This window comes from [Bacillus] caldolyticus, from assembly GCF_003595605.1.
Lineage (GTDB): Bacteria > Bacillota > Bacilli > Bacillales > Anoxybacillaceae > Geobacillus > Geobacillus thermoleovorans.
This window is the reverse complement of sequence record NZ_CP025074.1, coordinates 1,932,501-2,047,843: the sequence shown is the minus strand read 5'-3', so window position 1 is coordinate 2,047,843 and position 115,343 is coordinate 1,932,501. Positions and strand designations below refer to the sequence as shown.

The window sequence follows — 115,343 nt, the reverse complement described above, 5'->3', positions numbered from 1 at the left end:
CCAGCTTTTCGGCAAACACGTCGCGGTCAAGCAAATCAACAATGCGGATGCCGATGCGCGCCGCCTTGTCCATGTACGCCGGCCCAATTCCTTTTTTTGTCGTGCCGATTTTGTTTGCCCCTTTCCGCTCTTCCTCAAGCTCGTCCAACTTCAAATGATACGGCAAAATGACATGGGCGCGGTTGCTGATGCGCAAATTATCAGTCGAAATGCCGCGCTCGTGCAAATACGAAAGCTCCGCAACGAGCGCCTTCGGATCGACGACCATCCCATTGCCGATGACGCAAATTTTATCTTTATAAAAAATGCCCGACGGGATCAAGTGCAGCTTATACTTTTCCCCGTTGAACACGATCGTGTGTCCGGCGTTGTTTCCCCCTTGATACCGGGCAATCACTTCCGCATTTTCCGATAAAAAGTCCGTAATTTTCCCTTTCCCTTCATCGCCCCATTGCGTGCCGACAACAACGACTGACGACATGGCGAGCACCTCCAGTTTCCTCGGTCTAAACATTGTCAGTGTACCAGTTTTCAGCCATAAAGTCAATGAAACACGAACATTAAAAGAAAATATCGTCTTTTTTATTCGTTTATTAATGATCAGGAAGGCTCCCTCTTCAACGCCGCGGGTGTAAACGGGGAAATAGTCAAAGACCAAAAGAACAAAAAGGCGCTCGACGCCGGCAGCGCGGTCCGTCTTACGCCCCCGGTGGAATTTGCGCCTCATCGAAACGACGCTCTAAGTTGACGAATTTATTGTACTCTTTAATAAAGGCGAGCTGCACCGTCCCGACCGGGCCGTTCCGCTGTTTGGCGATAATGATTTCGATGATGTTTTTGTTCTCGGAATCTTTGTTGTAGTAGTCGTCGCGATACAAAAAGGCGACGATATCAGCGTCTTGCTCAATGCTCCCCGATTCGCGAAGATCGGACATCATCGGCCGCTTGTCCTGGCGCTGCTCAACGCTGCGCGACAGCTGTGACAAAGCAATGACCGGCACTTCGAGCTCGCGGGCGAGCGCCTTTAACGAACGGGAGATTTCCGACACTTCCTGCTGGCGGTTTTCCCGGTTGCGCCCACTTCCTTGAATGAGCTGCAAATAATCGATCACCACCATGCCGAGGCCGCTTTCCTGTTTCAAGCGGCGGCATTTGGCGCGAATGTCGCTGACGCGGATGCTCGGCGTATCGTCAATATAAATGCCGGCGTTTGACAAACTGCCCATCGCCATCGTCAGCTTGCCCCAATCTTCCGGCGTCAGCTTGCCAGTGCGCAAGTTTTGGGCGTTGATGTTGCCTTCGGCGCAAAGCATCCGCATCACAAGCTGCTGGGCGCTCATTTCCAAGCTGAAAATCGCGACATTTTCGTTCGTCTTCGTCGCCACATTTTGGGCGATGTTTAATGCGAATGCCGTCTTCCCGACCGATGGCCGGGCGGCGACGATAATCAAGTCGCTGCGCTGAAATCCGGACGTCATCCGGTCGAGTTCAGTGAATCCGGTCGGGATGCCGGTGATGTCCCCGTTCCGGTTATGGAGCATTTCAATGTTGTCATACGTCTGTACGAGAACATCTTTAATATTTTTAAAGGCGCCTGAATGTTTCCGTTGGGAAACCTCCATAATTTTCCGTTCCGCTTCATCGAGCAAAACGTCAATTTCATCTTCCCTTGTATAGCCATCTTGGGCAATCGATGTCGCCGTGCGAATGAGGCGGCGAAGCAATGATTTTTCTTCAACAATGCGGGCGTAGTATTCGACGTTGGCCGCTGTCGGCACAGAATCAGCAAGCTCGCTTAAGTAGGAGACACCGCCCACTTCCTCCAGCTGCTCCAAAGCGGCCAGTTCCGCCGTCACCGTCACTAAATCGACCGGCTCGCCTTTATCAGCGACGCGAAGCATGGCGTGGAAAATTTTTTGATGGGCCGCGCGGTAGAAGTCTTCGGGAATTAATCGTTCCGAGGCGAGCGTCAGCGCAGTGGGATCCAAAAACACAGCGCCAAGCACGGCCTGCTCGGCTTCAATGCTTTGCGGAGGAATTCGTTCTGAAAAAAGTTCGCTCATCGTCTCACCGCCTTTTCCCCCGTTTCATTTCCGTCGATAATGCCCCCGCCATAGCGGGCGGGGGCATCGTCGCTACCGTTATTTTTGTTCCTTGACGTGCACTTTTAAGGTCGCTGTCACTTCCGGATGGAGCTTCACCGGCACATTCGTATATCCGAGGGAGCGAATGGCATCAGCAAGCTCGATTTTTCGTTTGTCAAGCTTTAAGCCATGCTGGGTCTGAAGCGCCTCAGCGATTTGCTTGCTCGTGATCGAGCCAAACAAACGGCCTCCCTCGCCCGCTTTCGCCGGGATTTCCACCGTCAGCTTCTCGAGCTCTTCTTTCAGTTTTCTCGCATTGGCCAATTCTTCCGCCGCTTGGCGCTGCTCTTTTTGTTTTTGCGCCTCGAGCGCTTTGATGTTCGCCGGCGTCGCTTCAATGGCGAGCCCTTGTTTGAACAAAAAGTTGTTTGCGTAACCGTCGGCGACGTCTTTGATTTCCCCTTTTTTCCCTTTTCCTTTCACATCTTTTAAAAAAATGACTTTCATGATGGCTTCCCCCCCTCGAAATAGTCATGAATGGCTTCACGCAGCTGCCGCTCCGCCTCTTCCACCGTCACTTCGGACAATTGGGCGGCGGCGTTTGTCAAATGTCCGCCTCCACCAAGCCGTTCCATAATGACTTGCACGTTGACATCGCCGAGCGAGCGGGCGCTGATGCCGACCGTCCCGTCGGACCGCTTGGAAATGACGAACGAGGCAACGACGCCGCTTAAAGTGAGAAGCGTATCGGCCGTTTGCGCAATCAACACTTGGTCGTGCACCTCGTTTTCGCCGCCTTTGGCGATGGCGATGCCATGCTCATCGATCACCGCCCGTTCGATCAATTTCGCCCGTTTGACGTAGTTGGCGATGCTTTCCCGCAGCAATTTTTGCACAAGCACCGTATCCGCTCCTTGGGCGCGCAAGTATGACGCGGCGTCGAACGTCCGCGAGCCGGTGCGGAGCGTAAAGCTTTTCGTGTCGACGACGATGCCGGCAAGCAGGGCGGTCGCTTCGAGCATCGTCAGCTTCATCCGTTTCGGTTGGTACTCTAACAGCTCGGTGACGAGTTCCGATGTCGAAGAAGCATAAGGCTCCATATAGACGAGAATCGGCGCCTCAATGAACTCTTCGCCGCGGCGATGGTGATCAATGACGACGATATGGTCGGTGCGATACAATAGCCGCTCTTCAATGACGAGCGACGGACGATGCGTATCGACGACGATCAAAAGCGTATCCTCGGTGACGAGCTCAAGCGCCTGCTCCGGTTTTAGGCATCTTGACCATAATTCAGCATGTTTTTTCATTTCCTCAAGCAACCGTTGCGCCCCGGCATCCGTTTTGGCCGGATCGACGACGATAAACCCTTCCTTTTGGTTCGATTGGACGACTTTTAAAACGCCGATCGCCGCTCCCATGGCGTCCATATCGGGATATTTATGGCCCATGATGAGCACTTTGTCGCTTCCTGCAATCAGTTCGCGAAGCGCATGGGAAATAACGCGGGCGCGGACGCGCGTCCGCTTTTCCATCGGGTTCGTTTTGCCGCCGTAAAACTTCACTTTTCCATTTCCTTGCTTAATCGCGACTTGATCGCCCCCGCGCCCCAACGCTAAGTCCAAGCTTGATTGGGCGAGCGCCCCGAGCTCCGGGAGCTGGGACACGCCGGCGCCGATGCCGATGCTCAGCGTCAGCTGCGCATGATGTTTTGCCGTCTGCTCTCGCACTTCGTCGAGAATGGAAAATTTGCTTTTCTCGAGCCGCCCAAGAATATGTTCGTTCAATACGGCAATAAATCGGTCGGATGACGTCCGCTTTAAAAAAATGCCATAGTCGTTCGCCCACCGGTTCAACACGGACGTGACGAGGCTGTTTAGTTGGCTTTTTGCCTGATCGTCCATCCCTTGCGTAATTTCATCATAATTGTCAAGAAAAATAATGGCGAGCACCAGCCGTTCCGCTTCATACTGCCGCTTCAATTCCAAATGCTCAGTAACATCAAAAAAGTAAAGAAGCCGTTCCGAGCGGCGAATGACCACTTTCAGTTGCTTTCCGTTCAATTCGACGATCTCTTCGTCCGTTTTTCCCCTTTTCACAAAAGCGGCCAACGATTCGGAAAGCTCGGCGAGAGAGCGGCCGACAAGCGTCTGTTCCTTAAAGCAGGCGGCCAAAAAACGGTTCGACCACTCGATTTCTCCCCCTTCATCGATGAGCATAATGCCGATCGGCATTTGCATCAACGCTTCCTCGCCTACTTTTTTCACCCGGTGCGACAAATTGGAAATATAGTGCTCCAACTCTTTATGCAAGGAGCGTTGCGCCCCAATGACATAATAAAGCACAAACCCGACGCCAAGAAGGGCGACGAGGCCAAGCAGCCATTGGAAGTAAAACAAGCCGATCGCCATAAGCACCGCCAAGGCGGCTAACGCATATAACGGATAGCGATACGCTTTCCTTTCATAAAAATGGGACATTCAAGTCAGCTCCTACACTGAAGAAATGACTCGCCTGATCCAATTATCATATGCGGCGGCGCAAATCAAATCCTAAATCAATTATACCGAATATCGCCACAAGATAAAGTAGAAAAGGCAGGAATAAGCAAACAACCGTCCCTGCCGCCACCACACCTTTGCCAACCCCTTTTTTGTAAGCGGCGTAGTAAAGAAACGAAAATCCTTGCACGATCATCGCCAGCTGCAACACATACGATAAGTTCAACACGGCGATATAGGCAAACGATCCTTCTTTGAACGGGAACAAGGAGAGAAGGAGCACGAAGACATACAACCACAATACAGTTTTCGGCCACATAAGCTCGCGAAACGGCGGCCATGAACCGACCGGCAGCTTCAGCCTCTTCATCACCGGCAGCGAGACGATGATCGTCGCGTACGCCAGCGCAAACGAAGCGATGACAAACAGCGTCGGAACCATATAGCCGATCAGCTTCAGCCCTTGTTCGAACTGCCTTTGCATCTCCAAAGGCGGCGCTTGTCCCATTCCCTTCATTAGATTCATTGCCGTGTCAAACGATTCTCGCACGAGCGCAAGCGTATCTTGGATCATATCGACGTGCAAAAATTGAATCGAGATGATGTAATCAAGCACGATATTCGCCAAAAATACAAGCGCGCCGACAAGAAGAACAAGATAACGGTTTTTCTGTTTCGAAAGCATCGCGCCGACGGCCATGCCGACGGTGCCAAACATAAGCGCCATCGGCAGCGACAAAAGCGAGCCGATCAAACCGGAGATGACAAGGGCCGCCGCCAGCAGCAACATAGCTGGAATCCACCCATGGCGCATCGTAAACACCATAAACGGAAGCGCTAAAAACAAAGCGGCGACAATCCCAATGACCGGCGCGTACAGCGCAAGCAAAAACAAAACAGCAAACAGTGCGAGCTCAATCGCCGCTTCGGTGAGGGCGTGCGTTTTTCGCAATGGACGTTCCCCTTTCTTTGTTTTTTGGTGATTTGACCTCCTTCCCCACTTTCACTCTGCTTGGGAGTGGGAGTCCGCTCAGTCAGAGGAGATAAAAAAAGCAGTAAGGATCCCCCCTTACTGCTTGCTTTCGGCTCACTCGTCCGCAACGTACGGCAGAAGCGCCATTTGGCGCGCGCGTTTGATCGCGACCGTCAATTTGCGCTGATATTTCGCGCTCGTTCCCGTTACACGGCGCGGCAAAATTTTGCCGCGTTCAGAAATGAACTTTTTCAGCAAATCGACATCTTTGTAGTCGATATGCGTAATGTTGTTCGCCGTGAAGTAACATACTTTGCGGCGTTTGCCGCGGCCGCCTTTCCGTCCTGCCATGCTGTTTCCTCCTTTCCGTTGCCATCGTTTCCTCATCGGTGGAATGGCCCGCTGCCTGCGCTTTGCTTCAAGACAGGGGCTTCAAGCGACTTGTTTATTAAAACGGCAAATCATCATCAGAAATATCGATCGGCTGGCCGTCATTGGCGAAAGGATCGTCATCGATGCGGCCAAACCCTTTTTCATCGGGATGTCGGTGGTTCTGATCTTGTCCGAATGGGAATGGATCCCCGTAGTAGCCGCCTGCTGTTGCCCCTCGCTGCTCGCTCGTTCCTTTCGGCTCAAGAAATTGGACGCTATCAGCCACCACTTCCGTCACGTACACGCGCCGACCTTCTTGATTTTCATAGCTGCGGGTTTGCAGTCGGCCATCGACACCAGCCAAGCTCCCCTTTTTCAAAAAGTTGGCGACGTTTTCCGCCTGGCGGCGCCAAACGACACACTGAATAAAATCCGTTTCCCGCTCGCCCTGCTGATTTGTAAACGGACGGTTGACCGCGAGCGTAAACGTGGCAACAGCCACTCCGCTTGGAGTGTAACGCAACTCCGGATCTCTCGTTAACCTGCCGACCAAAATGACGCGGTTAATCATCAGAACCACCTCTTCATCATGTCGAAAAGATTATTCTTCTTCTTTGACGACGATATGACGGATGATGTCTTCGCTGATGCGCGCTAAGCGGTCGAATTCTTGCACCGCTTTCGGCTCCGATACGACATTGACGATCATGTAATAGCCGTCGCGGTATTTTTGAATTTCATAGGCTAAGCGGCGCTTGCCCCAATCCGTCACGTTCGTAATCTCCGCGCCGTTTTCTTTCAACACGTTGTTGAACCGTTCCACGAGAGCTTGTCTCGCTTCATCGTCCATGTTCGGGCGGATGATGTACATGATTTCGTACTTTCTCACGCTCGTCACCTCCTTTTGGTCTAAGCGGCCCTTCCATTCGAAGAGCAAGGAGCAATCACCATTACTCACATTTGTTGATTATACCATGACCGACAACGATAAGCAAGGCAGTTTGCCGCATTCCGTCGGCGCAAACATCTTCCATCCGTATGGCCAAGCCAAAAACGGCCCCACGCCGTGACCTGCTGCATCCGCCCTGCCCTCGAACCAATGGTTACACGTTGAACCGGAAATGCATAATGTCGCCGTCTTGCACTTCGTAGTCTTTTCCCTCCAAGCGCACTTTTCCGGCTTCGCGCGCCGCCGCCATCGATCCAGCCGCGACAAGGTCATCGTACGACACCGTTTCCGCGCGAATAAACCCTCGCTCAAAGTCGGAATGGATGATGCCGGCGCATTGCGGCGCTTTCATCCCTTTGCGGAACGTCCACGCCCGCACCTCCTGCTCGCCGGCGGTGAAAAACGTCGCCAATCCGAGCAAGCTGTAAGCGGCGCGGATAAGCTGGTCAAGGCCGGACTGCTCGATGCCGAGCTCCTGTAAAAATTGCCGTTTTTCCTCATCGCTGAACTCAGCGATTTCCTCTTCGATTTTGGCGCAGACAACAATGACTTCAGCGTTGTCGCGCTTCGCAAACTCGCGCACGTCCTTGACAAACGGATTGCCGCTAGGGTCAGCGATATCTTCCTCGCCGACATTGGCGACGTAAAGCATCGGCTTTATCGTCAACAAATGCAGCTGCTTGACGACTTTCATCTCTTCATCAGTGAACTCGAGTGTGCGCGCCGGCTTGCCGTCTTCGAGCGTCTCCTTCAACCGCCGCAAAATGTCGTATTCAAACGCCGCCTCTTTATCCTTTTGCTTGGCGATTTTGCCGACCCGCTCGATTCGTTTGTCAATCGTTTCTAAATCAGCCAACACGAGCTCCAAATTGATCGTTTCGATATCGGCGAGCGGGTCGACTTTGCCCGCCACGTGGGTGATGTTTTCATCACTGAAGCAGCGGACGACTTGGCAAATTGCATCGACTTGCCGGATGTGAGACAAAAACTTGTTGCCAAGCCCCTCTCCTTTGCTCGCCCCTTTGACGATGCCCGCGATATCGGTAAATTCAAAAACAGTCGGCACCGTCCGCTTCGGCCGAAACATTTCCGTCAATACATCGAGCCGCTCATCGGGCACTTCGACGACACCGACGTTCGGCTCAATTGTGCAAAACGGATAGTTGGCTGACTCAGCACCTGCTTTTGTAATGGCGTTAAACAGCGTCGATTTGCCGACGTTCGGCAATCCGACGATTCCTGCTGTCAATCCCATTCGTTCCACTCCTCTTTCCCGTTCACATCTTTCCTCATTATATGGGCTGGCGCAGAAAATGACAAGCGCGCCGCAAGCGGGGAATGTTTCCTCTCCCACCCGCTTCAAAAAAGGCGGAAGTTTGCGCCCTTTTCCCAACACTTGGATGACAAAATCATCTTTTCGGATCAACAGCCTCAAACCGCATTTTGTCATCGACAATATCTTTTTTCTACTGATCCGAAGCAACTGTGAACCGCTTACTTTGCTTCCGACGTGACTTTTTCAATATTGACCAAACAGTCATACAGCGTGCTGCCGCAGCCGTTATCCGACTCCAAATCGGACGTGAGGACGTTGACCGGCCCGCCGAACACTCCCCATTGTCCTTCGTCAATGTTGATCGTGCCTGGATAGGCGCCATCAAGCACCTTGACCGTTCCCACGAGCGATCCACGGTCGTTGTAAACACGCGCCCGGTCGCCATCGGCAAGACCCTTTGCCGCAGCAACATCAGCCGCTACCTCAATGCGGACTGTCTGAAGCGCTGGGATGAGCGGATAATGTTGCGAATGATTCGAACGGAGCGGATGGATCGTCAACAGCCGATACGGATATTTGGCGGCTAGTGCCGGATTGGACTCCTCCGATTCGGCCGGATACATGATTTGCAGCCGGCCATCCATCCCTTTTTTCTTGGCGATGGTTGACGTAAATTCGTATTTTCCGCTTGGCGTTTGAAACCGGCGGTCGCGCCATGGCACCGGTTCGACAGGCAAAAGGACGCGGTGTTCTGTTTTCAATCGCTTCAGCGTAATGCCGTGATGCTCCAACGGCCGGAGCGCCATTGCAAGAAACTGCTCACGCGTATAGGCAAAATCATCCCCAAACCCGAGCCTTTTTGCCAGCTCCGTCCAAATCCACAAGTCCGGCTTCGCCTCACCCGGCGGGTCGACAAGCTTCGGCCCGTAGTTCAAATACGCATGGTACATCGATGAACAATAGACGTCTTCCTCTTCAAACGAAGCCGCTACTGGCAAAACATAATCAGCCATTGCAGCCGTATCGGTCATGAACTGCTCAAACACAACCACCGTTTCAATGGAAGCGAACGCTTTTTTCATCAAGTTCGTGTTCGGCACTTGAGCGAGCGGGTTGCCGCACGTGACGATCACCATGCCGATCGGTGGATCATCCGCCCGCAATATCTCTTCTCCCTGCTTCATCATCGTCCATGTGCGCGATGCCGTTTTCCGCTCTGGGAGCGTCAATGCGGCTTTATCAAAACACTCGCCCACCTGCAAGTTGCCAAAATTCGCCCCTCCACCCGGAATGCCAACGTTGCCGCTTGCGGCGACAAGGGCATCGATCCATCGGATTGTATTGCCGCCGTTCGCATAGCGTTGCATGCCAAGGCCAAGATACGTTGCGGTCGGCCGGTCCCCGTAAAGCCGGGCCAGCTTCGTCATTTGATCGCGGCTAACACCGGTATGCCGCTCAATCTCCGCCAACGAAATTGTCTGCAATAGTTGTTTGACATCATCAAACCCAATTGTGTGTTGCTTGATAAAGGCCCGGTCCTCCAACCCGAGTCGAAGCAGCTCTTTCATAATGCCCATCGCCAAAAAAGCGTCCATTCCCGGCTTGATGCATACGTACTGATCGGCGATGCGCGCCGTCGGGCCAAACAGCGGATCAATGACCACAATTGTCGCCCCGCGTTTTTTCGCGGCAAGCAACCGCTCGAATAAATGCATGTTCGTGCGGGCGACGTTTCGCCCCCAAATGACGATGTGGCGGCTGTTGTCGATATCTTCTGGCGCATGGCTGTAGGCGTTGCCAAAATCCCATGTCTGCGCCTCAATGCCCGCGCCCCAGCAAAGGCTGCCGATAAGCTCTGTTGCCCCACCATAACAATTAAAAAAACGGCGGTCCAGGTTTTTCAGCAGCCCGTTGTTGGCGTAATCATGGCTGTGAAGCACGGCTGTCGGCCCAAATTGTTCTTTCAACTTCCGCATTTTCCCAGCGATGTCATCAAGCGCCTCTTCCCAAGAAATGCGAACGAACTGCCCGTTTACTTTTTTCAACGGATAGAGAAGGCGTTCTTTGGCGTTTACCCGCTCTTTCAACATCCGCCCGCGTCCGCAAATGTTCCCTTTCGTGATGGGATGGTGTTCGTCGCCGTCAACCCGTACGACTTTTCCCTCGTTCACCGTCACCTTCAGCCCGCATACGTCCCAGCAGTTGAGCGGACATGATGTTACATGCGTCGTTTCCGTCATTTTCTCCCTCCCCTTCGCAACAAAAGAGCATGGCCTCGCCACCATGATTCATTTGCTTATTCTTCATGCTTGACGAGCACTTTTTTCATTTTGCGGATAAACTCTTTGCGCGGCAACAAAACGCTATGGGCGCACCCTTCGCATTTAATGCGGATGTCAGCGCCCAAGCGAATCACTTTCCAACGATTCGTTCCACATGGGTGCGGCTTTTTCATTTCGACGATATCGTATAGGCCGAACTGTTTCTCTTCCATCGATCCACCTCCCTATGACAACGATTGCTCCCGTTGCGGCTTTGCCTCGGGCTGCTCTTGTTCGTCGCGGCGATGCAGCACAAGCCGTGGGTATGGGATTTCGATTCCCCGTTCGTCCAACAGCAGCTTTACTTCCTTGCGGATCGCCCGAGCGACCGCCAGATGGCGCATCGGCTTCGTTTCGCACGTGATGCGCAATATGACTTCCGAGCTGGCTAAATTTTGCACGCCAAGCAATTCCGGCGGGGCGACCATGTCTTCATACTTCGCCGGCAGCTGCGGAAGAAGCTCGCGGATGGCTTCCTCCGCCTCTTCAATGTCTTCTTCATAGGCGATGCTGACGTCAACGACAGCGAGGCTGTTGTGCAGTGAATAGTTCGTCACTTGAGTGATGCTGCCGTTTGGCAAAATGTGCACTTCCCCGGTCCAACTTTTAATTTTCGTCACCCGAAGCCCAATCGTTTCAACATACCCTTCAAAATTGCCAATGCGCACATAATCGCCGACCGCAAACTGGTCTTCAAAAATGATGAAAAATCCAGTGATGATGTCTTTCACTAAGCTTTGTGCGCCAAAACCCACGGCCAGCCCGACGACCCCAGCCCCGGCGAGCAGCGCTTTGACGGGAACGCCAAACGTATCTAAAATCATCAAGAGCGCAATAAAATATAGTACGTACGTAATGACGTTGTCGAGCAGCCGAACGAGCGTCGCCTCCCGCCGTTCGGAAATGCGGATCGGCGCCTTCTGTCGCACTTTGAACATGTTATGAACGGCAATTTTCAACACTTTCACCGCAATGGCGCATATGAGTAGGATAAGAACAATCTTCAGCGTCCCTTTTCCGATCTGGAGCCACAATTTCTCATCTATCAAAAATGCGAACAATCGGCTCATCGTTTTTTCCATCGTGTTCAACGTTGGCGACACCTCAATCTTTTTTCTTGTTCTGCGCTTTTATTTTAACAAGACCGGCCGCTGATTTGTAGCCCGATATCCCGTTATCGCGAAGAAAAGGCAAGAAAACGAACAATGAAATGTATATCATTCTTTTATTTTCCGTATACTGTTAATACTTTTGAAACGAAAGTAGGAGTGAAGCGAATGAGCATACCATCGATATTTTACTCATCCAAGGAGGAAAGGGACCGCGTGTTTTACGATGAGCAAGGGGCGGTGTCGTCGATCGCTTGGCGGGTCGCCTCACTGCTTCCCGACCCGCTCGCTCAGCCGGTCGCTATCGTTTGCATCGGCACAGACCGCTCGACCGGCGATTCGCTTGGACCGCTCGTCGGCACGATGCTCAAAGAGAAGCCGTTGGCTCGCTTCCACGTGTACGGAACACTCGAAGAACCAATCCATGCCGTTAATTTGGAAGAAAAGGTAGAAGCCATTCGACTCATTCATAACGATCCGTTCATGATCGCGGTCGATGCCTGCCTCGGGCGGCTGAAAAGCGTCGGCGCCATCACGATTGCCAAAGGACCCGTCCGCCCTGGGGCTGGGGTCAACAAACAGCTCCTTCCCGTCGGCGACGCCCATATTACTGGGGTTGTCAATGTCAGCGGGTTTATGGAGTTTTTCGTCCTGCAAAATACGCGCCTCCATCTTGTCATGAATATGGCGAAAACGATCGCCAATGGCATTTACGAAGCGGAGCGGTTCATCCTCCGAAAAGAGCGGCTCGCTGCCCCTCCGCTCTCAACAGACCGGCATTCATTATGGTAGGCAGCAAATCCCCCTCTTGGTCAGCTGTTCAAGGAGGGGATTTCTTTTCTGTCCGGCCAAAACAACCGGTCGTTAAACGAGTGAAAGAATGAAAACGGCGGCTGCCGTAATGAGAATGCTCGGCAGCAAATTGGCCACGCGAATGTTCGTCAAACCGAGCATATTGAGTCCAATGGCCATAATTAAAATGCCTCCGGTCGCCGTTGATTCGGCGATGAACGAATCGAGCACTTCCTTCGGCACAAACCGTTCGATTTGCGTCGCCAACAGCGCGATGCTCCCCTCATAAACAACGACCGGCAAGGTGGAGAAGATGACGCCGATGCCGAGCGTCGTCGTCAAAATGACACTGGCAAAGCCGTCTAAAATCGATTTCGTATACAAGACGCTATGGTCGCCGCGCAGCCCGCTGTCAAGCGCTCCGACGATGGCCATCGCCCCGATGACAAACAACAACGTTGCGCTGACAAACCCTTTAGCGATGCTTCCTTGCCCGTTTCCGCTCACTTTCACCTCGAGCCATTGACCGAGCCGGTTCAGCTTTTCCTCCCAGTTCCACCACTCCCCGAGAATGCCGCCGAAAACAAGGCTGAAAATAACAACGAGAAACTGTTCGCTTTTCATTCCCATTTGTATGCCAAGCAGCGCCACCGCAAGCCCAATCCCCCCCATCACCGTTTCCTTCACTCGCTCGGGGATGCGATGAAGCCATTTTCCAATCAACGCCCCGGCGATAATGCTCACTCCGTTGACAATCGTTCCTAACAACACCATGATGTCCAACCCTCTCTTGCAAAAAAATAAACCGGCCTTGATCAAAGGGCCGACTTACTCGTCGAACCGCACATCGAGCAGTTCTAATATTCTCTCTAAATCTTCCGGAGAAAAAAACTCAATTTCAATTTTTCCTCTTTTCCTCGTTTGTTTAATCGTGACGTTCGTCCCGAATTTTTCGCGCAGCAACGATTCGCTTTCCCGAATAAACACGCTTTTTTCCGGCGGTTTCCGCTTCGATGTTTCACGTGAAACATTTTCGTTCGCTTGTTGGATCAGTTTTTCAAGCTGGCGGACGTTCAACCCTTCGCGAATCGTCCGTTCCACGATCGATTTCATTTTGCTTTTTTGTTTCAGCCCTAAAAGCGCGCGGCCATGTCCCATCGAAAGTGTGCCATCAATGAGCAGCTTTTGCACATCTGAAGGGAGGGACAACAAACGCAAATGATTAGCGATGTGCGGACGGCTCTTCCCAACACGGCTCGCGACTTCCTCCTGGGTTAAGTGCAGCTTGTCCATCAACATTTTGTACGCCATCGCTTCCTCGATCGGGTTCAAATCCTCGCGCTGCAAGTTTTCAAGAAGGGCGAACTCCATCATTTGCTCATCAGTCAACTCGCGCACCACGACCGGCACTGACGGCAAATTCGCCTCTTTGGCCGCCCGATAGCGCCGTTCACCAACGACGATTTCAAATCCGTTCGGTACACGGCGGACGATGAGCGGCTGCAAAATGCCGTGCTGCAAAATCGATTGCTTCAACTCCTCAATCGCCTCAGGCTGAAACGTTTTCCGCGGCTGGTACGGGTTTGGATGAAGGTCGTGAATGCTTACTTCCCGCACCGTTTCCTCTTTCCCATTAAGTTCATTGAGAGAAAGGTTGTCAAACAGCGCACTGATGCCTTTGCCGAGACCTTTAGCCACGTTCAAGCACCTCCTTCGCCAGTTCCAAATACACTTCCGCCCCCCGCGATTTCACATCGTACAAAATGATCGGCTTGCCATGGCTTGGCGCCTCACTCAGCCGCACGTTTCGCGGGATGATCGTCTGGTACACCTTTTCGCGGAAATACTTTTTGACTTCTTGAATGACCTGCAAGCCTAGATTCGTCCTTGCATCAAGCATCGTCAACAGAACGCCTTCGAGGCGCAAATCATAGTTTAAGTGCCGCTGCACAAGCCGGATCGTGTTAAGCAGCTGGCTGAGCCCTTCTAACGCATAATATTCGCATTGGACAGGGATGAGCACAGAATTGGCCGCTGTCAACGCGTTGAGCGTCAGCAAGCCGAGCGAAGGAGGACAATCGATAATAATGAAGTCGTATTTGTCTTTCAGCGGCTCGATCGCGTTTCTCAGCCGGATTTCGCGGGAAACGACCGAGACGAGCTCAATTTCTGCGCCGGCGAGCTGGATCGTCGCTGGAATGACGTATAAATTTTCGATGTCCGTCGGTCGAATGACATCTTTTGCTTTCATGTCGCCAATGATGACATTGTAAATGCATTCGTCCACATCGCCTCGCTCAATGCCGATGCCGCTCGTCGCATTTCCTTGCGGATCGGCGTCAACAAGCAGCACTTTTTTTCCAAGATGCGCCAAACATGCCGATAAATTGACCGCCGTCGTCGTTTTTCCAACTCCGCCTTTTTGGTTTGCAATAGCAATGACTTTTCCCACGATGCCACCTACCTCTATCTCTTCCTCAATCCATTTTATTTTAGCACGAAAACAGGAAAATGACTTTGTTTTCTGAAAGAAAAAACCCCATCAGCAGTGCTTGATGAGGCAAAAGGTGACTTTCGTTATTTTTTCGCGATTCGAATCGTAATTTGATAGTAGTCATCGAATTCTTCTTCTTCCGATTGAACGGACACCCCGCTGCTTTCGACCATGGAAAGCGACTGGCGGATCGTGTTGACGGCGATGCGCATATCGCGGCTGAACGCCTTTCGCTTCGGTTTTGGCTTCCGTTCCCCCGCCTCGAGCAGCTTTAACACCCGATCTTCCGTCTGCTTGACATTCAACTGTTTGTCGATGATTTCTTGCAGCAGTTTCAGCTGTTTTTCTTTATCTTTCAAGGCAATCAATGCGCGCGCATGACGTTCCGTAATCGCCCGTTGCAAGAGCGCCTCTTGCACCTCTTGCGGGAGTTTCAGCAGACGCAGCTTATTGGCGATCGTCGACTGTCCTTTGCCGAGCCGCTGAGCGAGCGCTTCTTGCGTCAAATCATGGAGCTCGATCAATTTGGCGTACGCCATCGCCTCTTCAATCGGCGTCAACTCTTCGCGCTGTAAGTTTTCAATGAGGGCGACGGAGGCGGTTTCTTTGTCATTTAAGTTTTTGATGATCGCGGGGATTTCCGTCCAGCCAAGCTTTTGCACCGCTCTCCATCTCCGCTCGCCGGCGATGATTTCAAACCGTCCGTTCCCGCATTCGCGGACGACGATCGGCTGGATGATGCCGTGCGTGCGGATCGTCAGCGCCAACTCGTCGATCTTCTCTTCATCAAACATCGTGCGCGGCTGAAAGCGGTTCGGAATAATGCTTTTGACCGGAATGTGGCGAACTTCCTCCCGCTCTTGCTTTTCCTCCATTTCTTCCTGTTCTTTTTCTCCAAAGCTGAACAAGCGCGAAAATGGATGCTTCATCCCCCTACACCACCTTTGGACATACTTGGCCAAAATGTCTCTGTCTCGCCCGGCATACGCCGCCTTACGGTCGGTTTTTTGGCGCGGGACGAAGGCGGGGAGCGAAACAGCTTGTTTCTCTCTTTCAGCCGGCAAAGCCCTCCCCCGCCCGCAAAGATGCTACTGAATCGGTTGTTTGTTCGGCGTTCCCGGTTTGCGCGGGTATTGGTTCGGCGTTTTTCTCATTTTTTGGATGAAAATGATCGTTCGTTCGCCTTCGTCAAACGGCAACGTGAACGTTTCCGTCGCCGTCACTTCTCCGCCAAGCACAGAAATCGCCTTGTTTCCCTCTTTCAGCTCCTCGAGCGCCGAAGCAGCTTTCATCGCAATGAATGTCCCGCCCATTTTCACGAGCGGAAGGCAAAGTTCGACAAGCACTGGCATGCGCGCCACCGCTCTGGCCGTGACGACGTCAAATGATTCGCGCATCCCCTTTTGACGGGCGAACGTCTCAGCGCGTTCGTGGTAAAGCGCCACGTCCGCAAGCCCGAGCTCGGTGATCAGATGCTCTAAAAAACGGATGCGTTTTTGCAGCGAATCAACGATGGAAACGCGCAAATGCGGAAAACAAATTTTGAGCGGAAGGCTCGGAAATCCCGCCCCGGATCCGACGTCGCAAAGCGCAAGCGGCGCTGAAAAGTCGTAGTAAAAAGCCGGGGACACCGAGTCGAAAAAGTGCTTCACATAGACGCCGGGCTTGTCCGTAATAGCGGTCAAATTCATTTTCTCGTTCCACTCAACGAGCAGTTCGTAATAGCGCTCAAACTGCGCAAGCGCCCGGGAAGAGAGGAGAATTCCCCTCTCTTCGAGCATGGTTTGAAATTGTGTCGCCTCCATAAGCCAATCCTTTCCCTCATTGTTTATTCATTCGACACGCGCGCGATTCTTCCTTGTTCCAAATACACTAATAATATCGAAATATCGGCCGGATTGACGCCGGAAATGCGCGACGCCTGGGCGATCGAAAGCGGGCGCACTTGTTTGAGCTTTTGCCGCGCCTCGGTTGCAAGCCCTTGGATGGCGTCGTAATCGATATCTTCCGGGATTTTTTTGTTTTCCATTTTTTTGAGCCGTTCGACTTCTTGCAACGATTTTTGGATGTAGCCCTCGTACTTGATTTGAATTTCGACTTGCTCAGCCACTTCCGGAGCGATCTCCTCGTCAGCCGGCGCCAGTTTTCGGATGTGCTCGTACGTCATCTCCGGGCGTCGGAGCAAATCGGCGGCGCGAATGCCGTCTTTCAGCTCGCTTCCACCCGCTTCACGGATGACTTCCTGCACTTTTGGCGTCGGTTTGATGATCACCGTTTGCAGCCGCTTTTTCTCTCGTTCGATCGCCTCTTTTTTCGCCAAAAATTTTTGATACCGCTCTTCGGAAATGAGACCGATCCGATAGCCGAGCTCGGTCAGGCGCAAATCGGCGTTGTCATGGCGAAGCAAAAGCCGGTACTCGGCACGCGACGTCAGCAGGCGGTACGGCTCATTCGTCCCTTTCGTCACCAAGTCGTCGATTAAAACGCCGATATAGGCATCAGAACGGCTTAAAATGATTTCTTCGCGGCCGAGCGCACGGTGGGCGGCGTTAATGCCGGCCATAATGCCTTGGCCTGCCGCTTCTTCATAGCCGGACGTGCCGTTGATTTGCCCTGCGGTATACAAGTTTTTCACAAGCTTCGTCTCGAGCGTCGGCCATAGCTGCGTCGGCACGATGGCATCATACTCGATCGCATAGCCAGCCCGCATGAGCTGCGCCTTCTCAAGTCCCGGGATCGTCTCGAGCAGCTTGCGCTGGATATGTTCCGGCAAACTTGTTGACAACCCTTGCACGTACACTTCTTCTGTTTCCCGCCCTTCCGGCTCGAGGAAAATTTGATGGCGCGGCTTATCGTGGAACCGGACGACTTTATCCTCGATCGATGGGCAATAGCGCGGCCCGGTTCCTTTGATCATGCCGGAGTACATCGGCGACAAGTGCAAGTTTTCATCGATGATGCGGTGTGTTTCCTCCGTCGTGTACGTCAGCCAGCACGGCAGCTGATCAGTGATGTATTTTGTCGTCTCGTACGAAAACGCGCGCGGCTCCTTGTCTCCCGGCTGAATTTCCGTTTTGCTGTAGTCGATCGTCCGGCTGTTGACGCGCGGCGGCGTGCCCGTTTTGAAGCGAACAAGCTCAAACCCAAGCTCTTCTAAATGCTCGGACAGCTTAATCGACGGTTGCTGGTTGTTCGGGCCGCTCGAATATTTAATGTCTCCGATGATGATTTCCCCGCGCAAAAACGTCCCGGTCGTAATGACGACCGCCTTGGCGTAATAATGCGCCCCCGTGTGAGTGATGACACCTTTGCAAACGCCGTCTTCGACGATCAGCCGCTCGACTTTTCCTTGCAGAAGCGTCAAATTCTCTTGATTTTCGAGTGTTTTTTTCATTTCCCGCTGGTACAGCACTTTATCGGCTTGCGCCCGAAGCGCGCGGACGGCTGGCCCTTTGCCGGTGTTTAGCATCCGCATTTGAATGTATGTTTTGTCAATGTTTTTTGCCATTTCCCCGCCGAGAGCGTCGATTTCGCGCACGACGATTCCTTTCGCCGGGCCGCCGATCGACGGGTTGCACGGCATGAACGCGATCATATCGAGGTTGAGCGTAATGACAAGCGTCTTCGCCCCGATGCGCGCCGAAGCTAATGCCGCTTCGCAGCCGGCATGGCCAGCGCCAACGACAATGACGTCATACGTTCCTCCATGGTAATCCATATGGCATTTCCTCCTCGCTTATTTTCCTAAACAAAACTGAGCAAACAGCTGATCAATCAAGCTTTCATGGACCGTATCACCAATGATTTCGCCAAGCAACTCCCATGCCCGGCGCAAATCGATTTGGACGAGATCAACCGGCATGCCGGCGTCAATGCCGGCCAAGGCATCCTCGATCGCTGTTTTCGCCTGCTCGAGCAAGGCGATATGGCGAGAGTTTGAAACGTACGTCAAATCGCCGGCTTCCAGCTCACCCCCAAAAAACAGGTCAGCAATCGCCTTCTCCAGTTCATCAATTCCTTGTTCATGCAACAGGGATGTCCCCACGACCGGCCGGCCGGCCGCCAGCTCCTTGACCCGCTCCATATCGATCCGCCGGGGCAAATCGGTTTTATTCACAATGACGATGGCGTCCATTCCCTCGATCATGGCAAACAGCCGCTCGTCCTCTTCCGTCAGCGGTTCATGATAATTCAAAACGAGCAAAATTAAGTCGGCCCGCTTCAACATTTGCTGCGAGCGCTCGACGCCGATCCGTTCGACGACATCTTCGGTTTCGCGGATGCCAGCCGTATCGATCAAGCGAAGCGGTACGCCCCGGACGTTGACATATTCCTCGATGACGTCGCGCGTCGTCCCCGGAATATCGGTGACGATCGCCCGATTTTCATGGGCGAGCGCATTCAAAAGCGACGATTTGCCGACGTTCGGCCGCCCGATGATGACCGTTGCCAGCCCTTCGCGCAATATTTTTCCTTGCGCGGCGGTCGACAGCAGCTTTTCAATTTGCCCGCGCACATATTCCGCCTTTTCCCGCAAAAGGCGCGGCGTCATTTCTTCGACATCATCGTATTCCGGATAATCGATATTGACTTCAACATGTGCCAGCGTCTCCAAAATCGTCTGCCGCAACTCGCGAATCAATTTTGACAGGCGCCCTTCCATTTGCTGTAGGGCGACGTTCATCGCCCGGTCGGTTTTGGCGCGGATCAGGTCGATGACTGCCTCAGCTTGAGATAAATCGATGCGCCCATTTAAAAACGCCCGCTTCGTAAACTCCCCCGGCTCGGCGAGCCGCGCCCCGTTTGCCAGCACGAGCTGCAGCACCCGATTGACGGAAACAAACCCGCCATGGCAGTTGATCTCGACCACGTCCTCGCGCGTAAACGTCTTCGGTGCGCGCATAACTGATACCATTACTTCTTCAACGACCCGTCCGCTTTTCGGATCGATGATATGCCCGTAGTGGATCGTGTGTGATGGAACGTCTTTGAGCCGCTTTCCGCTCGGGCTGCGGAAAAGCCGGTCAGCGATCTCAACCGCTTGATCTCCGCTCAACCGAACGATGGCAATCGCCCCTTCGCCCATCGGCGTCGAAATGGCGGCGATCGTATCAAATTCCGTCAAAGCTGTTCACCTCTCTTTGCTCCGCTTTCTCTATATCCACAGCCCGTTTTGGCCGCTTTTTTTCCTTGTGCATATTCACTTAGTTCAATTTTAACTTATCCACATGTGAATAACAATACGGCGCGCTCAACGCGGTTGTTGAAAAATATAAGCGGCGGCCGTCAAAAAAAAGTTGGTGGAAACTAGTGATTGCTTCACAATCATCTGGACGGATAGGCAAAAAAGACCGTTGCTGCGCTGTTTCCCCATTTGAAGAAGCTCTTGCTGGAGCGTTTCCCCCATTTCCATCGCCAATCTTCCAGGCGGCGCCAATACCGTAAAAAAAGAGGCCGCCTCTCTACAGTTTAGCGAGGCGCCTCTTTTTTCGGCGACATTTTGCCTGTTTTCGGAGCGACGACAATCGAACGGTGCGGATCAACGCCAACGGAATAGGTCAAGACGTGCTTGTTGTCAGCCAGCGCTGCATGGATGATCTTCCGTTCATGCGCCGGCAACGGCTCCAACCTTACTTCTTTTCCCGTCTTCACCGCCCGGGCGGCCAGCTTGTGCGCCAGTTCGATCAGCGCCTTTTCCCTTCGTTCGCGGTAATTTTCGACATCGACGGCAATCGACACGTATTCGTCAGCATGGCGGTTGGCGACGAGCTGCGCCAAAAACTGAAGAGCGTTTAACGTTTGCCCGTGCTTGCCGATCAATAGACCGACCGGCCCCCCGTGCACATGAAGCGTCACCTGCTTGCCGCGGCGGACGGCTTCGATGCTTGCCCCTTCCGCCCCCATTTGCGCGATGACTTGCTGCAAAAAGCGAACCGTCTCCTCAACCGGGTCGATTTTCAGCACGGCTTTCACAACCGCCGGCCGGCCGCCAAACAAGCCAAACCAACCTCTTTTCCCTTCATCGAGCACAACAATAACCGCACGCTCTCGAGGCACGCCAAGCTGCGCGAGCGCCAACTGCACCGCCTCTTCGACTGTCCGGGCAGTCGCGGTCACTTCTTTCACTTTTTCGCTCCTCCTGAATGGGCGGCAATCTCCGGCCCTTTAATGAGATACGTTTGCACAATGGAGAAAATATTTCCGACGACCCAGTAAAGCGACAAAGCAGCTGGGAAGTTGATCGCGAAAATGACGATCATAATCGGCATCATCCAAAGCATCATCGCCATTTGTGGATTTTGCTGAGCGGAGCCGGCCATCATGATTTTCTGCTGGATGAACGTCGTCACGCCGGCAATGACCGGCAAAATGTAGTACGGGTCTTTTTCGCCAAGGTCAAACCATAAAAAATTATGTTGGGCAATTTCTCTCGTCCGCATGATGGCATGGTAAAATCCAATTAAAATCGGCATCTGGATCAAAATCGGGAAGCAGCCGGCCATTGGGTTGACGCCGTGCTTTTGGAATAAGAGCATCATCTCTTGCTGGAGCTTTTGTTGAGTTTGCGCGTCTTTTGAGCTGTATTTTTTGCGGAGCGCTTCAATTTCCGGCTGAAGCGCTTGCATCGCCTTCGCGTTGCGCGTCTGTTGAATCATCAGCGGCAAAATCAATAAGCGGATCAAAATGGTGACGACAATGATGGACAACCCAAAGCTTCCGCCGAGCAGCCCGGCGACATATTTGATCAGCCAAGAAAGCGGATAAACGATATACTCGTTCCAAAACCCCTTGCTTTCCGGGGTGATCGGTTTGTGAATTTCCGTGCATCCGGCCAGCACAGCCGCTAACGCACCGAACAAAATGATGAATCTGATTCGCCTTTTCACCTTCTTTTTCCTCCCACATATACAAGTTCACGTATGTATTTTACCATTTTTTTTGCCGCGTGGAGCATTTTTTCAAGCCGAATGCGACGGTTGGCCTCCTTTTTTCAGCCCTCCGGATTTCCGGAGCACATGGATTAAACTTTTTTTTACTTCCGCATAATTCATCTCCGCCACCGGCTGCCTAGCGATAACGACATAGTCTTTGCCAGGGGCAATCTCCTCTTTCAATTCGAGGAAGCATTGGCGGATGTAGCGCTTGATTCGATTTCGGACGACAGCCTTGCCAAGTTTTTTGCTGACAGACAGCCCGATGCGAAAATAAGGCTGCTCCGGGCGGTCAAGCGTGTAGATGACAAACTGGCGGTTGGCCGTTGAAGCGCCCCTCTGAAACACTTCCTGGAACTCTTCGTTTTTCTTGATCCGATACTTTTTTTTCATTCTCCCCAAACACTCCATTTGCCTAATTTCCCGGCGGCAAAATATTGAGAAAAAAGACCACTGAAACTTCAGTGGCCTATTATGCAGACAAAACTTTTCTTCCTTTGCGGCGGCGGCGCGCCAACACTTTTCTGCCGTTTCTCGTGCTCATGCGCGCGCGGAATCCGTGCACTTTGCTTCGTTTCCGTCTATTCGGTTGATACGTCCGTTTCATCTATGACACCTCCCTAGGGAATAACAGTTACGGGCAGTCTTTCTCATTATATTGAACAATCTTAGCAAATGTCAACCGCCTCTTCGTTTTTCCAACTCTGATCAGCGCTGTGGATAAATTTTTTCTCCCTATCAACAATCCACAACATTTATCGACATTTTTTTCACATGTTCAATGGTGTGGATAATGATTTTTTCACATCCCGTCCATTTTGTGGATAATCAAAAAAATCCCGTTGCAACAAGCCGCTTTATTTGCTATTATTATTGTGTTTTCACTATGGATAATTATGTGGATAAGAGGAGTCTATCCACATTTTGTGGATAGATTGTGGATAGTTTTTTCACAACGCGTTAATAATGTTACCCACAGATGGTGGATTTTGTCGAAAAGCTTCTTTATTTCCTTAATATGCTTTTTCCACAAACTTATTTTTTTAAACAAACGATCATCCTCTGACTTAAGGGAGGGGCAACGGGTGGAAAATATCCATGACTTATGGGATCGCGTGCTCGCGGAGATTGAACAAAAAATCAGCAAGCCGAGCTTTGAAACTTGGCTCAAGTCAACAAAAGCCCACTCTTTACGAGGTGACACGCTCGTCATCGTAGCCCCGAACGAGTTTGCTAGAGATTGGCTTGATTCTCGCTACTCTCATTTGATTGCGGAAACGATCTACACCATCACGGGCGAAGAATTGGCCGTCAAGTTTATCATTCCGCCAAATCAGGATGATGAAGAACTAGAGTTCCAGTCATCTAAGAAAAAGCAACGGAAACCGTATGAAGAGACAAACGATTTCCCACAAAGCATGTTAAATCCGAAATACACGTTCGATACGTTTGTCATCGGCTCCGGCAACCGGTTCGCCCATGCCGCTTCACTGGCGGTCGCTGAGGCTCCGGCCAAAGCATACAACCCCTTGTTTATCTATGGCGGCGTCGGACTTGGAAAAACACACTTAATGCACGCGATCGGCCATTACGTGATTGAACATAACCCATCGGCGAAAGTGGTCTATTTATCTTCAGAGAAATTTACGAATGAGTTTATTAACGCCATCCGAGACAACCGCCCTGACGACTTTCGCAACAAGTATCGGAACGTTGACGTCCTACTGATCGATGATATTCAGTTTTTGGCCGGAAAAGAACAAACGCAAGAAGAATTTTTCCATACGTTTAATACGCTGCACGAGGAGAGCAAGCAAATCGTCATCTCAAGCGATCGACCGCCGAAAGAAATCCCAACACTCGAAGACCGCTTGCGTTCGCGCTTTGAGTGGGGGCTCATCACCGACATTACGCCGCCTGATTTGGAGACGCGGATCGCTATCCTCCGCAAAAAGGCGAAGGCGGAGGGGTTTGACATTCCAAACGAGGTAATGCTTTATATCGCCAATCAAATTGACTCGAACATCCGCGAGCTTGAGGGCGCTCTCATTCGCGTCGTCGCTTATTCGTCGCTCATCAACAAAGAGATCACCGCTGACTTGGCAGCAGAGGCATTGAAAGACATCATCCCGAGCGCAAAGCCGAAGGTAATCACGATTCAAGACATTCAGCGCGTTGTTGGACAGCATTTCAACATCAAGATGGAAGATTTTAAAGCGAAAAAGCGAACAAAATCGGTCGCGTTCCCTCGGCAAATTGCCATGTATCTCTCCCGCGAACTGACCGACTGTTCGTTGCCGAAAATCGGCGATGAATTTGGGGGACGCGATCATACAACCGTCATCCACGCCCATGAAAAAATATCAAAGCTTTTGCAAACCGATACGCAGCTGCAAAGGCATATACAAGAGATTCAAGAAAAGCTGAAGCAACTGTGAACAACTGTCTCGGTTTTATGCACAGCTTATCCACATGTGGACAGGCTGTGCTTGATTCGCTTTTTTTGTTTATCCACATACTAACAAGCCATACGACTAGTACTACGGTTTTTGTTTTTATATTTTTATAATTTATTTCCGACGATCTAAAGAAACGGGGAGGAACAGCAACGTGAACATTTCCATTGACCGCGAAGCGTTGGCCAAGAGCGTCCAAGACGTGATGAAAGCCGTATCGACAAGAACGACGATTCCGATTTTGACCGGAATCAAACTAACAGCAACCGCCTCGGGAGTAACGCTGACCGGAAGCGATTCCGACATTTCAATTGAATCGTTTATTCCGCTTGAAAAAGAAGGCAAGTTGCTCGTTGACGTGAAAAGACCGGGGAGCATCGTACTGCAGGCGCGCTTTTTCTCTGAAATCGTGAAAAAACTGCCGCAACAAACGGTGGAAATCGAAACGGAAGACAACTTTTTGACGATCATCCGCTCGGGGCACTCAGAATTCCGCCTCAATGGGCTAAACGCCGACGAATATCCGCGCCTGCCGCAAATTGAAGAAGAAAACGTGTTTCAAATCCCGGCTGATTTATTGAAAACCGTGATTCGGCAAACGGTGTTCGCCGTTTCTACATCGGAAACGCGCCCAATCTTGACAGGTGTCAACTGGAAAGTTGAACATGGCGAGCTTGTCTGCACAGCGACCGACAGTCATCGCTTAGCCATGCGCAAAGTGAAAATTGAGTCGGAAAATGAAGTATCATACAACGTCGTCATCCCTGGAAAAAGTCTTAATGAGCTCAGCAAAATTTTGGATGACGGCAACCACCCGGTGGACATCGTCATGACAGCCAATCAAGTGCTATTTAAGGCCGAGCACCTTCTCTTCTTTTCCCGGCTGCTTGACGGCAACTATCCGGAGACGGCCCGCTTGATTCCAACAGAAAGCAAAACGACCATGATCGTCAATACAAAAGAGTTTCTGCAGGCAATCGACCGAGCGTCCTTGCTTGCTCGAGAAGGAAGGAACAACGTTGTGAAACTAACGACGCTTCCTGGAGGAATGCTCGAAATTTCTTCGATTTCTCCGGAGATCGGGAAAGTGACGGAGCAGCTGCAAACGGAGTCTCTTGAAGGGGAAGAGTTGAACATTTCGTTCAGCGCGAAATATATGATGGACGCGTTGCGGGCGCTTGATGGAACAGACATTCAAATCAGCTTCACTGGGGCCATGCGGCCGTTCCTGTTGCGCCCGCTTCATACCGATTCGATGCTTCAGCTCATTTTGCCGGTGAGAACATATTGACCCACCGCCCTCCTATTGGCGAAAACCATTCAGCTTCAAGGGCAAAAGCCGCCCGACAACGCTGCTTTTTCTCAAGTCCGATGAGAAGGCGGGCAACATCTATGCCCATCCTTCCCATCGGCTTTCTTTGCGAGTGGGCGGATTTTTCGGTAAAATAAAAGAATAGGCAGTTTGAAGGAAAGCGAGCGATGACACGGATGGAACAACGGGTGACGATTACAACGGAAACGATTACGCTGGGGCAGCTTTTGAAACTTGTGCGATTGATCGATACTGGCGGTGCGGCCAAATGGTTTTTGCAGGAACATCACGTGCTTGTCAATGGAGAACGGGAAAACCGGCGCGGGCGAAAGCTGAGAGACGGCGACCGGATCGACATTGAACCGTTTGGCACGTTCGTCGTCGTAAAAGCGGAGTAGGTGAAGGTTCGGTGTTTTTGACCAACTTAACGTTGACGAATTACCGGAATTATGAGTATGAAACGCTGAATTTTGGTGAGGGCGTGAACGTCATCTTAGGAGAAAATGCCCAAGGAAAGACGAACATGATGGAGGCCATTTATGTTTTGGCTATGGCGAAGTCGCACCGCACGTCCAACGATAAAGACCTTATCCGTTGGAATGAAGAGTATGCTAAAATAGAAGGAAGAGCGGAAAAACGAAGCGGGTCGTTAACGCTTGAGTTGCTTATTTCAAAAAAAGGAAAAAAAGCAAGATGCAACCATATTGAACAGCAGCGGCTCAGCCAATACGTCGGCCATTTGAATGTCGTCATGTTTGCTCCCGAAGACTTGAATTTAGTCAAGGGAAGTCCGCAAGTGCGGCGCCGATTTGTCGATATGGAAATCGGGCAAGTGTCGCCTGTGTATATACATGATTTGAGCCAATACCAAAAGCTGCTGCAACAACGCAATCATTACTTAAAAATGATGCAGGCGCGCGAGCGGAGCGATGAGGCGGTTCTTGATGTGTTAACTGAGCAGCTTGTATTGCTGGCGGCCAAAATTACGCTGCGGCGCCGCCAGTTTTTGTCGCTGCTTGAGCAATGGGCGATGCCAATCCACTATGAAATCAGCCGCGGCGCCGAACAGCTTTGCATCCGATACGAACCGTCGGTCGACGTATCAGAAAAGGCGGAATTGTCGAGAATAGTAGAAGCATACAGTGAAACGTTCGCCGCCATGAGGGAACGGGAAGTTCAGCGGGGAACAACGCTGGTCGGCCCGCATCGTGATGACATCGCGTTTTTCGTGAATGGAAAAAACGTGCAAACTTTCGGTTCCCAGGGGCAACAACGTACAACCGCGCTAGCGGTCAAGCTGGCAGAACTTGAGCTCATCTTTTCCGAGTTAGGCGATTACCCCATTTTATTGCTGGATGATGTGTTGTCAGAACTTGATGACTTTCGGCAAACCCACCTCCTTGATGCCATCCGGAAAAAAGTGCAAACTTTTGTCACAACAACAAGCATTGACGGCATTAAGCACGATATCATTCAAGAAGCGGCTATTTATCGAGTCCATTCTGGTTCGGTAACCGCTCCTTCTTGACCGCGAGACCGTTGAACGTTTGCAAAGAAAGCGTAGGTGATCAGGCATGACAATGGAACAACGGGTTGAGCAGACGTACGATGCAAGCCAAATCCAAGTGCTTGAAGGCCTTGAAGCGGTCCGCAAGCGCCCGGGGATGTACATCGGCTCGACGGGGCCGAAAGGACTGCACCATCTCGTTTGGGAAATCGTCGACAACAGCATCGACGAGGCGTTGGCGGGCTATTGCACAAACATCGATGTGACGATCGGCAAAGACAACAGCATCACCGTCGCCGACAACGGGCGTGGCATTCCGGTTGACATTCACGAGGCGACCGGGCGTCCCGCCGTCGAAGTCATTATGACCGTCCTTCATGCCGGTGGGAAATTTGGCGGAGGGGGCTATAAAGTGTCCGGCGGCTTGCACGGCGTTGGCGCTTCGGTCGTCAACGCCTTATCGGAATGGCTCGAAGTTTACGTCTATCGGGATGGAAAAATCCATTACCAGCGGTACGAGCGCGGAGAACCGTGCACCGACTTGCAAGTCATCGGCGAGACAGACCGGACCGGAACGACGACCCGTTTTAAGCCGGACCCGGAAATTTTCACTGAGACGACCGAATTTGACTATGAAACGCTGGCCACTCGGTTGCGTGAGCTCGCCTTTCTAAATCGCGGCTTAAAAATCACGCTGACGGACGAACGGGTTGACAGCCGAAAAAACGAATATGTTTACGAAGGCGGCATTCGTTCATACGTCCGTCATTTGAACCGAACACGAGAAGTGCTGCACGAAGAGCCAATTTATATCGCTGGCGAGCGTGACGGCATTGCCGTAGAAATCGCCTTGCAGTACAACGACGGCTATACGAGCAATATTTATTCGTTTGTCAACAACATTCATACGCATGAAGGCGGCACACATGAATCTGGCTTTAAAATGGCGCTGACGCGCATTATCAATGATTACGCTCGCAAGCAGCAAATTTTTAAAGAAAACGACACGAATTTGACTGGCGAAGATGTGCGCGAAGGGCTGACGGCCATCGTGTCGATCAAGCATCCATCGCCGCAGTTTGAAGGGCAAACGAAAACGAAGCTCGGCAACAGCGATGCGCGCACGGTGACCGACGCTGTCTTTTCCGAACAATTTGAAACGTTTTTGCTTGAAAATCCGACGATTGCCCGAAAAATCGTCGAAAAAGGCATGATGGCGGCGCGGGCGCGGCTGGCGGCGAAAAAAGCGCGCGAACTGACGCGGCGCAAAAGTGCGCTTGAAATTTCCAATTTGCCGGGCAAACTGGCTGACTGTTCGTCAAGAGACCCGTCGATCAGCGAGCTGTATGTCGTCGAGGGCGATTCGGCCGGCGGCTCCGCGAAACAAGGGCGCGACCGCCATTTCCAAGCGATTTTGCCGCTGCGCGGGAAAATCCTTAACGTGGAAAAAGCGCGCTTGGACAAAATTTTGTCGAACAATGAGGTGCGGGCGATTATTACCGCCCTTGGCACGGGCATTGGCGAAGAGTTTGACATCTCAAAGGCGCGTTACCATAAGGTCATCATCATGACCGACGCCGATGTTGACGGGGCCCATATTCGCACGCTTCTTTTAACATTTTTTTACCGTTATATGCGGGAATTGATTGAACACGGCTACATTTATATCGCTCAGCCGCCGCTGTATAAAATCGAGCAGGGAAAACAGGTGCGTTATGCTTACAACGACCGCCAGCTTGAGAAAATCCTTGCTGAGCTGCCGGACCAGCCAAAACCGACGATTCAACGCTATAAAGGACTGGGCGAAATGAATCCGGAGCAACTTTGGGAAACGACGATGAATCCGGAAACGAGAACGTTGCTGCAAGTGAGCTTGCAAGACGCCATTGACGCAGATGAAACGTTTGAAATTTTAATGGGCGATAAAGTTGAGCCGCGCCGCCAGTTCATCGAAGAAAATGCCCGTTATGTGAAAAACTTGGACATTTAGGATAAAAAAAGAGGGAATCAGCCGCCCTCCTCGCTTCACCTTGCCGACGGGGACACCCGGCGCGCGAGCGAAGCGGCGCCCGCCGTCCGTCCGCGTCCGCCTGGCCGGGCGGTCCGGACTGGAGGAGGTTTCAAAGGGAGGTTTGAACGAATGGCAGAACACGAACAACCGCGCATCCGCGAAGTGAACATCAGCCAGGAAATGCGTTCTTCGTTTCTTGACTATGCGATGAGCGTCATCGTTTCGCGCGCCCTGCCGGACGTGCGCGACGGGCTGAAGCCGGTGCATCGCCGCATTTTATATGCCATGCACGACCTCGGCATGACTGCCGATAAACCGTATAAAAAGTCGGCTCGCATCGTCGGCGAAGTGATCGGGAAATATCATCCGCACGGGGATGCCGCCGTGTATGACACGATGGTGCGCATGGCGCAAGATTTCAACTACCGCTACATGCTTGTCGACGGACATGGCAACTTCGGATCGATTGACGGCGACGCGGCAGCAGCGATGCGCTACACGGAAGCGCGCATGTCGAAAATCGCCATGGAGCTTTTGCGCGATATCAACAAAGACACGATTGACTATCAAGACAACTATGACGGTTCGGAAAAAGAACCGGTCGTGCTGCCGTCCCGGTTTCCTAATTTGCTTGTCAACGGTTCATCCGGCATCGCTGTCGGAATGGCGACGAACATTCCGCCGCACCAGCTTGGCGAAGTGATTGATGCCTTGTTGGCATTAAGCCAAAATCCGGAGATGACGGTTGCCGATTTGATGGAATACATCCCAGGACCTGACTTTCCAACCGCTGGACAAATTATCGGCCGCAGCGGCATCCGCAAGGCGTACGAAACGGGTCGCGGCTCCATTACATTGCGCGCCAAGGCCGAAATCGAGCAGCAGCCAAACGGCAAGGAAACGATCATTGTGACCGAGCTACCTTACCAAGTAAACAAGGCGAAACTGATCGAGCGGATCGCCGAACTTGTGCGCGACAAAAAAATTGACGGCATCACCGACTTGCGCGACGAGTCGGATCGGAGCGGCATGCGCATCGTTATCGAAGTGCGGCGCGATGCCAACGCGAAGGTTGTGTTGAACAATTTGTACAAACATACGGCATTGCAAACGAGTTTTGGCATCAACATGCTTGCTTTGGTAAACGGCGAGCCGAAAGTGCTGAACTTAAAAGAGTGTTTGGAGCATTATTTAAACCATCAAAAAACCGTCATCCGCCGGCGGACGGCGTTTGAGCTGAAAAAAGCCGAGGCGCGTGCTCACATTCTGGAAGGGTTGCGCATCGCCCTTGACCATTTGGATGAAGTGATCGACCTCATCCGCCGCTCACAGACAACGGAGGCGGCGCGCGAAGGGCTGATGGCGCGGTTCTCACTCAGTGAACGGCAAGCGCAGGCGATTTTGGATATGCGCCTGCAACGGTTAACCGGCCTTGAGCGGGAAAAAATCGAACAAGAATACCAAGACCTTGTCCGTCTGATCGCAGAACTGAGAGGCGTATTGGCCGACGAAGAGAAAGTATTGCAAATCATTCGCGATGAACTGAGCGAAATTAAGGAGCGGTTCAACGATGAGCGGCGCACGGAAATCGTTTCAGGAGCCGTTGAGCAGTTCGATGACGAGGATTTAATTCCGCAAGAGCATGTCGTCATCACGCTTACTCATAAAGGCTACATCAAGCGCTTGCCTTTATCGACGTACCGGAGCCAAAAACGCGGCGGACGGGGCGTGCAAGGCATGCATACGGCGGAAGACGATTTTGTCGAACATTTGCTCATTACGTCGACTCATGACACCGTGCTGTTTTTCACGAATAAAGGGAAAGTATATCAGGCAAAAGGCTACGAGATTCCGGAATTCGGCCGCACAGCCAAAGGGCTGCCGATCATCAACTTGCTTGAGCTCGATAAAGATGAGTGGATCAACGCCATGATTCCGATTGAAAGCGAGTTTAGCGATGAACGCTACCTCGTGTTTGCGACAAAGCAAGGAATTGCCAAACGTTCCCCGCTTTCAGCGTTCGCCCATATTCGCAACAACGGGCTTATCGCCATCCATTTGCGCGAAGGGGATGAACTGATTTCTGTCCGGCTGACGGATGGCAAAAAGCATTTGATCATCGGTACGAAAAACGGCATGCTCATCCGTTTTCCGGAAACCGACGTGCGGGCGATGGGCCGCAGCGCGACTGGAGTCAAAGCGATCACGCTTGATGACGGGGATGAAGTAGTTGGCATGGAAATTTTAGAAGACCATCATGATGTGCTTGTCGTCACGAAAAAAGGGTTCGGCAAGCGCACTCCGGCCTCGGAATACCGCGTGCAAAGCCGCGGGGGCAAAGGATTGAAAACGTGCAACGTCACGGATAAAAACGGTCCTGTCGTTGCGGTGACAACCGTCGTCGGCAATGAAGACGTCATGGTGATCACGACCGGCGGCGTGCTCATTCGCATTGCCGTCAGCGATATTTCTCGGACGGGAAGAATCGCCCAAGGCGTTAAGCTCATTCGCCTCTCTGGCGAAGATGGGCATGAGTGCGTCGCTACGGTGGCGAAAGTGCCTGAGGAAGAAAGGGACGAGGAATAAAGAAGAAGATCATTCAGCCTAACGGAAACGGCGCTTCGCCTATAGGCGCGGGGCGTCGTTTTTCTGTTTCAAAAGCCTGCCATCGCGGCCAAAATCATGTTACGATAGAAATACAGAGAAAAAAAGACAAAGGGGGCACTAATCGATGGTCCGTGTGAAACGCTCCCAGCTTCGCGAAGGATGCGTGCTCGCTGAAGATGTGCTCGGCAAGACGAAACGTCCAATTATACCGAAAAACACCGTGATCACGAAACCGTTGCTACTCGTACTTGAAAAATTCCTCGTTGAGGAAGTGGACGTTGAACCATTGCTTGCTAACGGTGAACCATTTCCCAACGTCGATTCCGCATCAACGGCGGTTGCCAAACAGCCGATGGCCTTCTACTTAGAGGCGGTCCAACGATACAAAACATGGTTTCAATCGTGGCAAGCCGGTTTGCCGGTTGATATCGGCGAAATCAGAGGGGTCATCATTTCGCTTTTTGAACGAATGGCGGGCCAAAAACGGGAGTTGCTTATGTTGCATCATTACGCAACAAAGGACGAATATTTGCACCATCATGCCGTCAGCGTCGGGCTGCTCGCGGGCTTTTTGGCCATGCAGCTTGGATACAGCGAAGGGGAATGCCACCAAATCGCCCTTGCCGGTGTGCTAGCAGACTGTGGCATGGCGAAAGTAAGTAAGAGAATTTTGACAAATCCGTCAGCGCTCACTGAAGCCGAGTTCAATGAAGTAAAGCAGCACCCTGTCTTCAGCTACCGCATGGTGCAAAAAATCCCTGCGCTAAACCATGGGGCAAAACTTGCTGTGTTGCAACATCATGAACGAAATGACGGCAGCGGCTACCCGCTCGGAGTAAAAGCAGAAAGAATTCACCCTTACAGCCAGATCGTTGCCGTCGCTGATGTCTACCATGCCATGACTTCAGAACGGTTATACCGTCGCAAACAGTCGCCGTTTCGGGCCATTGAAACGATGCAAAGGGAGCAGTTCGGCAAACTGAGTACAGAAGCTGTCGCCGCGCTGGTGAACAATCTCATCGGCCTACAAACAGGAGCCGTCGTCAAACTCTCCAACGGCGAAATGGCTGAAGTTATGTTTATTCCTTCGGACGAGCCAGCCCGGCCGATCGTCAAGATCATCGAAACCGGACAGTTGCTGTCACTAAGCGTTCAGCGGGACATATATATCGAGGAAATGGTGCAAGGTTGATCAGTGTCAGTTCCAAAAAATACTATTGCCTAAACAACATCCACATGATACAATCAACATTGCTTGTGACGGTAAAGAAATAAAAAAGTTGTTGACTTTTCGTTGTCCATGGGTTATTATTTAATAGCTGTCATCATTAAGGGACAGCGAAAAAGCTCCTTGAAAACTAAACAAAACGCAAGCGTCATAAGAAAAGCTGAGGCTCGCGGGTCGCCGCGATGGGCAAATGTTCTTCGCCTGCAGGGATTTACAATCCCGAAGGCGAAGGTTATTTGACCCCGAGAGGCGGCGGGCCGAAGCTGGACAATGCGAAAAGCCAATCAACTTTCTTTGGAGAGTTTGATCCTGGCTCAGGACGAACGCTGGCGGCGTGCCTAATACATGCAAGTCGAGCGGGCCAAATCGGAGCTTGCTCTGGTTTGGTCAGCGGCGGACGGGTGAGTAACACGTGGGCAACCTGCCCGCAAGACCGGGATAACTCCGGGAAACCGGAGCTAATACCGGATAACACCGAAGACCGCATGGTCTTTGGTTGAAAGGCGGCCTTTGGCTGTCACTTGCGGATGGGCCCGCGGCGCATTAGCTAGTTGGTGAGGTAACGGCTCACCAAGGCGACGATGCGTAGCCGGCCTGAGAGGGTGACCGGCCACACTGGGACTGAGACACGGCCCAGACTCCTACGGGAGGCAGCAGTAGGGAATCTTCCGCAATGGGCGAAAGCCTGACGGAGCGACGCCGCGTGAGCGAAGAAGGCCTTCGGGTCGTAAAGCTCTGTTGTGAGGGACGAAGGAGCGCCGTTCGAAGAGGGCGGCGCGGTGACGGTACCTCACGAGGAAGCCCCGGCTAACTACGTGCCAGCAGCCGCGGTAATACGTAGGGGGCGAGCGTTGTCCGGAATTATTGGGCGTAAAGCGCGCGCAGGCGGTCCCTTAAGTCTGATGTGAAAGCCCACGGCTCAACCGTGGAGGGTCATTGGAAACTGGGGGACTTGAGTGCAGGAGAGGAGAGCGGAATTCCACGTGTAGCGGTGAAATGCGTAGAGATGTGGAGGAACACCAGTGGCGAAGGCGGCTCTCTGGCCTGCAACTGACGCTGAGGCGCGAAAGCGTGGGGAGCAAACAGGATTAGATACCCTGGTAGTCCACGCCGTAAACGATGAGTGCTAAGTGTTAGAGGGGTCACACCCTTTAGTGCTGCAGCTAACGCGATAAGCACTCCGCCTGGGGAGTACGGCCGCAAGGCTGAAACTCAAAGGAATTGACGGGGGCCCGCACAAGCGGTGGAGCATGTGGTTTAATTCGAAGCAACGCGAAGAACCTTACCAGGTCTTGACATCCCCTGACAACCCAAGAGATTGGGCGTTCCCCCTTCGGGGGACAGGGTGACAGGTGGTGCATGGTTGTCGTCAGCTCGTGTCGTGAGATGTTGGGTTAAGTCCCGCAACGAGCGCAACCCTCGCCTCTAGTTGCCAGCACGAAGGTGGGCACTCTAGAGGGACTGCCGGCGACAAGTCGGAGGAAGGTGGGGATGACGTCAAATCATCATGCCCCTTATGACCTGGGCTACACACGTGCTACAATGGGCGGTACAAAGGGCTGCGAACCCGCGAGGGGGAGCGAATCCCAAAAAGCCGCTCTCAGTTCGGATTGCAGGCTGCAACTCGCCTGCATGAAGCCGGAATCGCTAGTAATCGCGGATCAGCATGCCGCGGTGAATACGTTCCCGGGCCTTGTACACACCGCCCGTCACACCACGAGAGCTTGCAACACCCGAAGTCGGTGCGGTAACCCTTACGGGAGCCAGCCGCCGAAGGTGGGGCAAGTGATTGGGGTGAAGTCGTAACAAGGTAGCCGTACCGGAAGGTGCGGCTGGATCACCTCCTTTCTAAGGATGTTATTGACAAAATCGAATGGTTTGATTATAATGACGCTTGCTGTTTTGTTTAGTTTTGAGGGAACTTATTGTTCCTTGCAATGTGTATATGGGCCTATAGCTCAGCTGGTCAGAGCGCACGCCTGATAAGCGTGAGGTCGGTGGTTCAAGTCCACTTAGGCCCATTGGATGGGGCCTTAGCTCAGCTGGGAGAGCGCCTGCTTTGCAAGCAGGAGGTCATCGGTTCGATCCCGATAGGCTCCACCATATCAAGGTAAGAGGTTTCAACGTAGTTGCTTTGCGTCTGCGTCTACAAGCGGATTCGGAGAAGCCGAATTTCTCGACGCAAACCAGCGAAGAAGCGAATTCAAAGGAGCTGCTTTGCGTCTGTGCCTGCGTCTGCTAGCAGGTTCAGGGAAGCAAGATTCCTCGGCACAAAGCCGCAAGGAAGTTTGTTCAAAGAAGTCGCTTTGCGTCTACAAGCGGATTCGGAGAAGCCGAATTCCTCGACGCAAACCAGCGAAGAAGCGAATTCAAAGGAGCTGCTTTGCGTCTGTGCCTGCGTCTGCTAGCAGGTTCAGGGAAGCAAGATTCCTCGGCACAAAGCCGCAAGGAAGTTTGTTCAAAGAAGTCGCTTTGCGTCTACAAGCGGATTCGGAGAAGCCGAATTCCTCGACGCAAACCAGCGAAGAAGCGAATTCAAAGGAGCTGCTTTGCGTCTGTGCCTGCGTCTGCTAGCAGGTTCAGGGAAGCAAGATTCCTCGGCACAAAGCCGCAAGGAAGTTTGTTCAAAGAAGTCGCTTTGCGTCTACAAGCGGATTCGGAGAAGCCGAATTCCTCGACGCAAACCAGCGAAGAAGCGAATTCAAAGGAGCTACTTTGCGCCTTCGTCTTCTAGCAGGTTCAAGGAAGATGGATTCCTCGGCGCAAAGCTGCAAAGAAGCAGACTCAAGGCAGTAGCTTTGCATCTGCGTCTTCTAGCAGATTCGAGGAAGTGGGATTCCTCGATGCAAGACTGCAGAGAAGCAAATTCAAGAAGCAGTCTCGTTCCTTGAAAACTAGATAACCGATAAAGCAAAGGAAGAAGCCGAGAGCGCAATAGGTTAAGCTGGAAAGGGCGCACGGTGGATGCCTTGGCACTAGGAGCCGATGAAGGACGGGGCAAACGCCGAAACGCTTCGGGGAGCTGTAAGCAAGCGTTGATCCGGAGATGTCCGAATGGGGGAACCCACTGTCCGTAATGGGGCAGTATCCATGCCTGAATCCATAGGGCATGGAGGGCACACCCGGGGAACTGAAACATCTTAGTACCCGGAGGAGAAGAAAGCAACCGCGATTCCCTGAGTAGCGGCGAGCGAAACGGGAACAGCCCAAACCAAGAGGCATGTCCTCTTGGGGTTGTAGGACCGCTCACGATGGGAGTGAGAAAGGGACGGGGTAGACGAACCGGTCTGGAACGGCCGGCCAGAGAAGGTGAGAGCCCTGTAGTCGAAACTTCGTTCCCTCCCGAGCGGATCCTGAGTACGGCGGGACACGAGGAATCCCGTCGGAAGCAGGGAGGACCATCTCCCAAGGCTAAATACTCCCTAGTGACCGATAGTGCACCAGTACCGTGAGGGAAAGGTGAAAAGCACCCCGGGAGGGGAGTGAAAGAGAACCTGAAACCGTGTGCCTACAAGTAGTCAGAGCCCGTTGATGGGTGATGGCGTGCCTTTTGTAGAATGAACCGGCGAGTGACGATGGCGTGCGAGGTTAAGCCGAAGAGGCGGAGCCGCAGCGAAAGCGAGTCTGAACAGGGCGTGTGAGTACGTCGTCGTCGACCCGAAACCAGGTGATCTACCCATGTCCAGGGTGAAGGCCGGGTAACACCGGCTGGAGGCCCGAACCCACGCACGTTGAAAAGTGCGGGGATGAGGTGTGGGTAGGGGTGAAATGCCAATCGAACTTGGAGATAGCTGGTTCTCCCCGAAATAGCTTTAGGGCTAGCCTCGGGTTTGAGAGTGTTGGAGGTAGAGCACTGATTGGGCTAGGGGCCCCAAACGGGTTACCGAACCCAGTCAAACTCCGAATGCCAACGACTTATGCCCGGGAGTCAGACTGCGAGTGATAAGATCCGTGGTCGAGAGGGGAACAGCCCAGACCGCCAGCTAAGGCCCCGAAGTGCACGTTCAGTGGAAAAGGATGTGGAGTTGCCGAGACAACCAGGATGTTGGCTTAGAAGCAGCCACCATTTAAAGAGTGCGTAATAGCTCACTGGTCGAGTGACTCTGCGCCGAAAATGTACCGGGGCTAAACGTGCCGCCGAAGCTGCGGGATGACCGTTGGTCATCGGTAGGGGAGCGTTCTAAGGGCAGAGAAGCCAGACCGGAAGGACTGGTGGAGCGCTTAGAAGTGAGAATGCCGGTATGAGTAGCGAAAACAGAGGTGAGAATCCTCTGCGCCGAAAGCCTAAGGGTTCCTGAGGAAGGTTCGTCCGCTCAGGGTTAGTCGGGACCTAAGCCGAGGCCGAAAGGCGTAGGTGATGGACAACAGGTTGAGATTCCTGTACCACCTTCTTCCCGTTTGAGCGATGGGGGGACGCAGGAGGATAGGGCGAGCAGGCGGCTGGAAGAGCCTGTCCAAGCCGTGAGGCTGATCCGCAGGCAAATCCGCGGATCATAAGGCCAAGCGGTGACGGCGACGGAGTAATCCGGAAGTCCCCGATTTCACACTGCCAAGAAAAGCCTCTAGCGAGGGAAGAGGTGCCCGTACCGCAAACCGACACAGGTAGGCGAGGAGAGAATCCTAAGGCGCGCGGGAGAACTCTCGTTAAGGAACTCGGCAAAATGACCCCGTAACTTCGGGAGAAGGGGTGCTCTTTGGGGTGAAGAGCCCTGAAGAGCCGCAGTGAAAAGGCCCAAGCGACTGTTTATCAAAAACACAGGTCTCTGCGAAGCCGAAAGGCGACGTATAGGGGCTGACACCTGCCCGGTGCTGGAAGGTTAAGGGGAGCGCTTAGCGGAAGCGAAGGTGCGAACCGAAGCCCCAGTAAACGGCGGCCGTAACTATAACGGTCCTAAGGTAGCGAAATTCCTTGTCGGGTAAGTTCCGACCCGCACGAAAGGTGTAACGACTTGGGCGCTGTCTCAACGAGAGACCCGGTGAAATTATACTACCTGTGAAGATGCAGGTTACCCGCGACAGGACGGAAAGACCCCGTGGAGCTTTACTGCAGCCTGATATGGAATTTTGGTATCGCTTGTACAGGATAGGTGGGAGCCTGGGAAGCCGGAGCGCCAGCTTCGGTGGAGGCGTCGGTGGGATACCACCCTGGCGGTATTGAAATTCTAACCCGCACCCCTTAGCGGGGTGGGAGACAGTGTCAGGTGGGCAGTTTGACTGGGGCGGTCGCCTCCCAAAAGGTAACGGAGGCGCCCAAAGGTTCCCTCAGAATGGTTGGAAATCATTCGGAGAGTGCAAAGGCACAAGGGAGCTTGACTGCGAGACGGACAGGTCGAGCAGGGACGAAAGTCGGGCTTAGTGATCCGGTGGTTCCGCATGGAAGGGCCATCGCTCAACGGATAAAAGCTACCCCGGGGATAACAGGCTGATCTCCCCCAAGAGTCCACATCGACGGGGAGGTTTGGCACCTCGATGTCGGCTCATCGCATCCTGGGGCTGTAGTCGGTCCCAAGGGTTGGGCTGTTCGCCCATTAAAGCGGTACGCGAGCTGGGTTCAGAACGTCGTGAGACAGTTCGGTCCCTATCCGTCGCGGGCGGAGGAAATTTGAGAGGAGCTGTCCTTAGTACGAGAGGACCGGGATGGACGCACCGCTGGTGTACCAGTTGTCCCGCCAGGGGCACCGCTGGGTAGCTATGTGCGGACGGGATAAGCGCTGAAAGCATCTAAGCGTGAAGCCCCCCTCAAGATGAGATTTCCCACCGCGCAAAGCGGGTAAGATCCCTCGAAGATGACGAGGTCGATAGGTCCGAGGTGGAAGCGTGGTGACACGTGGAGCTGACGGATACTAATCGATCGAGGGCTTAACCTAGCAAGAAAAGTGGAGGCCGCCCGCTTATCGGCGAGGTGCGCTGGAGGGCCTGCGAGGAGGCTGTCGCCGCCGCAGCAGGACCGAAGCGTCGCGAGCCGATGGCGGCCGGAACTAGACAGCGAAAAGCGCAGGCGAGCGGGTCGCCGCGACGGGCAAATGTTCTTCGCCTGCAGGGATTTCCGATCCCGAAGGCGAAGGTTATTTGACCCCGAGCGGCGGCGAGCCGGAGCTGGACAATGCGAAAAGCGCAGGCGAGTGGCTTCTTCCAACGGTTATCTAGTTTTGAGGGAATGAACATCCTGTTGACAAATCCAACAGGATGGATATAATAATTACTGTCCAAGATGATCATCATTGCCTAGTGGCTATGGCGGAGGGGAAACACCCGTTCCCATCCCGAACACGGAAGTTAAGCCCTCCAGCGCCGATGGTAGTTGGGGCCAGCGCCCCTGCAAGAGTAGGTCGTTGCTAGGCGAAAATCCCCTGCTGTATATACAGCAGGGGATTTTTGATTTGATTCAACCCAAAAATTTCCGCATTAAGTATTCATGAAGCAGCAACGGCACTTTTTCCGCCGACACGGAGAGAAACTCAAGAATAAAAGTGTATGCCTTGCTTGGGTAAGAATGGAGAAGCTCGCTCCACCATTCCGTCTCATAGCGCGAAATCATGCTCAAGTTATACAGCAACAAGTAATGGGCGTGTATTTCTGGAAGCGAGAATGTTTTCTCTTTCTTGACTGGAATTCGGAGTGTACCGTCAAGATGGAATAAAAACGGACCTTCTCCGGCCGGCGACAGCGGCGATTCTATATGAAAATACAGAAATTCTCCTTCTTCTTTGGCGAACGAAAGCCGCTTTCCTTGTCCTTCTTCACAGAGATATTGGACAAAGCGGGACAACGACATATGGTAGTGGTCCAAAATCACTTTTGGGATGGCGAGCATCGGCGGCGAAGCAGTATGTACAACAGGCAAGGATAACGGTTTTTTTCGCCCGCTTAGAAGAAAAAACGTTTCATGCAACTCGCTAATTCGTTGCAACAGCGTGCCCATGCGAAATTTTTCCCCAGCTTCTTGTTTCACATGAAACATTTTTTCAGAAAAATGTGCGAATAAACCGTTTTTTTGTATTTTCACTTCATCATCTAAAAATTCGTAGCCCTGTTTTTTTCGTTTTCTTGCTGATACACCATGGGCCAAGACCGATGTTGATTCCGGGTAGTCGGGGTCGACAGTGAGCAGGCATGCTTTTAAGAGCTGCACCATGCCGTAAAACAAGAGAACTGGCTTGATGGACAGCGGCGCCTGCTGGGCAGCGGCGTAAAAGTTTTGCCCGTGTTCCAGATAATATAAAAATGGGTAACAGTTTGCATAACTGCGTTGGACGGCGTCATCCCGCTGCAGCTGTTGATAGCATTGCCGCAAAAATTGCTGCGCAGTATCGGCCGAGCGGAAAACAGAAAGGCGAAACAGTTGACCGTGATTTCCGAACATTTTTACCCCCCTTACATAGAATTGTCTTGAAATAACTGAAAAGTTGGACATTTTCTTGATTCCTTGACAGTAGTTTAACCAGTTGTTAAGCTACTAATAATATTTCCGGACAAGGGGGAGAAAACATGTGGGAAGCGAAATTCGCCAAGGAAGGATTGACGTTTGATGACGTTCTTCTCATCCCAGCGAAGTCGGACGTATTGCCGCGCGATGTTGATGTAACCACGAAGTTGAGCGATACGCTGCAGTTGAACATCCCGATTCTCAGCGCTGGGATGGATACGGTCACCGAAGCGGAGATGGCAATTGCGATGGCGCGTCAGGGAGGCCTTGGCATCATTCACAAAAATATGTCGATCGAACAGCAGGCCGAGCAGGTCGACAAGGTGAAACGGTCGGAACGAGGCGTCATTACGGACCCGTTTTTCCTAACGCCGGATCATCAAGTGTATGATGCAGAACACTTAATGAGTAAATATCGGATCTCGGGGGTGCCGATCGTCAACAACCCCGAGGAGCAAAAATTGGTCGGCATTATTACGAACCGTGACTTGCGTTTCATTCAAGACTATTCGATTAAAATTTCCGAGGTAATGACGAAGGAAAACTTGATCACTGCTCCGGTGGGGACAACGTTGGAGGAAGCAGAGAAAATTTTGCAGCGACACAAGGTCGAAAAACTGCCTCTTGTTGATGAAAACGGTGTGCTGAAGGGATTAATTACGATCAAGGATATTGAAAAGGTCATTGAGTTCCCGAATTCGGCAAAAGATGCGAAAGGGAGGCTGATTGTCGGGGCGGCCGTCGGGGTGACGGCGGACACGATGATTCGCGTCAAAAAGCTTGTTGAGGCAGGGGTTGATGTCATTGTCGTTGACACGGCGCACGGCCATTCGAAAGGCGTCCTAGAGACGGTGGCCAACATCCGACGCCAATACCCGGACTTGAACATCATCGCCGGCAATGTCGCGACAGCTGAAGGGACGCGCGACTTGATTGAGGCTGGGGCGAACATTATTAAAGTCGGAATCGGTCCGGGGTCCATCTGCACGACCCGGGTTGTCGCCGGGGTTGGTGTGCCGCAAATTACGGCGATCTACGACTGTGCGACTGAGGCGCGCAAACATGGCGTCCCGGTCATCGCTGACGGCGGGATCAAATATTCCGGCGACATTGTGAAGGCGATCGCGGCTGGGGCGCATGCGGTTATGCTCGGCAGCTTGCTTGCTGGTGTTTCCGAAAGCCCGGGTGAGACGGAAATTTACCAAGGCCGCCGCTTTAAGGTGTACCGGGGCATGGGATCGGTCGCAGCCATGGAGCGCGGCAGCAAAGACCGCTATTTTCAAGAAGATGCGAAAAAGTTTGTCCCGGAAGGCATCGAGGGACGCGTTCCATACAAAGGGCCGCTTGCCGACACGATTTATCAGCTTGTCGGTGGGTTGCGCGCCGGCATGGGCTATTGTGGAACCCGCAATTTGGAAGAGCTGCGCGAAAAAACGCAGTTTATCCGCATGACGAGCGCGGGGCTTCGTGAAAGCCATCCGCATGACGTGCAAATTACGAAAGAAGCGCCGAACTACTCTGCTTTTTGATCGGAGTTGCGCCGATCGGCTCAACTTTGACGGAGACATGTCCTCCGTCTATTTTTTTGGCCGACGGTATGTTACAATAACGGTTGTGTGAGGAGGGTGTCATTGTGAGGAGGAGAAAACAAAACTGGTTGTTTTGGTTGCTGTCGATTTGCCTTTGTTTAACGTTTGGTCCGTTTCAACAGACGGTGAAGGCGGAAAGCGCCCCGCTTGACATCCGGGCGGACGCTGCGATTTTAGTGGATGCACAAACGGGAAGAATTTTGTATGAAAAAAATATCGATACGGTGCTTGGGATTGCCAGCATGACGAAAATGATGACCGAGTATTTGCTTCTTGACGCCATTAAGGCGAAGCGCGTCAAATGGGATCAAATGTACACGCCAAGCGATTACGTGTACCGGCTGTCGCAAGACCGGGCGCTGTCCAATGTCCCGTTGCGAAAAGATGGCAAGTATACGGTGCGTGAGCTGTACGAGGCAATGGCCATTTATTCGGCGAACGGGGCAACGGTCGCGATTGCTGAGATCATCGCTGGATCGGAGAAAAATTTTGTGAAAATGATGAACGACAAAGCGAAAGAGCTTGGGCTGAAAGATTATAAGTTTGTCAATGCCACAGGGTTGAGCAATAAGGATTTAAAAGGATTCCATCCGGAAGGGACAAGCACAAATGAGGAAAACGTCATGTCCGCACGTGCGATGGCGATGCTTGCCTACCGGTTGCTGAAAGATCATCCCGAAGTGCTGAAAACAGCGAGCATTCCTCATAAAGTATTCCGGGAAGGAACAAAAGATGAAATCAAAATGGACAACTGGAATTGGATGCTGCCTGGGCTTGTGTACGGATACGAAGGTGTAGACGGGTTGAAAACCGGCTATACGGAATTTGCCGGCAACTGTTTCACCGGGACGGCGAAACGAAACGGCGTCCGCTTGATTTCGGTTGTCATGAACGCGAAAGATGCGAGTGGGAAAACAACAAAAGAGGCGCGCTTTAAAGAGACAGAAAAACTATTTAACTACGGATTCAACCAATACTCCCTCGAGACGCTTTATCCAAAAGGGTACCAGCTGAAAGGAAAAGAAACACTTCCGGTCGTGAAAGGGAAAGAAAAAGAGGTTCGTGTCGCGACAGGAAAGAATCTGGATCTGCTTGTGAAAAACGGCGAGGAAAAACAATACAAACCTGTATATGTGTTGGACAAGAAAAAAATGACAAAAGAAGGAAAGCTAGTCGCCCCTTTGAAAAAAGGGGAAACGGTTGGATATATGACGCTCGAATATAAAGGGGACGACTCCCTTGCCTTCTTAAGCCCAGACATGCAAAAAAACATCCGTGTGCCGCTTGTCACAACAGCTGAAGTCGAAAAAGCCAATTGGTTTGTTCTTTCGATGCGCGCGGTCGGCGGACTGTTTGTTGATTTATGGACAAGCGTCGCCAAAACAGTGAAAGGCTGGCTGTAAAATCGACTCCCCTTGATGGGGAGCTTTTTTCCATTGTGATTTTTGTAAAAATTGAGGTAAAATAAAACAGTGGAATCGTCCTTTTGCATGCCTCGCAAAGCATAAGGATTAGGAATAGGGGGAATCAACGTTGGCATTGACAGGTACGGACCGCGTCAAACGCGGCATGGCGGAAATGCAAAAAGGCGGCGTCATCATGGACGTCGTGAACGCAGAACAGGCGAAAATCGCTGAAGCGGCAGGGGCTGTCGCGGTTATGGCGCTCGAGCGCGTCCCGGCGGACATTCGCGCCGCTGGCGGTGTCGCGCGCATGGCCGACCCGACGGTGATCGAAGAAGTGATGAACGCCGTTTCGATCCCAGTCATGGCGAAAGTGCGGATCGGTCACTATGTTGAGGCGCGTGTCTTAGAGGCGCTTGGTGTCGACTACATTGACGAAAGCGAAGTATTAACGCCGGCTGATGAGGAGTTCCATATTGACAAACGGCAGTTTACCGTTCCATTTGTGTGCGGTTGCCGCGATTTAGGGGAAGCGGCGCGCCGCATTGCAGAAGGGGCATCGATGTTGCGGACGAAAGGAGAGCCGGGGACAGGCAACATCGTTGAGGCCGTGCGCCATATGCGCAAAGTGAACGCGCAAATTCGCAAAGTCGTCAACATGAGCGAAGATGAGCTTGTCGCTGAGGCGAAACAGCTCGGGGCTCCGGTTGAGGTGCTGCGCGAGATCAAGCGGCTTGGCCGCCTGCCGGTCGTCAACTTTGCCGCCGGCGGTGTCGCGACACCGGCTGACGCTGCCTTGATGATGCACTTGGGTGCGGACGGTGTCTTTGTTGGGTCTGGCATTTTCAAATCGGAAAATCCGGAAAAATACGCGCGCGCGATCGTAGAGGCGACGACTCATTACGAAGACTATGAATTGATCGCACACTTGTCGAAAGGATTGGGCGGCGCGATGCGCGGCATCGATATCGCGACATTGTTGCCGGAGCACCGGATGCAAGAACGCGGCTGGTAAGCTAAATAAAGGAGCAAAGCAACGATGAAAATAGGTGTACTTGGACTGCAAGGAGCTGTGCGGGAGCATGTTCGCGCCATTGAGGCGTGCGGCGCCGAGGCGGTCATCGTGAAAAAGCCGGAGCAGCTTGAAGGGTTGGACGGTCTTGTGCTGCCGGGCGGCGAAAGCACGACGATGCGGCGGCTCATCGACCGCTATGGGCTGATGGAGCCGCTCAAGCAATTTGCCGCTGCCGGCAAGCCGATGTTCGGCACGTGCGCCGGGCTGATTTTACTGGCGAAACGAATCGTCGGTTACGACGAGCCGCACTTAGGTTTGATGGACATTACGGTGGAGCGGAACTCGTTCGGTCGGCAGCGGGAAAGCTTTGAGGCGGAGCTGTCGATTAAAGGCGTCGGCGATGGCTTTGTCGGCGTCTTCATCCGCGCTCCGCATATCGTGGAGGCCGGGGACGGGGTCGATGTCTTGGCGACATACAATGACCGCATTGTCGCCGCTCGACAAGGACAGTTTCTTGGCTGCTCGTTCCACCCAGAGCTGACCGACGATCATCGATTGATGCAATACTTCCTCAACATGGTCAAAGAAGCGAAAATGGCGTCAAGCCTCAAGTAAAGTGATCAAGCGAAAGCGATGAGAGGAACGAGTAGCGGGATGCCTTCCTTATCAGAGAGCCGGTGGGCGGTGCGAACCGGCAGGGAGCTCCTGTGAATCCATCCTCGAGCAAAACGTTGAACGCCCAAAGGGCCAGTAGGCGTTTTCGGCCGCCGCCGTTAACGGCAAAAGGGGAAGGCATAGCAAGCCTTCAATAAGGGTGGCACCGCGGGATGGCTCCCGTCCCTTTTTTGGGACGGGGGCTTTTTTATGTATAATATTGAATGGAAAAGGAGGTAAAAGCCATGCTGGATGTGAAAATATTGCGCACCCAGTTTGAAGAAGTGAAAGAAAAACTAATGCAGCGCGGCGGGGATTTGACGAACATCGACCGCTTTGAACAATTGGACAAAGACCGCCGCCGCTTGATCGCGGAAGTCGAAGAGCTGAAAAGCAAGCGCAACGATGTGTCGCAGCAAATCGCTGTCCTAAAGCGCGAGAAAAAGGACGCCGAGCCGCTGATTGCCCAAATGCGCGAAGTCGGTGACCGCATTAAACGGATGGATGAACAAATTCGCCAGCTTGAGGCGGAACTCGACGACTTGTTGTTGTCAATTCCAAACGTGCCGCACGAATCAGTGCCGATCGGCCAATCAGAAGAGGACAATGTGGAAGTGCGGAGATGGGGAGAGCCGCGTTCGTTTTCCTTTGAGCCGAAGCCGCATTGGGAAATCGCCGATCGGCTCGGTTTGCTCGACTTTGAGCGAGCCGCCAAAGTGGCGGGAAGCCGATTTGTCTTTTATAAAGGGTTAGGAGCGCGGCTTGAGCGGGCGCTCATCAACTTTATGCTTGACATCCATCTCGATGAATTCGGTTACGAAGAAGTGTTGCCGCCATATTTAGTGAACCGGGCGAGCATGATCGGAACCGGACAGTTGCCGAAATTTGCCGAGGATGCGTTCCATTTGGACAGCGAAGATTATTTCCTCATTCCGACCGCTGAGGTGCCGGTGACGAACCTGCACCGCGACGAAATTTTGGCCGCAGATGATTTGCCGATTTACTATGCGGCCTACAGCGCCTGCTTCCGCGCGGAAGCCGGGTCGGCCGGCCGCGACACGAGAGGGCTGATCCGTCAGCATCAGTTCAATAAAGTCGAGCTGGTAAAGTTCGTAAAGCCGGAGGACTCGTACGATGAATTGGAAAAGCTGACGCGCCAGGCAGAGACGATTTTGCAACGGCTCGGGCTTCCGTACCGCGTTGTCGCCTTGTGCACCGGAGACCTTGGATTCTCGGCGGCGAAAACGTACGATATTGAAGTTTGGCTGCCAAGTTACGGAACGTACCGGGAAATTTCGTCGTGCAGCAACTTTGAGGCGTTTCAAGCGCGCCGTGCCAACATCCGCTTCCGTCGGGATCCAAAAGCGAAACCGGAGTACGTGCATACATTAAACGGTTCGGGGCTAGCCATTGGGCGGACGGTCGCCGCCATTTTGGAAAACTACCAGCAAGAAGACGGCTCGGTCATCGTTCCGGAAGCGCTTCGTCCTTACATGGGGAATCGGGACGTCATTCGCTGAAAAAAAGGTGCTTGAGGCAAATCGTTGGTTGACTTTTCCCGACTGCCGTGTTATAGTGAATGACGTTGGCAATGAGGAACAAGAAGTCTTGTTCTTGGCCAAGACGATGATGAAGAGGACTGACGCGCATAAGAGGAGATTGTCATCTGAAACGGCTGACCGCCGAAAGCCGTTTCCCATCATAAAAAAACCCGCCGTTGACCGGCGGGTTTTTTATGCCTTTATTTTTTTACAACAGTAAATTGATCAGCGATCAGCAGCCAGTTTTGTGGAAAATCAATGCCAAGTTTCCAATAGCTGACCCCGCGCAAACCAAGTTCCTTCACGAGATTAAATTTTGCTTGAATGGAGCGGGCGTCCTCAAACCATACTTCATGCTCGCGTCCGTTTTCGTCGCGATAGCGAAAATGCGGTGCCTGCGCCTCCGTATCGTATTCGATGGCAACGTTATACTTTGCGGCGAGGGCGATGGCTTGCTGCGGGCTGATGGCCTGGGCGTACGGGCCGCCGGGTACATATGGCAGCGTCCAGTCGTAGCCATACAAGTTTTGCCCCATCAAAATTTTTCCGGCTGGTATTTCAGAGATGGCGTACTCGAGAACGCGGCGGACCGGACCGATCGGGGACACCGGCATCGGCGGCCCGCCGCTGTAGCCCCATTCATACGTCATGATCACGACAAAGTCGACAATTTGTCCATGGGCGCGGTAGTCGTGTGCTTCGTACCAACGTCCGCGCTGGGTCGCGCTCGTTTTCGGCGCCAAGGCGGTCGACATCATCCACCCTTCTCGTGCAAACCGCCGTTTCGCTTTGCGCAAAAACGCATTATACGCCTCACGGTCTTCCGGGCGCAAATATTCAAAATCAAAATGGATGTCGCGGAAGCCATACCGTCTAGCGGTCGCGACAATGTTGTCGAGCAGACGATTTTGCAGCGTTTCGTTTGTTAACATAAGCGCGCCGAGCTCGTCGCTGAACTGCCCGTTTTCAATGTTGGCGACAACCATAACGAGCGTGACGCGGTTGGCGCGGGCAATATCCGGAAAGTCGTCAAGCGGCGGCTCTTGCAATGTCGCGTCGCGTCGGATCGCAAAATAAAAAGGACTCAAATAAGTCAAATACGGAGCGGCTTCGCGAGCGCTCGCCTCCAGCGCTGGGCTGACAGTCGCGCCGCGCGGTTCAATATAGGCGTTAAACTCCGCTCTTCGCTTGGCGCCGGGCGGTATATAAAGCCGCTGCCCGACCTTAAGCGGAGCGTTTAAGGAGAGGCGATTCACTTCGGCAAGCCGCTGCATCGGAATCGAAAATCGGCGTGCAATCGACCATAACGTGTCGCCGCGCTGCACCCAGTAAAAACGACCGACGATCGGGATCACGAGCGCCTGGCCGACAACGAGTTTATCAGGGTTTGGAAGCTTGTTGGCCCGGACAATGTCTTCCGCCGTGGTCCCGTATGCCTCAGCAATTCCACTTAACGTTTGTCCACTCTGCACTACGTGGATTTGCATACTTGACCTCCTAGTTGCGTCTTTATTCTCCATATTCTATGATGAAAAGAAAGGAGAAATGACCGTTTGTGTGAAGGGGTATACGATGAACACCGACGAGTACTACATGCGATTGGCAATGGAAGAAGCAAAAAAAGCGGAGCAGATCGGCGAAGTGCCGATCGGCGCTGTCATCGTTCAAGACGGCCGCGTCATCGCCCGCGCTCATAATTTGCGGGAAACCGAACAACGCGCCATCGCTCATGCAGAAATTTTGGCAATCGATGAAGCATGCCGGGCAACCGGTTCATGGCGGCTTGAGCGGGCGACGTTGTACGTAACGCTTGAGCCGTGCGCCATGTGCGCAGGCGCCATTGTTCTTTCCCGCATCGAACGGGTTGTATTTGGCGCGTTTGACCCAAAGGGAGGGTGCGCTGGGACATTGATGAACTTATTGCAGGAAAGCCGATTTAACCATCAGGTTAAGGTGGTAAGCGGGGTGCTTGCTGACGAGTGCGGTTCGCTGTTGAGCCAATTTTTTCGACGATTGCGCGAACAAAAGAGAAATGTTGGCGGGAGTGCCAACGAAAATTCCGTCGATTGACATTGCATTTTTTCCGCTAACGAGCTATACTGATAGTGCCGTGCTAAGCGGGGAGGTAGCGGTGCCCTGTACTCGCAATCCGCTCTAGCGAGGCTGAATTCCTTCTCGAGGTTAGTCTGTTGCGAGGCCTGTCTCAAGCAAGTGGTGTTGACGTCTGGGTCCCGCGCAATGGGATTCCGTGAACCCTGTCAGGTCCGGAAGGAAGCAGCAGTAAGCGGATGCTCCCATGTGCCGCGGGGACGCCTGGGCTGAGCTAACTGCTTGAGCAACGCTCGGGGCAGCTAATCGACAGAAGGTGCACGGCCTTACATAGCGATAGGGAACAAAACCCACTCATGGCGAGTGGGTTTTTTGTTATTTCAAATTGCAATAGGAAGTTATATAATAGATAGGACAAGAGAAAGAGGAGGGCCGTTTTCCGTGGCATACCAAGCGTTATATCGCGTGTTTCGGCCGCAGCGCTTTGCGGACATGGTCGGCCAAGAACACGTGACCAAGACGTTGCAAAGCGCCCTGCTTCAACATAAAATATCGCACGCTTACTTATTTTCCGGCCCGCGCGGTACAGGAAAAACGAGCGCAGCGAAAATTTTCGCCAAGGCGGTCAACTGTGAACAGGCGCCAGCGGCGGAGCCATGCAATGAGTGTCCAGCTTGCCTCGGCATTACGAATGGAACGGTTCCCGATGTGCTGGAAATTGACGCTGCTTCCAACAACCGCGTCGATGAAATTCGTGATATCCGTGAGAAGGTGAAATTTGCGCCGACGTCGGCCCGCTACAAAGTGTATATCATCGACGAGGTGCATATGCTGTCGATCGGTGCGTTTAACGCGCTGTTGAAAACGTTGGAGGAGCCGCCGAAACACGTCATTTTCATTTTGGCCACGACCGAGCCGCACAAAATTCCGACGACGATCATTTCCCGCTGCCAACGGTTCGATTTTCGCCGCATCCCGCTTCCGGCGATCGTTTCACGGCTAAAGTATGTCGCAAGCGCCCAAGGTGTCGAGGCGTCCGATGAGGCATTGTCCGCCATCGCCCGTGCTGCAGACGGGGGGATGCGCGATGCGCTCAGCTTGCTTGATCAAGCCATTTCGTTCAGCGACGGGAAACTTCGGCTCGACGACGTGCTGGCGATGACCGGGGCGGCATCATTTGCCGCCTTATCGAGCTTCATCGAAGCCATCCACCGCAAAGATACAGCGGCGGTTCTTCAGCAGTTGGAAACGATGATGGCGCAAGGGAAAGATCCGCATCGTTTGGTTGAAGACTTGATTTTGTACTATCGCGATTTATTGCTGTACAAAACCGCTCCCTATGTGGAGGGAGCGATTCAAATTGCTGTCGTTGACGAAGCGTTCACTTCACTGTCGGAAATGATTCCGGTTTCCAATTTATACGAGGCCATCGAGTTGCTGAACAAAAGCCAGCAAGAGATGAAGTGGACAAACCACCCACGCCTTCTGTTGGAAGTGGCGCTTGTGAAACTTTGCCATCCATCAGCCGCCGCCCCGTCGCTGTCGGCTTCCGAGTTGGAACCGTTGATAAAGCGGATTGAAACGCTGGAGGCGGAATTGCGGCGCCTGAAGGAACAACCGCCTGCTGCCCCTCCGTCGACCGCCGCGCCGGTGAAAAAACTGTCCAAACCGATGAAAACGGGGGGATATAAAGCCCCGGTTGGCCGCATTTACGAGCTGTTGAAACAGGCGACGCATGAAGATTTAGCTTTGGTGAAAGGATGCTGGGCGGATGTGCTCGACACGTTGAAACGGCAGCATAAAGTGTCGCACGCTGCCTTGCTGCAAGAGAGCGAGCCGGTTGCAGCGAGCGCCTCAGCGTTTGTATTAAAATTCAAATACGAAATCCACTGCAAAATGGCGACCGATCCCACAAGTTCGGTCAAAGAAAACGTCGAAGCGATTTTGTTTGAGCTGACAAACCGCCGCTTTGAAATGGTAGCCATTCCGGAGGGAGAATGGGGAAAAATAAGAGAAGAGTTCATCCGCAATAAGGACGCCATGGTGGAAAAAAGCGAAGAAGATCCGTTAATCGCCGAAGCGAAGCGGCTGTTTGGCGAAGAGCTGATCGAAATTAAAGAATAAACCGTTTAAAGGAGGATGCCAAGATGATGCGTGGCGGAATGGGCAATATGCAAAAAATGTTAAAACAAATGCAAAAAATGCAAAAAGAAATGCAAAAAGCGCAGGAAGAGTTGGCGGAAAAAACGGTGGAAGGCACGGCGGGCGGAGGCATGGTGACCGTTGTCGCTAACGGTCATAAACAAATTTTGGAAGTAAAAATTAAAGAGGAAGTCGTCGACCCAGACGATATTGAAATGCTGCAAGATTTGATTTTGGCAGCGACAAACGATGCGTTGAAAAAAGCGGATGAGTTGGCTAATGAAATGATGGGGCAGTTTACGAAAGGACTTAACATTCCAGGGTTGTTCTAGGGGGGGCGTATGCATTATCCAGAACCGCTATCGAAGTTGATTGACAGTTTTATGAAACTGCCCGGCATCGGCCCGAAAACGGCTGCCCGCCTTGCATTTCATGTGCTGGCGATGAAAGAAGACACCGTGCTTGAGTTTGCCAAAGCGCTCGTTGATGTCAAGCGGCATATTCATTATTGCACGATTTGCGGACATATTACAGATACAGACCCTTGCTACATCTGCAAAGACGAGCGGCGCGACCGGACGACGATTTGCGTTGTTCAGGATCCGAAAGATGTCATCGCCATGGAGAGGATGAAAGAATACAATGGCCTGTACCACGTGTTGCACGGGGCCATCTCGCCGATGGAAGGCATCGGACCGGAAGATATTAAAATCGCCGAGCTGCTCACGCGATTGCAGGATGAGACGGTCCAAGAGGTGATTTTAGCGACCGACCCGAACATCGAGGGAGAGGCAACGGCGATGTACATCTCCCGCCTGTTGAAGCCGACAGGAATCAAAGTCACCCGCATCGCCCATGGCTTGCCGGTCGGCGGCGACTTGGAGTATGCGGACGAAGTGACGTTATCAAAGGCGTTGGAAGGGCGCCGTGAGCTATAGAGAGAAAGAAGGTGGGGATCGGTTTGTTATGGCGGCGAAAGGGGAAACTAAAGAGACAATTTGATGAGAAGTTAATGGCTGAACTACAAAAGGCTAGAACTGAATGGCTTGAGCAGAAACAACTCATCGAAAAAAGCGTCGATCCGTCTCCGGAGGTGCTGAGCGCATTGCAACTCGCTGAGGCCAAATATTTTTTCCTCCTCCGCGAAGCGAAGCACCGCCGCATCACACTTAAGGAAGTGCGTTAACTTCCTTATTTTTTTGTTCTTTTTTCCCCTGTTTCTCATACGTTGGTAGTACAAGCGTGCAAAAAGGGGGTTCAAACGTTGGAGCCGAAAGTCGTCATTACCGTGTTGCTAGCGCTTATCGCCGTTTTGCTTATCGTCGGCGCCCGTCTCAAAGCGCTTCGCCTGATCGGCTACGCTGCTATCCGCCTGATCGTCGGGGCGCTCGCGCTGTTTGTCATCAACGCCATCGGCGGGCATTTTAACATCCATATTCCGATTAACCTCGTCACCTCAATCGTTTGCGGATTTCTTGGCCTCCCTGGAGCGGCAGCGTTAATCGTGATTGACCGATATATTTTGTAGGCATCATTATTCAAGATGCCTTTTATTTTTTTGTTTAAAAGTTATTGACTTTTATATGATAATGCATTATATTAACTAATGTCGCTGTTCATGAAAGATATGTTGACAGCAAATTAAATGATATGTATAATGATAAAAGTGTGCAAGATAAACAAGTTCCTTGAAAACTAAACAAAACGCAAGCGTCATAAGAAAAGCGGAGGCGCCGTAATTTCGCCTAAAGGCAGCCCCCGTCCTGCGGGCAACGGCGAAATATCGCCATCCTGGCGATCTCGAAGCCAAATGTTCTTCACCTCGAGGGGTGCTTGCGCCCCGAGGTGGAAGGTGATTTGGCAGAAGAGAGCGAGGCGCCGAAGCTGGACAATACGGAAAAGCTGAGGCTCGCGGGTCGCCGCGATGGGCAAATGTTCTTCGCCTGCAGGGATTTACAATCCCGAAGGCGAAGGTTATTTGACCCCGAGAGGCGGCGGGCCGAAGCTGGACAATCCGAAAAGCCAATCAACTTTCTTTGGAGAGTTTGATCCTGGCTCAGGACGAACGCTGGCGGCGTGCCTAATACATGCAAGTCGAGCGGACCAAATCGGAGCTTGCTCTGGTTTGGTCAGCGGCGGACGGGTGAGTAACACGTGGGCAACCTGCCCGCAAGACCGGGATAACTCCGGGAAACCGGAGCTAATACCGGATAACACCGAAGACCGCATGGTCTTTGGTTGAAAGGCGGCCTTTGGCTGTCACTTGCGGATGGGCCCGCGGCGCATTAGCTAGTTGGTGAGGTAACGGCTCACCAAGGCGACGATGCGTAGCCGGCCTGAGAGGGTGACCGGCCACACTGGGACTGAGACACGGCCCAGACTCCTACGGGAGGCAGCAGTAGGGAATCTTCCGCAATGGGCGAAAGCCTGACGGAGCGACGCCGCGTGAGCGAAGAAGGCCTTCGGGTCGTAAAGCTCTGTTGTGAGGGACGAAGGAGCGCCGTTCGAAGAGGGCGGCGCGGTGACGGTACCTCACGAGGAAGCCCCGGCTAACTACGTGCCAGCAGCCGCGGTAATACGTAGGGGGCGAGCGTTGTCCGGAATTATTGGGCGTAAAGCGCGCGCAGGCGGTTCCTTAAGTCTGATGTGAAAGCCCACGGCTCAACCGTGGAGGGTCATTGGAAACTGGGGGACTTGAGTGCAGGAGAGGAGAGCGGAATTCCACGTGTAGCGGTGAAATGCGTAGAGATGTGGAGGAACACCAGTGGCGAAGGCGGCTCTCTGGCCTGCAACTGACGCTGAGGCGCGAAAGCGTGGGGAGCAAACAGGATTAGATACCCTGGTAGTCCACGCCGTAAACGATGAGTGCTAAGTGTTAGAGGGGTCACACCCTTTAGTGCTGCAGCTAACGCGATAAGCACTCCGCCTGGGGAGTACGGCCGCAAGGCTGAAACTCAAAGGAATTGACGGGGGCCCGCACAAGCGGTGGAGCATGTGGTTTAATTCGAAGCAACGCGAAGAACCTTACCAGGTCTTGACATCCCCTGACAACCCAAGAGATTGGGCGTTCCCCCTTCGGGGGGACAGGGTGACAGGTGGTGCATGGTTGTCGTCAGCTCGTGTCGTGAGATGTTGGGTTAAGTCCCGCAACGAGCGCAACCCTCGCCTCTAGTTGCCAGCACGAAGGTGGGCACTCTAGAGGGACTGCCGGCGACAAGTCGGAGGAAGGTGGGGATGACGTCAAATCATCATGCCCCTTATGACCTGGGCTACACACGTGCTACAATGGGCGGTACAAAGGGCTGCGAACCCGCGAGGGGGAGCGAATCCCAAAAAGCCGCTCTCAGTTCGGATTGCAGGCTGCAACTCGCCTGCATGAAGCCGGAATCGCTAGTAATCGCGGATCAGCATGCCGCGGTGAATACGTTCCCGGGCCTTGTACACACCGCCCGTCACACCACGAGAGCTTGCAACACCCGAAGTCGGTGAGGTAACCCTTACGGGAGCCAGCCGCCGAAGGTGGGGCAAGTGATTGGGGTGAAGTCGTAACAAGGTAGCCGTACCGGAAGGTGCGGCTGGATCACCTCCTTTCTAAGGATGTTATTGACAAAATCGAATGGTTTGATTATAATGACGCTTGCTGTTTTGTTTGGTTTTGAGGGAATTGGTTATTCTCTCGGTTGTTTTGCGCCTGCGTCTGCGAGTGATTCAGCGGAGCTGGATTCCTCGGCGCAAGGCCGCAAAGAAGCTGACTCAAGGCAGCAGCCTTGTTTCGTTTTGAGGGAACTGACCGTTCCTTGCAATGTGTATATGGGCCTATAGCTCAGCTGGTCAGAGCGCACGCCTGATAAGCGTGAGGTCGGTGGTTCAAGTCCACTTAGGCCCATTGGATGGGGCCTTAGCTCAGCTGGGAGAGCGCCTGCTTTGCAAGCAGGAGGTCATCGGTTCGATCCCGATAGGCTCCACCATATCAAGGTAAGAGGTTTCAACGTAGTTGCTTTGCGTCTGCGTCTACAAGCGGATTCGGAGAAGCTGAATTCCTCGACGCAAACCAGCGAAGAAGCGAATTCAAAGGAGCTACTTTGCGCCTTCGTCTTCCAGCAGGTTCAAGGAAGATGGATTCCTCGGCGCAAAGCTGCAAAGAAGCAGACTCAAGGCAGCAGCTTCGTTCCTTGAAAACTAGATAACCGATAAAGCAAAGGAAGAAGCCGAGAGCGCAATAGGTTAAGCTAGAAAGGGCGCACGGTGGATGCCTTGGCACTAGGAGCCGATGAAGGACGGGGCAAACGCCGAAACGCTTCGGGGAGCTGTAAGCAAGCGTTGATCCGGAGATGTCCGAATGGGGGAACCCACTGTCCGTAATGGGGCAGTATCCATGCCTGAATCCATAGGGCATGGAGGGCACACCCGGGGAACTGAAACATCTTAGTACCCGGAGGAGAAGAAAGCAACCGCGATTCCCTGAGTAGCGGCGAGCGAAACGGGAACAGCCCAAACCAAGAGGCGAGTCCTCTTGGGGTTGTAGGACCGCTCACGATGGGAGTGAGAAAGGGACGGGGTAGACGAACCGGTCTGGAACGGCCGGCCAGAGAAGGTGAGAGCCCTGTAGTCGAAACTTCGTTCCCTCCCGAGCGGATCCTGAGTACGGCGGGACACGAGGAATCCCGTCGGAAGCAGGGAGGACCATCTCCCAAGGCTAAATACTCCCTAGTGACCGATAGTGCACCAGTACCGTGAGGGAAAGGTGAAAAGCACCCCGGGAGGGGAGTGAAAGAGAACCTGAAACCGTGTGCCTACAAGTAGTCAGAGCCCGTTGATGGGTGATGGCGTGCCTTTTGTAGAATGAACCGGCGAGTGACGATGGCGTGCGAGGTTAAGCCGGAGAGGCGGAGCCGCAGCGAAAGCGAGTCTGAACAGGGCGTGTGAGTACGTCGTCGTCGACCCGAAACCAGGTGATCTACCCATGTCCAGGGTGAAGGCCGGGTAACACCGGCTGGAGGCCCGAACCCACGCACGTTGAAAAGTGCGGGGATGAGGTGTGGGTAGGGGTGAAATGCCAATCGAACTTGGAGATAGCTGGTTCTCCCCGAAATAGCTTTAGGGCTAGCCTCGGGTTTAGGAGTCTTGGAGGTAGAGCACTGATTGGGCTAGGGGCCCAAACCGGGTTACCGAACCCAGTCAAACTCCGAATGCCAATGACTTATGCCCGGGAGTCAGACTGCGAGTGATAAGATCCGTGGTCGAGAGGGGAACAGCCCAGACCGCCAGCTAAGGCCCCGAAGTGCACGTTCAGTGGAAAAGGATGTGGAGTTGCAAAGACAACCAGGATGTTGGCTTAGAAGCAGCCACCATTTAAAGAGTGCGTAATAGCTCACTGGTCGAGTGACTCTGCGCCGAAAATGTACCGGGGCTAAACGTGCCGCCGAAGCTGCGGGATGACCGTTGGTCATCGGTAGGGGAGCGTTCTAAGGGCAGAGAAGCCAGACCGGAAGGACTGGTGGAGCGCTTAGAAGTGAGAATGCCGGTATGAGTAGCGAAAACAGAGGTGAGAATCCTCTGCGCCGAAAGCCTAAGGGTTCCTGAGGAAGGTTCGTCCGCTCAGGGTTAGTCGGGACCTAAGCCGAGGCCGAAAGGCGTAGGTGATGGACAACAGGTTGAGATTCCTGTACCACCTTCTTCCCGTTTGAGCGATGGGGGGACGCAGGAGGATAGGGCGAGCAGGCGGCTGGAAGAGCCTGTCCAAGCCGTGAGGCTGATCCGCAGGCAAATCCGCGGATCATAAGGCCAAGCGGTGACGGCGACGGAGTGATCCGGAAGTCCCCGATTTCACACTGCCAAGAAAAGCCTCTAGCGAGGGAAGAGGTGCCCGTACCGCAAACCGACACAGGTAGGCGAGGAGAGAATCCTAAGGCGCGCGGGAGAACTCTCGTTAAGGAACTCGGCAAAATGACCCCGTAACTTCGGGAGAAGGGGTGCTCTTTGGGGTGAAGAGCCCTGAAGAGCCGCAGTGAAAAGGCCCAAGCGACTGTTTATCAAAAACACAGGTCTCTGCGAAGCCGAAAGGCGACGTATAGGGGCTGACACCTGCCCGGTGCTGGAAGGTTAAGGGGAGCGCTTAGCGGAAGCGAAGGTGCGAACCGAAGCCCCAGTAAACGGCGGCCGTAACTATAACGGTCCTAAGGTAGCGAAATTCCTTGTCGGGTAAGTTCCGACCCGCACGAAAGGTGTAACGACTTGGGCGCTGTCTCAACGAGAGACCCGGTGAAATTATACTACCTGTGAAGATGCAGGTTACCCGCGACAGGACGGAAAGACCCCGTGGAGCTTTACTGCAGCCTGATATGGAATTTTGGTATCGCTTGTACAGGATAGGTGGGAGCCTGGGAAGCCGGAGCGCCAGCTTCGGTGGAGGCGGCGGTGGGATACCACCCTGGCGGTATTGAAATTCTAACCCGCACCCCTTAGCGGGGTGGGAGACAGTGTCAGGTGGGCAGTTTGACTGGGGCGGTCGCCTCCCAAAAGGTAACGGAGGCGCCCAAAGGTTCCCTCAGAATGGTTGGAAATCATTCGGAGAGTGCAAAGGCACAAGGGAGCTTGACTGCGAGACGGACAGGTCGAGCAGGGACGAAAGTCGGGCTTAGTGATCCGGTGGTTCCGCATGGAAGGGCCATCGCTCAACGGATAAAAGCTACCCCGGGGATAACAGGCTGATCTCCCCCAAGAGTCCACATCGACGGGGAGGTTTGGCACCTCGATGTCGGCTCATCGCATCCTGGGGCTGTAGTCGGTCCCAAGGGTTGGGCTGTTCGCCCATTAAAGCGGTACGCGAGCTGGGTTCAGAACGTCGTGAGACAGTTCGGTCCCTATCCGTCGCGGGCGGAGGAAATTTGAGAGGAGCTGTCCTTAGTACGAGAGGACCGGGATGGACGCACCGCTGGTGTACCAGTTGTCCCGCCAGGGGCACCGCTGGGTAGCTATGTGCGGACGGGATAAGCGCTGAAAGCATCTAAGCGTGAAGCCCCCCTCAAGATGAGATTTCCCACCGCGTTAGGCGGGTAAGATCCCTCGAAGATGACGAGGTCGATAGGTCCGAGGTGGAAGCGTGGCGACACGTGGAGCTGACGGATACTAATCGATCGAGGGCTTGACCTATGAGCGGCTTCTTCCAACGGTTATCTAGTTTTGAGGGAATGAACATCCTGTTGACAAATCCAACAGGATGGATATAATAATTACTGTCCAAGATGATCATCATTGCCTAGTGGCTATGGCGGAGGGGAAACACCCGTTCCCATCCCGAACACGGAAGTTAAGCCCTCCAGCGCCGATGGTAGTTGGGGCCAGCGCCCCTGCAAGAGTAGGTCGCTGCTAGGCAATAAACGAGCAGCCAGTTGCATTGGTGCAATTGGCTGTTTTCGTTTTTTGAGGAAAAAACGATAAGGACCCGCTCAATGTCTCTCTTCCTTTCATCTACTAGTATAGAATGTTAGCAATGTGGGAAACATAGAGGATGGGAGGTGGAGAGCGTGAGGACATCAATAGCAGACCGGAATCAACGCGAACATGTATGCATCGTTTGTGAACAGGAAAAAAAGGAAGGGATTTTCCTTTTTGGCCATTTTCTTTGTTTGGACTGCAACCGGGCGATTGTGCAAACGAATACGGACGACCCGAACTACTCGTTTTATGTGCGGCAGCTGCGCAAAATGTTTACATCGAAAATTCACTCGTAATCAGGGCCTGCATTTGGGCCTGTTTTTATTTGCGATTGATGCGACTCGTGCGTTTTTTCGGGCGTTTGTGATACTATATGTTTGATGTTTCTCCTGCATATCCCATGCATTTCAGCAGTCTGCCCGGATGATGGCCGTTCTGGGACAGACAGCAAGGAAAGAGGATGATGATGGATCAAACGAAAACTCCTTTATATGACGCTCTCGTGCACCATTGGGCGCGCCGCCCGGTTTCGTTTCACGTGCCGGGACATAAATACGGCGCTTTGTTTTCGAAACGAGGGAGAGATATGTTTGCGCCGCTGTTGGCGTTGGATGCGACGGAAATTTCCGGCTTGGATGACTTGCATCATCCTGAGTCGGTGATTGCCGAGGCGCAGGCGCTGGCGGCGGAGCTGTATGGCGTTAGGGAGACGTTTTTCCTTGTGAACGGTTCGACGGCAGGGAATTTGGCAATGATCGCCGCCGTGTGTGATGGAAAGAGGAAGAAAGTGATTGTACAACGCAATTGCCATAAATCGGTGATGCATGCATTGCAACTCATGGAAGCCACTCCTGTTCTACTTGCTCCCGAGTTTGATCGTGATGTGTGTGTCGCTTCGCACATTCGTCCTAAAGCGGTCAAAGAGGCGTTGGCGCTTCATGATGATGTTGCTGCGGTTGTATTGACGAACCCAAATTATTATGGAATGGCCGCCGATTTGACAGAAATCGTCCGTCTAGTTCATGAACATGGCATTCCGGTGCTGGTTGATGAGGCGCATGGCGCCCATTTCGTTGTCGGCCCCCCTTTTCCGACATCGGCGCTTCGCTATGGCGCCGATGTTGTCGTGCAGTCGGCGCATAAAACGTTGCCGGCGATGACGATGGGAGCGTTTTTGCATGTAAACAGCGAGCGGGTTGATCTTGAGCGGTTGAAATATTTTTTGCAGTTGTTTCAGTCAAGCAGCCCGTCTTACCCGATTATGGCGTCGCTCGATTTGGCGCGGAGTTATGTCGCCCAGCTTTCAAAAAGCGATGCGGCGGCGATCGTGGCAGAAATTGAGAAGTTTAAAGCAGCCTTGGCCGATATTGACGGGGTGGCAGTCGTTTGTTCCCGCCATTTTGGCGTACAGACCGACCCGCTGAAAGTAACGGTGCAGACGCGCTGTTCCTTGACCGGGTATGAACTGCAACGTTGGCTTGAGCGCGAAGGGGTGTTTGTCGAGCTTGCTGATCGAATGAACGTGCTTTTCGTTTGCCCGCTGGCGGTAACCGGGCGGCTTCAGGAAGCAGCGGAGAAAATCAAACGAGCGTGGCGCGATTTGCCAGATGGCGAGGCGCCGGTGTGTGACGCTTCGCCTTTTCTCGGACCGCTGCTATCGGTTTTAGTCCCGTATAATGAACTGCGCCATTTGCGGACAAAAGCTGTGGCGCTCGAGGAAGCTGAAGGACATATAGCGGCGGAAACGGTCATTCCATATCCGCCTGGGGTGCCGCTCGTGTGGGTCGGAGAACGGATCGGCCGCGGCCATATTGAACAGATCCGCCAGCTTCTTTGTCAGCGGGCGCACATACAAGGCGGAAGCCGGCTGAAAGATGGTCAGCTGGTTGTATACGAATAGGAAGGATGGAAAGGATGCCGCGAGTGATGAACGGATGCTTTTTTTCGTTTGAAGGACCGGAAGGAGCCGGCAAAACGACGATGATCAGCAAATTGGAGTCGTTGTTGCGTGAGCGGGGGATTGACGTCGTGGCGACGAGGGAACCGGGCGGGGTGCGCATTGCCGAGGCGATTCGCTCAATCATTTTAAACCGTGATTATACGGAAATGGACGGGCGGACGGAGGCGCTTTTGTATGCGGCGGCGCGCCGGCAGCATTTGCTTGAGAAAATCGTGCCGGCGCTTGAGGCTGGGTGCGTCGTCCTTTGCGACCGGTTTGTTGACAGTTCCCTCGCCTACCAGGGATTTGCCCGCGGGCTTGGCATTGAGGAAGTATGGAAAATTAATGAGTTCGCTATTGATGGGTATATGCCGTCGCTGACGATTTATTTTGATATCGATCCGCAAATTGGGCTTGAACGAATCCGACGAAACCGCAGCCGGGAAGTGAATCGGCTTGACCTTGAAACGTTGTCTTTTCATGAGAAGGTGCGAGAAGGGTATCGGGAACTCGCCAGACGGTTTGCCGACCGCATTGTCGTCATCGACGCGAACCGCCCGCTTGATGATGTATTCGCTGAAACAACGGCCGCGGTGCTTTCCCGTTTGAAAGGAAGATGACAGCGCCATTTCCATGAATCCGACCGTGATGATTCCTAGTGGACATGATAGAATAGAAATAAGAAATCAAGGAAGAGTGATGGCGATGCGATGGGAACAGCTAGCGAAACGCCAGCCGGTGGTGGCGAAAATGCTGCAAAGCGGCTTGGAAAAAGGGCGGATTTCTCATGCGTACTTGTTTGAGGGGCAGCGGGGGACGGGCAAAAAAGCGGCCAGTTTGTTGTTGGCGAAACGTTTGTTTTGTCTGTCCCCAATCGGAGTTTCCCCGTGTCTGGAGTGCCGCAACTGCCGGCGCATCGACTCCGGCAACCACCCTGACGTCCGGGTGATCAGCCCAGACGGAGGATCAATCAAAAAGGAACAAATCGAATGGCTGCAGCAAGAGTTCTCGAAAACAGCGGTCGAGTCGGATAAAAAAATGTACATCGTTGAGCACGCCGATCAAATGACGACAAGCGCTGCCAACAGCCTTCTGAAATTTTTGGAAGAGCCGCATCCGGGGACGGTGGCGGTATTGCTGACTGAGCAATACCACCGCCTGCTAGGGACGATCGTTTCCCGCTGTCAAGTGCTTTCGTTCCGGCCGTTGCCGCCGGCAGAGCTCGCTCAGGGACTTGTCGAGGAGCACGTGCCGTTGCCGTTGGCGCTGTTGGCTGCCCATTTGACAAACAGCTTCGAGGAAGCACTGGCGCTTGCCCAAGATAGTTGGTTTGCCGAGGCGCGAACATTAGTGCTACAATGGTATGAGATGCTGGGCAAGCCGGAGCTGCAGCTTTTGTTTTTCATCCACGACCGCTTGTTTCCGCATTTTTTGGAAAACCATCAGCTTGACCTTGGACTTGATTTGCTTTTATATTTATACCGCGATTTATTGCATATTCAAGCCGGGCAGATGGACGGCGTGTTATACCGCGATCAGCTGGGCCGCCTGCAACGATGGGCGCTTGCTTGCCCGCAGCGGCGGATTTTGGCTGGCATGGAAGCGATTTTACAAGCGAAAACGCGTTTAAATACAACAAATATGAGCACAGCGTTGCTTGTTGAGCAGCTCGTTCTTCAATTAAAGCGGTAAAGGAGGGAGAGCCGTTGTATACGGTAGTCGGCGTCCGTTTTAAAAAAGCAGGGAAAATTTATTATTTTGACCCTGGCGATGCCGTTATTCCCGTCGGCGAATTCGTCATTGTCGAGACGGTCCGAGGCATTGAGTACGGAAAAGTCGTCATCGCCAATAAACAAGTCGACGAAAACGACATCGTGTTGCCGCTCAAAAAAGTGATCCGCGTGGCGAATGAGAAAGATAAATGGGTTGTGGAAGAAAACAAAAAGGCGGCGCGCGAGGCGTATGACATTTGCTTGCGCAAAGTGGAGGAGCACGGGCTGGAAATGAAGCTCGTCGATGTGGAATATACGTTTGACCGCAATAAAGTGATCTTTTATTTCACTGCCGATGGGCGCGTCGATTTCCGCGAACTTGTGAAGGACTTAGCGTCGATTTTCCGCACGCGCATTGAGCTGCGGCAAATCGGGGTGCGCGACGAGGCGAAAATGCTTGGTGGCATCGGGCCGTGCGGCCGCATGCTTTGTTGTTCGACGTTTTTAGGCGATTTTGAACCGGTGTCGATCAAAATGGCGAAAGATCAAAACTTGTCGCTCAATCCAACGAAAATTTCCGGGTTGTGCGGCCGGCTGATGTGTTGCCTGAAATATGAAAACGAAGAGTATGAGACGGCGAAAGAACAACTCCCGGATTTAGGGGAATATGTCGAAACACCGCACGGCTTCGGCAAAGTCGTCGGCTTGAACATTTTAGAGCGGGTGCTGCAAATCGAGCTTCCAGAATTCGGACGGGTCGTCGAATATACACTCGATGAGCTGATGAAAAACGGGACGTTGTCCATTCGCGTCGCAGATTAATTTGGGGTGGGGCCAGTGGAAAAAGTAGATAAAAAAGAAGTGTTTCGATCAGTGGCCAATATGGAAGAGCAACTTAGTTATTTTTACCGCGAGCTGGTACAGCTGAAACAGCGCGTAACGGAGCTGTTAGAAGAGAATCACCAGCTGCAAATCGAAAATGCTCATTTGCGCCGTCGGCTTGAACAATTGTCAGAAGCATGGGAAGAAGGCAAACGAAAAGGGGACAAACATGGCAAAAAACTCATCGACATTGGCGAAGGGTATGACAATTTAGCCCGCCTTTACCAAGAAGGGTTTCATATTTGTCACATCCATTACGGAAGCATTCGCACCGAGGGCGATTGTTTGTTTTGCTTGTCGTTTTTGAACAAAAACTAAAGGCAGCGCCACCCTTTCCGTTTCGGAAAGGTTATTTTTTTCAATGGAGGATCGTGCGTCATGGTGGAATTGTACGAGGATGAACGGCTCGATTATTTGTTTAACGAAGAGCTCCGCATCATTCAAAGTCCATCTGTATTTTCGTTTTCCCTTGATGCCGTGCTCCTTGCTCATTTTGCCTATATGCCGATTCAAAAGGGGCAGATTGTTGATTTGTGCACGGGCAACGGGGTGATTCCCCTCTTGTTGAGCCGGCGAACAAAAGGGACGATCATCGGCATCGAAATTCAAGAACGGCTTTGCGACATGGCGAGGCGAAGCGTGCAATACAACGGGCTTGAAGGACAAATCGAGATCATACACGGCGACATTAAAGAAGCGCCGCAACGGATCGGTTACAGCCGGTACGATGTCGTCACGTGCAACCCCCCGTATTTTCCGGCAGTCGGCAAAGACGAACTGAGCAAAAATGAACATATCGCCATCGCCCGCCATGAAATTTATTGCACCCTAGAGGATGTGATTCGAGTCAGCAGCCAGCTGTTGAAGCAAGGAGGGAAGGCGGCGTTCGTCCACCGGCCCGGGCGGCTGCTTGATCTTGTGACGCTCATGCGCCAATACCGTCTTGAGCCGAAACGGCTCCGCTTTGTGTACCCGAAAGAGGGCAAAGAGGCGAACATGATTTTAATTGAAGGGACAAAAGATGCAAGCCCGGACTTAAAAGTGTTGCCTCCGCTTGTCGTGTATGATGAGAATAACGAATATACCGAGGAGACGAAGCGGATCTTATATGGCATTATTTCATCTTAAAGGGGCGGAACAAGGATGCTTTGGCAGCAAAAAAGTTTTACCGAACAAACGGAGCAAGGGACGCTGTACATCGTGCCGACGCCGATCGGCAATTTGGAGGATATGACGTTTCGTGCGGTTAGGACGCTTCAGGAAGCTGATGTCATCGCCGCCGAGGACACAAGGCAGACGAAAAAGCTGCTCGCTCATTTCGGCATTCATACGCCGCTCGTCAGCTACCATGAGCATAATAAATACGCGAGCGGCCGGCAGCTTGTCGAATGGCTGAAGGAAGGAAAAACGGTGGCATTGGTGAGCGACGCCGGGATGCCCGGCATTTCCGATCCGGGCTATGAGCTTATTGCTGCGGCGCTTGCCGAGCGCTGCCGCGTCGTCCCTCTTCCTGGAGCGAACGCGGCATTGACAGCGCTTGTCGCCTCCGGGCTGCCCACGGACCGCTTTTTGTTTGTCGGCTTTTTGAAACGGGCGAAAAAAGAGAAAAAAGAGCAACTGCTGTCATTAAAAACAGCGGCGGAGACGTTAATTTTTTATGAGGCGCCCCACCGCTTGAAAGAAACGCTCGCTCTTATGTATGATATATTCGGCAATCGGCGCATCGCTCTTGGCCGCGAGTTGACGAAACGGTTTGAGGAGTTCATCCGCGGCGATTTAAGCGATGCGGTCGCCTGGGCGGAAGAACATGACATCCGGGGCGAATTTTGCCTCATTGTCGAAGGGGCGCGAGACGGGAAGAAACAAGAGCAAGAGGGAGAGGAATGGTGGCAGCCGCTTTCGCTTGTCGAACATGTCGATTATTATATTCGCGAGCACAGCCTTTCCGTCAAGGAGGCGGTGAAACAGGCGGCCAGTGATCGAAATATGTCGAAACGCGACGTTTATCGGCAGTATCATCAACAGCAAGAAGAAGAAAAAAAAGAGTTTCTCTGAAGCCAGAGAAACTTTTTTATTCTTTTTCTTTGTCTGTTGCTGCTTCTAGATGCTGTTGGATCTCCTGCAGCAAAATTTCCGCGCCTTCGCGGCTTAAAATGATTTTGCCGCCGGCCAGTTTGAAGTTGTCGTCCGACACTTCGCCGGTGACGACACACGTCATGTTCGGCTTATACTTTTTCAAAATGATGCGGTCATCGTCAACATAAATTTCCAACGCATCTTTTTCGTTAATATCCAACGTACGTCGCAGCTCAATTGGAATGACGACGCGGCCTAACTCATCGACTTTACGCACGATCCCTGTCGATTTCATCGTCGATTCTCCTCTCCGCAAAAAAGTTTTTTGTCGTTTATTCGTCAATATTCGACAAATTTCCTACAACCTAATCATATCAGTGTTTCCATTAAGCGTCAATCCTTTAATATGTAAAATTTAAAAAAAATGTATATTGTTATTTCAAAAAAAAGTTTGTTTAGAAAGAAAGGAGAAAACGAATGAATTTGCCCATCTAAACTCTATCCTTGTATAACAAATTCGCAGCGATGGTTGAAAACGCGGCCGTATTTTTGCCGGTTTGGGTATATTTTTTCAGCCCACGAGAAATAGATGTTTTTGTAGAATGAAAAAATTATGTAAAATAGAAGTAACGCCGCTCTCGTCGCCGGACGGGGGCTTTTGTGCTCAACAGTACGAGGGAGGGCCTAACCGATGGAGAAAAAAACGTTTTATTTGACGACGCCGATTTATTACCCGAGCGACCGCCTGCATATCGGTCATGCTTACACAACGGTGGCGGGGGACGCCATGGCTCGCTATAAACGGATGCGCGGCTACGATGTCATGTATTTGACCGGCACCGATGAGCATGGGCAAAAAATTCAGCGCAAGGCGGAAGAAAAAGGAGTAACGCCGCAGCAATACGTCGATGAGATCGTCGCTGGCATTCAGGAGCTATGGAAGAAGCTCGACATTTCCTACGACGATTTTATTCGCACAACGCAGGAGCGGCATAAAAAAGTCGTCGAACAAATTTTCACCCGTCTTGTCGAACAAGGCGATATTTATTTGGGCGAATATGAAGGCTGGTATTGTACGCCGTGCGAATCGTTTTACACTGAGCGGCAGCTTGTGGACGGCAACTGTCCGGACTGCGGCCGGCCTGTTGAGAAAGTGAAAGAAGAGTCCTATTTCTTCCGGATGAGCAAATATGTCGACCGCTTGTTGCAATATTACGAAGAAAATCCCGATTTTATCCAACCGGAATCGCGGAAAAATGAGATGATCAACAACTTCATTAAGCCGGGGCTTGAGGATTTGGCTGTGTCCCGGACGACGTTCGATTGGGGCATTAAAGTGCCAGGCAATCCGAAGCATGTCATCTATGTCTGGATCGACGCGCTTGCCAACTATATCACAGCGCTCGGCTACGGCACGGACAACGATGAAAAGTTCCGCAAATATTGGCCGGCGGACGTCCATTTGGTCGGCAAAGAAATCGTCCGTTTCCATACGATTTATTGGCCGATTATATTGATGGCGCTCGGCTTGCCGTTGCCGAAAAAAGTATTCGGCCATGGCTGGTTGCTGATGAAGGATGGAAAAATGTCCAAATCGAAAGGCAATGTCGTCGACCCAGTGACGCTCATCGACCGGTATGGGCTTGATGCGCTCCGCTATTATTTGCTGCGGGAAGTGCCGTTCGGCGCTGATGGCGTGTTTACGCCGGAAGGATTTATTGAGCGCATCAACTATGACTTGGCCAACGACTTAGGCAACTTGTTGCACCGTACCGTGGCGATGATCGAGAAATATTTCGACGGCGTTATTCCGCCATACCGCGGGCCGAAAACACCGTTTGACCAAGAGTTGGTGCAAACGGCGCGCGAAGTGGTGCGTCAATATGAAGAAGCGATGGAGGGAATGGAGTTTTCCGTCGCGCTCGCCGCTGTTTGGCAGTTGATTAGCCGGACGAACAAATATATCGATGAAACGCAGCCATGGGTATTGGCGAAAGACGAACAGAAACGGGATGAGCTTGCCGCCGTCATGACCCACTTGGCTGAATCGCTTCGCCATACGGCAGTGCTGCTCCAGCCGTTTTTGACGCGCACGCCGGAGCGCATGTTCGCTCAGCTCGGCATCACGGATCATTCATTAAAAGAATGGGATAGCTTGTACGATTTCGGCCTCATTCCGGAAGGGACAAAAGTGCAAAAGGGAGAACCGCTCTTCCCGCGCCTCGACATCGAAGCGGAAGTGGAGTACATTAAGGCGCATATGCAAGGGGGCAAACCGGCCGCCGAACCGGTAAAAGAGGAAAAAAAAGCAGCGGAGGCGGCGGAAATTTCGATTGACGAGTTCGCCAAAGTCGATTTGCGCGTCGCTGAAGTCATCCATGCGGAACGTATGAAAAACGCCGATAAGCTGTTGAAGCTTCAGCTTGACCTTGGCGGCGAGAAGCGGCAAGTGATCTCCGGCATTGCTGAGTTTTACAAACCAGAAGAACTCGTCGGCAAAAAAGTCATTTGCGTCGCCAATTTAAAACCAGCCAAGCTTCGCGGCGAATGGTCGGAAGGCATGATTCTAGCCGGAGGCAGCGGCGGGGAATTTTCGCTGGCGACGGTTGATCAACACGTGCCGAATGGAACGAAAATCAAATAACGGTTTGCTTGGCAGGGGGGTGTTGCGCTTGACACCTCCTTGTCGCTATTTTGTAATGGAAATGTTAACGAAATGTGACGTATGTAACCAATTTCTATGCTACACTTAACATCAAGGTGGAAAAGAGGGCATTCGTATGCTGTTTGATACGCACGCACATTTGAATGCAGTCCAATACGAAGAAGATTTGGAACAAGTCATTGAACGCGCCCGCGATGAAGGGGTTTCACACATTGTCGTCGTCGGGTTTGACCGTCCGACGATCGATCGGGCGATCGAGCTGGCCGAGCGGTATCCGTTTATTTATGCGGCGGTTGGCTGGCATCCGGTTGATGCGATCGAGATGACGGACGATGATTTGCAGATGATTGAACAGCTCGCCGCTCACCCGAAAGTCGTGGCGCTCGGCGAGATGGGGCTTGACTACCATTGGGATAAATCGCCGAAAGACGTGCAACAAGAGGTGTTCCGGCAGCAAATCCGGCTGGCTAAAAAGGTGAAGTTGCCGATCATTATTCATAACCGTGAGGCGACGGCAGATATTTTAAAAATTTTGCAAGAGGAAAACGCCGCCGAAATCGGCGGGATTATGCATTGTTTCAGCGGCAGCGTCGAGGTGGCCAAACAGTGCATGGACATGAATTTTCTCATTTCCCTTGGCGGACCGGTCACGTTTAAAAATGCGAAAAAACCGAAGGAAGTGGCGAAGGAGATTCCACTCAGCCATTTATTGATCGAAACCGACTGTCCATATTTAACGCCTCACCCTTTCCGCGGCAAACGAAACGAGCCGAGCTATGTCAAATACGTTGCCGAAGCGATCGCACAGATCAAAAACATTTCTTTTGCCGAAGTAGCGGAAACAACGGCGGAAAATGCCAAAAAATTGTTCGCCATCGACCGCTAAAATTAGGCGTCGAACAGCGGGGAAGCTTGTCGAAGGTGCGGCGAAGACGATAAAATTCTACAAATTCAGCCGATATGAGCCAACCGCGTGTCGACAAGTCTTCCTTCCTTTTTCACTGAATTTTCTGCATAATAGAGTATGCTCGTGCGTACATGTTAAAGGGAGAGGGGAATTCCGTAGAAAAAGGAGGCGTTCATCTGATGTTGCCGAATGGGAGGAAATGGCTGGACTTATGGAGGAAAAACGTGACCGTCACAGCGGGCGGGTTTCTCGCCATCTCCGCGACGACAGGGGTTGCTGGATATGAGATGGCCAAAGACGATGTGACGCTGATCAAAAACGGAAACAAACAAGAAATTCGCACTCATGCGAAAACGGTGAAAGAGCTGCTTGCGGAGCAAAACATTCAGCCGCGCAAAGAAGATTATGTTTATCCGTCCTTGCATTCGCCGATCACCGACGATCTCCATATTGTTTGGGAAGCAAGCAAAGAAGTGACGCTGACAGTCAATGGAAAAAAGAAAAAGATATGGACGACAGCCGATACGGTCGCGGAGCTGCTCCGTTCGCAGCACGTGGCGGTCGGGGCGTATGACAAAGTGGCGCCGGCGCTTTCGGCGAAAATTCAAAAAGGCATGGACATCGGCGTTGAAAAGGCGTTTCCAGTCCACGTCAATGTCGGCGGTAAACAACAGCAGGTATGGACAACTTCGACTACGGTCGCTGACTTTTTGAAGCAGCAAGGGATTCAGCTAGGTCAACTCGATCGGATAGAGCCCTCCTTGCATGAAACGGTCAAAGAACAGATGACCATTCGCGTGATCCGAGTAAAAAAAGTCACCGATGTAGTGGAAGAACCCGTCGACTTTGCCGTGGTGACAAAACGGGATGACTCATTGCCGAAAGGAGAGCGGCGCGTCATTCAGCCTGGAGAAAAAGGGATGGTTCAAAAAACGTATGAGGTGACATTGGAAAACGGCAAAGAAACGGCGCGCAAACTAATCGCTGTGAAAACGCTAAAAGAAAGCAAGGCGCGCATTGTCGCCATCGGCACGAAAACGGTGCGCCAAGCTGCCGCGCCCGACCGCCCGTCCTCGCGCGGCTCGGACCATGCCGCGAAGGAATTTTACGTCACCGCCACCGCCTACACTGCCTATTGTGCAGGCTGTTCAGGCATAACAAGCACGGGCATCAACTTGCGCAAAAATCCTTCCGCTAAAGTGATTGCGGTCGACCCGTCCATCATCCCCCTTGGGTCGAGAGTGTATGTGGAAGGATACGGATATGCCATTGCCGCTGACACCGGCTCAGGCATCCGCGGATATAAAATTGATGTGTTTTTCCCGGAACGGTCGGATGCGTTTCGTTGGGGCAGAAAGCGCGTGAAAATACGGGTATTGCCATAGAGATGCGATGGGAGAACGAAGCGGAGGGTTTTTTCCCTCTGCTTTTTTTCGCTATAATGGCATTGTGCCGCGACAATGCGCGCCGCTTCTGCTAAATTAGACGATGCAAACGGAAAAAAAGTTTCAGCGAAATTCAAAAAATAATAAGGGAATGAAGCGGCTTTCGGCGATGATTCGCCTTACTTTTGATTTTACCGGAAAGGAGGCATTGCAGAAATAGGAAAAAGGGACGATTCCGTTGTTTCTGCAATGGGAGGATGAAGATCAAAGAAGTGATCGTTGTGGAAGGAAAAGATGATACGGCGGCGATCCGGCGCGCCGTCGATGCCGATACAATCGAGACAAACGGAGCAGCAGTGGGCGCGGATGTCATTGAGCGGATCAAGCTGGCGAAAGAGCGCCGCGGCGTGATCATTTTTACCGATCCCGATTTTCCCGGCGAAAAAATTCGCCGCACGATTGCCGAACAGGTGCCGGGGTGCAAGCATGCCTTTTTGCCGCGCGAGGCGGCCAAAGCGAAAAACGGCAAGGGCATCGGGGTTGAGCACGCGTCCCCTGACGAAATCCGTCGGGCGCTCGCCAACGTGTATGAAGAGGCGTCGGATTGGAAGGAAGAAATTACGTTTGCTGAACTGATCGAGGCTGGGTTGATCGGCGGCGCGATGGCGCGCCGGCGGCGGCAGCGTCTTGGCGAGGAGCTGAAAATCGGCTATGCGAACGGTCGGCAGTTTCATAAGCGGCTGCAAGTGTTCCGCATTTCCCGTGATGCTTTTTATGCCGCGTTAGCGCACGTGATGCAGGAGGAGGCGGACGATGTATAAAGATATTGCAACACCGGGGCGGACGAAAGAAATTTTGGAGCGATATGGCTTTTCGTTTAAAAAGAGCCTTGGGCAAAACTTTTTGATCGATGCGAACATTTTGCGGAAAATCGTGGATGTTGCCGACATCTCCCCTGATACAGGAGCGATTGAAATCGGACCAGGCATCGGAGCGTTGACGGAACAATTGGCGCGGCGGGCGAAAAAAGTCGTCGCTTTCGAAATCGACGGCCGACTGTTGCCCATTTTGGCCGACACGCTGTCTCCTTATGACAATGTGCGCATCTTTCACCAAGATGTATTAAAGGCCGACTTGCATGCCGTCATCGCCGAGGAATTGGCTGATGTAAGCGACCGGATGGTCGTCGCCAACTTACCTTATTATGTGACGACACCGATCATTATGAAGCTGCTTACCGAGCGGTTGCCGATCCGCGGCATGGTCGTCATGCTGCAAAAAGAAGTCGCCGACCGTCTTGCCGCTAAGCCAGGGACGAAAGATTACGGCTCGCTGACGATCGCTGTGCAGTATTATACCGAAGCGGAAGTCATCATGACGGTGCCGCGCACCGTCTTTATGCCGCAGCCGAACGTTGATTCTGCTGTCATCCGGCTCGTAAAGCGGCAGCATCCGCCTGTTGTTGTCGACGATGAGGGCGTGTTTTTCCAAGTGGTGCGGGCAAGCTTCGCCCAGCGCCGCAAAACGCTGTTCAACAACTTAACAAACAATTTGCCGGGAGGAAAAGAGAACAAAGAGCAAATTGAACGAGTGCTCGTTGCTTTGGGCATTGACCCGCGCCGACGCGGAGAGACGCTTGACATCGCTGAGTTTGCTTCATTAAGCAACGCGTTGGCACCGCTTTTCGGCAAATGAAGGAGTCGTAAAGAAAGCGCTCCTCTGGGGGGCAGCGGTCTTTTCGTCAACCAAAGCCGTCCAAACAGGCGTCTATCACCTATTGTCCGCACGTGCATATCGTATGGATGACAACGATTATGCAATGGAGTGAGCGGTGATGGACGTCATTAAAATCGGCGATATTGTCGCCCGCAAGTCTTACCAATGTGATTTATTGTTCCGAGTGATTGATATGAAAGAAAAAAACGGCGAGTGGGAAGCGATTTTGTATGGTGAAGATGTGCGCCTCGTCGCGGACGCTCCGTGCAGCGATTTAGTCGTCATCGATGAGCAGGAGCAACAGGAACGGAAAAAGCGGGAAATCGAGCTGATCGAACAATCGTATCGGCTTTTTCGCCAAGATTATCAGGCGATCAAGCAAAAAGTCGAATATCGGGCGACCGGCGGATACCGGGTGGAGAAAGATTTTTTTCAAATTCCGGGGCGCGTCCTCCATTTGGATGGCGACCCGTTATATTTGCGCAAATGTATGGATTTGTATGAGCGGATCGGCGTGCCGGTGCACGGCATTTACTGCGAGGAAAGCGAAATGCCGGAAAAAGTTGGCTACTGGATCGAGCAGTTTCGCCCTGATATTTTAGTCATCACCGGGCATGATTCGTATTCGAAGTCAAAAGGAAAGGTGCATGAGTTAAAAGCGTACCGCCATTCGCGCCATTTTGTGCAAACGGTGAAAGAGGCGCGCAAAAAAGTGCCCCATTTGGACCAACTGATCATTTTCGCCGGCGCCTGCCAGTCGCACTTTGAGTCGCTCATCCGCGCTGGGGCGAATTTTGCCAGTTCACCAGCGCGGGTGAACATTCATGCTCTGGACCCCGTCTATATCGTTTCGCGCCTCAGCTTCACCCCGTTCACCGAAACGGTCGACGTATGGGATGTGTTGCGCAACACGTTAACCGGGGAAAAGGGGCTTGGTGGGGTGGAAACGAAAGGCGTGCTCCGCACCGGGATGCCGTTTCGCCTCATTGAGGATCGAGAGGAAAACCGCCGCAGTTGATGGGCGGTTTTTTCTATACGTCCGTCGCATTTTTTTACAAAAAAGTTCCACATCACACATAAAAAGAAGGATATTGTAGAAAAATATACATTGACAGAAATAAAAATGCCCTGATATAATTTTTATTTTTTGACTTTAGACATCATCTTTGTTATAATTACAAATAGTGAGGTGGATGATGAATGCCAAAGACTTTATCCGATATTAAAAAAACGCTGGATTCCAATATCGGGAAACGGTTGACGCTGCGGGCCAACGGCGGACGCAGAAAAATGATTGAGCGTTGTGGTATTTTGGCGGAAACATATCCATCCGTATTTGTCATTGAGCTGGATCAAAAAGAGAATTCGTTTGAACGCGTATCGTTCAGCTACGCCGACGTATTGACAGAGACGGTAAAGTTGACGTTTTGGGATGATGAGCAAGCAGGGGGGCAGTAGACAGATTTGTTTGCTGCTTTTTTGCTTTTTGTTTTTTGTTTTGTCATAAATAGGTGACGTGAACGACTCCCACTTCGCTTTGCTTGAAGCGGGAGTTTTCTTTCGGAACTATATAGGTTGTAATAAAGAATTTCCGACCTCCATGTCCCGTCTTTACTTTATCACCTAACAAGCTGGCACGGTGACAAGAAGAGCGAACAATGCCATGTAAAACAAAATTGCAACTTATATATGATAAAACCGCCCCCTTTATTTCATACTAAAACTGCCGCAGCCGCCTTTTGCCCGGCCAAATGCAAAGCCGGCTTGTTGATGCGCCGGCGGGTTGCCAAACGTTTCATGCCATAGCGCCAATGAACATGGAAAGGGGTTGCTGACATTGGGTCGACGCCGCGGGATTATGTCGCAACGCTTGAAAGAAGAGCTGGCGAAAGAGTTGGGCTTTTACGATGTCGTGCAACGTGAGGGGTGGGGCGCCATCCGCGCGAAAGACGCAGGAAACATGGTCAGATTGGCGATTGAACGGGCGGAGCGGCAGCTGGCCGGAACAACGGAATAGCGCCGGCAGCGGGGCGTGTTGCGGCGAGGGTGTCCCGCGAACGGGGCGCCCTTTTTTTGCATACATATATTGTTTGGCGTCGTCGCCAGAACATGGTAATATGATAAAATGGGTTGACGAAAGAAAGGCGGATGAGACGGGGCAAAGACGGCGGAGACGGAAAGCAGCCGATGGATGCCGATCCGCTTATTCATGATTGCGCGTGGAAGTAGGTGAGGATGAGTGAGGTTGTCGATAAAAGCGCCGGCGAAAATCAATTTGTCACTCGACGTTCTTTATAAGCGCCCGGATGGTTACCATGAAGTGAAAATGGTGATGACGACGATCGATTTGGCCGATCGCATTGAGCTTGTCGCGTTGCCGGAGGAAGATGCGATCCGCATCGTTTCGCAAAACCGCTTTGTGCCCGATGATTGCCGCAACTTGGCGTATCAGGCGGCGAAGCTTCTTAAAGAGACGTTTTCGATCCGCCAAGGGGTGGCCATTTCGATTACGAAGCATATTCCGGTGGCCGCCGGATTGGCGGGAGGAAGCAGCGATGCGGCGGCGACGCTGCGCGGGTTGAACAAGCTTTGGCAACTCGGATTGACGCTCGATGAACTGGCAGAGCTCGGGGCGAAAATCGGATCAGATGTCGCTTTTTGCGTCTACGGCGGAACCGCCTTGGCGACGGGGCGCGGGGAAATCATCACTCCGATCCCTTCACCGCCGCCGTGCTGGGTTGTGCTGGCCAAGCCCCCGATCGGTGTATCGACGGCGGAAGTGTACCGAAACTTGGAACTTGAGCGTGTCAGCCATCCAGACGTCGATGCGATGGTGAGAGCGATCGAGCGGCAAGATTATGCGGCGATCTGCCGGTTGGTCGGCAATGTTCTTGAGGAAGTGACGTTGAAAAAATATCCGGAAGTCGCGCATATTAAAGAACAAATGAAGCGGTTTGGCGCTGATGCGGTGCTGATGAGCGGCAGCGGGCCGACCGTGTTTGGACTGATCGAGCACGATTCGAGAATGCAGCGGGTATACAATGGGTTGCGCGGCTTTTGTGACCAAGTGTTTGCGGTGAGAATGTTAGGAGAACGACATTCTCTTGATTAAACACGTACATTTTTGTTAAAATATATTTATAATATTCGGTTTCAGGAGGTCGGCTATGAAGCTAAGGCGAAGCGGCCGTTTAGTTGATATGACGCATTATCTTCTTGAACGGCCACATCAGCTCATTCCGCTTACATTTTTTGCCGAGCGGTACGAATCGGCCAAATCGTCGATCAGCGAAGATTTGGCCATCATTAAGCAGACGTTCGAGCAGCAAGGAATCGGAACCGTTCGGACGCTGCCCGGCGCTGCCGGCGGCGTGCAATACATTCCAAAAATGGCTGCTGAGGAAGCGGAAGAAGTGGTTGCGTATTTGTGTGAACAACTGTCGCGTCCGGATCGGCTTCTTCCCGGCGGATATTTGTATATGACCGACATTCTTGGCGATCCCCGTATTATGAACAAAATCGGCCGCCTTTATGCGTCGATGTTTGCCGACCGTCCGGTGGATGTCGTCATGACGATCGCCACCAATGGGATTCCGTTCGCGTATGCCATCGCCAACTTTTTGTATGTGCCCGTTGTCATCGTCCGCCATGACAATAAAGTGACAGAAGGACCGATGGTGAGCATCAATTACGTATCCGGCTCGTCCAAACGCATCCAAACGATGGTCCTATCGAAGCGCAGCTTAGCGGAAGGAGCCAATGTGCTCATCGTCGACGATTTTATGAAGGCGGGGGGTACAATCAACGGCATGATCAGTTTGCTGCAGGAGTTTAACGGCAATGTCTCCGGCATTGGCGTGCTCGTCGAGTCGGAGGAGGCGAAAGAACGGTTGGTCGACGAATACATTTCACTCGTCAAACTGTCCGAGGTCGACGTAAAAGAAAAGCGGATCGCTGTCAAAGAAGGCAATTACAAAGCGTTTTTATAGCACTCGCTGCTTGACATAAAAATCAAGAAAGGAGACTGGCTCATGAGAAAAGTAGAGACAACGAAGGCGCCGCAAGCGATCGGCCCATATTCGCAAGGGATCATCGTCAACAACATGTTTTACAGCTCGGGGCAAATCCCGCTCACTCCAGAAGGGGAATTGGTGAAAGGCGACATTCAAGCGCAGACGCATCAAGTGTTCCAAAACTTGAAGGCCGTATTGGAAGCGGCCGGCGCTTCGCTCGATACAGTGGTGAAAACGACCGTATTTCTGAAAAATATGGATGATTTCGCGGCCATGAATGAAGTGTACAGCCAATACTTCCCGAACCATAAGCCGGCGCGCTCATGCGTGGAAGTAGCCCGGCTGCCGAAAGATGTCCTTGTCGAAATTGAAGTCGTTGCCCTCGTTCCGTAATGATTAGCCCCACTTTTTCCCTACATAAAAATTTATAAAAAATTTTTCGAAAAAAGAAGGAAATGACTCGAACACGTGGAATTCATTACATCGAGTCTCATATAGGGGAAAAGGTGGTGAGCAAAATGGAAGTGACAGACGTAAGATTACGCCGCGTCAATACCGAAGGACGGATGAAAGCGATCGCCTCCATTACGTTGGACAACGAGTTCGTCGTCCATGACATCCGCGTCATCGACGGAAACAATGGGCTGTTTGTCGCGATGCCGAGCAAGCGCACACCAGATGGGGAGTTCCGTGATATCGCTCATCCGATCAATTCCGCCACGCGCGGGAAAATCCAGGAGGCGATCCTCGCTGAATATCACCGCCTCGGGAAGTTGGAAGAAGAACTTGAAGAAGCTGGCGCTTCGTAAACATATGAAAGGGAGCTTAGGTGAAATTCACCAAGCTCTCTATTTTTTTGAAAGCCGTATTGTTTCCTTGAAAAGTGCCACTGATTCATATATATTCAATTATGGATAAAAGGGTAATTGGAGGCCTTTCACATGAAACGATATGCGGTCATTTTGGCGGCCGGACAAGGGACGAGGATGAAATCGAAGCGGTATAAAGTGCTTCATCCCATTTGCGGCAAGCCAATGGTTCAGCACGTCATCGACCAAGTGTCAAAGCTTGGGGTGGAAAAAGCGATTGCGGTAGTGGGATTTGGAGCGGAACAAGTGAAAGAACAGCTCGGCTCCCAGTGTGAATATGCCCTGCAGGAGGAGCAACTCGGGACGGCGCATGCAGTCATGCAGGCGGCTCCGCATTTGCGCGGTCTTGAAGGAGTGACGATTGTCGTCTGTGGGGATACGCCGCTCATCACCGCTGAGACGATGGAGATGCTCATCGAGCATCATATGGCCGCCAAGGCGAAGGCGACCGTGTTGACGGCCATCGCTGATGATCCGTCCGGATATGGCCGCATTGTCCGCAACGAGGCTGGCCATGTCGAGAAAATTGTCGAACATAAAGATGCGAGCGAGCAAGAGCGGAACATCCGCGAGATTAACACAGGAACGTACTGTTTTGACAATGAGACACTGTTTCAAGCGCTTACAAAGGTGACGAATCAAAACGCTCAAGGCGAATATTATTTAACGGATGTGATTGAAATTATCAAAGCGGACGGCGGCGTTGTATCCGCCTATCAGGCGCCGTCGTTTGAAGAAACGATCGGTGTAAACGACCGCATCGCTCTCGCTGAAGCGGAGCGGATCATGCGTGCTCGCATTTGCCGTCAACATATGAAAAACGGAGTCACGATCATCGATCCGGCTTCCACTTATATTTCCGCCGAGGCGGTGATCGGGCGTGACACAGTCATTTACCCCGGCACGGTGATTGAAGGCGAGACAGTGATCGGTGAGGATTGCGTCATTGGGCCCAATTCGGAAATTAAAAATTGCTATATCGGCCATCGCACATCGATTCGCCATTCGGTCGCCCATGACAGCGAGATTGGTTCGGATGTGACGATCGGCCCGTTCGCCCATATTCGTCCGCTGTCAAAAATCGACGATGAGGTGCGGATCGGCAATTTCGTCGAGGTGAAAAAATCGACGTTTGGCAAAGGAAGCAAGGCGTCGCACTTGAGTTATATCGGCGATGCTGAAGTCGGCGCCGATGTCAATCTTGGCTGCGGGTCGATTACGGTCAACTACGACGGCGTGAATAAGCATATGACCAAAATCGAAGACGGGGCGTTTATCGGTTGCAACGTCAATTTGATCGCCCCTGTTACGGTCGGTCAAGGCGCTTACGTCGCCGCGGGATCGACGATTACAGACGACGTTCCCGGCCGCGCACTTGCCATTGCCCGCGCCCGGCAAGTCAATAAAGAACATTATGTTGATCGCCTGCCAGGCAAGAAAAAATCTTAGCGGAGGTCTATCATGTCTGACTGTCAGCATCAATTAAAATTGTTCGCTCTGAACTCGAACATGAAGTTGGCGAAGGAAATTGCAGAAGTCATGGGAATCGAGCTCGGCAAATGTTCCGTTTCCCGTTTCAGCGACGGGGAAATTCAAATCAACATTGAAGAAAGCATCCGCGGCGACGATGTGTTCGTCATTCAATCGACGAGCGTGCCGGTCAATGAGCATTTGATGGAGCTGCTTATCATGATCGACGCGTTAAAGCGCGCCTCGGCCCGCACGATCAATATCGTGATGCCGTATTACGGCTATGCCCGTCAAGACCGGAAAGCGCGTTCGCGCGAACCGATTACAGCGAAGCTGGTCGCCAACTTGCTCGAGACGGCCGGGGCGTCGCGCGTCATCACGCTTGATTTGCATGCCCCTCAAATTCAAGGATTTTTCGATATTCCAATCGATCATTTGATGGGTGTGCCCATTTTGGCGGATTATTTCAAAAGCAAACAATTGGAGGATATTGTCGTCGTCTCTCCGGACCATGGCGGTGTCACAAGGGCGCGCAAGCTCGCTGACCGTTTGAAAGCACCGATCGCCATTATTGATAAGCGCCGGCCGAAGCCGAACGTGGCGGAAGTGATGAACATTGTCGGGCAAGTGGCGGGGAAAACGGCTATTTTGATTGATGACATTATCGATACGGCCGGCACGATTACCCTTGCAGCCAACGCCCTCGCCGAGAATGGGGCGAAAGAAGTGTATGCATGTTGCACCCATCCGGTGCTGTCCGGTCCGGCGATTGAGCGCATCCAAAATTCCAGAATCAAGGAGCTTGTCGTCACCAATTCAATTGCCTTGCCAGAAGAGAAAAAAATTGATAAAATTGTAGAGCTGTCGGTGGCGCCGCTCATTGCCGAGGCCATTAGCCGCGTGTATGAAATGAAGTCTGTCAGCGTCCTGTTCGACTAACGCAGGAAAACATGTTTAGCCCTTCTTGTTTTAGGATAAAGTAGACAATAGATTCTAATTCAGGAAGGTGAGGAAACATGGCGATTGTGTTGGAAGCGAAGGAACGCGCAGACAAAAAACGTTCAACATTGCACCGCATTCGTTCACAAGGCGGCATTCCAGCGATTTTGTACGGCAAAAAAGTCGAAAACAAAATGATTTTCGTCAGCACTGCAGAGCTGGAGAAAGCGCTTCGTGAGGGCGGGCGCACAAGCTTGCTGACGCTGAAAGTCGGCGGTGAGGAACATTCCGTGTTGTTGCGCGAACTGCAGCGCGACCCGTTGCGCGGTCATCTTCTTCACGCTGATTTTCAAGCGGTTGACATGTCAACGGAGGTCGATATTGATGTGGAAGTCCGCTTGGTGGGTGAAGCGCCTGGCGTGAAAGACGGCGGTGTGCTGCAGCAAAACTTGCATGAGCTGTCGATCCGCGTCTTGCCGGCGAACATCCCGCCAGTGATTGAAGTGGACATTTCCGGCCTGCAAGTGGGCGATACCGTCACCGTGGGCGATGTGAAAACGGACGGCAAATTTGAAATCAATCATGAACCTTCCGAGGTGATCGCCACGATCTTGCCGCCGCAACAAGAGGAAGAAATCGATAGCGGCGAACAGCAAGAGGTAGGACAGCCTGACGCTGCGGAAGGAAGAGAAACGACGCCAGAAGAGTGACAGACGTAACCGTTTCGGTTACGTCTTTTGTAGTATCATGCAAAGAGAGGAGCGCGAGGATTGAAGCTGTTTGTCGGGCTCGGCAATCCGGGCAAGGAGTATGAGCAAACAAGGCACAATGTCGGCTTTTTCGTCATCGACGAACTGGCGAAGCGCTGGAATGTATCGTTAAAAACCGCTAAATTTCGCGGCTTGTTTGGAACGGCGTCCGTTTCTGGCGAAAAAGTAGCATTATGCAAGCCGTTGACATATATGAATTTATCAGGAGAATGTGTTCGCCCACTTATGGATTACTACGACATTGCCATCGATGATGTCATCGTCATTTACGATGACCTCGATCTCCCGCCAGGGAAAATCCGCCTTCGCTTAAAAGGGAGTTCCGGCGGCCATAACGGCGTCAAATCGCTCATTCACCACCTTGGCACCGAGCAGTTTAAGCGCATCCGCATCGGCATCGGCCGGCCGGCCGGCGGTCAGCCGGTCACGGACTACGTGCTAGGCCGATTTACAGAAGAGGAGAAACCGGCGGTGGACAAAGCGGTGCTGCGGGCGGCCGATGCGTGTGAACAGGCGGTGAAGGCGCCATTTATTCAAGTGATGAATGATTTTAACGAGTGAATATTTTCCTCTGAACTGGTGCACAATGTGAGTACGGGAGGCGGCCGAAGCGTCGGCTTTTCCTGCCTTGTGGACGGAACAGCAGGTGCCCAGTGAGGAGGTTGGCTTGAATGGCGCTACATTACTATTGCCGCCATTGCGGTGCAAAAGTCGGAACGATTGAGCAAATGCCGATATACAGCGAGAAACTGGGATTCCACCACTTAACGGAAGAGGAACGGCTCGAGATGATTTCGTATGAACCGAACGGTGACATTCATGTGAAAACGATTTGCGAAGACTGTCAAGAGGCGTTGGCGCGAAACCCGGAATGGCATCAATACGAAAAATTCATCCATTAAGGGCGGCTTTGGGCGACCAAAGCGTTTTTGCGTTTGCGAAAGAATAGTGAGACGGAAAGAAACTGGCGTTGAGAGGAGGGAGAATAGGGGTGCTTTCGTTGCATCGCTATTTAGCTGAAAACCAAGATGTCCGTACGATCATTGAAGGGCTCCATGTCCGTTTGAAGGAACAGCTTGTCGCCGGGCTGTCCGGATCGGCCCGGTCTGTTTTTATTTCCACGCTTTACAAGGAGACAGGCCGGCCGCTGTTAGTCGTGTCTCACAATTTGTTTCAGGCGCAAAAAATGTATGACGATCTCGTTTCGTTGCTCGGGCCGGAAGACGTGTTCCTTTATTCAGTGAACGAAGTGATCGCCGCTGAGATGGCGGTCGCCAGCCCGGAGCTGAAGGCACAGCGCTTAGAGATTATGAACCATTGGGTGCAAGGCGGAAAAGGAGTCGTCGTCTGCCCGGTCGCCGGCTTGCGGCGTTTGTTGCCGCCGCCGTCGCTTTGGAAGCAGTATTTGTTCACCTTCTCCGTTGGACAAGAGTTCGATGTAGAACGTTGTAAACAGAAGTTTGTGCAAATGGGGTACAAACGGGTCGGCACCGTTTCCGCCCCCGGAGAGTTCAGCGTCCGCGGCGGCATCATCGACATTTATCCATTGACCGCTGAGCTTCCGTACCGCATCGAGCTGTTTGATACGGAAATCGAATCGATTCGGACGTTCACTCCTGACGACCAACGTTCGCAAGGGCAAATCGAGCGCATCATGATCGGGCCGGCCGATGAAATCATTCTCGATGGTGAGACGCGGCGCCGAGGAATCGAGCGGATTGAAGCGGGACTTGCGTCGAGTTTGGAGACGATGAAAGATGAGGCCGCCAAACAGCGGATGTATGAACATATTCACGCTGAGCTTGAGCAATTGCGCGAGGGGCAGGAAATCGAGCAACAATATAAATATATGTCCCTTTTTTATGAAAAGGTTGCGAGTTTGCTAGATTACCTGCCAGAAGACGGCGTGCTGCTCATGGATGAAATGAGCCGGCTGCAAGAGGCGGCGGAACGGTTGGACCGCGAAGAGGCGGAATGGTATACGAGTTTGCTTGACGGCGGGAAAATGATTCATGGCGTGCCGCTTTCGCATTCGTTTTCTGAATTATTGCAAAAACATCGATTCCAGCGGGTATACTTATCGTTGTTTTTGCGCCATGTTCCGTATGCCCACCCACAAAACGTCGTCAATATTACGTGCAAACAGATGCAAAACTTCCATGGGCAAATGGCGCTTCTTCAATCCGAAGTCGAGCGATGGACAAAGGCAAACTATGCGGTCGTGTTTTTGGCGCCAAATGCAGAGCGGGTGAAAAAGCTGCAATCATTGCTTCAAGATTATGAGATTGACGCGCTGCCGCTCGCGCGCGATGCGGCTTTGCTGCATGGCAAATGCCAGCTCCTTGAAGGAGATTTAAATACCGGGTTTGAATTGCCGTTGCAAAAAATTGCCGTCATCACAGAAGAAGAGCTGTTCAAAAAACGGGTCAAACGCCCGGTGCGCCGGCAAAAGCTGTCCAACGCCGAGCGGATCAAAAGCTACGCCGAATTGCAAGTCGGCGACTACGTCGTCCATGTCAACCATGGCATCGGGAAATATTTAGGCATCGAGACGTTAGAAATCAACGGGGTGCATAAAGACTATATTCATATCCAGTACCAAGGCGGCGATACGCTGTATGTTCCGGTCGACCAAATCGATCAAGTGCAAAAATACGTCGGCTCGGAAGGAAAAGAGCCAAAAATTTACAAACTCGGCGGTTCGGAATGGAAAAAGGTCAAAAGGAAAGTGGAATCATCCGTCCAGGATATTGCTGAAGATTTAATCAAGCTGTACGCCGAGCGTGAGGCAAGCAAAGGATATGCGTTTTCGCCGGACACCGAGATGCAGCGCGAATTTGAAGCGGCGTTTCCGTATCAAGAGACGGAAGATCAGCTTCGGTCGATTGAGGAAATTAAGCGTGATATGGAGAGCGACAAACCGATGGACCGCCTCCTTTGCGGCGATGTCGGCTACGGGAAGACGGAAGTGGCGTTGCGGGCGGCGTTTAAAGCCATTATGGACGGCAAACAAGTGGCCTTTCTTGTGCCGACGACGATCCTAGCCCAACAGCATTACGAAACGGTGCGCGAACGGTTTCAAGGGTTTCCGATCAAGGTTGGTCTGTTAAACCGATTTCGCACGAAAAAACAGCAAGCCGAGACAATCAAAGGGTTGAAGGACGGCACGATCGATATGGTCATCGGCACGCATCGGCTGCTGTCGAAAGACGTGAAGTTTAAAGATTTAGGCTTGCTCATTATCGACGAGGAGCAACGGTTTGGCGTGGCGCATAAAGAAAAAATCAAGCAGCTGAAGGCGAACATCGACGTGCTCACCTTAACGGCGACGCCGATTCCGCGTACGTTGCATATGTCGATGATCGGCGTGCGCGATTTGTCGATCATCGAGACGCCGCCTGAAAACCGATTCCCGGTGCAAACGTATGTCATGGAATATACGCCCGAACTCGTCAAAGAGGCGATTGAACGTGAGCTCGCCCGCGACGGGCAGGTGTTTTTCCTTTACAACCATATTGAAGACATCGATTTGAAAGCGGAAGAAATCGCACAGCTTGTCCCGGAAGCGCGCGTCACTTACGTGCATGGCCGCATGTCGGAAACGGAGCTCGAATCGACCATTTTGGCGTTTTTGGAAGGGCAATACGATGTGCTGGTGACGACGACGATCATTGAAACGGGCATCGATATTCCGAATGTCAACACGCTCATCGTCTATGACGCCGACCGGATGGGATTGTCGCAGCTGTACCAGCTGCGCGGGCGCGTCGGCCGCTCCAACCGCGTCGCTTATGCGTATTTCACCTATCGGAAAGATAAAGTGCTCAATGAAGCGGCAGAAAAGCGGCTGCAAGCCATTAAAGAGTTTACCGAGCTCGGCTCTGGTTTTAAAATTGCCATGCGCGATTTGTCGATCCGCGGCGCGGGCAACATTCTCGGCGCCGAACAGCATGGCTTTATCGACTCGGTCGGATTCGATTTGTATTCGCAAATGTTGAAAGAAGCGATCGAGAAACGGCGCGGCATCAAGCGAGAAGACGAGCAGCCGGATGTCGTCATCGATGTCGAAGTCGACGCCTATATTCCGAGCACATACATTGCAGACGAATTGCAAAAGATCGAGATGTACAAGCGATTTAAGGCAGTGGAGACGCTCGAAGACATTGAGGAGCTGCGTGAGGAAATGGTCGACCGCTTCGGCGATTATCCAGATGAAGTTGCGTATTTGTTCCAAATTGCGGAGTTGAAGGTGTTGGCCAAGCAGCTTGGCGTCGAATCGATGAAGCAACATAAGCAGCAAATTGACATCTTGTTTACTGAACCGGCATCGAAAACGGTGGAAATCCAGCGTCTATCTGACATTGGACGCCGGCATGGCCGCTTATTCGGGTTTGGCATGGACGGAGCGAAGTTGAAAATTGTGCTCTATATCAAGGAAATGAAGCCGCACGAGTGGCTGATGATTTTAGAAGAGACGCTGCGGCGGCTGTCTGGGGTGGAAAAAGAGAAGTCGGTGACGGCATAATCAAGAAAAAGTTTTATGATGTTTATCGTTTCCTGCATGTGGCGATAATGAAGGATGGGCAATTTTATCTAAAATGGCCAAAATCACTTTCATCACGTATAGAACGTGGATTGTGAAGGATACTAATGACAACAATGGTGAATTCCCCATTGCAAGGGTTCATCGGAGTATCCTTCAAATCCTAGATGAAAGTGAGGGTATACAAGGCATGAAAGCAACCGGTATTGTTCGTCGCATTGATGATTTAGGGAGAGTTGTCATTCCGAAGGAAATTCGCAGAACGTTGCGCATTCGCGAAGGAGATCCGCTCGAAATATTTGTTGACCGCGATGGAGAAGTCATTTTGAAAAAATATTCGCCGATCAGTGAATTAGGCGACTTTGCCAAAGAGTACGCCGAAGCGCTGTTTGACAGCCTCGGCCAGCCTGTGCTCATTTGCGACCGCGATGTATACATCGCTGTCGCCGGCGTTTCGAAAAAAGAGTATATGAACAAAAGCGTCAGCCCGTTGGTGGAAAAAGCCATGGAAGACCGCAATTCCATCCTCCATACGGAGGAAGGGGAAGTCGAGCTCGTTGACGGGATGACGGAAACGTTGAAATCGTATACGATCGGCCCGATTGTCGCCAACGGCGATCCGATCGGAGCCGTCATCATTTTATCGCGGGAGAAAACGCTTGGTGAAGTGGAGCATAAAGCAGTAGAAACAGCCGCCAGCTTTTTGGCTCGACAAATGGAACAATAGGCGAAACAACAAGGCAGCTTCACAGGCTGCCTTTTTTTCCGCCCGGCAAATGGGGGCGAGATGCCTTGAATCCCGGAATCGCTTCCACATCCTGCTTTTTTCGTCCGCCTGGCTTGCGGAACAGCGCATGAAGCCGTGCGAGTTGACCATCACCTTTGTCCAACAGGCGGAAGTTGCGCTATAATATCGAGCGTAGCCATCATGGCGCTTGGCGGCTTCTATTGCCCTCCGGCGTCTAGGTTTGAGTGGGTTGTCTATGCGAGGGGAGAAACTGGATGGGAAACGTATGGAAAGGGGCGGCGATCTTAACGGCCGCCGCTTTGGCCGCAAAACTATTAAGCGCTTTGTACCGTGTTCCGTATCAAAATATGGTCGGGGACATTGGTTTTTATATTTACCAACAAGTATACCCGATTTATGGCATCGTCGTCGCACTCTCGCTGACCGGCTACCCGGTTGCCGTCTCGAAGCTTGTCGCCGAGCGGTTGGCGGGACAGGATGAAGCGGGCGCTGCCGCTAGTGTGCGCGTCGCCTTGTTGGTGTTAAGCGTCCTTGGCGTCATCCTGTTTGCTTCGCTGTATCTAGGGGCGGGGGTGATTGCCTCGGCGATGGGCGATGGACGGCTTACGCCGCTCGTGCGCTTGCTTTCATTTTCGTTTTTGCTGTTTCCGCCCATCGCGTTGTTGCGTGGCTATTTCCAAGGGCGGCATGATATGACGCCGACGGCGGCGTCCCAAGTTGGCGAGCAATTCGTGCGGGTGGCGGCGATTTTAGGGCTGTCGTATGGAGCGGTGCAGCGCGGCGCCGACGTCTATGCTTGCGGCATGGCAGCGGTCGCAGGGACGCTAATAGGCATGGCGGCGGCGCTTTTCATTTTGCTTTTCTTCCTGTCCCGGCGTCGGCGCCTAAAAACGTCGGGCCGCACGCCGCCAGCTTGGGATCGACAGGTGGGCCGGCGTTTATTGACGGCGGGGACGGTCATTTGCTTGACGAATATGGCGTTGACGCTGATTCCACTCGTCGATTCATTTTTATTCGTTCCGCTTCTACAGGAAGCGGGGGCAAGGCTCGATGAGGTGCAGCGGCTAAAAGGAGTGTACGACCGCGGTCAGCCGCTCATTCAGCTCGGCACGGTCGTCGGCACGTCGTTTTCATTGGCGCTTGTTCCACTTCTTTCCGGAGCGCGCCGCCAAGGTGCCGTTTTCGCCTATGGAGCGCTGTCCATCCGGCTTGCCGTTGTCATTGGGCTTGGTGCTTCGTTAGGGCTCATTTGCCTCATTCGACCGATCAATGCGATGTTGTTCGAGAATGACTACGGTTCGTCGGTTCTCGCCGTCTTGTCCTCCTCTGTCTTTTTTACTACGATCGCGTTGACCGCCTCTGCATTATTGCAAGGAATGGGGAGGGAATGGACGGCCGCTGCCGGCGTGGCGTTGGCAGTGGCGGGGAAGGCCGCGCTTATGCATTGGCTTGCTCCGCGGTTTGGAGCGCTTGGCGCCGCCGCGGCGACGACGGGTGCTTATGCGCTCATGGCAGGCTTTTTATGCGCCTTTTTGCCGCGTGAATATCGGACGGCGGGCCGGAAATACATGTACCCAACCGTGAAAGCGGCCGCTATGATGGCCGTCGTCTTGCATGGGTATAGGTGGCTGATGGACAGCTCGAGCGAGGGGCGGCTATGGGCGGCTGCCGAGGCGCTTGGCGGCGTTGCCATCGGTGCTGTCGTTTACCTTGCGTGTATTGTGAAAGGACATGTTTTTTCTGAACAGGAGTTGGCAGCTTTCCCATTGGCTAATAAATTCCGTCTACGATTAGGAGGCAGGTGATCGGCGATGAATACGATTTATGTGTTCGGCCTCGGCGCCGGAGATGTAAAACAGCTGCCGATCGGTGTGTACCGAAAGCTAAAGCGGGCGCATCCGCTCTTTTTGCGGACGAAAGAACACCCGGTGGTCAAATGGCTTACGGAGGAAGGGATTGCGTTTACGTCATTTGATGAAGTGTATGAAAAACACGAGCAGTTTGCTGATGTGTACGCTGACATCGTCGATCAATTGACGGAACAGGCGAAGCGCGGCGATGTGTTTTACGCTGTTCCCGGCCATCCGCTTGTTGCCGAGCGGACGGTGCAGCTTCTTTTCGAAGCTGAGCGGCGCGGCGTCTGCCGAATCGTGATCGAAGGTGGTCAAAGCTTTTTGGATGCGCTGTTTACGGCGGTGCGCATCGATCCAATTGAAGGGTTTCAATTGCTTGATGCGACGACTTTTCGAGGAGAAGAATGGTCGCCTTCACTGCATGCTGTTTTTTGTCAAGTGTACGATTCGTTTGTGGCCTCGAACGTGAAGCTTTCTTTGATGGAGCAGCTTCCCGACGATTACCCGATCTACATTGTCACCGCGGCAGGCACGAAGGACGAGCAAGTAAAGCGCGTGCCGCTTTATGAGTTGGACCGCGAGACGGAGCTTGACAACTTGACAAGCGTCTACGTGCCGCCGGTGAAGGACGAGCCGTTGCTTTACCACCGGTTTGAGACGCTGCGCCGCGTCATCGCCACGCTGAGAGGGCCGAACGGCTGTCCATGGGATCGGAAGCAGACGCATGCGTCGCTGAAGCGCTATTTGCTTGAGGAGGCGTATGAGCTGCTCGAGGCGATTGACGAGGGTGACGATGATCATATGGTCGAGGAGCTCGGCGACGTATTGCTGCAAGTGATGCTCCATGCGCAAATCGGCGCCGACCGAGGGTTGTTTTCGATCGACGACGTCATCCGCACGCTGACGGCGAAAATGATCCGACGCCACCCGCATGTGTTTGGCGATGTCACGGCCGAGACGGCCGAACAAGTCGTTGCCAACTGGGAGAAGATCAAGGAGAAAGAAAAAGGGGGCGGGCTTTCGGAATCGATTCTTGCCGACATTCCGAAAAGTCTGCCGGGGACGATGCGGGCGTACGAGCTGCAGAAACGAGCGGCGAAAGTCGGGTTTGACTGGGATGATGCCGCGCCGATATGGCAAAAAGTCGAAGAAGAAATGGCCGAGTTTCGAGCCGAAACGTCCGGCGGCCGTCGCGATCGGCTTGTCGGCGAGTTTGGCGATCTATTGTTCGCGCTCATCAACCTTGCCCGTTATTACGGGATTCAACCAGAAGAAGCGTTGCAAATGGCCAACGACAAATTTGCCCGCCGTTTCGCTTATATCGAGGAACAAGTGCGAAAAAGCGGCCGATCGATCACCTCGTTTTCGCTTGCCGAACTCGATCGTTTTTGGGAAGAAGCCAAAGAAAACGAACGGTAAGGGGGATCATGCAATGCGCCTTGATAAATTTTTAAAAGTGTCCCGCCTCATCAAACGCCGCACGTTGGCGAAGGAAATCGCCGATCAAGGGAGAGTGTGGATCAACGGCCATGTCGCCAAAGCGAGCTCTGATGTGAAAGTCGGCGATGAATTGACGATTCAATTTGGGCAAAAGCGGGTAACGGTAAAAGTGACGGATCTAAAAGAAACAACGAAAAAAGAGGAGGCAACCGGGCTGTACGAATTGATCCGCGAAGAACGGACCACCCCGGCGCCGGAACAAGACGACGTCTAATTTGTCCTGCAGGCTTGTTCTAAACCATCCCCCGCTGACATACATATGGTACAAACAACGGATGAGAAAAGGCGGTTGGCCTTGCCGGCTTTCTATACTAAATGGAAATGCGGGGGATGAACATGAGTCGACACGATGAATTTGGCGGAAGCACGAACAAAGGTCCGGTCCAGGAACATGATGTGATCATGCGCGGCCGGCGCCTTCTTGACATCACCGGGGTGAAACAAGTCGAGAGCTTTGACAACGAGGAGTTTTTGCTTGAGACGGTCATGGGCTTTTTGGCCATCCGCGGGCAAAACTTGCAGATGAAAAACTTAGATGTCGACAAAGGCGTTGTTTCGATTAAAGGGCGCATTTTCGACCTCGTTTATTTAGATGACCATCAGGAGAAGGCTAAAGGATTCTTTAGCAAGTTGTTCAAATGAATGTCAGCATACAGCTGTACACCATGCTGGCGATGATTGGCATGGGCGGCTGGCTTGGCCTGGCGTGGGATACGTACAGTCGGATGTTGAAACGGCATGAGCGGGCGCACTGGCTCGTCTTTGTGAATGACGTGCTGTTTTGGGCGGTGCAGGCGCTCATCGTGTTTTATGTGCTTCTTTTCGTCAATGAAGGCGAGCTTCGCTTTTATTTGTTTCTCGCGCTTTTATGCGGATATGCCGCTTATCAAAGCTTGCTCCGCTCCTTTTATGTTCGGGTGCTCGAGTGGTTCATTGGGCTTGCGGTAAGACTCGGACAGACGCTCGTTCAGCTGTTCCGCCTCATGGTCATGCGCCCGCTCATCCTCCTTGGGCAAATGGCGCTGGCACTTCTATTGTTCGCTTGGCGGCTTTTGTTGTGGATCGTTCGGTTTGTGCTGCTGGCTGTTTGGAAGATGATCCGCCTTTTGCTTGCTCCGCTGCGTTGGACGGGCATCATGATTTGGCGGCGGGTGCCGCCGCAAAGACGAGCCGGGGTGGAAAAATTTTTTCGACGTTTAAAAGGATTTGCTGGACAAATCAAGAATACAAAAGAGAAAATAAGCATGTGGTTTGCGAAATGGCGCGAGTAAAAGAGGTGTAAACGCGATGAACGTGCCCCGGAGAACGAATGTGACGAAGCTGTCGTCGACGTACATAGCTGAGCATGAGGAGAAAAAGCAGAAGGCGGCGAGAAGACGGCGGGCTGTCGCTGTCCGTTTGGTTGTCTGGTCGTTGTTGTTTGCGATGTTCGCCTCCGCTCTTGTCTACACCTTGCACTCGCAAGCGAAGGCGATCGATGCAAAAACGGCGGAACAGCAAAAGCTGAAAGAGCAGCTTGCGGAGCTTAAACGGAAGGAAAAGCAACTGAAAGAGGAAATGAAAAAGTTGCATGATGATGACTATATCGCCGAGCTGGCGCGGAAAAAATATTACTTATCGAAAGATGGAGAAATTATTTTCGTCTTGCCGGAAAAATAATTTTGCCTGCGAATGCCCGTTTTCTATGGGCATTGTGTGAGTAAAATATTTGTGGGTGACATTCCGAAATGATCCCCGACGAGGGTTGCGAACTTTTGTTCGCGACGCTCGTCGGGGCCACCAAGCGAAGCGCGGTAGAAAAAAGCAAATGTCATGCAAAAAGGACTCTCTCCCTGCTATGATGGTGATTGTCAACATCAACCGAAAACAGGAGGGAGAGAGTCCATGAAACATCTTACCACAGAATGGCCTTTATTAAAAGAGCTGGAGGAACAATTAGTCAGAACTCTTCAAAAGGTGTTCGCTGTCTTGTTGGCGGCCCTTTTGGAGGAGATTGATCAACAACTGGCGGAAGCGCGGGACAAGCGCCGGTATCAGCTGAAAGACAAACGGCCGACTACGATCCAAACGCTGTTTGGAGAAGTGACGTTTCGACGGAACTACTACTATGACCGGCAAACGGGGAACTATACCTTCTTGCTGGATGCCGAATTAGGCTTTGATGGGGCCCGATCGATCAGTCCTTGCCTCGAGGAAACGGCGGTCGAGTTGGCCGTAGAGTGCTCTTCCTACCGCAAAGCGGCCCGTACGTTGGAGTCGATCGTGGGGTATGCGGTCATGAGCCACGAGGCGATTCGCCAACTGGTGCTGGAGGCCCCTGTCTCGCTGCACCGCCCTGTTTCCCAACGGCACGGCCGGGTGCTGTTTGTGGAGGCGGATGGACTGTTTATTTCCCGCCAGGGGAAAGGGAAACGGGCGAAAGAAGAGAAAATCCTGGCGGTTCACGAGGGATGGAAACGAAACGGTTCGCAGCTCGAGCTCGTGAACCGGCGCCACTACCTCCATGAAGGGGAGGGAGACGTGTGGGAACGGTTCGAAGAGTGGCTGATGAACGAATATGCCTATGATCCGTGCCGGGACCTGTTGATCATCAACGGCGACGCGGCGTCGTGGATCACGGCCTGCCGGGAGTATTTTGGGAAGCGGGCGTGCTTTCAGCTGGATCGATTTCATGTGGCGCGGGAGCTGCGTCAGTGTCTGTCCGGCCATCCGCGTTGGCGGGAGGTGCGGAAGAAGCTGGCGAAACAAGACGAAGAGGGGCTTCTCGTGGAGCTGAACAGCGCGGTCGGCACGTTGGAGGACGAAGCGAAAGAGAAGCAGATGGCTGCCATGATCCGCCGGATCGAGTCGATGCCGGGATGCATCCGGGACTATCGGGAGTGGCTGTCGGAGCAAGGGGTGGAGACGACCGGCATGCGTCCGATGGGCCACGCCGAGAGCGTGATGAGCCGGTTTGCGCATCGGGTGAAATCCCGCCGCAGCTGGAAAGACCAAGGGCTTCGGGCGTTTCTGAGGGCGATGGCGGCCCGAATCGACGGGATTTGGCGGAGAAATGGGCAGTTGGTGGAGGAAGAAGAGACCCGAACGGCGGCCTCGGCCTCAACAAAGTCCAAGCGGATCGAACAGGCCAAACGGAAGGCCGGACGGTTATGGGCAGATGTGGTGCGTCAGAATCTACCGTGTCTGCAGCGGTCATCCGGGACACCGATCCATCAAGCGTTGTCGGCGCTCCGGGATGGTGGTTGGGTGTAAAAAAATGGAATATCGTATCATCGCCTCAAGATGAGGGATGAGAGTCCGAAAGCGCTTACGATATTAATTCCTGAAAATGGTTCGCTAACTAGTGATTGACAACGCCCGTAGTGAACCGAAAAAATGTTCTCCACAAAGTCTTGACTGACTCATGGGCATTCGTCATATTGACACGCATTTTTTTCATTCGCTATAATAAAAAAAACACCATCTTTAAAGCGTTTTAAGGAGGAGCACTTTTTTTATGTCGATTGAAGTAGGCAGCAAGTTACAAGGCAAGGTCACGGGCATTACGAAATTTGGGGCGTTTGTGGAGCTGCCGGAGGGGGTCACAGGACTCGTTCACATTAGCGAGGTAGCCGATAACTATGTCAAAGACATCAACGATCATCTGAAAGTCGGCGATATGGTGTATGTCAAAGTCATCAACGTCGGTCAAGATGGAAAAATTGGCCTGTCCATTCGCAAAGCAAAAGACACGCCTTCTTCGCAGCGGCCGCGCCATCGGACAAACGACCGCTCCGCGGCGGACAGCTTAGAACAAAAAATCAGCCGATTCTTAAAAGAGAGTGAAGACCGATTGGCATCGTTGCGCCGTCATACGGAGTCGAAGCGGGGAGGTCGTGGAGCGAGACGAGGGTAACTTGCTGCTGAAAGATTGTTTGAAGGATGACAAATTCGGAAACGTAACTATTCAGCCACATCATAAAGTGAGCTGAATATTTTTTGCTTTTCCTGTCCATGATGTGAATATTGATAGACAAGGAGGTGAATCGCATGTTGACGGTACAACAAGCTGTATTTACAGTTGAAAGCTTAATCAGCAAAGTCCAACAACAAAAGCAGCTCATTACTCACCAACAACAAGTCATTGAGCAACTGTTGAAAGAAAACAAACAGCTACGCAAAGAAAATGAACAACTCAAGTATCGCGTTCAAGAGCTGGAAGCACGCACGAAAAAAACAGCTCTAATAGCCATTTGCCCCCATCTTCTGACCGTTTTGCCAACACACGTTCTTCTCGTCAACCATCTGGCAACAAGCCAGGCGGACAAGAAGGACATCAAGGAACGACGCTCCGTCAAGTGGAACGTCCACATCATCGTGTCGTCCACCGTGTGCATACGTGTCAAGGATGTGGAGCTTCTTTGCGTGAAGTCAAACCGTTCAAAGTCGATATCCGTCAAGTGTTTGATGTCCCTCCTGTGGCGATCGAGGTGACACAACATGAACGTGAAGTGAAATCGTGTCCACATTGTCGATGCGTGCAACAAGCCGAATTCCCATCCCATGTCACGAATCATGTGCAATACGGTCCACGGCTCACGGCGCTCGTTGTTTATTTACATCATATCCAATTGATCCCGTACAAGCGTTTAAGTGATACAATCGAAGCGTTATATCAACACTCGATTAGTACGGGAACTCTTGCCAATATGGTGAAACGAGGACGCGAATCGTTGGAATCAAATATGGACATCATCGAAGACGCCTTACTTGAATCCAACATCCTGCATGTCGATGAAACGAGTTTGCGCATCAATGGGAAACTCGCATGGGTGCATGTCGCGTGTACATCGAGATATACATACTTGGCTCCTCACGCTTCTCGTGGAAAAAAAGCGACCGATGATATCGGGATTCTTCCCCGATATGAAGGGACGATGATGCACGATGCGTTCGGTACGTATCCGAAATACACACATGCCACCCATGCCCTTTGTCATGCCCACCATTTGCGTGAGTTAAAAGGATTCATCGAACAGGGGCATACGTGGGCGATGCGCATGACCACGTTTCTGTTAGCCGCCAAGCAAGCCGTCGAAGCCCATCACGGTGCACTTTCCGAAGAAGAAGCGAGACGGTGGGAACGAGTGTATGATCGCATCCTAGAAAGAGCACAACACCGATTAGAAACGATGACGCCTCTTCCGAAAAAAGCACTCGCTTTTGTTCGACGCCTTCAAAAACGAAAGGAAGAAGCGCTGCGTTTCTTACGTGAAGTACATGTTCCCTTTGATAACAACCAAGCCGAACGCGATCTTCGCATGGTCAAAGTCAAAGAGAACATTTCGGGTACGTTTCGCGAAGAAACATTCGCGCAGTCGTTTTGCATCGCAAGAAGCATCGTTTCCACACTGACGAAACACGAAAAAAACGTGTGGGATTCGTTATGTCTTCTGTTGGCAGGCGAAACGATCGATCGAGTTCTTTCCGCTACCTAGGGCATTTTCTATGACCGAAATGCCCTATTTGTGCTGGGCTTTTTTATACACTAGCACTGGGGTGAATAGTTACTCGGAAACAAGCATCCGTCGCTATGGATGCTTTTTTGTTTCTGTATGGAATAAGAGGATATATTTCCCCTCTGCATTTTCCGCCTATATGTATTGACAATCGTCATCTCCTCCGTTATGATATAAACTGTTGTCACACGGCGGTGTAGCTCAGCTGGCTAGAGCGTACGGTTCATACCCGTGAGGTCGGGGGTTCGATCCCCTCCACCGCCACCAACAATCCAAAATGGCCCGTTGGTCAAGTGGTTAAGACACCGCCCTTTCACGGCGGTAACACGGGTTCGAATCCCGTACGGGTCATCGCAAACGAGCATGCGCCATCAAGCGACATGCTCGTTTTTCTTTTTTGTCTCTTTCTGTCGGAACAAGCCTGTTGACCGCGTTTTGCCGTGGAAAACGTCGAACGATTTTTTATTTTTCTCTGTGGTTTTGACAAATTTCTGACAATTCAAGCGATATAATAGGGGGTAATAGAAAGGTAAAGGAGAGGATCGGGAATGGAAAGAGTAGAAAGAGGGACGGTGCGCCGCAGCATTTCGGAAGTGCCGATTCATGACACGCAAGCAACGGTGTCGCGCTGGATGCGCCATGTGAAGCTGCGCCTCGGTCATCTGTTCATCCATCAAGGCTTTTTGCTTCTTCTTGTCGGCTTTTTGCTTGGACGAGCATTGATTTTATCGAAGCTGACCCCGTTCGCTTTGCCATTTTTCGTTTCGGTCTATATGCTGCGCCGCGACAAGGCCGCTTTTGCGTTGATCTCGCTGTTGGCCGGTGCTTTGACGCTGTCGCTTGATGTGGCGCTGTTTGTCGGCGTTTCCATTTTTGGCTTTCTCTTTATTTACGGATGGGTGCGGAGGGTGATCAGTGAGTCACTGAAAATCGTTCCGTTTGTTGTGTTTGTGCTGTCTCTTTCCGCCAAATGGCTGATCTCCTATTATTGGCTCGGAGAGCGATCGGTCTACGGCGCCGCCATGGCGGTCGTCGAAGCCGGGCTGTCGCTTGTATTGACCTTGATTTTTATGCAAAGCATCCCGTTGTTGACAGTGCAGAAGCATAAACATGCGTTGCGAGCGGAAGAGATCATTTCGTTGATCATTTTGCTCGCCTCGATGTTGACCGGGATGATCGGTTGGGCTGTGTACGGTTTGTCGCTTGAGCATGTGATGTCGCGCTACCTCGTTTTGTTGTTCGCGTTTGTCGCCGGGGCGGCGACCGGCTCCACCGTCGGCGTTGTCACCGGGCTTGTACTGAGCTTGGCAAATGTCGGCAACTTGTCGGAAATGAGTTTGCTTGCTTTCGCCGGGCTGCTTGGCGGGTTGCTGAGGGAAGGGAAAAAACTTGGGGTGGCGTTCGGCCTCCTCGTCGCGACGCTGTTGCTTGGTTTATACGGCGAAGGGAAGAGTGAGCTTGTGCCGACGTTGCTTGAATCCGGCATCGCAATTATGCTGTTTTTTGGTACATCCCGTTCACTGACGGAGAAAATCGCCAAATACATTCCCGGCACGGCAGAATATATCCATGAGCAACAACAATACGTCCGGAAAATCCGCGATATGACAGTGCAACGCGTCTCGCAGTTTTCCAACGTCTTTCAGGCGCTGGCGGAAAGCTTTTCGCCCGAACCGCTTCCGGATGCTAATGAATACAGCGACCGTGAAGTCGACTATTTTTTGAGCGACATCACGGAAAAAACGTGCCAAACGTGCTTTAAGAAGACGCAATGCTGGGCGGACAACTTTCGTACAACCTATGCGTACATGAAGCAAATGATGGGCGAGGCGGACGAAAAAACATTGTCGCAAAACCATCAGTTGCTGCGCGAGTGGGAGCGGTATTGCGTCAAGGCCGGCAAAGTCGTCGACGCGATTGAAAAAGAGATGGTTGCTTATCAAGCAAACCGCAAGCTCAAACGGCAAATCCACGAAAGCCGGAAGCTTGTCGCTGAACAGCTGTTGGGCGTTTCGCAAGTGATGGACGATTTCGCCAAAGAAATGCAGAAAGAACAGGAAAACCATTATTTGCAGGAAGAACAAATTTACCATGCGCTGCAAGAGTTTGGCATCGAAGTGGGCCATGTCGACATTTACAGTTTGGAAAAAGGAAATATCGATATTGAAATGAGCATTCCTTACTGCGAAGGGCGGGGTGAGTGCGAAAAACTGATTGCGCCGATGCTGTCAGATATTTTAGGAGAGACGATCGTCGTCAAGCGCGAAGAGTGCGCCGCCTACCCGAACGGCTACTGCCGCGTCGCCTTCGGCTCGACGAAAGCGTTCGTCGTCGAAACGGGCGTCGCGTTTGCCGCCAAAGGAGGGGGGTTCATTTCTGGCGACAGTTATGCAACGATTGAACTTGCTACCGGCAAGTACGCCGTTGCCATCAGCGATGGCATGGGCAATGGGGAGCGGGCGCATGACGAAAGCCGCGAGACGCTGCGCCTGTTGCAAAAGATTTTGCAGACGGGAATGGACGAGTCGATTGCCATCAAATCGATCAATTCGATTTTGGCATTGCGGACGACAGAAGACATGTATGCGACGCTGGATTTGGCCATCATCGACTTGCAAAACGCGGCGACGAAGTTTTTGAAAATCGGATCGACGCCAAGCTTTATTAAGCGCGGTGACAAGGTGATGAAAGTGGAAGCGAGCAACTTGCCGATGGGCATCATTAAAGAAGTGGAATTTGACGTTGTCACCGAGCAGCTGAAATCGGGCGACTTGCTCATTATGATGAGCGATGGTGTGTTTGAAGGGCCGATGAACGTCGAAAACCATGATGTTTGGATGAAGCGGAAAATTCAAGAATTAAAGACGAACGACCCGCAGGAAGTCGCCGATTTGATCATGGAAGAAGTGATCCGCCAATGCGGCGGCGAGATTGAAGACGATATGACCGTCGTTGTCGCCAAAGTTCGGCACAATACGCCGAAATGGGCGACGATTCCGGCATACATGTATATGAAAAAGGCGCAATAGCTAGCGTATAAAAACGTTCCCCTGCGGCGATGATGGTAATACATTCGCCAAGGAGGGGAACGAACGTGCGAAAGGGAACGTTGCGGCAAATTTTGCTCATTACCGATGGCTGCTCCAACCATGGTGAGGACCCAGCCGCCATGGCGGCGCTAGCCCGTGAGCAAGGCATTACGGTGAACGTGATCGGCATCTTGGACCAAGGTGCGATGGATGAAAACGGACGGCGGGAAATTGAAGCGATCGCCGCGGCTGGCGGCGGGATGAGCCAAGTCGTGTACGCGAAACAGCTGTCGCAAACCGTGCAAATGGTGACGCGCCAAGCGATGACTCAGACGTTGCAAGGGCTCGTCAATCGCGAGTTGAAACAAATCTTTGGTTCTGACGTTTCGCTTGAGGACTTGCCGCCGGACAAGCGCGGCCAAGTGATGGAAGTCGTCGATGAACTCGGGGAAACGGTTGCCCTTGATGTGCTCATTTTGATCGATACGAGCGGGAGCATGAAAACAAAACTGCCGACCGTCAAAGAGGCGCTCATCGATTTATCGCTCAGCTTAAATGCGCGCATGGGCGAAAACCGCTTTTCGGTGTTCATCTTCCCGGGAAAACGGGCGCACGCCGAAAAAATGATCGACTGGACGCCAAGGATTGAAGAGTTGTCCACTATCTTTCCGAAATTGGCGTCGGGCGGGCTGACGCCGACCGGACCGGCGCTGCGTGAGGCAATCGCCTATTTTGAGCGTAAACGGTCGTTAAGGAGCTGGATCGGCGATGGCGATGAGCCATACATCGAAGAATCGTCTTTGTAATTTGCCGCCTGGTACGGTCATCACTGGGAAATGGCACGGCCGTTCCTACCGGCTGCTGCGGCGGCTTGGCAGCGGGGCGAACGGCGTCGTCTATTTGGCGGAGAACGGCCGGACTCGCGTCGCCGTCAAGTTGAGCGATGACTATGCGTCATTGGCATCGGAAATGAATATATTGCGCCGTTTTGCTAAGGTCCAGGGAGCCGCCCTCGGGCCTTCTTTGCTGGAAGCCGATGACTGGCAAAGCCCGTTTGCGCGGGAGACGATCCCGTTTTATGTGATGGAGTATATTGAAGGGGAGAATTTCGCTGCTTTCATCCGCCGCCGTGGAAAAGAATGGGCGCCCGTGCTCGTGATGCAGCTGTTGTCGGTGCTTGATCGGCTTCATCAAGAAGGATGGGTATTTGGGGATTTAAAGCCGGATAATTTGATCGTTACCGGGTCGCCGCCGTCGGTTCGGTTGCTTGATGTGGGCGGGACGACGCTGCAAGGAAGGGCGGTAAAAGAGTTTACTGAGCTGTATGACCGCGGCTATTGGGGGCTTGGATCGCGCAAAGCGGAGCCATCTTACGACTTGTTTGCGGCGGCGATGGTGATGATTTCTTCTTGCTGCCCGGGGCCGATTGAGAAAAAGGGTGACGGTCGGGCGCAGCTGTTGTCCATCATCGAAACGGACCGCTTTTTAACCCGATACAAGGAGGTGCTGCAAAAGGCGCTTGACGGCCGATATCGAAAGGCGGCCGATATGCGTCGCGACTTATTGGCCGCCTCTTCCCGCCATACATCGGCGGAAAACGAAAGAAAGGCAGTGCCAAGCCGTCGGTCGGGGCGGCAGGTGAAACGGCGCCGCCAAGCGAGAGGGATTGTCGAAACGGTGGTCATCGCCGCCGCATTGCTGGGCGCCTATGCCTTTTATATATATTGGCAGCTGGCGATGTAATTTTTTTTGAGAAAACAGGGCGGACGTGTTACGATGAAGCTGAAAGAAACGCAAAGAGGTTGGCTCGGATGATCGACAAAGTGCGCGCCTTTATCCACAGGCATCAACTGCTTTCAGAAGGAGCGGCCGTCATCGTTGGCGTCTCCGGAGGCCCGGATTCGCTTGCGTTGCTGCACGTTTTTTTGTCGCTGCGCGACGAATGGAAGCTTCAGGTCATAGCGGCCCATGTTGACCATATGTTTCGTGGGCGGGAGTCAGAAGAAGAGATGGAGTTTGTGAAACGTTTTTGCGTGGAGCGCCGTATTTTATGTGAGACTGCGCAAATCGACGTCCCGGCCTTTCAGCGCAGCGCAGGTCTCGGCGCCCAAGAGGCGGCGCGGATCTGCCGCTACCGCTTTTTTGCCGAACTGATGGAAAAGCATCAAGCGGGGTACGTCGCCGTAGGCCATCATGGCGACGATCAAGTCGAGACGATTTTAATGCGGCTTGTGCGCGGCAGCACAAGCAAAGGATACGCTGGTATCCCCGTCAAACGGCCGTTTCACGGCGGCTATCTCATCCGTCCGTTTTTGGCTGTCAGCCGGGCGGAGATTGAAGCGTATTGCCGGCAGATGGGGCTGTCTCCACGCTGCGATCCGAGCAATGAAAAAGACGATTATACGCGCAACCGGTTCCGCCATCATATTGTCCCGTTGCTGCGGCAGGAAAATCCGCGCCTGCACGAGCGGTTTCAGCAATACAGCGAAATGATGGCGGAAGATGAGCAATTTTTGGAGGAATTAGCCGCGGACGCGCTGAATAAAGTAATGGAAAAACAACATCGCGATGCGGCGCTTTCCATCGGACCATTTTTGGAGCTGCCGCGACCGCTGCAGCGCCGGGTGCTGCAGCTGTTGCTTCTCCGTCTTTATGGCGGCGTTCCGCCGACATTGACTTCCGTACATATCGGCCATATACTGATGCTTTGTGAGCGCGGCCGCCCTTCCGGAATGATCGATTTGCCAAAAGGGCTCAAAGTGATTCGCTCGTACGACCGCTGTTTGTTTACTTTTGACGCAGAAAGCGGCGAGAAAGGCTATTGGTTTGAACTGCCGGTTCCGGCGCTATTGCCCCTCCCAAACGGCTATGCAATCATCAGTGAATTTGGGGAACACTATCCAAGAAAGCAGGCCGGGAATGATTGGTTCGTCGTGGATCCTGCTTCCGTCTCCTTGCCGCTCCGCGTGCGGACGCGTCGGCGCGGCGACCGGATGGTGCTCAAGGGGACGGGAGGCACGAAAAAATTGAAAGAAATTTTCATTGAAGCAAAAATTCCGCGGATGGAAAGGGATCGCTGGCCGATTGTCGAAGATGCCGACGGTCGCATCCTTTGGGTGCCTGGCTTGAAAAAATCGGCTTTCGAAGCGCAAAACCGTGGGCAAGCTCGCTATATTTTGCTGCAATATCAGGCGATGAACAGCTAGGAGGAAAAATAAGATGGGGATGAAAGACGATATTCAAAAAGTGTTGATCACTGAAGAGGAAATTCAGGCAAAAGTCAAAGAACTCGGCGGTTTGTTAACGAAAGAATATGAAGGCCGTTTTCCGCTCGCTGTCGGCGTTCTCAAAGGGGCGATGCCGTTTATGGCCGATTTGCTCAAACATATTGATACATATTTAGAAATGGATTTTATGGACGTATCAAGCTATGGCAATGCGACCGTTTCATCCGGCGAAGTGAAAATCGTCAAAGACTTGAACACCTCCGTCGAAGGACGGGATATTTTGATCATTGAGGATATTATTGACAGTGGGCTGACGCTCAGCTATTTGGTCGACTTGTTTCGCTACCGGAAGGCGAATTCGATCAAAATCGTCACGCTTCTTGACAAGCCGTCTGGACGGAAGGCGGACATTCAAGCCGATTACACCGGATTTACCGTCCCGGATGAATTCGTCGTCGGCTATGGGCTCGATTACGCGGAAAAATACCGCAACCTCCCGTTTATCGGCGTCTTAAAGCCGGAAGTGTACCAAAAGTAGAACGGTTGCTGGGCGACGGCCGAATTGTTTGTATTGAAACAAATTTCTATGATAGTATTGAGTATAGTGTGTTTCATATGGGAGGAGGCAAGAAATGAACCGGATTTTCCGCAATACCATCTTTTATTTGCTGATTTTCCTCGTCGTGATCGGCGTCGTCAGCTTTTTTAACGGCACGAACCAGCGAACGGAGCCGATGACGTACGATGCGTTCATCACTCATCTGGAAAACGGGGATGTCAAGTCGTTTTCCATTAAGCCGGAGCGCGGCGTATATGAAATCAAAGGCCAGTTGAAAACATATAGCGAAGGGCAGTACTTTTCCACCTACGTCATGAACAGTGACAAAGTGCTTGACCGCATCGATGCGGCGGCGGCGCGGACGCGGGTGGAAGTCGTGCCAGCGGACGAAACGAGCGGATGGGTGACGTTTTTCACTTCCATCATCCCATTTGTTATTATTTTTATTTTGTTCTTCTTCCTTTTGAACCAGGCACAGGGCGGCGGCAGCCGGGTGATGAATTTCGGCAAAAGCCGGGCGCGGCTGTATACGGATGACAAGCGGAAAGTCCGCTTCCGCGATGTGGCTGGGGCAGATGAGGAAAAGGAAGAGTTGGTGGAAATCGTCGAGTTTTTAAAAGATCCGCGCAAGTTTGCGGAACTTGGCGCCCGCATTCCGAAAGGGGTATTGCTCGTTGGGCCGCCCGGAACCGGGAAAACGCTGTTGGCGCGCGCGGTTGCCGGAGAAGCGGGCGTGCCGTTTTTCTCGATCAGCGGGTCGGATTTCGTGGAAATGTTCGTCGGGGTCGGGGCATCGCGGGTGCGCGACTTGTTTGAGACGGCGAAAAAAAATGCCCCGTGCATTATCTTCATTGATGAGATCGACGCCGTCGGCCGCCAGCGCGGCGCCGGCCTTGGCGGCGGCCATGACGAGCGTGAGCAGACGCTCAACCAACTGCTTGTCGAAATGGACGGCTTTAACGGCAACGAAGGGATCATTATTATCGCGGCCACCAACCGGCCGGACATTTTAGACCCGGCGCTGTTGCGCCCGGGTCGCTTCGACCGGCAGATTACCGTCGACCGCCCGGACGTCAAAGGGCGCGAAGCGGTGCTGCGCGTGCATGCCCGCAACAAGCCGCTCGATGAATCGGTTGACTTGAAGACGATCGCGATGCGGACGCCTGGATTTTCCGGCGCCGACTTGGAAAACTTGCTGAATGAGGCGGCGCTCGTTGCAGCGCGCCGCAACAAAAAGAAAATTGATATGAGCGACATCGACGAGGCGACGGACCGGGTGATTGCCGGACCGGCGAAAAAAAGCCGCGTCATTTCGGAAAAAGAACGGCGCATCGTCGCGTTTCACGAAGCTGGGCATACGGTCATCGGCATGGTGCTCGCCGATGCGGAAATGGTGCATAAAGTGACGATTGTGCCGCGCGGCCAAGCCGGAGGCTATGCGGTCATGCTGCCGAAAGAAGACCGCTACTTTATGACGAAAGCCGAACTGATGGATAAAATCACCGGACTGCTCGGCGGGCGCGTTGCCGAGGAAATCGTGTTCAATGAAGTGAGTACAGGGGCCCACAACGATTTTCAACGGGCGACAAACATCGCGCGCCGGATGGTGACGGAGTTTGGTATGAGCGAAAAGCTTGGTCCGCTTCAATTCGGCCAACCGAGCGGGCAAGTGTTTTTAGGACGTGACTTACACAACGAGCAAAACTACAGCGACAAAATCGCCTATGAAATTGACTTAGAGATTCAGCGCATCATTAAAGAGTGCTATGAAAAAGCGAAACAAATTTTGACCCAACATCGGGACAAATTGGATTTGATCGCCAACACGCTGTTGGAAGTCGAGACGCTCGATGCGGAGCAAATTAAACATTTGTTCGAACATGGCACGCTGCCCAAAGACCGGAACGGGCGCGAGGAGTCCGGCAAAAGCGACGGCGATGTGAAAATCAACATCCAAAAGAAAGAGGAGTAATCGATGTCTCTGTTCGGAGGCATCTTTTTTTTTGCCGGCGGCCCAGGGAAAGAAGGACAGTTTTTTTCCCGTAAGTATGATATGATAAAGAATGGGAATTTATCGAGGAAAAGCGAGGAATGAAGCGATGATTTTTGTATTGGACGTCGGCAATACAAACACGGTGTTAGGGGTGTATGACGGGGACGAACTGAAACATCATTGGCGCATTGAAACAAGCCGCTCGAAAACGGAAGACGAATACGGCATGATGATCAAAGCGCTCTTGAACCATGTCGGCTTGCAGTTTTCCGACATTCGAGGCATCATCATTTCCTCGGTCGTGCCGCCGATTATGTTTGCTCTTGAACGCATGTGTCTAAAATATTTCCATATCAAACCGCTCATCGTCGGTCCGGGCATTAAAACCGGGCTCGACATCAAATATGACAATCCGCGTGAGGTGGGCGCCGACCGGATTGTCAACGCGGTCGCCGGCATCCATTTGTACGGCAGTCCGCTGATTATCGTCGATTTTGGCACGGCGACGACGTATTGTTATATTAATGAACATAAACAATATATGGGAGGGGCCATTGCCCCGGGAATTATGATCTCGACAGAGGCTCTGTTCGCGCGGGCGGCGAAATTGCCGCGCATTGAAATCGCCCGCCCGGATGATATCATCGGCAAAAATACGGTCAGCGCCATGCAAGCCGGCATTTTATACGGTTATGTCGGACAAGTGGAAGGCATCGTGTCGCGAATGAAGGCGAAAAGCAAAATCCCGCCGAAGGTGATTGCTACTGGCGGTTTGGCTCCGCTCATTGCCAGCGAATCGGACATCATCGATGTCGTTGATCCGTTTTTGACGCTGACTGGCTTAAAATTGTTGTACGAGAAAAACACCGAGAAAAAAGGATGAAAGGCTTGATGAAGATGGGAGACTACTTAGTCAAAGCACTCGCTTACAATGGACAAGTGAGAGCGTATGCCGCAAGAACGACGGAAACTGTCGCCGAGGCGCAACGCCGCCACCAAACATGGCCGACCGCCTCAGCGGCTCTCGGCCGGGCGTTGACCGCCGGTGTTATGATGGGAGCGATGCTGAAAGGCGAGGAAACGTTGACGATTAAAATTGACGGCGGCGGCCCGATCGGCGTCATTTTAGTTGACAGCAACGCCAGAGGGGAAGTGCGTGGCTATGTAACGAATCCACATGTACATTTTGAGCTGAACGAGCATGGGAAACTTGATGTGGCACGGGCGGTCGGCAAAAATGGGATGTTGACGGTTGTGAAGGATCTTGGGCTGCGCGACTTTTTCACCGGACAAGTGCCGCTTATCTCCGGGGAGCTTGGCGATGATTTTACGTATTATTTTGCTTCGTCCGAACAAATTCCGTCATCGGTTGGCGTCGGGGTGCTCGTCAATCCCGACCATACCATCCGAGCCGCCGGAGGATTTATTATCCAGTTGATGCCCGGGACGGAGGAGAACACGATCACTCGCATTGAAGAGCGGCTGAAACAAATTCCGCCCGTGTCGCGCATGATCGAAAGAGGGCTCAGCCCGGAACAGCTGCTCGAACAACTGTTGGGAGATGGAGGCGTCCGTGTGCTCGAGACGATGCCGGTGTCATTCGTCTGCCGCTGTTCGCGCGAGCGGATCGCTGATGCCCTTATCAGCCTAGGGCCCGAGGAAATCCAAGACATCATCGACAAAGAAGGGCAGGCGGAAGCTTCGTGCCATTTTTGCAATGAAACGTACCATTTCGACAAAGCGGAGCTGGAACAGTTGAAACAACTCGCAAAAAAAGAATGAAAACAGTAAAATGATTGACAATTACGCCAATAGTTGATACATTGGAGACAAAGTCGATAAAATTAATGGGGATTAGAGGTGGAACAATGGCACGCACAGTCAACTCGATAACCGAATTGATCGGCGATACGCCGGCCGTGAAACTGAACCGCATCGTTGATGAAGACAGCGCGGATGTGTATTTGAAACTGGAATTTATGAACCCGGGCAGCAGCGTCAAAGACCGGATTGCGTTGGCGATGATTGAAGCGGCGGAAAAAGCGGGCAAGCTGAAGCCGGGCGACACGATCGTTGAGCCGACAAGCGGCAACACTGGGATCGGATTGGCGATGGTCGCGGCGGCGAAAGGATATAAGGCGGTATTAGTCATGCCGGATACGATGAGCTTGGAGCGCCGCAACCTGCTGCGGGCGTATGGAGCCGAGCTTGTGCTCACACCGGGTGCACAAGGGATGCGCGGAGCAATCGCAAAGGCGGAAGAGCTCGTCCGCGAGCACGGCTACTTTATGCCACAGCAATTTAAAAACGAGGCGAACCCGGAAATCCATCGCTTGACGACCGGGAAAGAGATCGTGGAGCAAATGGGCGACCAGCTTGATGCGTTTGTTGCCGGCGTTGGCACGGGCGGAACGATCACCGGAGCAGGCAAAGTGTTGCGCGAAGCTTACCCAAACATTAAAATTTACGCCGTTGAACCGGCCGATTCCCCAGTCTTGTCGGGAGGAAAACCGGGCCCGCACAAAATCCAAGGGATCGGCGCTGGCTTTGTTCCAGATATTTTGGATACGAGCATTTACGATGGGGTTATTACGGTAACGACGGAAGAAGCGTTTGCGGCGGCCCGCCGCGCGGCTCGCGAGGAAGGCATTCTCGGCGGCATTTCGTCCGGTGCTGCGATTCATGCGGCATTGAAAGTGGCGAAAGAGCTCGGCAAAGGGAAAAAAGTGCTCGCCATCATCCCGAGCAACGGCGAACGTTATTTGAGCACGCCTCTTTACCAATTTGAAGACTAAGCAGACTTTTTCGGCAGGGGCAACCCTGTCGAATTTTTTTACGAGGATGGTGACCCAGACGGACAATCATTGTACAATAAAAGTAACTATGGACATCGTAAGGAGCTGACGAGGATGGAACAGCGGCGCAGGCGACTGAAACGAACTATCGATTATCGCGGACGGGATTGGTTCCGCCAGTACGAACAGCTGGCCTATAGCCGGCCTCATCATGTGTTGCTTGAGAGCGGCCAAGGGGGAAGGTACAGCATTATCGGCCTTGACCCGATCGGAGTGATCCGCGCTGACGAGCGGCGGCTCATCATCAAGCAGCGCGGGGTTGAAACGGTGCTGGATGGCTCGCCGCTCGAAGGGCTCCGGCAATGGCTTCGGTGTTTCGCCGTGCCGGATGAGGGGGAGTCGTTGCCTTGCCAAGGCGGGCTGATCGGTTTCATTAGCTATGATGCGGTTCGCTATATGGAACGGCTCCCGGTGCTCGCGCAAGATGATTTGCGGCTGCCGCTCATGTATTTTTTCCTCTTTGACGATGTAGCGATTTATGATCACCAAACTGAACAGCTTCATTTGCTTGCCTACGCGAATGAAGGGGAGGAAAGCGAAGCAAACCGGCGGCTTGCGCGGCATGCACGGATGTGGCTCGAGGATCGGAATGAAGCGCTGGTCTGGCCGCTTGCTGCCTCGACAGCTGCGCCGTCTGTTTCAATGACAAAAGAGAGGTTTATGGATGCGGTTCGCCGCGTGCAACGCTATATTGCGGCGGGCGATGTGTTTCAAGTCAACTTATCGGTGCGTCAGTCGCAGCCGCTGGTGACGCATCCATTTGCCGTCTACAAGCAGTTGCGGATGCTGAATCCGTCCCCTTACATGGCGTATTTGCATACCCCGGAATTTCAAGTCGTCAGCGGCTCGCCGGAGTTGCTCGTCCGCAAGCGGGGATGGCGTCTTGAGACGCGGCCGATTGCCGGCACACGTTCGCGCGGTCGGACGGCGGCAGAGGATGAACAAATTGCTCGCAAGTTGCTTGCGAGTGAAAAGGAGCGGGCCGAGCACGCCATGCTCGTTGATCTTGAGCGGAATGACCTTGGGCGCGTCTGTGCATACGGGACGGTTCGAGTTGACGAATGGATGACCGTCGAAAAGTATTCTCATGTGATGCATATCGTTTCTCACGTATCCGGCACCATGACGATGGAGCACGATGCGTTTTCCGTCATTCGCGCCATGTTTCCCGGCGGGACGATCACCGGCGCCCCGAAAGTGCGAACAATGGAAATTATTGAAGAGTTGGAACCGGTCCGCCGCGGCTTGTACACGGGCTCGATCGGTTGGATCGATTTTCAAGGAAACATGGAGCTAAACATCGCCATTCGAACGATGGTCGTCAAAGACGGATTGGCGCATGTACAGGCAGGAGCGGGCATCGTCATCGATTCCAACCCAGAGCATGAGTACAAGGAATGTGTAAAGAAAGCGGCTGCCCTTTGGAAAGCGAAAGAGCTGAGCGAAGCAGAGGCATTATTTCCGAGCATGAGGTGAGAATGATGATCGTCATGATTGATAACTACGATTCATTTACGTACAATTTGGTGCAATATTTGGGCGTGTTGGGAGAAGAGCTGATTGTCAAACGGAATGATGAAATTACGGTGGCTGAAATCGAACGACTCCGCCCTGATTTTATTATGATTTCCCCCGGTCCATGCACACCGAATGAGGCAGGGGTCAGCCTGGAAGTCATCGATCGCTTTGCCGGCCAAATTCCGATTTTCGGCGTCTGCCTCGGGCATCAAGCCATCGCCCAGGCGTTCGGCGGCCGCGTTGTCCGCGCTCCAAGGCTGATGCACGGGAAAACATCGTCCGTCTACCATGATGGGGAGACGATTTTCTGCGGCGTGCCGAACCCGTTTACGGCAACGCGCTACCATTCCCTTATCGTCGAGAAAGAGACGCTTCCGGACTGTTTCGTCGTGTCGGCTTGGACGAAAGAGGATGAAGTGATGGCGATTCGCCATAAAACGCTGCCGGTGGAAGGCGTGCAGTTTCACCCGGAATCGATTATGACAAGCCATGGGATGCAACTGTTGAAAAACTTTATCAACACGTATAAAAAGGCGTGACAGTCATGTACGTGTATATCAACGGCGCGGTCGTTCCGCGCGAAGAAGCGCAGTTATCAGCGTTTGATCACGGCTTTTTATATGGGCTTGGCTTATTTGAAACATTCCGCACGTATAGCGGCCACCCTTTTTTGCTTGACGATCATTTGGCCCGATTGAACAAAGGGCTGTCTGAGCTTCACATCGAAAGGCAGTTCGGCCGCGCCGAAGCGGTGGCGATCATCGAGCAGTTGCTCGAGGCCAATGGCTTGCGCGACGCTTATGTGCGCTTCAATGTATCGGCCGGGGTCGGCGATCTCGGCTTGCCGATCGAACGTTACCGAAACCCGACCGTCATCGTCTATATGAAGCCGCTTCCGCCGCCCGTCCCTCCGGAAGGAAAAGAAGGGGTGGTGCTCGCGGCAAGGCGAAACAGCCCGGAAGGCAATGAGCGACTAAAGTCGCACCATTATTTAAACAATATGATTGGGAAATGGGAGCTCGGACATCGACCTCATGCGGAAGGAATTTTTTTGAATTCAGATGGTGCGGTAGCGGAGGGGATCGTTTCCAATATTTTTTGGGTGAAAGACGGCATCGTCTACACGCCAGCGCCGGCTGTCGGCATATTAAACGGCATCACAAGACAATTCATCATTGCTTTGCTCAAGCAGTTGCGCATCCCAGTTGAAGAAGGGGTATATCCGCTGTCCCATTTGTTGCAGGCTGATGAAGCATTTATCACCAACTCTGTGCAGGAAATTGTACCCCTTTGCCGCATTGGCCATTGCGTTTACCAAGGAAAAAATGGTCCGGTGGTCCGGGCCTTGCAGCACCATTACCGACGCTTGACCCATCGGTTATGGACGAGGAACGAATTGGCGGAAAGGATGAACGACTGATGACAACATCGATGCGCCCTCTTCGGCTTCAATGCCGCGGGCATGAGCTTGACTTAAACAAAAAAACGTTGATCATGGGCATTGTCAACGTCACGCCCGATTCGTTTTCCGACGGCGGCCGGTTTTACGACGTGGAAAACGCGGTCAAGCACGCGAAGCGGCTCGTGGCGGAAGGAGCAGACATCATTGACATCGGCGGTGAATCGACTCGTCCGGGGGCGGATCCAGTGCCGCTTGATGAAGAATTGCGCCGCGTCATTCCGGCGGTAAAAGCGATTGCTAAGGCGGTGAGTGTACCGATCTCAATTGACACGTACAAAGCGGAAGTAGCGCGGCAAGCCATGGAAGCCGGGGCGCACATCATCAACGACGTTTGGGGAGCCAAGGCGGACCCTGATATGGCCCGCGTCGCCGCCACGTACGGTGCGCCGATCATTTTAATGCACAACCGCCGCGATATGGCCTATCGCGATTTGATTTCCGACATGATCGCCGATTTGAAAGAAAGCATTCGCATTGTCAAAGAGGCGGGTGTGAAAGATGAGAACATTATTTTAGATCCGGGGATCGGCTTCGCCAAGACGGTCGAGCATAACTTGGAGGTGATGCGGCGCCTTGATGAATTTGCCGCTCTCGGCTATCCGCTTTTGCTTGGCACGTCGCGCAAACGATTTATCGGCCATGTGCTCGGCGTGCCTGTCGAGGAGCGGGTCGAAGGAACAGGAGCGACCGTTTGTCTCGGCATCATGAAAGGGGTGCACATCGTCCGAGTCCATGATGTATTGCCGATTGCCCGCATGGCCAAAATGATGGATGCTATGCTTGGGAAGGGAGAGAGCGGTCATCGATAAAATTTATGTGCAAGGCATGGAGTTTTACGGCTACCACGGGGTGTTTCGCGAAGAAAACATCCTCGGCCAGCGATTTTTGGTCGATGTGACGTTGGAGCTCGACTTGCAGCCTGCCGGGCGGAGCGATTGTCTTGAGTATACCGTCAACTACGCCGATGTGTACGAGCGCTGCCGGGCGATCGTTGAGGAGCGGACGTTCGCCTTGATCGAGGCGGTCGCTGAAGCGATCGCCGCCGACTTGCTCGCTGCCTTTCCTGTTGTCGAGCGCTGCATTGTCAAAGTGACGAAGCCGAATCCGCCGATTCGCGGCCATTATCAACATGTCGCAGTCGAAATTGATAGGGGTCGTTAAATGGAAAACATCGCATATCTCGCTTTAGGCTCCAACCTCGGAGATCGTGTTTCCTATTTGCGTTCTGCCATTGAAGCGCTCCATCATCATCAGGAAATTTTTATCACATCGAGCTCATCGATTTATGAAACCGATCCGGTCGGCTATGTCAACCAAGGCAAGTTTTTAAACATGGTGATCGAGGTGGCGACCACGTTGTCGCCGTTTGCCTTGCTTGACGTGACCCAGCAAATCGAACGACAACTTGGAAGAAAAAGGGAAATTCGCTGGGGACCACGGACGTTAGACCTTGACATTTTGCTGTATAATCATGAAAATATTGAAACAGAGCAGCTGACGATCCCGCATCCGCGCATGGCGGAGCGGGCGTTCGTGCTCATCCCGTTGTTTGAAGTCAACTCCCACGTGGCAATACCGAACCTTTCCGAGCCGTTAATCGACATCATTGGCCGACTACCTGACAAAAAAGGAGTTCATGTATGGAAGCGGAAAGATGGGGAAGACGTATTCGCGCTTTTCGAAAGTTGAAAGGATATACGCAAGAAAGACTGGCGAAAGAACTAGGCATTTCCGTATCGATCCTTGGTGAAATTGAACGGGGGAACCGGATGCCGTCCGATTCGCTCGTTGGACAAATCGCCGAACGGCTGAATATATCGGTGGAAGAACTGGCGCCGCCGAAACTCGAATCGAACAAGTAGAAAGGAGGCATCTGCGATGTTTCGCATTGGCGATGTCGAAATTAAAAACCGCGTCGTGCTCGCTCCGATGGCAGGCGTATGCAACTCCGCGTTCCGCCTGACCGTCAAAGAATTCGGCGCCGGGCTTGTATGCGCCGAGATGGTAAGCGACAAAGGAATCGTATACAACAACGAAAAGACGTTAAACATGTTATATATTGATGAACGGGAAAAGCCGATCAGCTTGCAAATTTTCGGCGGCGAGAAAGAAACGCTCGTCAAAGCGGCGAAATTTGTCGATAAAAATACGAATGCAGATATCATCGACATCAACATGGGTTGCCCAGTGCCGAAAATTACGAATTGCGACGCTGGAGCGAAATGGCTGCTTGACCCGAATAAAATTTATGATGTCGTTGCCGCGATCGTCGATGCCGTTGAAAAACCGGTCACGGTGAAAATGCGGATCGGTTGGGATGAAAAGCACATTTACGCCGTCGAAAACGCTCAAGCCGTTGAGCGCGCCGGCGGGAAGGCCGTCGCCGTCCACGGACGGACAAGGGTGCAAATGTATGAAGGAAAAGCGGACTGGAACATCATCAAGCAAGTGAAAGAAGCCGTCAACATCCCGGTTATCGGCAACGGAGATGTCAAAACGCCTCAAGATGCAAAGCGGATGCTTGAAGAAACAGGGGTCGACGGCGTCATGATCGGACGGGCGGCGCTTGGAAACCCTTGGATGATCTATCGCACTGTCCGTTATTTAGAAACTGGAGAGCTCATCCCGGAACCGACGCCGAGGGAAAAAATCGATGTCTGCCTGCTGCATTTAGACCGATTAATTGCCTTAAAAGGCGAATATATCGCCGTCAAAGAAATGCGTAAACACGCTGCTTGGTATTTAAAAGGCATTCGCGGCGCAGCGAAAATCCGCAACGCCATCAATGAATGTGAAACGCGGGACGAACTGGCCGCACTGTTGCTTCGCGTGGCGGAGGAAGCGGAAGTCCAAGCAGCGGCGAACGCCGAAGCCGTTTAAACAACGGAGATGACGTTCATGCAGCGGAGGACTGCCAGCGAGCGCTGGCAGTATTTTTCGTAAAAAATCGCTAAATGGAGTGAATGAGGTATGAGTCATGAAGAATTGAACGACCAACTGCGCGTCCGCAGGGAAAAGCTGAAAAAAATTGAGGAATTGGGTGTCGACCCGTTTGGCAAACGGTTCGAGCGCACTCATAAAGCGCAAGAACTGTTCGAACTGTACGGTGATTTGTCGAAAGAGGAACTTGAAGAAAAGCAAATTGAAGTCGCCGTCGCCGGCCGCATCATGACAAAGCGCGGCAAAGGAAAAGCCGGGTTCGCCCATATCCAGGATGTCACCGGGCAGATTCAAATTTACGTCCGTCAAGACGATGTTGGCGAACAGCAGTACGAACTGTTTAAAATCTCTGACCTTGGCGATATCGTCGGCGTGCGCGGCACAATGTTTAAAACAAAAGTTGGTGAACTTTCCATCAAGGTGTCGTCGTACGAATTTTTGACGAAAGCGCTGCGTCCGCTGCCGGAAAAATACCATGGTTTGAAAGACATAGAGCAACGCTATCGCCAGCGTTATCTCGATTTAATTATGAATCCGGAGAGCAAAAAGACGTTCATCACCCGCAGTTTGATCATTCAATCGATGCGGCGGTATCTTGACAGCCGTGGCTATTTGGAAGTTGAAACGCCGATGATGCACGCTGTGGCTGGAGGCGCTGCGGCGCGCCCGTTCATTACGCATCATAACGCATTGGATATGACGCTTTATATGCGAATCGCTATCGAGCTCCATTTAAAACGGCTTATCGTCGGCGGTTTGGAAAAAGTGTACGAGATCGGCCGCGTTTTCCGGAACGAGGGCATTTCCACCCGCCATAACCCGGAGTTTACGATGCTCGAATTGTACGAGGCGTACGCCGATTTCCGCGACATTATGGAACTAACGGAAAACTTGATCGCCCACATTGCCACTGAAGTGCTTGGAACGACGAAAATTCAATACGGCGAGCATGTCGTCGACTTAACGCCCGAGTGGCGGCGCCTCCATATGGTCGATGCGATCAAGGAATATGTCGGCGTCGACTTCTGGCGGCAGATGAGCGACGAAGAGGCGCGGGAGCTGGCGAAAGAACACGGAGTGGAAGTTGCTCCACATATGACGTTTGGCCATATTGTCAACGAATTTTTTGAACAAAAAGTCGAGTCTCACCTCATTCAGCCGACGTTCATTTATGGCCATCCGGTTGAAATTTCACCGTTGGCCAAGAAAAATCCGGACGACCCGCGTTTTACCGACCGATTTGAGCTGTTTATCGTCGGGCGCGAACATGCCAACGCCTTTACCGAATTGAATGATCCGATCGATCAGCGCCAACGCTTTGAGGCGCAGCTGAAAGAGCGTGAACAAGGAAACGATGAAGCACATGAAATGGACGAAGACTTCCTTGAAGCGCTCGAGTACGGCATGCCGCCAACAGGCGGGCTTGGCATCGGGGTCGACCGTCTGGTCATGCTGCTGACGAACTCGTCGTCGATCCGCGACGTGTTGCTTTTCCCGCAAATGCGTCATAAATAAATTTGATCGCTCCCTGCAAAGACAAGCAGCAGGGGGCTTTTCATTTATGTAAAAATAGTTGTCGTTGTTTTGTTGAAAAACAAACACAGGAAGTCGAGTTGACAAACCACTCCCAACGTGTTATATTATGATAGCACGTTGAAATGACAGCACTAATCAAAAACAAGGATCTAGTTGACAAATAAATAAATTTAATTATAATATAACTTGTCTGTTGATTGTCTAGTGATGATAGCGGAGGGGAAACACCCGTTCCCATCCCGAACGCGGAAGTTAAGCCCTCCAGCGCCGATGGTAGTTGGGGCCAGCGCCCCTGCAAGAGTAGGTCGTCGCTAGGCAATCTTGTGGAGGATTAGCTCAGCTGGGAGAGCACTTGCCTTACAAGCAAGGGGTCGGCGGTTCGATCCCGTCATCCTCCACCATCACCTATTATGAGCCATTAGTTCAGTGACGAGTATTACATCTTTGAATCTACTTCGAGTTGTCCCGACGCATCCGACATCTTCGAATATGCTAGCAGAGGAAGGGACATCGTTCACTGTGAGTGTATACTTGACTATGAGCCATTAGCTCAGTAACGAGCGCTGCATCTTCGAGTTTGCTTCGAGTTGCCTCGACGCACTTGGCATCTTTGAATCGGCTGGGAGAGGAAGAGGCAGGTAGAGTGAAACGAAGCTGTAGAGTGTTATCCTAACCATGAGCCATTAGCTCAGTAGGTAGAGCAACGAGCGAAGCATCTTCGGATTTGCTTCGAGTTGTCCCGACGCATCCAACATCTTCGAATATGCTAGCAGAGGAAGGGACATCGTTCATTGTGAGTGTATACTTGACTATGAGCCATTAGCTCAGTAGGTAGAGCATCTGACTTTTAATCAGAGGGTCGGAGGTTCGAGTCCTCCATGGCTCACCACAATTGATTTGCGGGTGTGGCGGAATTGGCAGACGCGCTAGATTCAGGGTCTAGTGCCCTTTACGGGCGTGGGGGTTCGAGTCCCTTCACCCGCATGTTGATTCGAGCGGAAGTAGTTCAGCGGTAGAACACCACCTTGCCAAGGTGGGGGTCGCGGGTTCGAGTCCCGTCTTCCGCTCCATTTATTTGCCCATTTAGCCGGGGTGGCGGAATTGGCAGACGCACAGGACTTAAAATCCTGGGGTAGGTCACTACCGTGCCGGTTCGAGTCCGGCCCTCGGCACTTGCGCTCGTAGCTCAATTGGATAGAGCATCTGACTACGGATCAGAAGGTTAGGGGTTCGAATCCTCTCGAGCGCGTTGGCGGGAAGTAGCTCAGTTTGGCAGAGCACATGGTTTGGGACCATGGGGTCGCAGGTTCAAATCCTGTCTTCCCGATAGCGGATATATGGGGCCTTAGCTCAGCTGGGAGAGCGCCTGCTTTGCACGCAGGAGGTCATCGGTTCGATCCCGATAGGCTCCACTGTTGCTTTATGTCTGTGCCTGCCGCTTGCAAGGGAATTTGAAGACGTGAGGTTCCTCGGTAGGATTACAGAGAAGCAAACTAAAGTAGCAACCTTGTGTCCTGCAAGTGAATGGAGAGAAGCGGGATTCTTCGACGAAAACCAGCAGAGAAGTTGTTTCAATGCAGCAACTTTGCGCCTGTGTCTTCTAGTGAATTCGGGGGAATTGGGTTCCTCGGCGCAAGACTGCAACGAAGCAAGTTTAAGAAGAGGTCTCGTTCCTTGAAAACTGAACGAAACGAAGCGCGACGAAAAGCGGAGGTCGTTTAGCGCCTTTGGTGCTGCGGCTGAAGCAAAAAGCCAATCAACTTTCTTTTGGAGAGTTTGATCCTGGCTCAGGACGAACGCTGGCGGCGTGCCTAATACATGCAAGTCGAGCGGACCGGATCGGAGCTTGCTCTGATTTGGTCAGCGGCGGACGGGTGAGTAACACGTGGGCAACCTGCCCGCAAGACCGGGATAACTCCGGGAAACCGGAGCTAATACCGGATAACACCGAAGACCGCATGGTCTTTGGTTGAAAGGCGGCCTTTGGCTGTCACTTGCGGATGGGCCCGCGGCGCATTAGCTAGTTGGTGAGGTAACGGCTCACCAAGGCGACGATGCGTAGCCGGCCTGAGAGGGTGACCGGCCACACTGGGACTGAGACACGGCCCAGACTCCTACGGGAGGCAGCAGTAGGGAATCTTCCGCAATGGGCGAAAGCCTGACGGAGCGACGCCGCGTGAGCGAAGAAGGCCTTCGGGTCGTAAAGCTCTGTTGTGAGGGACGAAGGAGCGCCGTTCGAAGAGGGCGGCGCGGTGACGGTACCTCACGAGGAAGCCCCGGCTAACTACGTGCCAGCAGCCGCGGTAATACGTAGGGGGCGAGCGTTGTCCGGAATTATTGGGCGTAAAGCGCGCGCAGGCGGTTCCTTAAGTCTGATGTGAAAGCCCACGGCTCAACCGTGGAGGGTCATTGGAAACTGGGGGACTTGAGTGCAGGAGAGGAGAGCGGAATTCCACGTGTAGCGGTGAAATGCGTAGAGATGTGGAGGAACACCAGTGGCGAAGGCGGCTCTCTGGCCTGCAACTGACGCTGAGGCGCGAAAGCGTGGGGAGCAAACAG

At 52.5% G+C, this 115,343-nt stretch carries 98 protein-coding genes, 14 tRNA genes, 8 rRNA genes, 1 other RNA gene, 1 pseudogene and 1 other annotated feature (2 of these 123 cut by a window edge); of the genes and pseudogenes, 96 read left to right on the top strand and 26 right to left on the bottom strand.

Annotated elements, in window-relative coordinates; translation table 11 throughout:
- The 12 genes from CWI35_RS10690 to CWI35_RS10635 all read right to left on the bottom strand — a co-directional run.
- Positions 1-481, bottom strand: the beginning of a protein-coding gene (locus CWI35_RS10690) for an adenylosuccinate synthase (RefSeq protein ID WP_063193887.1). Its footprint begins 806 nt before the window's first position; the window shows 481 of its 1,287 coding nt (coding positions 1-481); it begins with the start codon at positions 479-481; its stop codon lies off the left edge, out of view.
- A gap of 217 nt (positions 482-698) precedes the next feature.
- Positions 699-2,063: a replicative DNA helicase gene (gene dnaB / locus CWI35_RS10685; RefSeq protein ID WP_011232940.1), complete on the bottom strand. Its 1,365-nt coding sequence runs from the start codon at positions 2,061-2,063 to the stop codon at positions 699-701.
- Between the two features lie 78 nt (positions 2,064-2,141).
- Positions 2,142-2,591: a 50S ribosomal protein L9 gene (gene rplI, locus CWI35_RS10680; protein WP_020754217.1), complete on the bottom strand. Its 450-nt coding sequence runs from the start codon at positions 2,589-2,591 to the stop codon at positions 2,142-2,144.
- On the bottom strand, positions 2,588-4,564 hold the full coding sequence (locus tag CWI35_RS10675) for a DHH family phosphoesterase (RefSeq protein ID WP_020754218.1): 1,977 nt from the start codon (positions 4,562-4,564) through the stop codon (positions 2,588-2,590). Before CWI35_RS10675 ends, rplI begins: the two co-directional genes overlap by 4 nt.
- Positions 4,565-4,610: 46 nt before the next feature.
- Positions 4,611-5,537 (bottom strand): YybS family protein, encoded by a 927-nt coding sequence (locus CWI35_RS10670; protein ID WP_011232943.1) that lies wholly within the window; start codon positions 5,535-5,537, stop codon positions 4,611-4,613.
- Positions 5,538-5,672: 135 nt separating this feature from the next.
- Positions 5,673-5,909: a 30S ribosomal protein S18 gene (rpsR, locus tag CWI35_RS10665; protein ID WP_008880812.1), complete on the bottom strand. Its 237-nt coding sequence runs from the start codon at positions 5,907-5,909 to the stop codon at positions 5,673-5,675.
- 97 nt (positions 5,910-6,006) lie between these two features.
- The gene (ssb, locus tag CWI35_RS10660) at positions 6,007-6,501 is read right to left on the bottom strand and encodes a single-stranded DNA-binding protein (RefSeq protein WP_015376126.1); all 495 of its coding nucleotides are present in this window, start codon (positions 6,499-6,501) and stop codon (positions 6,007-6,009) included.
- Between the two features lie 30 nt (positions 6,502-6,531).
- The gene (gene rpsF / locus CWI35_RS10655) at positions 6,532-6,819 is read right to left on the bottom strand and encodes a 30S ribosomal protein S6 (protein WP_011232945.1); all 288 of its coding nucleotides are present in this window, start codon (positions 6,817-6,819) and stop codon (positions 6,532-6,534) included.
- A gap of 214 nt (positions 6,820-7,033) precedes the next feature.
- The gene (gene ychF / locus CWI35_RS10650) at positions 7,034-8,134 is read right to left on the bottom strand and encodes a redox-regulated ATPase YchF (RefSeq protein WP_011232946.1); all 1,101 of its coding nucleotides are present in this window, start codon (positions 8,132-8,134) and stop codon (positions 7,034-7,036) included.
- Positions 8,135-8,373: 239 nt separating this feature from the next.
- Complete coding sequence (locus CWI35_RS10645) at positions 8,374-10,395, bottom strand: molybdopterin-dependent oxidoreductase (protein WP_014197030.1); 2,022 nt, start codon at positions 10,393-10,395, stop codon at positions 8,374-8,376.
- A gap of 56 nt (positions 10,396-10,451) precedes the next feature.
- Positions 10,452-10,649 (bottom strand): DUF951 domain-containing protein, encoded by a 198-nt coding sequence (locus tag CWI35_RS10640; protein ID WP_011232948.1) that lies wholly within the window; start codon positions 10,647-10,649, stop codon positions 10,452-10,454.
- A gap of 12 nt (positions 10,650-10,661) precedes the next feature.
- A complete protein-coding gene (locus tag CWI35_RS10635) occupies positions 10,662-11,567 on the bottom strand; it encodes a mechanosensitive ion channel family protein (protein WP_011232949.1) in 906 nt (301 codons plus the stop codon).
- A 186-nt stretch (positions 11,568-11,753) separates the two neighbouring features.
- On the opposite strand from CWI35_RS10635, the gene yyaC reads away from it, so the two are divergent.
- On the top strand, positions 11,754-12,377 hold the full coding sequence (gene yyaC, locus CWI35_RS10630) for a spore protease YyaC (RefSeq protein ID WP_011232950.1): 624 nt from the start codon (positions 11,754-11,756) through the stop codon (positions 12,375-12,377).
- Between the two features lie 72 nt (positions 12,378-12,449).
- Here the strand turns inward: yyaC and CWI35_RS10625 are convergent, their stop codons facing one another.
- The 11 genes from CWI35_RS10625 to rpmH form a co-directional block, all read right to left on the bottom strand.
- A complete protein-coding gene (locus CWI35_RS10625; protein WP_119877714.1) occupies positions 12,450-13,151 on the bottom strand; it encodes a DUF554 domain-containing protein in 702 nt (233 codons plus the stop codon).
- Positions 13,152-13,205: 54 nt separating this feature from the next.
- A complete protein-coding gene (locus tag CWI35_RS10620; protein ID WP_011232952.1) occupies positions 13,206-14,075 on the bottom strand; it encodes a ParB/RepB/Spo0J family partition protein in 870 nt (289 codons plus the stop codon).
- The gene (locus tag CWI35_RS10615) at positions 14,068-14,829 is read right to left on the bottom strand and encodes a ParA family protein (protein WP_014197033.1); all 762 of its coding nucleotides are present in this window, start codon (positions 14,827-14,829) and stop codon (positions 14,068-14,070) included. The genes CWI35_RS10620 and CWI35_RS10615 overlap by 8 nt, the downstream gene beginning before the upstream one ends.
- Positions 14,830-14,954: 125 nt before the next feature.
- The gene (noc, locus tag CWI35_RS10610) at positions 14,955-15,800 is read right to left on the bottom strand and encodes a nucleoid occlusion protein (protein ID WP_011232954.1); all 846 of its coding nucleotides are present in this window, start codon (positions 15,798-15,800) and stop codon (positions 14,955-14,957) included.
- Between the two features lie 159 nt (positions 15,801-15,959).
- Positions 15,960-16,676, bottom strand: a complete 717-nt coding sequence (rsmG, locus tag CWI35_RS10605) for a 16S rRNA (guanine(527)-N(7))-methyltransferase RsmG (RefSeq protein WP_011232955.1) — start codon at positions 16,674-16,676, stop codon at positions 15,960-15,962.
- A 23-nt stretch (positions 16,677-16,699) separates the two neighbouring features.
- Positions 16,700-18,589 (bottom strand): tRNA uridine-5-carboxymethylaminomethyl(34) synthesis enzyme MnmG, encoded by a 1,890-nt coding sequence (gene mnmG, locus CWI35_RS10600; RefSeq protein ID WP_011232956.1) that lies wholly within the window; start codon positions 18,587-18,589, stop codon positions 16,700-16,702.
- 18 nt (positions 18,590-18,607) lie between these two features.
- Positions 18,608-19,996, bottom strand: coding sequence for a tRNA uridine-5-carboxymethylaminomethyl(34) synthesis GTPase MnmE (mnmE, locus tag CWI35_RS10595; RefSeq protein WP_011232957.1), 1,389 nt, complete (start codon positions 19,994-19,996; stop codon positions 18,608-18,610).
- Between the two features lie 344 nt (positions 19,997-20,340).
- Positions 20,341-20,997 (bottom strand): RNA-binding cell elongation regulator Jag/EloR, encoded by a 657-nt coding sequence (jag, locus tag CWI35_RS10585; RefSeq protein WP_011232958.1) that lies wholly within the window; start codon positions 20,995-20,997, stop codon positions 20,341-20,343.
- Positions 20,994-21,758: a YidC family membrane integrase SpoIIIJ gene (gene spoIIIJ / locus CWI35_RS10580; protein WP_011232959.1), complete on the bottom strand. Its 765-nt coding sequence runs from the start codon at positions 21,756-21,758 to the stop codon at positions 20,994-20,996. Before spoIIIJ ends, jag begins: the two co-directional genes overlap by 4 nt.
- A gap of 72 nt (positions 21,759-21,830) precedes the next feature.
- Positions 21,831-22,196 (bottom strand): ribonuclease P protein component, encoded by a 366-nt coding sequence (rnpA, locus tag CWI35_RS10575; protein WP_011232960.1) that lies wholly within the window; start codon positions 22,194-22,196, stop codon positions 21,831-21,833.
- Positions 22,197-22,275: 79 nt separating this feature from the next.
- The gene (gene rpmH / locus CWI35_RS10570) at positions 22,276-22,410 is read right to left on the bottom strand and encodes a 50S ribosomal protein L34 (protein ID WP_003253900.1); all 135 of its coding nucleotides are present in this window, start codon (positions 22,408-22,410) and stop codon (positions 22,276-22,278) included.
- Positions 22,411-22,888: 478 nt separating this feature from the next.
- Here rpmH and dnaA point away from each other — a divergent pair, with 478 nt between their 5' ends.
- The 12 genes from dnaA (at position 22,889) to rrf (CWI35_RS10510) (ending at position 39,265) form a co-directional block, all read left to right on the top strand.
- Entirely contained in the window at positions 22,889-24,241 is a 1,353-nt protein-coding gene (dnaA, locus tag CWI35_RS10565) for a chromosomal replication initiator protein DnaA (RefSeq protein ID WP_011229517.1), read from the top strand.
- A gap of 172 nt (positions 24,242-24,413) precedes the next feature.
- Complete coding sequence (gene dnaN, locus CWI35_RS10560; protein WP_011229518.1) at positions 24,414-25,550, top strand: DNA polymerase III subunit beta; 1,137 nt, start codon at positions 24,414-24,416, stop codon at positions 25,548-25,550.
- 188 nt (positions 25,551-25,738) lie between these two features.
- Entirely contained in the window at positions 25,739-25,969 is a 231-nt protein-coding gene (gene yaaA, locus CWI35_RS10555; protein ID WP_012820418.1) for a S4 domain-containing protein YaaA, read from the top strand.
- 11 nt (positions 25,970-25,980) lie between these two features.
- On the top strand, positions 25,981-27,099 hold the full coding sequence (recF, locus tag CWI35_RS10550; RefSeq protein WP_011229520.1) for a DNA replication/repair protein RecF: 1,119 nt from the start codon (positions 25,981-25,983) through the stop codon (positions 27,097-27,099).
- A 46-nt stretch (positions 27,100-27,145) separates the two neighbouring features.
- Positions 27,146-29,068 carry a DNA topoisomerase (ATP-hydrolyzing) subunit B gene (gene gyrB, locus CWI35_RS10545; protein WP_014194553.1) on the top strand — a complete coding sequence of 641 codons (1,923 nt, stop codon included), beginning with the start codon at positions 27,146-27,148 and terminating at the stop codon, positions 29,066-29,068.
- Positions 29,069-29,218: 150 nt separating this feature from the next.
- Positions 29,219-31,675, top strand: a complete 2,457-nt coding sequence (gene gyrA / locus CWI35_RS10540; protein WP_011229522.1) for a DNA gyrase subunit A — start codon at positions 29,219-29,221, stop codon at positions 31,673-31,675.
- 145 nt (positions 31,676-31,820) lie between these two features.
- Positions 31,821-32,888: an HD-GYP domain-containing protein gene (locus CWI35_RS10535; RefSeq protein ID WP_014194554.1), complete on the top strand. Its 1,068-nt coding sequence runs from the start codon at positions 31,821-31,823 to the stop codon at positions 32,886-32,888.
- Positions 32,889-33,215: 327 nt separating this feature from the next.
- Positions 33,216-34,772 (top strand): 16S ribosomal RNA (locus tag CWI35_RS10530).
- Between the two features lie 99 nt (positions 34,773-34,871).
- Positions 34,872-34,945, top strand: a tRNA-Ile gene (locus CWI35_RS10525).
- A 6-nt stretch (positions 34,946-34,951) separates the two neighbouring features.
- Positions 34,952-35,027: transfer RNA gene (locus CWI35_RS10520), tRNA-Ala, on the top strand.
- An 834-nt stretch (positions 35,028-35,861) separates the two neighbouring features.
- Positions 35,862-38,791: ribosomal RNA gene (locus tag CWI35_RS10515) — 23S ribosomal RNA — on the top strand.
- A gap of 357 nt (positions 38,792-39,148) precedes the next feature.
- Positions 39,149-39,265 (top strand): 5S ribosomal RNA (gene rrf, locus CWI35_RS10510).
- The 16S, 23S and 5S rRNA genes sit together here with 2 tRNA genes alongside, the layout of an rRNA operon.
- A 44-nt stretch (positions 39,266-39,309) precedes the next feature.
- Here rrf (CWI35_RS10510) and CWI35_RS10505 read toward each other — a convergent pair.
- Entirely contained in the window at positions 39,310-40,287 is a 978-nt protein-coding gene (locus tag CWI35_RS10505; RefSeq protein WP_011229524.1) for a YaaC family protein, read from the bottom strand.
- Between the two features lie 125 nt (positions 40,288-40,412).
- Between CWI35_RS10505 and guaB the strand changes: the two genes are divergently transcribed.
- The 5 genes from guaB (at position 40,413) to serS (ending at position 46,531) form a co-directional block, all read left to right on the top strand.
- On the top strand, positions 40,413-41,879 hold the full coding sequence (gene guaB / locus CWI35_RS10500; RefSeq protein WP_033024488.1) for an IMP dehydrogenase: 1,467 nt from the start codon (positions 40,413-40,415) through the stop codon (positions 41,877-41,879).
- A gap of 104 nt (positions 41,880-41,983) precedes the next feature.
- Positions 41,984-43,342 carry a serine hydrolase gene (locus CWI35_RS10495; protein ID WP_011229526.1) on the top strand — a complete coding sequence of 453 codons (1,359 nt, stop codon included), beginning with the start codon at positions 41,984-41,986 and terminating at the stop codon, positions 43,340-43,342.
- A gap of 130 nt (positions 43,343-43,472) precedes the next feature.
- Positions 43,473-44,357, top strand: coding sequence for a pyridoxal 5'-phosphate synthase lyase subunit PdxS (pdxS, locus tag CWI35_RS10490; RefSeq protein ID WP_011229527.1), 885 nt, complete (start codon positions 43,473-43,475; stop codon positions 44,355-44,357).
- Between the two features lie 24 nt (positions 44,358-44,381).
- Complete coding sequence (gene pdxT, locus CWI35_RS10485; RefSeq protein WP_011229528.1) at positions 44,382-44,972, top strand: pyridoxal 5'-phosphate synthase glutaminase subunit PdxT; 591 nt, start codon at positions 44,382-44,384, stop codon at positions 44,970-44,972.
- Between the two features lie 9 nt (positions 44,973-44,981).
- Positions 44,982-45,202 (top strand) — a binding site (T-box leader).
- A gap of 54 nt (positions 45,203-45,256) precedes the next feature.
- A complete protein-coding gene (serS, locus tag CWI35_RS10480; RefSeq protein ID WP_011229529.1) occupies positions 45,257-46,531 on the top strand; it encodes a serine--tRNA ligase in 1,275 nt (424 codons plus the stop codon).
- Between the two features lie 221 nt (positions 46,532-46,752).
- Here the strand turns inward: serS and CWI35_RS10475 are convergent, their stop codons facing one another.
- Positions 46,753-48,039: a glycoside hydrolase family 18 protein gene (locus CWI35_RS10475; protein WP_119877713.1), complete on the bottom strand. Its 1,287-nt coding sequence runs from the start codon at positions 48,037-48,039 to the stop codon at positions 46,753-46,755.
- Between the two features lie 85 nt (positions 48,040-48,124).
- On the opposite strand from CWI35_RS10475, the gene tadA reads away from it, so the two are divergent.
- The 20 genes from tadA (at position 48,125) to rsmI (ending at position 64,768) form a co-directional block, all read left to right on the top strand.
- The gene (gene tadA / locus CWI35_RS10470; RefSeq protein ID WP_011229532.1) at positions 48,125-48,622 is read left to right on the top strand and encodes a tRNA adenosine(34) deaminase TadA; all 498 of its coding nucleotides are present in this window, start codon (positions 48,125-48,127) and stop codon (positions 48,620-48,622) included.
- Between the two features lie 38 nt (positions 48,623-48,660).
- Positions 48,661-48,925, top strand: an RNA gene (gene ffs, locus CWI35_RS10465) — signal recognition particle sRNA large type.
- Between the two features lie 117 nt (positions 48,926-49,042).
- Positions 49,043-50,725, top strand: coding sequence for a DNA polymerase III subunit gamma/tau (gene dnaX / locus CWI35_RS10460; protein WP_014194558.1), 1,683 nt, complete (start codon positions 49,043-49,045; stop codon positions 50,723-50,725).
- Between the two features lie 26 nt (positions 50,726-50,751).
- A complete protein-coding gene (locus tag CWI35_RS10455; RefSeq protein WP_020279743.1) occupies positions 50,752-51,075 on the top strand; it encodes a YbaB/EbfC family nucleoid-associated protein in 324 nt (107 codons plus the stop codon).
- 9 nt (positions 51,076-51,084) lie between these two features.
- Positions 51,085-51,681 carry a recombination mediator RecR gene (gene recR, locus CWI35_RS10450; protein WP_011229535.1) on the top strand — a complete coding sequence of 199 codons (597 nt, stop codon included), beginning with the start codon at positions 51,085-51,087 and terminating at the stop codon, positions 51,679-51,681.
- A gap of 23 nt (positions 51,682-51,704) precedes the next feature.
- Positions 51,705-51,929: a YaaL family protein gene (locus CWI35_RS10445; protein ID WP_012820427.1), complete on the top strand. Its 225-nt coding sequence runs from the start codon at positions 51,705-51,707 to the stop codon at positions 51,927-51,929.
- 78 nt (positions 51,930-52,007) lie between these two features.
- Positions 52,008-52,271 carry a pro-sigmaK processing inhibitor BofA family protein gene (locus tag CWI35_RS10440; protein WP_011229537.1) on the top strand — a complete coding sequence of 88 codons (264 nt, stop codon included), beginning with the start codon at positions 52,008-52,010 and terminating at the stop codon, positions 52,269-52,271.
- A 505-nt stretch (positions 52,272-52,776) separates the two neighbouring features.
- A 16S ribosomal RNA gene (locus CWI35_RS10430) occupies positions 52,777-54,334 on the top strand.
- Positions 54,335-54,555: 221 nt separating this feature from the next.
- Positions 54,556-54,629: transfer RNA gene (locus CWI35_RS10425), tRNA-Ile, on the top strand.
- 6 nt (positions 54,630-54,635) lie between these two features.
- Positions 54,636-54,711, top strand: a tRNA-Ala gene (locus CWI35_RS10420).
- A 254-nt stretch (positions 54,712-54,965) separates the two neighbouring features.
- Positions 54,966-57,895 (top strand): 23S ribosomal RNA (locus CWI35_RS10415).
- 105 nt (positions 57,896-58,000) lie between these two features.
- Positions 58,001-58,117, top strand: a 5S ribosomal RNA gene (rrf, locus tag CWI35_RS10410).
- Between the two features lie 152 nt (positions 58,118-58,269).
- Positions 58,270-58,476 (top strand): sigma factor G inhibitor Gin, encoded by a 207-nt coding sequence (locus CWI35_RS10405; protein ID WP_011229538.1) that lies wholly within the window; start codon positions 58,270-58,272, stop codon positions 58,474-58,476.
- Positions 58,477-58,646: 170 nt separating this feature from the next.
- A complete protein-coding gene (locus CWI35_RS10400) occupies positions 58,647-60,080 on the top strand; it encodes an aminotransferase class I/II-fold pyridoxal phosphate-dependent enzyme (RefSeq protein ID WP_025039043.1) in 1,434 nt (477 codons plus the stop codon).
- A 26-nt stretch (positions 60,081-60,106) separates the two neighbouring features.
- Complete coding sequence (gene tmk / locus CWI35_RS10395) at positions 60,107-60,739, top strand: dTMP kinase (RefSeq protein ID WP_014194560.1); 633 nt, start codon at positions 60,107-60,109, stop codon at positions 60,737-60,739.
- A 79-nt stretch (positions 60,740-60,818) separates the two neighbouring features.
- Positions 60,819-61,811 (top strand): DNA polymerase III subunit delta', encoded by a 993-nt coding sequence (gene holB / locus CWI35_RS10390; protein ID WP_014194561.1) that lies wholly within the window; start codon positions 60,819-60,821, stop codon positions 61,809-61,811.
- 14 nt (positions 61,812-61,825) lie between these two features.
- Positions 61,826-62,653, top strand: coding sequence for a PSP1 domain-containing protein (locus tag CWI35_RS10385; RefSeq protein ID WP_011229542.1), 828 nt, complete (start codon positions 61,826-61,828; stop codon positions 62,651-62,653).
- Between the two features lie 60 nt (positions 62,654-62,713).
- Positions 62,714-63,031 (top strand): DNA replication initiation control protein YabA, encoded by a 318-nt coding sequence (gene yabA / locus CWI35_RS10380; RefSeq protein ID WP_042381767.1) that lies wholly within the window; start codon positions 62,714-62,716, stop codon positions 63,029-63,031.
- 60 nt (positions 63,032-63,091) lie between these two features.
- Positions 63,092-63,841 (top strand): tRNA1(Val) (adenine(37)-N6)-methyltransferase, encoded by a 750-nt coding sequence (locus CWI35_RS10375; protein WP_012820433.1) that lies wholly within the window; start codon positions 63,092-63,094, stop codon positions 63,839-63,841.
- Between the two features lie 15 nt (positions 63,842-63,856).
- Positions 63,857-64,768, top strand: coding sequence for a 16S rRNA (cytidine(1402)-2'-O)-methyltransferase (rsmI, locus tag CWI35_RS10370; protein WP_011229545.1), 912 nt, complete (start codon positions 63,857-63,859; stop codon positions 64,766-64,768).
- Between the two features lie 16 nt (positions 64,769-64,784).
- On the opposite strand, the gene CWI35_RS10365 is transcribed toward rsmI, so the two are convergent.
- Positions 64,785-65,084: a transition state genes transcriptional regulator AbrB gene (locus CWI35_RS10365; RefSeq protein WP_011229546.1), complete on the bottom strand. Its 300-nt coding sequence runs from the start codon at positions 65,082-65,084 to the stop codon at positions 64,785-64,787.
- Positions 65,085-65,480: 396 nt separating this feature from the next.
- On the opposite strand from CWI35_RS10365, the gene metG reads away from it, so the two are divergent.
- From metG to CWI35_RS10070, 58 genes and pseudogenes are all read left to right on the top strand, one after another.
- The gene (gene metG, locus CWI35_RS10360; protein WP_015373699.1) at positions 65,481-67,433 is read left to right on the top strand and encodes a methionine--tRNA ligase; all 1,953 of its coding nucleotides are present in this window, start codon (positions 65,481-65,483) and stop codon (positions 67,431-67,433) included.
- A 136-nt stretch (positions 67,434-67,569) separates the two neighbouring features.
- Complete coding sequence (locus CWI35_RS10355) at positions 67,570-68,340, top strand: TatD family hydrolase (RefSeq protein WP_011229548.1); 771 nt, start codon at positions 67,570-67,572, stop codon at positions 68,338-68,340.
- Positions 68,341-68,540: 200 nt separating this feature from the next.
- Complete coding sequence (locus CWI35_RS10350) at positions 68,541-69,746, top strand: G5 and 3D domain-containing protein (RefSeq protein WP_015373700.1); 1,206 nt, start codon at positions 68,541-68,543, stop codon at positions 69,744-69,746.
- 257 nt (positions 69,747-70,003) lie between these two features.
- A complete protein-coding gene (gene rnmV, locus CWI35_RS10345) occupies positions 70,004-70,567 on the top strand; it encodes a ribonuclease M5 (RefSeq protein WP_014194568.1) in 564 nt (187 codons plus the stop codon).
- Entirely contained in the window at positions 70,560-71,441 is an 882-nt protein-coding gene (gene rsmA / locus CWI35_RS10340; protein WP_011229551.1) for a 16S rRNA (adenine(1518)-N(6)/adenine(1519)-N(6))-dimethyltransferase RsmA, read from the top strand. Before rnmV ends, rsmA begins: the two co-directional genes overlap by 8 nt.
- A 139-nt stretch (positions 71,442-71,580) precedes the next feature.
- A complete protein-coding gene (gene yabG, locus CWI35_RS10335; protein WP_011229552.1) occupies positions 71,581-72,480 on the top strand; it encodes a sporulation peptidase YabG in 900 nt (299 codons plus the stop codon).
- Between the two features lie 182 nt (positions 72,481-72,662).
- The gene (gene veg, locus CWI35_RS10330) at positions 72,663-72,920 is read left to right on the top strand and encodes a biofilm formation stimulator Veg (RefSeq protein WP_011229553.1); all 258 of its coding nucleotides are present in this window, start codon (positions 72,663-72,665) and stop codon (positions 72,918-72,920) included.
- 379 nt (positions 72,921-73,299) lie between these two features.
- Positions 73,300-73,479 (top strand): small, acid-soluble spore protein, alpha/beta type, encoded by a 180-nt coding sequence (locus tag CWI35_RS10325; RefSeq protein WP_013143961.1) that lies wholly within the window; start codon positions 73,300-73,302, stop codon positions 73,477-73,479.
- A gap of 222 nt (positions 73,480-73,701) precedes the next feature.
- Positions 73,702-74,574, top strand: coding sequence for a 4-(cytidine 5'-diphospho)-2-C-methyl-D-erythritol kinase (ispE, locus tag CWI35_RS10315; RefSeq protein WP_119877711.1), 873 nt, complete (start codon positions 73,702-73,704; stop codon positions 74,572-74,574).
- A gap of 55 nt (positions 74,575-74,629) precedes the next feature.
- Entirely contained in the window at positions 74,630-75,451 is an 822-nt protein-coding gene (purR, locus tag CWI35_RS10310) for a pur operon repressor (RefSeq protein ID WP_014194574.1), read from the top strand.
- A gap of 42 nt (positions 75,452-75,493) precedes the next feature.
- The gene (locus CWI35_RS10305) at positions 75,494-75,868 is read left to right on the top strand and encodes a RidA family protein (RefSeq protein ID WP_011229557.1); all 375 of its coding nucleotides are present in this window, start codon (positions 75,494-75,496) and stop codon (positions 75,866-75,868) included.
- Positions 75,869-75,993: 125 nt separating this feature from the next.
- Positions 75,994-76,284 carry a septation regulator SpoVG gene (spoVG, locus tag CWI35_RS10300; protein ID WP_003247437.1) on the top strand — a complete coding sequence of 97 codons (291 nt, stop codon included), beginning with the start codon at positions 75,994-75,996 and terminating at the stop codon, positions 76,282-76,284.
- A gap of 132 nt (positions 76,285-76,416) precedes the next feature.
- Positions 76,417-77,793 carry a bifunctional UDP-N-acetylglucosamine diphosphorylase/glucosamine-1-phosphate N-acetyltransferase GlmU gene (gene glmU / locus CWI35_RS10295; protein ID WP_011229558.1) on the top strand — a complete coding sequence of 459 codons (1,377 nt, stop codon included), beginning with the start codon at positions 76,417-76,419 and terminating at the stop codon, positions 77,791-77,793.
- Between the two features lie 12 nt (positions 77,794-77,805).
- Positions 77,806-78,753 (top strand): ribose-phosphate diphosphokinase, encoded by a 948-nt coding sequence (locus CWI35_RS10290; RefSeq protein WP_011229559.1) that lies wholly within the window; start codon positions 77,806-77,808, stop codon positions 78,751-78,753.
- A gap of 77 nt (positions 78,754-78,830) precedes the next feature.
- Positions 78,831-79,463: a 50S ribosomal protein L25/general stress protein Ctc gene (locus tag CWI35_RS10285; RefSeq protein WP_020754006.1), complete on the top strand. Its 633-nt coding sequence runs from the start codon at positions 78,831-78,833 to the stop codon at positions 79,461-79,463.
- Between the two features lie 60 nt (positions 79,464-79,523).
- Entirely contained in the window at positions 79,524-80,084 is a 561-nt protein-coding gene (gene pth, locus CWI35_RS10280; RefSeq protein WP_011229561.1) for an aminoacyl-tRNA hydrolase, read from the top strand.
- A gap of 110 nt (positions 80,085-80,194) precedes the next feature.
- On the top strand, positions 80,195-80,425 hold the full coding sequence (locus CWI35_RS10275; protein WP_011229562.1) for an anti-sigma-F factor Fin: 231 nt from the start codon (positions 80,195-80,197) through the stop codon (positions 80,423-80,425).
- An 89-nt stretch (positions 80,426-80,514) separates the two neighbouring features.
- Positions 80,515-84,048: a transcription-repair coupling factor gene (gene mfd / locus CWI35_RS10270; RefSeq protein WP_060788331.1), complete on the top strand. Its 3,534-nt coding sequence runs from the start codon at positions 80,515-80,517 to the stop codon at positions 84,046-84,048.
- Between the two features lie 208 nt (positions 84,049-84,256).
- Positions 84,257-84,793, top strand: a complete 537-nt coding sequence (gene spoVT / locus CWI35_RS10265; protein ID WP_011229564.1) for a stage V sporulation protein T — start codon at positions 84,257-84,259, stop codon at positions 84,791-84,793.
- Positions 84,794-85,068: 275 nt separating this feature from the next.
- The gene (locus CWI35_RS10260; protein WP_015373705.1) at positions 85,069-86,619 is read left to right on the top strand and encodes a putative polysaccharide biosynthesis protein; all 1,551 of its coding nucleotides are present in this window, start codon (positions 85,069-85,071) and stop codon (positions 86,617-86,619) included.
- Between the two features lie 6 nt (positions 86,620-86,625).
- A complete protein-coding gene (gene mazG, locus CWI35_RS10255; protein WP_011229566.1) occupies positions 86,626-88,086 on the top strand; it encodes a bifunctional methyltransferase/pyrophosphohydrolase YabN in 1,461 nt (486 codons plus the stop codon).
- Positions 88,087-88,099: 13 nt separating this feature from the next.
- Positions 88,100-88,381 (top strand): RNA-binding S4 domain-containing protein, encoded by a 282-nt coding sequence (locus CWI35_RS10250; RefSeq protein WP_012820451.1) that lies wholly within the window; start codon positions 88,100-88,102, stop codon positions 88,379-88,381.
- Positions 88,382-88,503: 122 nt separating this feature from the next.
- A complete protein-coding gene (gene yabP, locus CWI35_RS10245) occupies positions 88,504-88,809 on the top strand; it encodes a sporulation protein YabP (RefSeq protein WP_012820452.1) in 306 nt (101 codons plus the stop codon).
- On the top strand, positions 88,806-89,438 hold the full coding sequence (yabQ, locus tag CWI35_RS10240) for a spore cortex biosynthesis protein YabQ (protein ID WP_012820453.1): 633 nt from the start codon (positions 88,806-88,808) through the stop codon (positions 89,436-89,438). The genes yabP and yabQ overlap by 4 nt, the downstream gene beginning before the upstream one ends.
- 16 nt (positions 89,439-89,454) lie before the next feature.
- Complete coding sequence (locus CWI35_RS10235) at positions 89,455-89,826, top strand: FtsB family cell division protein (protein WP_012820454.1); 372 nt, start codon at positions 89,455-89,457, stop codon at positions 89,824-89,826.
- 225 nt (positions 89,827-90,051) lie between these two features.
- A complete protein-coding gene (locus CWI35_RS10230; protein WP_015374689.1) occupies positions 90,052-91,419 on the top strand; it encodes an ISLre2-like element ISGsp3 family transposase in 1,368 nt (455 codons plus the stop codon).
- Between the two features lie 244 nt (positions 91,420-91,663).
- Positions 91,664-92,062, top strand: a complete 399-nt coding sequence (locus tag CWI35_RS10225; protein ID WP_011229571.1) for a S1 domain-containing RNA-binding protein — start codon at positions 91,664-91,666, stop codon at positions 92,060-92,062.
- A gap of 134 nt (positions 92,063-92,196) precedes the next feature.
- Positions 92,197-93,644: pseudogene (tnpC, locus tag CWI35_RS10220) on the top strand (IS66 family transposase).
- A 211-nt stretch (positions 93,645-93,855) separates the two neighbouring features.
- A tRNA-Met gene (locus tag CWI35_RS10215) sits at positions 93,856-93,932 on the top strand.
- A gap of 12 nt (positions 93,933-93,944) precedes the next feature.
- Positions 93,945-94,016 (top strand) — tRNA-Glu (locus tag CWI35_RS10210).
- A 197-nt stretch (positions 94,017-94,213) separates the two neighbouring features.
- Positions 94,214-96,694, top strand: coding sequence for a stage II sporulation protein E (spoIIE, locus tag CWI35_RS10205; protein WP_119877710.1), 2,481 nt, complete (start codon positions 94,214-94,216; stop codon positions 96,692-96,694).
- Between the two features lie 65 nt (positions 96,695-96,759).
- Positions 96,760-97,500, top strand: a complete 741-nt coding sequence (locus tag CWI35_RS10200) for a vWA domain-containing protein (protein WP_011229573.1) — start codon at positions 96,760-96,762, stop codon at positions 97,498-97,500.
- Positions 97,463-98,437, top strand: coding sequence for a serine/threonine protein kinase (locus tag CWI35_RS10195; RefSeq protein ID WP_011229574.1), 975 nt, complete (start codon positions 97,463-97,465; stop codon positions 98,435-98,437). Before CWI35_RS10200 ends, CWI35_RS10195 begins: the two co-directional genes overlap by 38 nt.
- A gap of 68 nt (positions 98,438-98,505) precedes the next feature.
- Positions 98,506-99,900, top strand: coding sequence for a tRNA lysidine(34) synthetase TilS (gene tilS / locus CWI35_RS10190; RefSeq protein ID WP_011229575.1), 1,395 nt, complete (start codon positions 98,506-98,508; stop codon positions 99,898-99,900).
- Positions 99,901-99,913: 13 nt separating this feature from the next.
- Positions 99,914-100,459 carry a hypoxanthine phosphoribosyltransferase gene (gene hpt, locus CWI35_RS10185; protein ID WP_012820458.1) on the top strand — a complete coding sequence of 182 codons (546 nt, stop codon included), beginning with the start codon at positions 99,914-99,916 and terminating at the stop codon, positions 100,457-100,459.
- Positions 100,460-100,553: 94 nt separating this feature from the next.
- A complete protein-coding gene (gene ftsH / locus CWI35_RS10180; protein ID WP_011229577.1) occupies positions 100,554-102,452 on the top strand; it encodes an ATP-dependent zinc metalloprotease FtsH in 1,899 nt (632 codons plus the stop codon).
- A 127-nt stretch (positions 102,453-102,579) separates the two neighbouring features.
- Positions 102,580-103,356 carry a type III pantothenate kinase gene (locus CWI35_RS10175; RefSeq protein WP_011229578.1) on the top strand — a complete coding sequence of 259 codons (777 nt, stop codon included), beginning with the start codon at positions 102,580-102,582 and terminating at the stop codon, positions 103,354-103,356.
- A gap of 14 nt (positions 103,357-103,370) precedes the next feature.
- Positions 103,371-104,255, top strand: a complete 885-nt coding sequence (gene hslO, locus CWI35_RS10170; RefSeq protein ID WP_025039044.1) for an Hsp33 family molecular chaperone HslO — start codon at positions 103,371-103,373, stop codon at positions 104,253-104,255.
- 86 nt (positions 104,256-104,341) lie between these two features.
- Positions 104,342-105,268: a cysteine synthase A gene (cysK, locus tag CWI35_RS10165; protein WP_011229580.1), complete on the top strand. Its 927-nt coding sequence runs from the start codon at positions 104,342-104,344 to the stop codon at positions 105,266-105,268.
- Positions 105,269-105,382: 114 nt separating this feature from the next.
- Positions 105,383-106,804, top strand: a complete 1,422-nt coding sequence (pabB, locus tag CWI35_RS10160) for an aminodeoxychorismate synthase component I (RefSeq protein WP_011229581.1) — start codon at positions 105,383-105,385, stop codon at positions 106,802-106,804.
- 5 nt (positions 106,805-106,809) lie between these two features.
- Entirely contained in the window at positions 106,810-107,385 is a 576-nt protein-coding gene (pabA, locus tag CWI35_RS10155; protein ID WP_023634495.1) for an aminodeoxychorismate/anthranilate synthase component II, read from the top strand.
- Between the two features lie 5 nt (positions 107,386-107,390).
- Positions 107,391-108,266, top strand: a complete 876-nt coding sequence (gene pabC, locus CWI35_RS10150; protein WP_011229583.1) for an aminodeoxychorismate lyase — start codon at positions 107,391-107,393, stop codon at positions 108,264-108,266.
- Positions 108,266-109,117, top strand: a complete 852-nt coding sequence (gene folP, locus CWI35_RS10145) for a dihydropteroate synthase (protein WP_011229584.1) — start codon at positions 108,266-108,268, stop codon at positions 109,115-109,117. Before pabC ends, folP begins: the two co-directional genes overlap by 1 nt.
- A 16-nt stretch (positions 109,118-109,133) precedes the next feature.
- Positions 109,134-109,469 carry a dihydroneopterin aldolase gene (folB, locus tag CWI35_RS10140; protein WP_015373715.1) on the top strand — a complete coding sequence of 112 codons (336 nt, stop codon included), beginning with the start codon at positions 109,134-109,136 and terminating at the stop codon, positions 109,467-109,469.
- On the top strand, positions 109,470-109,997 hold the full coding sequence (gene folK / locus CWI35_RS10135) for a 2-amino-4-hydroxy-6-hydroxymethyldihydropteridine diphosphokinase (RefSeq protein WP_011229586.1): 528 nt from the start codon (positions 109,470-109,472) through the stop codon (positions 109,995-109,997).
- Complete coding sequence (locus CWI35_RS10130; RefSeq protein ID WP_011229587.1) at positions 109,949-110,170, top strand: helix-turn-helix domain-containing protein; 222 nt, start codon at positions 109,949-109,951, stop codon at positions 110,168-110,170. Before folK ends, CWI35_RS10130 begins: the two co-directional genes overlap by 49 nt.
- 16 nt (positions 110,171-110,186) lie before the next feature.
- Positions 110,187-111,188, top strand: a complete 1,002-nt coding sequence (dusB, locus tag CWI35_RS10125) for a tRNA dihydrouridine synthase DusB (RefSeq protein ID WP_011229588.1) — start codon at positions 110,187-110,189, stop codon at positions 111,186-111,188.
- Between the two features lie 90 nt (positions 111,189-111,278).
- Positions 111,279-112,763: a lysine--tRNA ligase gene (gene lysS / locus CWI35_RS10120; protein ID WP_025039045.1), complete on the top strand. Its 1,485-nt coding sequence runs from the start codon at positions 111,279-111,281 to the stop codon at positions 112,761-112,763.
- A 221-nt stretch (positions 112,764-112,984) separates the two neighbouring features.
- Positions 112,985-113,101, top strand: a 5S ribosomal RNA gene (rrf, locus tag CWI35_RS10115).
- Between the two features lie 8 nt (positions 113,102-113,109).
- Positions 113,110-113,185, top strand: a tRNA-Val gene (locus CWI35_RS10110).
- Positions 113,186-113,597: 412 nt separating this feature from the next.
- Positions 113,598-113,673: transfer RNA gene (locus CWI35_RS10105), tRNA-Lys, on the top strand.
- 10 nt (positions 113,674-113,683) lie between these two features.
- Positions 113,684-113,768 (top strand) — tRNA-Leu (locus CWI35_RS10100).
- Positions 113,769-113,779: 11 nt separating this feature from the next.
- Positions 113,780-113,854, top strand: a tRNA-Gly gene (locus CWI35_RS10095).
- 16 nt (positions 113,855-113,870) lie between these two features.
- Positions 113,871-113,956: transfer RNA gene (locus CWI35_RS10090), tRNA-Leu, on the top strand.
- Positions 113,957-113,959: 3 nt separating this feature from the next.
- Positions 113,960-114,033 (top strand) — tRNA-Arg (locus CWI35_RS10085).
- Positions 114,034-114,037: 4 nt separating this feature from the next.
- Positions 114,038-114,111 (top strand) — tRNA-Pro (locus CWI35_RS10080).
- A gap of 12 nt (positions 114,112-114,123) precedes the next feature.
- Positions 114,124-114,196 (top strand) — tRNA-Ala (locus CWI35_RS10075).
- Positions 114,197-114,548: 352 nt separating this feature from the next.
- A 16S ribosomal RNA gene (locus CWI35_RS10070) occupies positions 114,549-115,343 on the top strand; it runs 763 nt beyond the window's last position.

Coding starts and splice junctions, on each gene's coding strand:
- dnaB (WP_011232940.1), bottom strand. CDS start 2,063: ATGAGCGAACTTTTTTCAGAACGAATTCCTCCGCAAAGCATTGAAGCC.
- rplI (WP_020754217.1), bottom strand. CDS start 2,591: ATGAAAGTCATTTTTTTAAAAGATGTGAAAGGAAAAGGGAAAAAAGGG.
- CWI35_RS10675 (WP_020754218.1), bottom strand. CDS start 4,564: ATGTCCCATTTTTATGAAAGGAAAGCGTATCGCTATCCGTTATATGCG.
- rpsR (WP_008880812.1), bottom strand. CDS start 5,909: ATGGCAGGACGGAAAGGCGGCCGCGGCAAACGCCGCAAAGTATGTTAC.
- ssb (WP_015376126.1), bottom strand. CDS start 6,501: ATGATTAACCGCGTCATTTTGGTCGGCAGGTTAACGAGAGATCCGGAG.
- ychF (WP_011232946.1), bottom strand. CDS start 8,134: ATGGGATTGACAGCAGGAATCGTCGGATTGCCGAACGTCGGCAAATCG.
- CWI35_RS10645 (WP_014197030.1), bottom strand. CDS start 10,395: ATGACGGAAACGACGCATGTAACATCATGTCCGCTCAACTGCTGGGAC.
- CWI35_RS10640 (WP_011232948.1), bottom strand. CDS start 10,649: ATGGAAGAGAAACAGTTCGGCCTATACGATATCGTCGAAATGAAAAAG.
- yyaC (WP_011232950.1), top strand. CDS start 11,754: ATGAGCATACCATCGATATTTTACTCATCCAAGGAGGAAAGGGACCGC.
- CWI35_RS10625 (WP_119877714.1), bottom strand. CDS start 13,151: ATGGTGTTGTTAGGAACGATTGTCAACGGAGTGAGCATTATCGCCGGG.
- noc (WP_011232954.1), bottom strand. CDS start 15,800: ATGAAGCATCCATTTTCGCGCTTGTTCAGCTTTGGAGAAAAAGAACAG.
- rsmG (WP_011232955.1), bottom strand. CDS start 16,676: ATGGAGGCGACACAATTTCAAACCATGCTCGAAGAGAGGGGAATTCTC.
- mnmG (WP_011232956.1), bottom strand. CDS start 18,589: ATGGATTACCATGGAGGAACGTATGACGTCATTGTCGTTGGCGCTGGC.
- rnpA (WP_011232960.1), bottom strand. CDS start 22,196: ATGAAAAAAAAGTATCGGATCAAGAAAAACGAAGAGTTCCAGGAAGTG.
- rpmH (WP_003253900.1), bottom strand. CDS start 22,410: ATGAAACGGACGTATCAACCGAATAGACGGAAACGAAGCAAAGTGCAC.
- yaaA (WP_012820418.1), top strand. CDS start 25,739: ATGACACGGATGGAACAACGGGTGACGATTACAACGGAAACGATTACG.
- gyrB (WP_014194553.1), top strand. CDS start 27,146: ATGACAATGGAACAACGGGTTGAGCAGACGTACGATGCAAGCCAAATC.
- gyrA (WP_011229522.1), top strand. CDS start 29,219: ATGGCAGAACACGAACAACCGCGCATCCGCGAAGTGAACATCAGCCAG.
- CWI35_RS10535 (WP_014194554.1), top strand. CDS start 31,821: ATGGTCCGTGTGAAACGCTCCCAGCTTCGCGAAGGATGCGTGCTCGCT.
- CWI35_RS10505 (WP_011229524.1), bottom strand. CDS start 40,287: ATGTTCGGAAATCACGGTCAACTGTTTCGCCTTTCTGTTTTCCGCTCG.
- guaB (WP_033024488.1), top strand. CDS start 40,413: ATGTGGGAAGCGAAATTCGCCAAGGAAGGATTGACGTTTGATGACGTT.
- pdxT (WP_011229528.1), top strand. CDS start 44,382: ATGAAAATAGGTGTACTTGGACTGCAAGGAGCTGTGCGGGAGCATGTT.
- serS (WP_011229529.1), top strand. CDS start 45,257: ATGCTGGATGTGAAAATATTGCGCACCCAGTTTGAAGAAGTGAAAGAA.
- CWI35_RS10475 (WP_119877713.1), bottom strand. CDS start 48,039: ATGCAAATCCACGTAGTGCAGAGTGGACAAACGTTAAGTGGAATTGCT.
- tadA (WP_011229532.1), top strand. CDS start 48,125: ATGAACACCGACGAGTACTACATGCGATTGGCAATGGAAGAAGCAAAA.
- CWI35_RS10455 (WP_020279743.1), top strand. CDS start 50,752: ATGCGTGGCGGAATGGGCAATATGCAAAAAATGTTAAAACAAATGCAA.
- recR (WP_011229535.1), top strand. CDS start 51,085: ATGCATTATCCAGAACCGCTATCGAAGTTGATTGACAGTTTTATGAAA.
- CWI35_RS10400 (WP_025039043.1), top strand. CDS start 58,647: ATGGATCAAACGAAAACTCCTTTATATGACGCTCTCGTGCACCATTGG.
- tmk (WP_014194560.1), top strand. CDS start 60,107: ATGAACGGATGCTTTTTTTCGTTTGAAGGACCGGAAGGAGCCGGCAAA.
- holB (WP_014194561.1), top strand. CDS start 60,819: ATGGCGATGCGATGGGAACAGCTAGCGAAACGCCAGCCGGTGGTGGCG.
- yabA (WP_042381767.1), top strand. CDS start 62,714: ATGGAAGAGCAACTTAGTTATTTTTACCGCGAGCTGGTACAGCTGAAA.
- CWI35_RS10375 (WP_012820433.1), top strand. CDS start 63,092: ATGGTGGAATTGTACGAGGATGAACGGCTCGATTATTTGTTTAACGAA.
- rsmI (WP_011229545.1), top strand. CDS start 63,857: ATGCTTTGGCAGCAAAAAAGTTTTACCGAACAAACGGAGCAAGGGACG.
- CWI35_RS10365 (WP_011229546.1), bottom strand. CDS start 65,084: ATGAAATCGACAGGGATCGTGCGTAAAGTCGATGAGTTAGGCCGCGTC.
- metG (WP_015373699.1), top strand. CDS start 65,481: ATGGAGAAAAAAACGTTTTATTTGACGACGCCGATTTATTACCCGAGC.
- CWI35_RS10355 (WP_011229548.1), top strand. CDS start 67,570: ATGCTGTTTGATACGCACGCACATTTGAATGCAGTCCAATACGAAGAA.
- CWI35_RS10350 (WP_015373700.1), top strand. CDS start 68,541: ATGTTGCCGAATGGGAGGAAATGGCTGGACTTATGGAGGAAAAACGTG.
- rnmV (WP_014194568.1), top strand. CDS start 70,004: ATGAAGATCAAAGAAGTGATCGTTGTGGAAGGAAAAGATGATACGGCG.
- rsmA (WP_011229551.1), top strand. CDS start 70,560: ATGTATAAAGATATTGCAACACCGGGGCGGACGAAAGAAATTTTGGAG.
- yabG (WP_011229552.1), top strand. CDS start 71,581: ATGGACGTCATTAAAATCGGCGATATTGTCGCCCGCAAGTCTTACCAA.
- veg (WP_011229553.1), top strand. CDS start 72,663: ATGCCAAAGACTTTATCCGATATTAAAAAAACGCTGGATTCCAATATC.
- purR (WP_014194574.1), top strand. CDS start 74,630: ATGAAGCTAAGGCGAAGCGGCCGTTTAGTTGATATGACGCATTATCTT.
- CWI35_RS10305 (WP_011229557.1), top strand. CDS start 75,494: ATGAGAAAAGTAGAGACAACGAAGGCGCCGCAAGCGATCGGCCCATAT.
- spoVG (WP_003247437.1), top strand. CDS start 75,994: ATGGAAGTGACAGACGTAAGATTACGCCGCGTCAATACCGAAGGACGG.
- glmU (WP_011229558.1), top strand. CDS start 76,417: ATGAAACGATATGCGGTCATTTTGGCGGCCGGACAAGGGACGAGGATG.
- CWI35_RS10290 (WP_011229559.1), top strand. CDS start 77,806: ATGTCTGACTGTCAGCATCAATTAAAATTGTTCGCTCTGAACTCGAAC.
- CWI35_RS10285 (WP_020754006.1), top strand. CDS start 78,831: ATGGCGATTGTGTTGGAAGCGAAGGAACGCGCAGACAAAAAACGTTCA.
- CWI35_RS10275 (WP_011229562.1), top strand. CDS start 80,195: ATGGCGCTACATTACTATTGCCGCCATTGCGGTGCAAAAGTCGGAACG.
- spoVT (WP_011229564.1), top strand. CDS start 84,257: ATGAAAGCAACCGGTATTGTTCGTCGCATTGATGATTTAGGGAGAGTT.
- CWI35_RS10260 (WP_015373705.1), top strand. CDS start 85,069: ATGGGAAACGTATGGAAAGGGGCGGCGATCTTAACGGCCGCCGCTTTG.
- mazG (WP_011229566.1), top strand. CDS start 86,626: ATGAATACGATTTATGTGTTCGGCCTCGGCGCCGGAGATGTAAAACAG.
- CWI35_RS10250 (WP_012820451.1), top strand. CDS start 88,100: ATGCGCCTTGATAAATTTTTAAAAGTGTCCCGCCTCATCAAACGCCGC.
- yabP (WP_012820452.1), top strand. CDS start 88,504: ATGAGTCGACACGATGAATTTGGCGGAAGCACGAACAAAGGTCCGGTC.
- yabQ (WP_012820453.1), top strand. CDS start 88,806: ATGAATGTCAGCATACAGCTGTACACCATGCTGGCGATGATTGGCATG.
- CWI35_RS10235 (WP_012820454.1), top strand. CDS start 89,455: ATGAACGTGCCCCGGAGAACGAATGTGACGAAGCTGTCGTCGACGTAC.
- CWI35_RS10230 (WP_015374689.1), top strand. CDS start 90,052: ATGAAACATCTTACCACAGAATGGCCTTTATTAAAAGAGCTGGAGGAA.
- CWI35_RS10225 (WP_011229571.1), top strand. CDS start 91,664: ATGTCGATTGAAGTAGGCAGCAAGTTACAAGGCAAGGTCACGGGCATT.
- spoIIE (WP_119877710.1), top strand. CDS start 94,214: ATGGAAAGAGTAGAAAGAGGGACGGTGCGCCGCAGCATTTCGGAAGTG.
- CWI35_RS10195 (WP_011229574.1), top strand. CDS start 97,463: ATGGCGATGAGCCATACATCGAAGAATCGTCTTTGTAATTTGCCGCCT.
- tilS (WP_011229575.1), top strand. CDS start 98,506: ATGATCGACAAAGTGCGCGCCTTTATCCACAGGCATCAACTGCTTTCA.
- hpt (WP_012820458.1), top strand. CDS start 99,914: ATGGGGATGAAAGACGATATTCAAAAAGTGTTGATCACTGAAGAGGAA.
- ftsH (WP_011229577.1), top strand. CDS start 100,554: ATGAACCGGATTTTCCGCAATACCATCTTTTATTTGCTGATTTTCCTC.
- CWI35_RS10175 (WP_011229578.1), top strand. CDS start 102,580: ATGATTTTTGTATTGGACGTCGGCAATACAAACACGGTGTTAGGGGTG.
- hslO (WP_025039044.1), top strand. CDS start 103,371: ATGGGAGACTACTTAGTCAAAGCACTCGCTTACAATGGACAAGTGAGA.
- cysK (WP_011229580.1), top strand. CDS start 104,342: ATGGCACGCACAGTCAACTCGATAACCGAATTGATCGGCGATACGCCG.
- pabB (WP_011229581.1), top strand. CDS start 105,383: ATGGAACAGCGGCGCAGGCGACTGAAACGAACTATCGATTATCGCGGA.
- pabA (WP_023634495.1), top strand. CDS start 106,810: ATGATCGTCATGATTGATAACTACGATTCATTTACGTACAATTTGGTG.
- pabC (WP_011229583.1), top strand. CDS start 107,391: ATGTACGTGTATATCAACGGCGCGGTCGTTCCGCGCGAAGAAGCGCAG.
- folP (WP_011229584.1), top strand. CDS start 108,266: ATGACAACATCGATGCGCCCTCTTCGGCTTCAATGCCGCGGGCATGAG.
- folB (WP_015373715.1), top strand. CDS start 109,134: ATGGAGTTTTACGGCTACCACGGGGTGTTTCGCGAAGAAAACATCCTC.
- folK (WP_011229586.1), top strand. CDS start 109,470: ATGGAAAACATCGCATATCTCGCTTTAGGCTCCAACCTCGGAGATCGT.
- CWI35_RS10130 (WP_011229587.1), top strand. CDS start 109,949: ATGGAAGCGGAAAGATGGGGAAGACGTATTCGCGCTTTTCGAAAGTTG.
- dusB (WP_011229588.1), top strand. CDS start 110,187: ATGTTTCGCATTGGCGATGTCGAAATTAAAAACCGCGTCGTGCTCGCT.
- lysS (WP_025039045.1), top strand. CDS start 111,279: ATGAGTCATGAAGAATTGAACGACCAACTGCGCGTCCGCAGGGAAAAG.